This window comes from Acidovorax sp. 69 (assembly GCF_002797445.1).
Lineage (GTDB): Bacteria > Pseudomonadota > Gammaproteobacteria > Burkholderiales > Burkholderiaceae_C > Acidovorax.
On record NZ_PGEP01000001.1, the window covers coordinates 3,525,614 to 3,640,956 of the forward strand.

94 protein-coding genes and 3 pseudogenes (2 of these 97 running past the window's edge) are annotated in these 115,343 nt (G+C 64.2%); 58 read left to right on the top strand and 39 right to left on the bottom strand.

Features of this window, described 5'->3' with window-relative positions; genetic code table 11:
• The 8 genes and pseudogenes from sdhA to CLU85_RS16215 all read left to right on the top strand — a co-directional run.
• A protein-coding gene (gene sdhA, locus CLU85_RS16180; protein WP_100411156.1) for a succinate dehydrogenase flavoprotein subunit crosses the window boundary here: on the top strand, positions 1–1,131 show its 3' portion. Its footprint begins 675 nt before the window's first position; only the last 1,131 of its 1,806 coding nucleotides appear in the window; the start codon falls outside the window, past its left edge; it ends in the stop codon at positions 1,129–1,131.
• Between the two features lie 25 nt (positions 1,132–1,156).
• Positions 1,157–1,861, top strand: coding sequence for a succinate dehydrogenase iron-sulfur subunit (locus CLU85_RS16185; RefSeq protein ID WP_100411157.1), 705 nt, complete (start codon positions 1,157–1,159; stop codon positions 1,859–1,861).
• A gap of 26 nt (positions 1,862–1,887) precedes the next feature.
• Positions 1,888–2,214: a succinate dehydrogenase assembly factor 2 gene (locus tag CLU85_RS16190; protein ID WP_100412593.1), complete on the top strand. Its 327-nt coding sequence runs from the start codon at positions 1,888–1,890 to the stop codon at positions 2,212–2,214.
• Positions 2,215–2,273: 59 nt separating this feature from the next.
• Positions 2,274–3,584, top strand: a complete 1,311-nt coding sequence (locus tag CLU85_RS16195) for a citrate synthase (RefSeq protein ID WP_100411158.1) — start codon at positions 2,274–2,276, stop codon at positions 3,582–3,584.
• A 305-nt stretch (positions 3,585–3,889) separates the two neighbouring features.
• Positions 3,890–4,156 (top strand): metal/formaldehyde-sensitive transcriptional repressor, encoded by a 267-nt coding sequence (locus CLU85_RS16200; RefSeq protein ID WP_100412594.1) that lies wholly within the window; start codon positions 3,890–3,892, stop codon positions 4,154–4,156.
• A gap of 52 nt (positions 4,157–4,208) precedes the next feature.
• On the top strand, positions 4,209–5,324 hold the full coding sequence (locus tag CLU85_RS16205) for an S-(hydroxymethyl)glutathione dehydrogenase/class III alcohol dehydrogenase (RefSeq protein WP_100411159.1): 1,116 nt from the start codon (positions 4,209–4,211) through the stop codon (positions 5,322–5,324).
• Positions 5,325–5,464: 140 nt separating this feature from the next.
• Positions 5,465–6,325, top strand: a complete 861-nt coding sequence (gene fghA, locus CLU85_RS16210) for an S-formylglutathione hydrolase (RefSeq protein WP_100411160.1) — start codon at positions 5,465–5,467, stop codon at positions 6,323–6,325.
• Between the two features lie 46 nt (positions 6,326–6,371).
• Positions 6,372–8,128, top strand: a pseudogene (locus CLU85_RS16215) (phosphoethanolamine transferase).
• Between the two features lie 180 nt (positions 8,129–8,308).
• On the opposite strand, the gene CLU85_RS16220 reads toward CLU85_RS16215, so the two are convergent.
• From CLU85_RS16220 to CLU85_RS16225, 3 genes are all read right to left on the bottom strand, one after another.
• Positions 8,309–9,085, bottom strand: coding sequence for an SDR family oxidoreductase (locus tag CLU85_RS16220; protein WP_100411161.1), 777 nt, complete (start codon positions 9,083–9,085; stop codon positions 8,309–8,311).
• Between the two features lie 82 nt (positions 9,086–9,167).
• The gene (locus CLU85_RS23035; RefSeq protein WP_232727844.1) at positions 9,168–9,374 is read right to left on the bottom strand and encodes a hypothetical protein; all 207 of its coding nucleotides are present in this window, start codon (positions 9,372–9,374) and stop codon (positions 9,168–9,170) included.
• A gap of 217 nt (positions 9,375–9,591) precedes the next feature.
• Positions 9,592–10,491, bottom strand: coding sequence for a LysR family transcriptional regulator (locus tag CLU85_RS16225; RefSeq protein ID WP_100411162.1), 900 nt, complete (start codon positions 10,489–10,491; stop codon positions 9,592–9,594).
• An 89-nt stretch (positions 10,492–10,580) separates the two neighbouring features.
• Between CLU85_RS16225 and CLU85_RS16230 the strand changes: the two genes are divergently transcribed.
• A complete protein-coding gene (locus CLU85_RS16230) occupies positions 10,581–11,630 on the top strand; it encodes a sodium-dependent bicarbonate transport family permease (RefSeq protein WP_100411163.1) in 1,050 nt (349 codons plus the stop codon).
• A 172-nt stretch (positions 11,631–11,802) separates the two neighbouring features.
• Here the strand turns inward: CLU85_RS16230 and CLU85_RS16235 are convergent, their stop codons facing one another.
• The gene (locus tag CLU85_RS16235; RefSeq protein WP_100411164.1) at positions 11,803–13,005 is read right to left on the bottom strand and encodes a PA0069 family radical SAM protein; all 1,203 of its coding nucleotides are present in this window, start codon (positions 13,003–13,005) and stop codon (positions 11,803–11,805) included.
• 338 nt (positions 13,006–13,343) lie between these two features.
• Here CLU85_RS16235 and rnk point away from each other — a divergent pair, with 338 nt between their 5' ends.
• Both rnk and CLU85_RS16245 read left to right on the top strand, forming a co-directional pair.
• Positions 13,344–13,757 carry a nucleoside diphosphate kinase regulator gene (gene rnk / locus CLU85_RS16240; protein WP_100411165.1) on the top strand — a complete coding sequence of 138 codons (414 nt, stop codon included), beginning with the start codon at positions 13,344–13,346 and terminating at the stop codon, positions 13,755–13,757.
• 74 nt (positions 13,758–13,831) lie between these two features.
• Positions 13,832–14,212, top strand: coding sequence for a hypothetical protein (locus CLU85_RS16245; protein WP_100412595.1), 381 nt, complete (start codon positions 13,832–13,834; stop codon positions 14,210–14,212).
• A gap of 128 nt (positions 14,213–14,340) precedes the next feature.
• On the opposite strand, the gene CLU85_RS16250 is transcribed toward CLU85_RS16245, so the two are convergent.
• The gene (locus tag CLU85_RS16250; RefSeq protein WP_100411166.1) at positions 14,341–15,468 is read right to left on the bottom strand and encodes an acyltransferase; all 1,128 of its coding nucleotides are present in this window, start codon (positions 15,466–15,468) and stop codon (positions 14,341–14,343) included.
• A 196-nt stretch (positions 15,469–15,664) separates the two neighbouring features.
• Between CLU85_RS16250 and CLU85_RS16255 the strand changes: the two are divergent.
• Positions 15,665–16,246, top strand: a pseudogene (locus tag CLU85_RS16255) (GbsR/MarR family transcriptional regulator).
• Between the two features lie 4 nt (positions 16,247–16,250).
• Positions 16,251–16,437: pseudogene (locus CLU85_RS23040) on the top strand (cytochrome ubiquinol oxidase subunit I); the annotation flags it as partial.
• A 169-nt stretch (positions 16,438–16,606) separates the two neighbouring features.
• Here the strand turns inward: CLU85_RS23040 and CLU85_RS16265 are convergent.
• The 8 genes from CLU85_RS16265 to CLU85_RS16300 form a co-directional block, all read right to left on the bottom strand.
• The gene (locus tag CLU85_RS16265; RefSeq protein ID WP_100412596.1) at positions 16,607–17,740 is read right to left on the bottom strand and encodes an ABC transporter substrate-binding protein; all 1,134 of its coding nucleotides are present in this window, start codon (positions 17,738–17,740) and stop codon (positions 16,607–16,609) included.
• Positions 17,741–18,001: 261 nt separating this feature from the next.
• The gene (locus tag CLU85_RS16270) at positions 18,002–18,955 is read right to left on the bottom strand and encodes a nitronate monooxygenase family protein (RefSeq protein WP_100411167.1); all 954 of its coding nucleotides are present in this window, start codon (positions 18,953–18,955) and stop codon (positions 18,002–18,004) included.
• 143 nt (positions 18,956–19,098) lie between these two features.
• Positions 19,099–20,889, bottom strand: a complete 1,791-nt coding sequence (locus CLU85_RS16275; RefSeq protein WP_100411168.1) for an acyl-CoA dehydrogenase — start codon at positions 20,887–20,889, stop codon at positions 19,099–19,101.
• A gap of 84 nt (positions 20,890–20,973) precedes the next feature.
• Complete coding sequence (locus CLU85_RS16280; protein ID WP_100411169.1) at positions 20,974–21,918, bottom strand: electron transfer flavoprotein subunit alpha/FixB family protein; 945 nt, start codon at positions 21,916–21,918, stop codon at positions 20,974–20,976.
• Position 21,919: 1 nt separating this feature from the next.
• Positions 21,920–22,675: an electron transfer flavoprotein subunit beta/FixA family protein gene (locus CLU85_RS16285; RefSeq protein ID WP_100411170.1), complete on the bottom strand. Its 756-nt coding sequence runs from the start codon at positions 22,673–22,675 to the stop codon at positions 21,920–21,922.
• A 226-nt stretch (positions 22,676–22,901) separates the two neighbouring features.
• Complete coding sequence (locus tag CLU85_RS16290) at positions 22,902–24,239, bottom strand: mechanosensitive ion channel family protein (RefSeq protein WP_100411171.1); 1,338 nt, start codon at positions 24,237–24,239, stop codon at positions 22,902–22,904.
• Positions 24,240–24,250: 11 nt separating this feature from the next.
• Positions 24,251–25,039, bottom strand: coding sequence for an enoyl-CoA hydratase (locus CLU85_RS16295; protein WP_100411172.1), 789 nt, complete (start codon positions 25,037–25,039; stop codon positions 24,251–24,253).
• Between the two features lie 91 nt (positions 25,040–25,130).
• Complete coding sequence (locus CLU85_RS16300; protein WP_198509276.1) at positions 25,131–26,084, bottom strand: histone deacetylase family protein; 954 nt, start codon at positions 26,082–26,084, stop codon at positions 25,131–25,133.
• A gap of 42 nt (positions 26,085–26,126) precedes the next feature.
• Here CLU85_RS16300 and CLU85_RS16305 point away from each other — a divergent pair, with 42 nt between their 5' ends.
• The 6 genes from CLU85_RS16305 to CLU85_RS16330 all read left to right on the top strand — a co-directional run bounded on the left by CLU85_RS16305 (position 26,127) and on the right by CLU85_RS16330 (position 33,343).
• Positions 26,127–27,047, top strand: coding sequence for a MoxR family ATPase (locus tag CLU85_RS16305; RefSeq protein ID WP_100411174.1), 921 nt, complete (start codon positions 26,127–26,129; stop codon positions 27,045–27,047).
• Between the two features lie 3 nt (positions 27,048–27,050).
• A complete protein-coding gene (locus tag CLU85_RS16310; RefSeq protein WP_100411175.1) occupies positions 27,051–28,094 on the top strand; it encodes a DUF58 domain-containing protein in 1,044 nt (347 codons plus the stop codon).
• Between the two features lie 118 nt (positions 28,095–28,212).
• A complete protein-coding gene (locus CLU85_RS16315) occupies positions 28,213–30,261 on the top strand; it encodes a DUF3488 and transglutaminase-like domain-containing protein (protein WP_100411176.1) in 2,049 nt (682 codons plus the stop codon).
• A gap of 180 nt (positions 30,262–30,441) precedes the next feature.
• Positions 30,442–31,398 (top strand): lytic murein transglycosylase B, encoded by a 957-nt coding sequence (mltB, locus tag CLU85_RS16320; protein WP_232727845.1) that lies wholly within the window; start codon positions 30,442–30,444, stop codon positions 31,396–31,398.
• A gap of 185 nt (positions 31,399–31,583) precedes the next feature.
• Positions 31,584–32,576 carry an ABC transporter ATP-binding protein gene (locus tag CLU85_RS16325; protein WP_100411178.1) on the top strand — a complete coding sequence of 331 codons (993 nt, stop codon included), beginning with the start codon at positions 31,584–31,586 and terminating at the stop codon, positions 32,574–32,576.
• A 5-nt stretch (positions 32,577–32,581) separates the two neighbouring features.
• Positions 32,582–33,343, top strand: a complete 762-nt coding sequence (locus CLU85_RS16330) for an ABC transporter permease (protein ID WP_100412597.1) — start codon at positions 32,582–32,584, stop codon at positions 33,341–33,343.
• Positions 33,344–33,379: 36 nt separating this feature from the next.
• On the opposite strand, the gene CLU85_RS16335 is transcribed toward CLU85_RS16330, so the two are convergent.
• Positions 33,380–34,723, bottom strand: a complete 1,344-nt coding sequence (locus CLU85_RS16335; RefSeq protein ID WP_100411179.1) for a branched-chain amino acid ABC transporter substrate-binding protein — start codon at positions 34,721–34,723, stop codon at positions 33,380–33,382.
• A 93-nt stretch (positions 34,724–34,816) separates the two neighbouring features.
• Here CLU85_RS16335 and CLU85_RS16340 point away from each other — a divergent pair, with 93 nt between their 5' ends.
• The gene (locus tag CLU85_RS16340) at positions 34,817–35,206 is read left to right on the top strand and encodes an Hsp20/alpha crystallin family protein (protein ID WP_100411180.1); all 390 of its coding nucleotides are present in this window, start codon (positions 34,817–34,819) and stop codon (positions 35,204–35,206) included.
• Between the two features lie 157 nt (positions 35,207–35,363).
• On the opposite strand, the gene CLU85_RS16345 is transcribed toward CLU85_RS16340, so the two are convergent.
• From CLU85_RS16345 to CLU85_RS16365, 5 genes are all read right to left on the bottom strand, one after another.
• Entirely contained in the window at positions 35,364–36,569 is a 1,206-nt protein-coding gene (locus CLU85_RS16345) for an ABC transporter permease (RefSeq protein WP_100411181.1), read from the bottom strand.
• Entirely contained in the window at positions 36,569–37,360 is a 792-nt protein-coding gene (locus CLU85_RS16350) for an ABC transporter ATP-binding protein (RefSeq protein ID WP_100411182.1), read from the bottom strand. The genes CLU85_RS16345 and CLU85_RS16350 overlap by 1 nt, the downstream gene beginning before the upstream one ends.
• Positions 37,357–38,727: an efflux RND transporter periplasmic adaptor subunit gene (locus tag CLU85_RS16355; protein ID WP_100411183.1), complete on the bottom strand. Its 1,371-nt coding sequence runs from the start codon at positions 38,725–38,727 to the stop codon at positions 37,357–37,359. The genes CLU85_RS16350 and CLU85_RS16355 overlap by 4 nt, the downstream gene beginning before the upstream one ends.
• A gap of 86 nt (positions 38,728–38,813) precedes the next feature.
• Complete coding sequence (locus CLU85_RS16360; RefSeq protein ID WP_369858234.1) at positions 38,814–40,256, bottom strand: efflux transporter outer membrane subunit; 1,443 nt, start codon at positions 40,254–40,256, stop codon at positions 38,814–38,816.
• Positions 40,257–40,531: 275 nt separating this feature from the next.
• Positions 40,532–41,497, bottom strand: coding sequence for a helix-turn-helix domain-containing protein (locus CLU85_RS16365; protein ID WP_100411185.1), 966 nt, complete (start codon positions 41,495–41,497; stop codon positions 40,532–40,534).
• A gap of 195 nt (positions 41,498–41,692) precedes the next feature.
• On the opposite strand from CLU85_RS16365, the gene CLU85_RS16370 reads away from it, so the two are divergent.
• From CLU85_RS16370 to CLU85_RS16400, 7 genes are all read left to right on the top strand, one after another.
• Positions 41,693–42,922: an amino acid ABC transporter substrate-binding protein gene (locus CLU85_RS16370; protein WP_100411186.1), complete on the top strand. Its 1,230-nt coding sequence runs from the start codon at positions 41,693–41,695 to the stop codon at positions 42,920–42,922.
• Between the two features lie 72 nt (positions 42,923–42,994).
• A complete protein-coding gene (locus tag CLU85_RS16375) occupies positions 42,995–43,870 on the top strand; it encodes a branched-chain amino acid ABC transporter permease (RefSeq protein ID WP_100411187.1) in 876 nt (291 codons plus the stop codon).
• The gene (locus CLU85_RS16380) at positions 43,867–44,787 is read left to right on the top strand and encodes a branched-chain amino acid ABC transporter permease (protein WP_100411188.1); all 921 of its coding nucleotides are present in this window, start codon (positions 43,867–43,869) and stop codon (positions 44,785–44,787) included. Before CLU85_RS16375 ends, CLU85_RS16380 begins: the two co-directional genes overlap by 4 nt.
• Positions 44,784–45,569 carry an ABC transporter ATP-binding protein gene (locus CLU85_RS16385; protein ID WP_100411189.1) on the top strand — a complete coding sequence of 262 codons (786 nt, stop codon included), beginning with the start codon at positions 44,784–44,786 and terminating at the stop codon, positions 45,567–45,569. Before CLU85_RS16380 ends, CLU85_RS16385 begins: the two co-directional genes overlap by 4 nt.
• Positions 45,562–46,281, top strand: a complete 720-nt coding sequence (locus tag CLU85_RS16390; RefSeq protein WP_100411190.1) for an ABC transporter ATP-binding protein — start codon at positions 45,562–45,564, stop codon at positions 46,279–46,281. Before CLU85_RS16385 ends, CLU85_RS16390 begins: the two co-directional genes overlap by 8 nt.
• Positions 46,282–46,321: 40 nt before the next feature.
• Entirely contained in the window at positions 46,322–47,773 is a 1,452-nt protein-coding gene (locus CLU85_RS16395) for an aldehyde dehydrogenase (protein ID WP_100411191.1), read from the top strand.
• Between the two features lie 53 nt (positions 47,774–47,826).
• On the top strand, positions 47,827–48,600 hold the full coding sequence (locus CLU85_RS16400; protein ID WP_100411192.1) for a coniferyl-alcohol dehydrogenase: 774 nt from the start codon (positions 47,827–47,829) through the stop codon (positions 48,598–48,600).
• Between the two features lie 39 nt (positions 48,601–48,639).
• Here CLU85_RS16400 and tsaD read toward each other — a convergent pair whose 3' ends face one another.
• Positions 48,640–49,689, bottom strand: coding sequence for a tRNA (adenosine(37)-N6)-threonylcarbamoyltransferase complex transferase subunit TsaD (gene tsaD, locus CLU85_RS16405; RefSeq protein WP_100411193.1), 1,050 nt, complete (start codon positions 49,687–49,689; stop codon positions 48,640–48,642).
• 57 nt (positions 49,690–49,746) lie between these two features.
• A complete protein-coding gene (locus CLU85_RS16410; RefSeq protein ID WP_100411194.1) occupies positions 49,747–50,907 on the bottom strand; it encodes a branched-chain amino acid ABC transporter substrate-binding protein in 1,161 nt (386 codons plus the stop codon).
• Between the two features lie 251 nt (positions 50,908–51,158).
• Between CLU85_RS16410 and CLU85_RS16415 the strand changes: the two genes are divergently transcribed.
• From CLU85_RS16415 to CLU85_RS16430, 4 genes are all read left to right on the top strand, one after another.
• Positions 51,159–51,785 carry an ANTAR domain-containing response regulator gene (locus CLU85_RS16415; protein WP_100411195.1) on the top strand — a complete coding sequence of 209 codons (627 nt, stop codon included), beginning with the start codon at positions 51,159–51,161 and terminating at the stop codon, positions 51,783–51,785.
• A gap of 467 nt (positions 51,786–52,252) precedes the next feature.
• Entirely contained in the window at positions 52,253–53,497 is a 1,245-nt protein-coding gene (locus CLU85_RS16420; protein WP_100411196.1) for a CmpA/NrtA family ABC transporter substrate-binding protein, read from the top strand.
• A gap of 59 nt (positions 53,498–53,556) precedes the next feature.
• A complete protein-coding gene (gene ntrB, locus CLU85_RS16425; RefSeq protein ID WP_100411197.1) occupies positions 53,557–54,525 on the top strand; it encodes a nitrate ABC transporter permease in 969 nt (322 codons plus the stop codon).
• An 83-nt stretch (positions 54,526–54,608) separates the two neighbouring features.
• Complete coding sequence (locus CLU85_RS16430) at positions 54,609–55,421, top strand: ABC transporter ATP-binding protein (protein WP_100412598.1); 813 nt, start codon at positions 54,609–54,611, stop codon at positions 55,419–55,421.
• A gap of 83 nt (positions 55,422–55,504) precedes the next feature.
• Here CLU85_RS16430 and CLU85_RS16435 read toward each other — a convergent pair whose 3' ends face one another.
• Positions 55,505–55,945, bottom strand: coding sequence for a CBS domain-containing protein (locus CLU85_RS16435; RefSeq protein ID WP_100411198.1), 441 nt, complete (start codon positions 55,943–55,945; stop codon positions 55,505–55,507).
• A 440-nt stretch (positions 55,946–56,385) separates the two neighbouring features.
• On the opposite strand from CLU85_RS16435, the gene CLU85_RS16440 reads away from it, so the two are divergent.
• Together CLU85_RS16440 and CLU85_RS16445 are read left to right on the top strand one after the other, a co-directional pair.
• A complete protein-coding gene (locus CLU85_RS16440; RefSeq protein WP_100411199.1) occupies positions 56,386–56,673 on the top strand; it encodes a DUF4148 domain-containing protein in 288 nt (95 codons plus the stop codon).
• A gap of 82 nt (positions 56,674–56,755) precedes the next feature.
• Positions 56,756–57,049 carry a DUF4148 domain-containing protein gene (locus tag CLU85_RS16445; protein ID WP_100411200.1) on the top strand — a complete coding sequence of 98 codons (294 nt, stop codon included), beginning with the start codon at positions 56,756–56,758 and terminating at the stop codon, positions 57,047–57,049.
• A gap of 143 nt (positions 57,050–57,192) precedes the next feature.
• Here the strand turns inward: CLU85_RS16445 and CLU85_RS16450 are convergent, their stop codons facing one another.
• From CLU85_RS16450 to CLU85_RS16465, 4 genes are all read right to left on the bottom strand, one after another.
• The gene (locus CLU85_RS16450; protein WP_100411201.1) at positions 57,193–58,212 is read right to left on the bottom strand and encodes a TRAP transporter substrate-binding protein; all 1,020 of its coding nucleotides are present in this window, start codon (positions 58,210–58,212) and stop codon (positions 57,193–57,195) included.
• 212 nt (positions 58,213–58,424) lie between these two features.
• Positions 58,425–59,702: a TRAP transporter large permease subunit gene (locus CLU85_RS16455; protein WP_100412599.1), complete on the bottom strand. Its 1,278-nt coding sequence runs from the start codon at positions 59,700–59,702 to the stop codon at positions 58,425–58,427.
• A 23-nt stretch (positions 59,703–59,725) separates the two neighbouring features.
• Positions 59,726–60,250, bottom strand: coding sequence for a TRAP transporter small permease (locus tag CLU85_RS16460; protein ID WP_100411202.1), 525 nt, complete (start codon positions 60,248–60,250; stop codon positions 59,726–59,728).
• A complete protein-coding gene (locus tag CLU85_RS16465; protein ID WP_100411203.1) occupies positions 60,247–60,732 on the bottom strand; it encodes a gluconokinase in 486 nt (161 codons plus the stop codon). The genes CLU85_RS16460 and CLU85_RS16465 overlap by 4 nt, the downstream gene beginning before the upstream one ends.
• 215 nt (positions 60,733–60,947) lie before the next feature.
• Between CLU85_RS16465 and CLU85_RS16470 the strand changes: the two genes are divergently transcribed.
• A complete protein-coding gene (locus CLU85_RS16470; RefSeq protein WP_100411204.1) occupies positions 60,948–61,973 on the top strand; it encodes a LacI family DNA-binding transcriptional regulator in 1,026 nt (341 codons plus the stop codon).
• A gap of 125 nt (positions 61,974–62,098) precedes the next feature.
• Here the strand turns inward: CLU85_RS16470 and CLU85_RS16475 are convergent, their stop codons facing one another.
• The gene (locus tag CLU85_RS16475) at positions 62,099–63,748 is read right to left on the bottom strand and encodes a PAS domain-containing methyl-accepting chemotaxis protein (protein ID WP_100411205.1); all 1,650 of its coding nucleotides are present in this window, start codon (positions 63,746–63,748) and stop codon (positions 62,099–62,101) included.
• A 657-nt stretch (positions 63,749–64,405) separates the two neighbouring features.
• Between CLU85_RS16475 and CLU85_RS16480 the strand changes: the two genes are divergently transcribed.
• The gene (locus CLU85_RS16480; protein WP_100411206.1) at positions 64,406–65,620 is read left to right on the top strand and encodes a nitrate/nitrite transporter; all 1,215 of its coding nucleotides are present in this window, start codon (positions 64,406–64,408) and stop codon (positions 65,618–65,620) included.
• A gap of 333 nt (positions 65,621–65,953) precedes the next feature.
• On the opposite strand, the gene CLU85_RS16485 is transcribed toward CLU85_RS16480, so the two are convergent.
• Positions 65,954–67,714: a bifunctional protein-serine/threonine kinase/phosphatase gene (locus CLU85_RS16485; protein ID WP_100411207.1), complete on the bottom strand. Its 1,761-nt coding sequence runs from the start codon at positions 67,712–67,714 to the stop codon at positions 65,954–65,956.
• 339 nt (positions 67,715–68,053) lie between these two features.
• Here CLU85_RS16485 and nirB point away from each other — a divergent pair, with 339 nt between their 5' ends.
• From nirB to CLU85_RS16520, 7 genes are all read left to right on the top strand, one after another.
• A complete protein-coding gene (gene nirB / locus CLU85_RS16490; protein WP_100411208.1) occupies positions 68,054–70,498 on the top strand; it encodes a nitrite reductase large subunit NirB in 2,445 nt (814 codons plus the stop codon).
• A 19-nt stretch (positions 70,499–70,517) separates the two neighbouring features.
• Positions 70,518–71,330: a type IV pili methyl-accepting chemotaxis transducer N-terminal domain-containing protein gene (locus tag CLU85_RS16495; protein WP_100411209.1), complete on the top strand. Its 813-nt coding sequence runs from the start codon at positions 70,518–70,520 to the stop codon at positions 71,328–71,330.
• 58 nt (positions 71,331–71,388) lie between these two features.
• Positions 71,389–71,790, top strand: coding sequence for a nitrite reductase small subunit NirD (gene nirD, locus CLU85_RS16500; RefSeq protein WP_100411210.1), 402 nt, complete (start codon positions 71,389–71,391; stop codon positions 71,788–71,790).
• Between the two features lie 105 nt (positions 71,791–71,895).
• The gene (locus CLU85_RS16505) at positions 71,896–74,733 is read left to right on the top strand and encodes a nitrate reductase (RefSeq protein ID WP_100411211.1); all 2,838 of its coding nucleotides are present in this window, start codon (positions 71,896–71,898) and stop codon (positions 74,731–74,733) included.
• A 61-nt stretch (positions 74,734–74,794) separates the two neighbouring features.
• A complete protein-coding gene (gene ybiB, locus CLU85_RS16510) occupies positions 74,795–75,718 on the top strand; it encodes a DNA-binding protein YbiB (RefSeq protein WP_100411212.1) in 924 nt (307 codons plus the stop codon).
• The gene (gene cobA, locus CLU85_RS16515; protein ID WP_232727848.1) at positions 75,715–76,548 is read left to right on the top strand and encodes a uroporphyrinogen-III C-methyltransferase; all 834 of its coding nucleotides are present in this window, start codon (positions 75,715–75,717) and stop codon (positions 76,546–76,548) included. The genes ybiB and cobA overlap by 4 nt, the downstream gene beginning before the upstream one ends.
• Positions 76,549–76,705: 157 nt before the next feature.
• Positions 76,706–77,413 (top strand): type IV pili methyl-accepting chemotaxis transducer N-terminal domain-containing protein, encoded by a 708-nt coding sequence (locus CLU85_RS16520; RefSeq protein WP_100411213.1) that lies wholly within the window; start codon positions 76,706–76,708, stop codon positions 77,411–77,413.
• A 25-nt stretch (positions 77,414–77,438) separates the two neighbouring features.
• Here CLU85_RS16520 and CLU85_RS16525 read toward each other — a convergent pair whose 3' ends face one another.
• The gene (locus CLU85_RS16525) at positions 77,439–77,927 is read right to left on the bottom strand and encodes an acyl-CoA thioesterase (protein ID WP_100411214.1); all 489 of its coding nucleotides are present in this window, start codon (positions 77,925–77,927) and stop codon (positions 77,439–77,441) included.
• 118 nt (positions 77,928–78,045) lie between these two features.
• On the opposite strand from CLU85_RS16525, the gene CLU85_RS16530 reads away from it, so the two are divergent.
• Complete coding sequence (locus CLU85_RS16530; protein ID WP_100411215.1) at positions 78,046–79,179, top strand: sterol desaturase family protein; 1,134 nt, start codon at positions 78,046–78,048, stop codon at positions 79,177–79,179.
• 29 nt (positions 79,180–79,208) lie between these two features.
• On the opposite strand, the gene CLU85_RS16535 is transcribed toward CLU85_RS16530, so the two are convergent.
• Positions 79,209–79,688, bottom strand: coding sequence for a DUF4124 domain-containing protein (locus tag CLU85_RS16535; protein WP_100411216.1), 480 nt, complete (start codon positions 79,686–79,688; stop codon positions 79,209–79,211).
• A 201-nt stretch (positions 79,689–79,889) separates the two neighbouring features.
• Between CLU85_RS16535 and CLU85_RS16540 the strand changes: the two genes are divergently transcribed.
• Entirely contained in the window at positions 79,890–81,065 is a 1,176-nt protein-coding gene (locus CLU85_RS16540; RefSeq protein WP_100411217.1) for an ABC transporter substrate-binding protein, read from the top strand.
• Between the two features lie 79 nt (positions 81,066–81,144).
• The gene (locus CLU85_RS16545) at positions 81,145–82,410 is read left to right on the top strand and encodes an NAD(P)/FAD-dependent oxidoreductase (protein ID WP_100411218.1); all 1,266 of its coding nucleotides are present in this window, start codon (positions 81,145–81,147) and stop codon (positions 82,408–82,410) included.
• 40 nt (positions 82,411–82,450) lie between these two features.
• Here CLU85_RS16545 and CLU85_RS16550 read toward each other — a convergent pair whose 3' ends face one another.
• Positions 82,451–85,711 carry an EAL domain-containing protein gene (locus CLU85_RS16550; RefSeq protein ID WP_100411219.1) on the bottom strand — a complete coding sequence of 1,087 codons (3,261 nt, stop codon included), beginning with the start codon at positions 85,709–85,711 and terminating at the stop codon, positions 82,451–82,453.
• Positions 85,712–86,141: 430 nt separating this feature from the next.
• On the opposite strand from CLU85_RS16550, the gene rpsU reads away from it, so the two are divergent.
• Both rpsU and CLU85_RS16560 read left to right on the top strand, forming a co-directional pair.
• Complete coding sequence (gene rpsU, locus CLU85_RS16555; protein ID WP_005799779.1) at positions 86,142–86,354, top strand: 30S ribosomal protein S21; 213 nt, start codon at positions 86,142–86,144, stop codon at positions 86,352–86,354.
• A 214-nt stretch (positions 86,355–86,568) separates the two neighbouring features.
• A complete protein-coding gene (locus CLU85_RS16560) occupies positions 86,569–87,015 on the top strand; it encodes a GatB/YqeY domain-containing protein (RefSeq protein WP_100411220.1) in 447 nt (148 codons plus the stop codon).
• A gap of 178 nt (positions 87,016–87,193) precedes the next feature.
• Here the strand turns inward: CLU85_RS16560 and wrbA are convergent, their stop codons facing one another.
• Positions 87,194–87,793: an NAD(P)H:quinone oxidoreductase gene (wrbA, locus tag CLU85_RS16565; RefSeq protein ID WP_100411221.1), complete on the bottom strand. Its 600-nt coding sequence runs from the start codon at positions 87,791–87,793 to the stop codon at positions 87,194–87,196.
• A 520-nt stretch (positions 87,794–88,313) separates the two neighbouring features.
• Positions 88,314–89,756 carry a metalloprotease PmbA gene (gene pmbA, locus CLU85_RS16570; RefSeq protein ID WP_100411222.1) on the bottom strand — a complete coding sequence of 481 codons (1,443 nt, stop codon included), beginning with the start codon at positions 89,754–89,756 and terminating at the stop codon, positions 88,314–88,316.
• A gap of 65 nt (positions 89,757–89,821) precedes the next feature.
• Here pmbA and yjgA point away from each other — a divergent pair, with 65 nt between their 5' ends.
• Both yjgA and mog read left to right on the top strand, forming a co-directional pair.
• Positions 89,822–90,481 carry a ribosome biogenesis factor YjgA gene (gene yjgA / locus CLU85_RS16575; protein ID WP_100411223.1) on the top strand — a complete coding sequence of 220 codons (660 nt, stop codon included), beginning with the start codon at positions 89,822–89,824 and terminating at the stop codon, positions 90,479–90,481.
• Complete coding sequence (mog, locus tag CLU85_RS16580; RefSeq protein WP_100411224.1) at positions 90,474–91,079, top strand: molybdopterin adenylyltransferase; 606 nt, start codon at positions 90,474–90,476, stop codon at positions 91,077–91,079. The genes yjgA and mog overlap by 8 nt, the downstream gene beginning before the upstream one ends.
• Before the next feature lie 92 nt (positions 91,080–91,171).
• Here mog and cysE read toward each other — a convergent pair whose 3' ends face one another.
• Both cysE and CLU85_RS16590 read right to left on the bottom strand, forming a co-directional pair.
• On the bottom strand, positions 91,172–91,954 hold the full coding sequence (gene cysE / locus CLU85_RS16585; RefSeq protein WP_100411225.1) for a serine O-acetyltransferase: 783 nt from the start codon (positions 91,952–91,954) through the stop codon (positions 91,172–91,174).
• A 36-nt stretch (positions 91,955–91,990) separates the two neighbouring features.
• Positions 91,991–92,803: an RNA methyltransferase gene (locus tag CLU85_RS16590; protein WP_100411226.1), complete on the bottom strand. Its 813-nt coding sequence runs from the start codon at positions 92,801–92,803 to the stop codon at positions 91,991–91,993.
• Between the two features lie 160 nt (positions 92,804–92,963).
• Between CLU85_RS16590 and CLU85_RS16595 the strand changes: the two genes are divergently transcribed.
• The gene (locus tag CLU85_RS16595) at positions 92,964–93,917 is read left to right on the top strand and encodes an inositol monophosphatase family protein (RefSeq protein ID WP_100411227.1); all 954 of its coding nucleotides are present in this window, start codon (positions 92,964–92,966) and stop codon (positions 93,915–93,917) included.
• A gap of 203 nt (positions 93,918–94,120) precedes the next feature.
• Here CLU85_RS16595 and CLU85_RS16605 read toward each other — a convergent pair whose 3' ends face one another.
• From CLU85_RS16605 to CLU85_RS16615, 3 genes are all read right to left on the bottom strand, one after another.
• Entirely contained in the window at positions 94,121–95,251 is a 1,131-nt protein-coding gene (locus CLU85_RS16605; RefSeq protein ID WP_100411228.1) for a two-component system response regulator, read from the bottom strand.
• 24 nt (positions 95,252–95,275) lie between these two features.
• Positions 95,276–100,120 (bottom strand): PAS domain S-box protein, encoded by a 4,845-nt coding sequence (locus CLU85_RS16610; protein WP_100411229.1) that lies wholly within the window; start codon positions 100,118–100,120, stop codon positions 95,276–95,278.
• Positions 100,121–100,197: 77 nt separating this feature from the next.
• On the bottom strand, positions 100,198–102,744 hold the full coding sequence (locus tag CLU85_RS16615; RefSeq protein ID WP_232727849.1) for a bifunctional diguanylate cyclase/phosphodiesterase: 2,547 nt from the start codon (positions 102,742–102,744) through the stop codon (positions 100,198–100,200).
• A gap of 197 nt (positions 102,745–102,941) precedes the next feature.
• Between CLU85_RS16615 and mutS the strand changes: the two genes are divergently transcribed.
• Positions 102,942–105,560 carry a DNA mismatch repair protein MutS gene (mutS, locus tag CLU85_RS16620; protein WP_100411230.1) on the top strand — a complete coding sequence of 873 codons (2,619 nt, stop codon included), beginning with the start codon at positions 102,942–102,944 and terminating at the stop codon, positions 105,558–105,560.
• Positions 105,561–105,611: 51 nt separating this feature from the next.
• Here mutS and CLU85_RS16625 read toward each other — a convergent pair whose 3' ends face one another.
• Complete coding sequence (locus tag CLU85_RS16625; RefSeq protein ID WP_232727850.1) at positions 105,612–106,817, bottom strand: S9 family peptidase; 1,206 nt, start codon at positions 106,815–106,817, stop codon at positions 105,612–105,614.
• Between the two features lie 309 nt (positions 106,818–107,126).
• Between CLU85_RS16625 and CLU85_RS16630 the strand changes: the two genes are divergently transcribed.
• From CLU85_RS16630 to CLU85_RS16660, 7 genes are all read left to right on the top strand, one after another.
• Positions 107,127–107,954: a proteasome-type protease gene (locus tag CLU85_RS16630; RefSeq protein WP_100411231.1), complete on the top strand. Its 828-nt coding sequence runs from the start codon at positions 107,127–107,129 to the stop codon at positions 107,952–107,954.
• 74 nt (positions 107,955–108,028) lie between these two features.
• Positions 108,029–108,844, top strand: a complete 816-nt coding sequence (locus CLU85_RS16635; RefSeq protein WP_100411232.1) for an alpha/beta fold hydrolase — start codon at positions 108,029–108,031, stop codon at positions 108,842–108,844.
• A 171-nt stretch (positions 108,845–109,015) separates the two neighbouring features.
• Positions 109,016–109,837, top strand: a complete 822-nt coding sequence (locus CLU85_RS16640) for a carotenoid biosynthesis protein (RefSeq protein WP_100411233.1) — start codon at positions 109,016–109,018, stop codon at positions 109,835–109,837.
• Positions 109,834–111,342, top strand: a complete 1,509-nt coding sequence (locus CLU85_RS16645) for an oxygenase MpaB family protein (protein WP_100411234.1) — start codon at positions 109,834–109,836, stop codon at positions 111,340–111,342. The genes CLU85_RS16640 and CLU85_RS16645 overlap by 4 nt, the downstream gene beginning before the upstream one ends.
• A 116-nt stretch (positions 111,343–111,458) precedes the next feature.
• Positions 111,459–113,366, top strand: a complete 1,908-nt coding sequence (locus CLU85_RS16650) for a diguanylate cyclase (RefSeq protein ID WP_232727851.1) — start codon at positions 111,459–111,461, stop codon at positions 113,364–113,366.
• Positions 113,266–114,945, top strand: a complete 1,680-nt coding sequence (locus tag CLU85_RS16655; RefSeq protein WP_232727852.1) for a diguanylate cyclase — start codon at positions 113,266–113,268, stop codon at positions 114,943–114,945. Before CLU85_RS16650 ends, CLU85_RS16655 begins: the two co-directional genes overlap by 101 nt.
• Positions 114,946–115,081: 136 nt before the next feature.
• On the top strand, positions 115,082–115,343 hold the beginning of the coding sequence (locus tag CLU85_RS16660) for an FAD-binding oxidoreductase (protein WP_100411236.1). The gene runs 1,232 nt beyond the window's last position; only the first 262 of its 1,494 coding nucleotides appear in the window; its start codon is at positions 115,082–115,084; the stop codon falls past the right edge of the window.

Genomic DNA, 115,343 nt, shown 5'->3' on the forward strand with positions numbered 1-115,343 from the left:
GACGGCCTGGGCATGGCGGCACGTGCCGGCATCCCGCTGCAGGACATGGAATTCTGGCAGTTCCACCCCACCGGAGTGGCGGGTGCAGGCGTGCTGCTGACCGAAGGTTGCCGCGGCGAAGGCGCCATCCTGCTCAACAGCAATGGAGAACGTTTCATGGAGCGCTATGCGCCTACCCTGAAGGATCTGGCTCCGCGTGACTTCGTGTCCCGCTCGATGGACCAGGAAATCAAGGAAGGCCGAGGCTGCGGTCCCAACAAGGACTACGTGCTGCTCAAGCTCGACCACCTGGGCGCAGAAACGATCCACAAGCGCCTGCCCTCGGTGTACGAAATCGGCGTCAACTTCGCCAACGTGGACATCACCAAGGAACCCATCCCTGTGGTGCCCACCATCCACTACCAGATGGGTGGCGTACCGACCAACATCAACGGCCAGGTCGTGACCCACGACGGCACCAGCAACAAGGTCGTCAACGGCCTGTATGCGGTGGGCGAATGCTCCTGCGTGAGCGTGCACGGCGCCAACCGCCTGGGCACCAACTCGCTGCTGGATCTGCTGGTGTTTGGCAAGGCCGCCGGTCGCCACATCGTCGAGTTCAACAACAAGAACAAGGAGCACAAGCCCCTGCCAGCCGATGCAGCTGACCGCACACTGGAACGCTTGAATCAGCTCGACAACTCCGCAGGCGGCACCTACTCGCAGACCTTGGCTGGCGACATCCGCTCGGCCATGCAGCAACACGCTGGCGTGTTCCGCACCCAGGTCAGCATGGACGAAGGCGTCAAGAAGATTGCCGAACTGCGCAGCCGCGTGTCGGGCATCACCCTGCAAGACAAGTCCAAGGTATTCAACACCGCGCGCATCGAAGCACTGGAAGTCGACAACCTGATCGAAGTGGCGCAAGCCACCATGGTGTCTGCCGCAGCCCGCAAGGAATGCCGTGGCGCCCACACGGTGTACGACTACGAGCAGCCTGCAGACCACCCCACGGCGCCGCTGGGCCGCAACGACGCCGAGTGGATGAAACACACCCTCTGGCACAGCGCCAACAACAGCCTGACCTACAAGCCGGTGAACCTCAAGCCCCTGACGGTGGACAGCGTTCCACCCAAGGTCCGGACGTTCTAAACAGTAGCCCCACGAGAGCAGAACCATGCAAAAGCGCACATTCCAAATCTACCGCTACGATCCGGACAAGGACGCCAAGCCCTACATGCAGACCATCGAGATCGAACTCGACGGCCACGAACGCATGCTGCTGGATGCCCTGGTCAAACTCAAGGAACAAGACCCCACGCTGTCGTTCCGCCGCTCCTGCCGCGAAGGCGTGTGTGGTTCGGACGCCATGAACATCAACGGCAAAAATGGCCTGGCGTGCCTGACCAACATGAACACGCTCAAGGGCGTGATCACGCTCAAGCCGCTGCCGGGCCTGCCCGTGATCCGCGACCTGATCGTGGACATGACGCAGTTCTTCAAGCAGTACAACTCGATCAAGCCGTACCTGATCAACGAAGGCCTGCTTCCCGAGAAAGAACGCCTGCAAAGCCCCGAAGAGCGCGACGAACTGAACGGCCTGTACGAGTGCATTCTGTGCGCCAGCTGCTCCACGAGCTGCCCCAGCTTCTGGTGGAACCCCGACAAGTTCGTGGGCCCCGCCGGTTTGCTGCAGGCGTATCGCTTCATCGCCGATAGCCGCGACGACGCCACAGCCGAACGCCTGGACAACCTGGAAGACCCCTACCGCCTCTTCCGTTGCCACACCATCATGAACTGCGTGGACGTGTGCCCCAAGGGCCTGAACCCTACCAAGGCCATTGGCAAGATCAAGGAACTGATGGTGCGTCGCGCCATCTGACCGTGAATCCTCCCACGGTGCAGGCCATGCCATCACAGTCCCCCACATCCGTCACGCCAGCCGCGGCCTCACCGCTGCTGGACGAGCGTGAGTTGAGCAAGCTGCACTGGCGCTGCCGGCGCGGCCTGCTGGAGAACGATCTGTTCATCGAACAGTTCTTTACCCGCTACGAATCGACGCTGACCCAGCGGCATGCGCAGGGCATGCGCGCACTGATGGATTTGGCGGACAACGACCTCCTGGACCTGCTGCTGCGAAGGCGCGAGCCCGCAGGTGAGCAAGACACAGAAGAAGCGCGCGAAGTGCTTGGCATGCTGCGACAAGGCAGTGGCGCCATGGCGCTTCAAGCCTGACGTGGCGGCCACGCCTCAAGACCGGATCAATATCGGCAACCTACCCAAGGAAAGTAACAATGAAGCTAGCTGACAACAAAGCCACCCTGTCCTTCAGCAATGGCAGCCCCAGCGTGGACCTGCCGGTCTACCAGGGCACCATTGGCCCGGATGTCATCGACATCCGCAAGCTGTATGCGCAGACGGGCATGTTCACCTATGACCCGGGCTTCCTGTCGACGGCTGCCACCCAGTCGGCCATCACCTACATTGATGGCGACAAGGGCGAACTGCTGTACCGCGGCTACCCCATTGAGCAGTTGGCCCAGAACTGCGACTTCCTGGAAACCTGCCACCTGTTGCTGTACGGTGACCTGCCCAACGAAGCGCAAAAGACCGACTTCACCAGCCGCGTGACCAACCACACCATGGTCAACGAGCAGATGCAGTTCTTCCTGCGTGGCTTCCGCCGCGACGCGCACCCCATGGCGGTTCTGACCGGCCTGGTGGGCGCCCTGTCGGCCTTCTACCATGACAGCACGGACATCAACAACCCTCAGCACCGCGACATCTCGGCGATCCGCCTGATTGCCAAGCTGCCGACACTGGTGGCCATGTCGTACAAGTACGGCATGGGCCAGCCCTACATGTACCCGCAGAACAACCTCTCTTACGCAGGCAACTTCCTGCGCATGATGTTCGGCACGCCGTGCGAAGAGTACAAGGTCAACCCCGTGCTGGAACGCGCGCTCGACCGTATCTTCATCTTGCATGCAGACCACGAGCAGAACGCCTCGACCTCCACCGTGCGCCTGTGCGGTTCGTCGGGCACCAACCCGTTTGCAGCCATCGCTGCGGGCGTGGCCTGCCTGTGGGGCCCTGCCCACGGTGGCGCCAACGAAGCTGCGCTGAACATGCTGTACGACATCCAGGCCCAGGGCGGCGTGGAAAAGATCGGTGAGTTCATCAAGCAGGTCAAGGACAAGAACTCCGGCGTCAAGCTGATGGGCTTTGGCCACCGCGTGTACAAGAACTACGACCCGCGCGCCAAGCTCATGCAAGAGACTTGCAACGAAGTGCTGGCTGAACTGGGCCTGGAAAATGACCCGCTGTTCAAGCTGGCCAAGGAACTGGAAAAGATCGCCCTGGAAGACGACTACTTCGTGCAGCGCAAGCTCTACCCGAACGTGGACTTCTACTCCGGCATCGTGCAGCGCGCCATCGGCATCCCGGTGAACCTGTTCACCGGCATCTTCAGCCTGGCCCGCACCGTGGGCTGGATCGCCCAGCTGAACGAAATGATCGGCGACCCCGAGTACAAGATCGGCCGTCCACGCCAGCTGTTCACCGGCTCCGTGCGCCGCGACGTGCCTCCCCTGGCCAACCGTTGATCGGTACGGCGCCCCGCGCCGTCCCCAACCCTCAAAGCCCGCAGGCAGTGCCTGCGGGCTTTTTTCATGGCGGTTCGACCCAAGGCGAGCGACTGGCACTGGCACATCAGTGCCCAGGCGGCCAACAACGGAAGGCGGCCCAAGATCAGGGGCTGATGGCCCCTCTAGCTGATACTACCCCTAGTAAATGGGTGTTTATCGGCCATAGCGCCTTATCCATAAGCGCTATGGTTTTATACTGCACCCCAGTACAACCCATCAACCTTGGCACCGACTGCCACCACCGCCTGCCACCGGTCCTGTCCATGCCCCACTCCGTCGAAGACAAGCAACGCGCCATCACACGCCTGCGCCGCATCAAAGGCCAGGCCGAGGCGCTGGAGCGTGCGGTCGAAGCGGGCAGCGAATGCGCCCCCATCCTGCAACAGCTGGCCGCCATGCGGGGCGCCGTGCATGGACTGATGGCCGACCTGCTGGACAGCCATGTGCGCGAAACCCTGGCCGAAAAGCCCGCTCCGTCGCAGCAGGCTGTAGATGAAACACTGGCGCTGTTGCGGTCGTACCTGAAATAACCCATTGATGGGTCCCCGAACCCCAATCCCCCTTAGCCCCAAGGAGCCCCCCATGAAATCCCGCGCCGCCGTTGCCTTCAAAGCCGGAGAACCCCTGCAGATCGTCGAAATCGACGTGGCCCCGCCCCAAAAGGGCGAAGTGCTGATCCGTATCACCGACACCGGTGTCTGCCACACCGACGCCTTCACGCTCAGCGGTGATGATCCCGAAGGCCTGTTCCCTGTGGTACTGGGCCACGAGGGCGCCGGCATCGTGGTGGAGGTGGGTGAAGGCGTGACCAGCGTCAAGCCCGGCGATCACGTCATCCCGCTCTACACCGCCGAATGCGGCGAATGCCTGTTCTGCAAAAGCGGCAAGACCAACCTGTGCGTGGCCGTGCGCGCCACCCAGGGCAAGGGCGTGATGCCCGACGGCACCACCCGTTTCAGCTACAACGGCCAGCCCATCTACCACTACATGGGCTGCAGTACGTTCAGCGAATACACCGTGGTGGCGGAGGTCTCGCTCGCCAAGGTCAACCCCAACGCCAACCCCGAGCAGGTCTGCCTGCTGGGCTGTGGCGTGACCACGGGCCTGGGCGCCGTGAAGAACACCGCCAAGGTGCAGGAGGGCGACACCGTGGCCGTGTTTGGCCTGGGCGGCATCGGCCTGGCCGTGATCCAGGGCGCCAAAATCGCCAAGGCAGGGCGCATCATTGCCGTGGACACCAACCCCAGCAAGTTCGACCTGGCGCGCACCTTTGGCGCCACCGACTGCGTGAACCCCAAAGACTTCGACAAGCCCATCCAGCAGGTCATTGTGGAAATGACCACCTGGGGCGTGGACCACAGCTTCGAGTGCATTGGCAACACCAACGTCATGCGCGCCGCGCTCGAATGCGCGCACCGCGGCTGGGGCCAGTCGGTCATCATCGGGGTGGCCGGCGCGGGGCAAGAGATCTCGACCCGCCCGTTCCAGCTGGTCACCGGCCGCAAGTGGATGGGCACGGCGTTTGGTGGCGTCAAAGGCCGCAGCGAGCTGCCTGGCATAGTCGAGGATGCGATGGCGGGCAAGATCCAGCTCGAACCCTTTGTGACCCACACCATGGGCCTCAAGGACATCAACGAAGCGTTTGATCTGATGCACGAAGGCAAGTCCATCCGCTCAGTCGTCAAGTACGCCGCCTGACGGGGGGCAGGTGCAGTGCGGGGTCATCCTCCCGCCCGCGCCCACTGCCCTCCTTTCGGTCAAAGCGCTGCATAGCCAAAAATGCCCGTAGTGCTTTCACATAAAGCGCTGACAGCTATTATTTCAGGAGCAATTTCTCCATGTCCGATGTGATCGAACTTTTGAGCAGCCACGCTTGTTTTGGCGGCGAGCAGCGCTTCTATCGCCACGACTCCACCGCCATTGGCCTGCCGATGAAGTTCTCGGTGTATCTGCCGCCCCAGGCGAGCCAGGGCCCTGTGCCCGCGCTGCTCTACCTGGCGGGCCTGACCTGCACGGAGGAAACCTTCATGACCAAAGCGGGCGCCCAGCGCCTGGCGTCGGAGCGGGGCCTGGCCCTCATCGCGCCAGACACCAGCCCGCGCGGTGCAGCGGTGGAAGCCCTCGAAGGCGCTACCGCCAGCTGGGATTTCGGCGTGGGTGCGGGCTTCTACCTCGATGCCACTCAGGCGCCGTGGCGCGCACATTGGCGCATGGAAAGCTACCTGATTCAGGAACTGCTGCCGCTGGTGCAACAGCATCTGCCCATCGCCCCAGAGCGCCTGGGCATCTTCGGCCATTCCATGGGCGGACATGGCGCCCTCACCCTGGCGCTGCGGCACCCCGGACGATTCAAGACGGTCTCTGCCTTTGCCCCTATCTGCGCCCCCACCCAGTGCCCCTGGGGCGAGAAGGCCTTCACCGGCTACCTCGGCCCCGACCGCTCAGCCTGGCTGGAGCACGATGCCACGGCGTTGATGCAGCACCAGCCCATCGCGCCCTACCCGGCAGGCATCCTGATCGACCAGGGTCTGGCCGACAAATTCCTGGCCGACCAGTTGCACCCGCAGTTGTTCGAAGAAGCCTGCGCTCACATCGGCCAGCCGCTTACGCTGCGGCGCCATGCGGGATATGACCACGGCTACTACTTCATACAGAGCTTCATGGCAGACCATTTGGCCCACCATGCACAAGGTCTCTGACAGATTATTAATGCGATCTTAAGCATCGGGCGTCACACTGCCCGCCATGCTTTTGACTCTGCGGCACCTGCTGCCCTTCGCCTTTGCTCCCCGCGTGGAGCCTCAGCCAGCCTCTCAACCACCCCGTCCGCTGCACCCCGCGTGGGTCGTGGTGCTTGTCAGCACCTGGCTGGCCACCGCCTGCAATGTGCCGCTGTGGCAGGAAGTGGCCCAATTGCCCGGTCAGGGCAGCCTGCGCGGCTGGGGCTTCGCGCTGGCCTTTGCAGCCATTGTTGCGGCAGGCAACGCGGCCCTGCTGAGCCTGCTGGCCTGGCGCTGGACACTCAAGCCCGTGGTGCTTGTGCTGGTGCTGATGGCGGCATTTGGCGCCTATTTCATGCTCGCATACGGCATTGCGATCGACGCCAGCATGCTGGTCAACGTGATGCAGACCGATGTGAAAGAGGCAGGGGATCTTCTGAACGTGCGCATGCTGGGCACCGTGCTGGTGCTGGCCGCACCGCCCCTGCTGTGGCTGTACCGGCGCCCGGTGCTGCGCCTGAGCGCGCTGCGCCATGTGGCGCACAACGGCCTGCTGCTGGCGGGCTCCATGGCCGTCATGGTGGTATGCCTGCTGCTGGTGTTTCAGGACTTCGCCTCCACCATGCGCAACCACACCAAGCTGCGCTACCTGATCAATCCGCTCAACAGCGTTTATGCGCTGGGTAACATCGCCACCAAGCCGCTGCGCATGGACACCACCCAGCTGCTCCCCCTGGGCCGCGATGCCCAGTTGGGTGCCAGCTACACGGGCCAGGCCAAACCCCCACTGCTGGTGCTGGTGCTGGGCGAAACCGGCCGCAGCGGCAACTTTGGCATCAACGGCTACGAGCGCGCGACAACGCCCCTGCTGTCCGCACGCAGCCAAGACCTCGTGAGCGCCCGCAACGCCTGGTCCTGCGGCACCAGCACCGCGGCATCGGTGCCCTGCATGTTCTCGCACCTGGGGCGCACGGGCTATGAAGGGCGATCGGCCAATTTCGAAAGCCTGATCGACGTGCTGCACCATGCAGGCCTGGGTGTGCTGTGGGTGGACAACCAGTCCGGCTGCAAAGGCGTATGCGACCGCGTGGGCGAGACCAGCACCACGGCCCTGAAGGACCCCGTGCTGTGCGCGGGCAGCGAGTGCCTGGACCGTGTGATGCTCAAGGACCTGGATGCCCAGATCGCAGCCCTCTCTCCCGAACAACGCCAGCGCGGCACCGTCGTGGTACTTCACCAGATGGGTAGCCATGGCCCCGCGTACTACAAACGCTCCGCCCCGAGAACAAGAAATTTGGCCCCGAATGCACTTCCACGTCATTGCAGGAATGCGAGCGTCAGCAAGTGGTGAACGCCTACGACAACAGCATCGTCGAAACGGATCAGTTCCTGGATTCAGTGCTCAAATGGCTGACAGCGCATGAAAATCAAGCGCAGACAGCTATGATTTACGTAGCAGACCACGGTGAATCCCTGGGTGAAAAAAACATCTACCTGCATGGGCTGCCTTATGCCGTGGCACCCGACGTGCAAAAACATGTGCCCTGGATCACCTGGCTATCGCCCGCCATGCAAGCGCGCACGCAAACCACCACCGGTTGCCTCCAAAAAGACCTGGCAGACCGGCGCATCACCCACGACCACTACTTCCATTCGGTACTGGGTTTGATGGATGTCACAACGAGCGCCTACAACCCCGAGCTGGACATGTTCGCCCCCTGCCGCAACGCCACGCCCGCCAAGTTGGCGAGCCCTTCGCCCACGACAGCGCCAAAAGGGTAAAACGGGGCGGCACCAGCGGGTCGGTCCGCCAGTGAGCCAGGCCGCGCTGGGCGCTTTGGGCCAGCGCATGGGCCCCACCAGAGCCCGAGCGCAACCCCATAGCGCGGTACCCCGTTCAGACCCGGCTGATGGCCCTGCGCACCCGGCAATGGCCAGGGCCGCCGGTCGCCCGGGTACTTGTCACCCTCGCCCCACAAACGGCATCCTGGTCGCCATGACGGTGTGGAACAGCACATTGGCTTCCAGAGGCAGGTTGGCCATGTACAGCACCGACTGCGCCACGATGTTTGCATCCATCAGGGGCTCGATGGCCACTTCTCCGTTGGCCTGCGGTACACCCTTGGCCATGCGCGATGCCAGGTCTGTCATGGCATTGCCGATATCAATCTGACCGACTGCGATGTTGAACGCACGCCCGTCGAGGGCGGCGGTTTTGGTCAACCCCATCACGGCATGTTTGGTGGCGGTGTAGGCGGCCGAGTTGGGTCGGGGTGCGTGTGCAGAAATCGAGCCGTTGTTGATGACACGACCGCCCTGCGGACTCTGATCGCGCATGACCCGGAAGGCCTGCTGAAGGCAATAGAACATGCCGTTCAGGTTCACATCCACCACTTCGCGCCACTGCTGCGGCGTCCAGTCCAGAAAGGAGCCGGGTGGGTTGCCCCGACCTGCATTGTTGAACAACAGATCCACGCGCCCAAAACGGGCAACCGCTTGTGCAAACAGGCTTTCTACCGCAGCCGCATCGCACACATCGGTGGGCACACACAGCAAGCGCTCGGCAGCACCCGAAAGGGTTTGGGCTTGCGCGCTCACTTCCTCCAGAAGTGCAGCGCGGCGCCCCGCCAGAACCACACAATAGCCGTCGCCGGCCAAGGCGAGTGCGACCGCCTTGCCAATGCCAGAGCCGGCGCCGGTGACAACGGCTACTTTCTGGGTTTTCACGGGTGTGTTCATTCAAATGGTTCCTGATGTCATACGCAGAGAGGTTGAGACTTGCGGCACCGCTTCGCCAACGTGCCATGAAGCACAGTATCGATCAGGGGGTCGCGGCAGGGGTTGCATCGACCTCGGGGCGGGTCCCACGCCAGGCGTTCAGGCTGGGGAATTCGCGGGTGCAGCCCATGCAGCGCAGCCTCTCAGCGTAGCGCATGACTCCCGCAGCATCCCGCGCAACCACGCGGTGGTAGCTGGTCGCGCCGCAGAAACTGCAGCAGTTGGTGGACGTTAGCTTGACGGGCTGCATGGGGTGGAATGGGTACATCGGCTTCAGAAGGGCCGCGCATCCGAAGGATTTTGGGTCCATTCAACGCAGCGGGTGTGGGGGGGCCACGGTCGTTGCGACCTGAAAGCAGTGGGCTGATGATAGGCGCGTGCATTGTCGAACAGCCTTGGCGAGGCTTGCGTGTGCGGGGGCACCCATCCGTCAACACATCTGCACCCCTGCAGCGACAGCCACGGAATCAACGTGCCACCATCCAGCCCTGAGCCTCCCCCATCAAATGCTCCCGAAACACTTGCGCAATGGGCGACAGCTGTTTGCCTTTGGGCCAGACCAGATGCCACTGCGACTGGATGGGAAAGCCTTGCACGTTGAGGATGGCAAGACCCTCGTGGTGGGCGCCCAACGCGTGGCGCGAGACGATGGACACGCCCAATTGGCCTTCTACCGACTCTTTGATGGCTTCGTTGCTGCCCAGCTCCAGCATAGCGCCGGGGGCAAAGCCCATCTGGCTCAGGTGAGCGTCGGTGGCCATGCGGGTGCCTGAGCCTTTTTCGCGCAGGATGAAGCGCTCGGCCTGCAATTGATCGAGTTGGACGCGCTTTTTGGCGGCGAGCTTATGGCCTGCAGGGACCACAACCACCAGCGGGTTGGGCATGAGGATGTGATCCTCCAGCGGCAAGTCAGCGGGCGGCATCGACATCACGTAAAGGTCGTCCAGATTGCTGCGCAGGCGCGTGATGACATGGTCGCGATTGAGCACCTCCAGCGAGATATCAATCTGCGGGTGCAGCTTGCAGAAGCTGCCCAGCAAGCGTGGCACAAAGTATTTGGCGGTGCTCACCACGGCGACCTTGAGCCGCCCGCTGGTGAGGCCTTTGGTGCCAGAGATGCGCTGCTCAAACGCATCCCACTCGCCAGCGACGGCACGCGCAGTGCGGGCCAGGGCGTGCCCGGCATCGGTGAGGTGCACGCGGCGCGAAACGACTTCATACAGCGGCAGGCCCACGGCCAGCGTTACTTCTCGCAGCTGCATGGAGGCAGTGGGCTGGGTCACATGCATGACCTTGGCGGCGGCGCTCACACTGCCGGTTTCGGCCAGCGCCAAAAAGAGGCGCAGCTGGCGAAAGGTAATGTTCATAGATTTTTATCTATAGGTAGTCGCATTCGAATCGATTTTACTTTGCAGATGGCCACCCCTAGCATCGGGCCCCAACAAGGAGTTGAACGATGCAAAGCCTGCTGGACCCTGCGATTTTGTTTTTTGCCCTGGGGGTGTTTGCATGCCTGGTGCGATCAAACCTCGAGATGCCTGTAGCCATCTCGAAATTTTTGTCCATTTACCTGCTGATGGCGCTGGGCCTCAAAGGCGGGTTTGCGCTGGCGGCCTCGGGCATGACGCCCAGCGTGGTCAGCAGCCTGGGTTTGGCCGTGCTGCTGGCGGTAGTGGTGCCCCTGGTGGGCTTTGCGCTGCTGAGGCGGTTTTTGTCAGGCTTTGACGCGGCAGCGGTGGCGGCGACGTATGGCTCGGTCAGTGCAGTGACGTTTGTGACTGCCACGCAATATCTGGAGTCGCAGCACATTGCCTACGGCGGCTACATGGCAGCGGCGATGGCGCTGATGGAGTCGCCCGCCATCATCCTGGCGGTGATGCTGGCCAACGCGCAGCGCCAGCGGCTGGCTGCAGCCGCAACACCTGCGGCAGCGCCGGTGTTGGCCATGGCGATGCCGGGCACTGGCGGCGGGGCAATGCCAGCACCGCGTGCAGGACCCGGCGGACCAGGACTGTCGATCGGCAAGATCCTGCATGAATCGTTCACCGACGGAACGCAACTGCTGCTGTTGGGCGCCATGGTGATTGGCCTCGTCACCGGCGATGCGGGCAAGGCAGCAATGCAGCCCTTTTCGGGCGACTTGTTCAAGGGCATGTTGTGTCTTTTCCTGCTGGACATGGGGCTTGCCACCGCGCGCAACCTGCCGGCCGTGCGCAAGCAGTCGCCGTGGCTGTTGGCGTATGCAGTGCTGGGGCCCCTGGTGCACGCCAGTCTCGCGCTGGGGCTGGCGTGGATGGCTCAAGTCCCTGCGGGCGACGCGGTGCTGCTGGTGGTGCTGGCAGCCAGCGCGTCGTACATCGCGGTGCCGGCTGTCGTCCGCTACGCCATCCCCGAGGCCGATCCATCGCTGTATGTCAGCCTGTCGCTGGGGCTGACGTTTCCGCTGAACATCGTGCTGGGGATTCCTCTGTACACGCAGGTGGTGCAGCGGCTGTGGGGCGTGTAGGGGAGACGATGCCCAGCGCTGGGTCTGTCATGCCGCGGAGCAGACGCGGGAGCCATGATTTTGCTATTTTTTTGATAGCTATTTGCGCTTTATCCGCAAGCACCTCAGGCGATGTGACCCATATTTTCCCAGCGGGAGGACGTAAACGCTCCCAAGGGTCATGCCCCGCACATCAAAACAAACTGCTCTGGCCCCGCAGCAACCCGGGCCGAAACTGCGACAGATCCAGCTCCATCCGTTCGCGATTCAGCCCCAGCTTGCGGCAGGTGGTGGCAAACCGCTGGCGCACCAGGTCGGCCCACAGGCCGCTGCCTTTCATGCGGGTGGCAAAGTCGCTGTGGTACGTTTTGCCCGCGCCGCGCTGGGCGTCTGAGAGGTTGTGCAGGTCTTGCACGCGCGCCATCACACGGGCTGCGCGCTGGGGGTAGTGCACCTGCAACCATTCGCGGAACAGCGCGTCCAGCTCCCACGGCAGGCGCAGCACGGTGTAGAAAGCGCTGCGGGCACCGGCGTCATGCGCGGCTGCCAGCACCTGCTCCATGTCTTCGGTGATGAACGGGATCTGCGGCGCCACGCTCACGCCCACGGGCACGCCCGCATCGGCCAGCGCGCGGATCGTTCGCAGGCGCCGGTGGGGTGCTGCGGCACGGGGCTCCATGCGGCGGGCCAGCGCCGGGTCGAGCGTGGTGATGGTGATGTACACGGCGGCCAGCCGCTGCGCAGCGAGTGGGGCCAACAGGTCAAGGTCGCGCTCGACCCCGCTGGATTTGCTGATGAGCGAGAACGGGTGGCGTGCGTCGCGCATCACCTCAATGAGGCTGCGGGTGAGCCGCAAGTCGCGCTCAACGGGCTGGTAGCAGTCGGTGTTGGAGCCGATGTTGATGAGCTTGGCTGCATACCGCGGCGCCCCCAGCTCGCGCCGCAGGACGTCGGCAATGTTGCGCTTGGCAATGATCTGCGTTTCAAAGTCCAGCCCCGGCGAGAAGTTGAGGTAGCTGTGCGTGGGCCTTGCGTAGCAGTAAATACAACCGTGCTCGCACCCACGGTAGGGGTTGACCGACAGGTCGAACGAGATGTCGGGCGAATCGTTGGCGCTGATGGCGCTGCGCACGTTTTCAAAATGCACGCGCGTGGCGAGTGCGGTGGCACCACCATCGCCCTCGCCACCGTCCTCATCGACTTCCTGGAGGCCCGATGCGCGGCACTGCCCGGTGTGCGGACTGGCCCAGCCGTCGTCCACCGGATCGCGCACGTCGCGGGAAAACCGGTGCGCCATGGCACTGGCAGCGCCCCGCCCCCGCACCGCCTGCAAGGGGATGCGGATTTCTTCGGGCGCTGGGGGGATGTCGGTGGTGTCGATGGATCGGCGCGGCATGGGAACGAAACACTCATGGGAGGTCGGTGGCAAGATCCACAGAATACTGTATTTTTATACAGTTATGTTGTCCGATTGGCACGGCCGCGAGAAGACGGAGCGGTCTGGTGCGGCACTGGGCGCGCAGGGGGATCGACAACGTCCCTGCAGGCGGCTAGGCACCAGCATCAAGGCGCGCAATCTCCGGGGAGACTGAGCACCAAGGCCAGCATGCCAAAACCCTGGCGGTATCGCCGAGGGGCCCTGTCGGTCGACGGCCCCATTGACCTCGCGCGGCAGTGCGAGATTCACGATGGTCTACAGTCGCGCCCTTTGCAACATCCCACCGAGGTATCGCCATGGCGCGCAAGCCCCAGATCACCCTGTCTTCTCTGGACATCGACCGCATCGAAGCCCTGCTGGCAGCCATTCCCGCCAGCGTTTTTCCGGGCAAGGCCGAGTTGCAAGGCGAGCTGGACCGCGCCGACGTGGTGGCGCCCGAAGACATTCCGCCCGACGTGGTGACCATGAACTCCACGGTGCAGTTCTCGATTCTGGAGACTGGCAAGGAGTTCTGCCTGACGCTCGTTTACCCCCGCGACATGGACGGAAGCACAGACCGGCTCTCGATTTTTGCGCCGGTGGGCAGCGCGCTGCTGGGGTTGTCAGTGGGAGATGAACTGGCTTGGCCAGGGCCGGGCGGCAAGTCGATGACCGTGCGCGTGAAGGACATCCTGTACCAGCCCGAAAGCGCGGGCGAGTTGCACCGCTGAGGCTGTCGTTGCCGGGCCCGCCTGCAATACGCCGCTTGGCGTTGCGGTCCCCAGCAGTGACAATGGCAGCCGCCATGACCACGCCGAGCCCGCCCGACCTCCCCCCGTCCATCGACCCGTTCGACCCGGACTCAACCCTGGCCTTCCAGAGCCGCATGGAGCGGGCACCCGAGTGGTTCTGCTCGTTCCTGGCCGGCAACAGCCGCGAAAAAAGCCGCCTCAAACGGGAGATGGCCACCATGAAAGGGTCGGTGGTATGGCTGGTGCAGCAGCGCCGCCAGGGCAACTGGACTGCCGACGAACGCACCCATCTGCGCGGCGTGATGCGCTCAGCGTCGTCGGTCAGTCCCTATCTTTTTATCTGGGTGATCCCCGGTTCGATGCTGATCCTGCCCTTCATGGCCTGGTTCCTGGACCGCCAGCGCAAGCGGCGCGAGCGCAAGCTGCTCGGCTAGAACCATGGGGGGGTGCGCGGATCCGCGCCCTGCCCTCCCACCCCGATCAGGCGGAGCCTGTCAACGCCGTCTGCCGCGCTTCGACGAGCGCAGGCGCAGCGTTCTGTATTGCTAGAGGCTGCGAGGCATCAAGCCCAGTGGCTTGACACCGCCACCAGCATGCCCGCACCCACCAGCCCCAGTTGCCAGCGCAGGGCCGTGGTCCATGAGGGCACATGGCGCTCCACCCGCAGGTACAACACCCGCCCGGCGGCAAGTGACAACACAAAGGCCAACACCATGCCCAGCGCGTTGAGCACGGGCGAATCTGGCCAGAGATGGCTGACCACTGCATTGACAAGCAGACACACCGAAAAGTGCACCAGAAAGACCGAGTAGGACATTTGTCCCAATTGCACCAGCGGCGCAAACCCGCTCCATGAGCGCACGCGCTCGGAGCGCAAGGCCAGCACCAGACACAGCGCAGTGACCGTGGACACGACAATCCGGCCGCGAAAATCCAGGGCCAGCGCAACCCCTCCCAGCAACACCATGACAGCGAGCCAGCCCTGTGCCTGGCGCCCCTGGGGTGCCCGCACGGCCCAGTGGGCGATCATGCCCAGACCGTAGGAGCCAAAGAAATACAGCGCCCACATGTCGAGCGTACCCATGCGATTGAACACCCACAACGACGCCGCAGTACCCGCCACCACGAGCCCCTGGGCCAGTCGGTCAGCCTGCCCCCGCGCCCCTGCTCCACGCAGCGCCTTGACGCCCGCCAGCAACAACACGCCCAGCGCAAACAACTGAAAGTCGATGGCCACGTACCAGACCCCGGCCGACAAGGCGTCTTCACCCACGATGTCCTGCAGCAGCAAGGCATTGGCCAGCAATTGGGACAGGGTGGGCTGCTCGGGGACCGAAGGGTGTTCCATCCACGGCCGCACCAGGGCCGACACCACCACCGAGAGCAGCAGCGCCACGGCATAAGGCACGACCAGCCGCACGAACCGTTTGGCGATGGCATTGCCCGCATGGTCAAAACGCGCCAGCCCTTGCGGCGCCAGGCTGGCTGCCGCCAAGTAGCCGCCCAGCACCAGAAACACCTGCACGGCCATCCGCCCGTAGTCATACAGCCAAGCCATCAGCACAGGGGCCAGAGGATGGGCGATGTCCGACATCGGGCCGTAAAAGGCCAGGTGGTGCCCGACGATGGCGGCGCACGCCATGCCCTTGACCATGTCGATCAGTGGCATGCGGGAGGTGGAAGAAGACATGTTGTTCTGGGTGGAATCAACCGGCCAGGGTGCAGCTGAACCCTGGGGCAAACCCGGTATTGTCCTCTTTCGGCGGTTTTTTTGCATGCCCTTCGTGTCTCCACCATGTCAATGCGGTGCCGCAGAGGAGTTCTTGTATTTCCTGAATTTTCAGTATTTACTGAAAATTCAGGAAACCAAGGCGCAATACGCCTCCATGACCTGGGTCACAACACTTCCTCCCCTGAACCGCCAGTTTGTGGCCCATTTCGGTGGAATGGCAGCCGCTGCGGCATCCATCGCACCGTGGGCCAGATGTATGCGCTCATATTTCTGTCGCCGCGCCCGGTCAATGCCGACGAGATCGCCGAGACGCTGGAGTTCTCTCGCTCCAACGTGAGCATGGGGCTCAAGGAGTTTGCAGGCCTGGCGTCTCGTCAAGCTCAGCCACCAACACGGCGACCGGCGCGAATACTTCGAAGCGCCCAAGGATGTGTGGGAAATCTTTCGCGTGCTGGTTGAGGAGCGCCGCCGCCGCGAGATCGAGCCCACCCTGTCGATGCTGCGCATGGCGCTGCTCGAAGAACCCAGTTCAGACGAAGAGCGCCACGCCCAGGAGCGCATGCGCGAGATGCACGAACTCATCGACCGGCTGATGACCTGGTTCGACGACGTGCAGCGCCTGGCCCCCGAAACCGCCCTGCAACTGATGGGAATGGGCACGGCCGTGACCCGGGTGCTGGAGTTCAAAGACCGGCTGACCGGCAAAGGCGGCACGCCCAAGGACAAAGGGGTCTGACGCCATGGACGGCTTCATGCTCGCGCGTCCAGTTCGCGGCCAACATCAGCTTTCACATCCTGTTTCCCACCATCACGATTGCGCTGTGCTGGTTTCTGGTGTTCTTTCGTCTGCGCCACCGGGCCACGCGCGGCACGCCGGCCGCAGTGGGCTGGGGGCAGGCTGACACCTTCTGGACCAAGGTGTTCGCGCCTGACCGCCTGTCCGTACAGCAAGGCCGCCAGCGCCACAGAATCGCTGGCGGTGATCGGCATCGGCGTGGCCACCACACTGCCTGCGATCATCGCCTCCACCATCTTCATGTACCGGGTGTTCTGGGGCAAGGCACGGGAGCTGGCGTACGGACTGTGATCAATCCGCTCAATACCTCAAGCTGCCCTCCGCATCCACGATGGCCAGCTCCACATAGGTAGAGCCGTTGTGGCTCTTTGGCGAGTATTTGACGTTGAAGCGCCCGAAGGATATTTCGCCAGCATCCTCCATCGTCTTGATGAAGGATTCCGTGGTCAGGTTGCGCCCCGTGCGGCGCAGGCCCTCGACCAACAGCCGCGCATGCACAAACCCTTCAAACTGCGAGGCCGAAGGTGGGGCACCCGGCGACTTGGCGCGCAGCAGGGCCAGGTATTCGGCCACAACGGGCACGGTGGTGCTGCGCAACGAGGGCATGATCTGCGCCAGGATGATGCCGCGCGCCTTGTCCTTGAGTTCGCGCTGGATCACGTCCACGCTGGCGACCGAAAAACCGTAGTGCGCAGGCCTTGCGGCCGTTGACTGCACCGCCTTGACGTAGCTCGTGAACGTGGTTCCTGCAGCCGCCACAATCACCGCCTGGGGCTGGGCGGCCTCGGTGGCCCGGGCTGCTGCGGCAAAATCGGGCTGCTTGGGGTCTAGCTTGATTTCTGCCACGAAGGCCAGTTTTTCCTCTTCGGAGGCTTTCTTGAGTTCGGCCAGCAAGGTCTTGCCCAAGCCATCGTCCTGGTAGAACACGGCCACGCGGCTCATGCCCTGCTGGCGCAACTGCGAGACGATCTTGCTGGCTTCGCTGGCGTAGCCCGCACGCACATGAAAGACGTAAGGATTGAGGGTGTCGCGAAACATCGTGGCCCCGGTGACCGGGCCAAACAACAGCGTACGGTGCTCCTTGATCAGCGGCAAAATGGCGGCCGTCTGCGCTGTCCCGGTGCTGTTGTAGATCATGAAGACCTTGTCGGTCTCCAGCAGCTGGCGCGTGTTCTCCAAGGCCTTCGGGGAGTCGAAAGCGTCGTCGAGCGTGGTGTAGCGGATCATGCGGCCATGCACACCGCCCTGCGCGTTCACGGCATCAAACAGGAGCCGCGAGCCCTCGCCATATTGGGCCGTCTGAGGCCCCAGCGGCCCCGACAGCACCGCCGACGCCCCCAAGCGAATTTCGTCGTTGGTCACGCCCTCATTGCGGGCATAGCCCCAGCTACCAGTGAGCAGGGCGACCAGCAGCACCACCAAAGAACGAAACATCACGCACCCACCTTGCAAAAAATGTGCTGACCGAACCACCAAAACAACAAAAAGCGCGTGCTTTTGGTTATTGTTCATCACCATTATCTGCAGTCAACGGGGGCCACTCATGGGGGTTTGCCCTTGCCTTGAGCGCCCCAAAAACAGCTTCGCCCGCGGTGCGTACCAGACACACTGCGGGCGAATCAACCTGCCTTCCGCCCCGCCGCCGCCCCCCTGGAAGCGGACAGCCACCGGAGGCCAAACAAGGTCAGCGCAACATCAGAGCTTCAGACGTGCGCGGGCCGCTTCGTATTCGCTGCGCAGCTTGGCCACCATCTCAGCCGTGCTCGTCACTGCATTGATGGCACCAATGCCCTGGCCACAGCCCCAGATGTCTTTCCAGGCCTTCTTAGCGTCGCCGCCAAAGTTCATCTTGCTGGGGTCAGATTCGGGCAGGTTGTCGGGGTCCATGCCCGCAGCACGGATCGACGGCGCCAGGTAGTTGCCGTGCACGCCGGTAAACAGGTTGCTGTAGACGATGTCGTCAGAGTTGCCATCCACAATCGCCTGCTTGTAGCCATCGCTGGCACGTGCCTCGTGCGTGGCGATAAAGGCCGAGCCGATGTAGCCAAAATCGGCGCCCATGGCCTGTGCGGCCAGCACCGCATCGCCGCTGGCGATCGAGCCACTCAACGCGATGGGGCCGTCAAACCACTGGCGGATTTCCTGGATCAGCGCAAACGGGCTCTTCACGCCCGCGTGGCCGCCCGCACCGGCTGCCACGGCGATCAGGCCGTCAGCGCCCTTTTCAATCGCCTTGTGCGCAAACTTGTTGTTGATGATGTCGTGCAGCACGATACCGCCCCAGGCATGCACGGCCTGGTTCACGTCTTCGCGGGCGCCCAGGCTGGTGATGATGATCGGCACCTTGTACTTGGCGCAGACCTGCATGTCGTGGTCCAGCCGGTCGTTGCTCTTGTGCACGATCTGGTTGATGGCAAAGGGGGCTGCAGGCTTGTCAGGGTTGGCCTTGTTGTAGGCCGCCAGGGTTTCGGTGATCTCGGCCAGCCATTCGTCGAGCAGCTCGGCGGGGCGGGCGTTGAGCGCGGGCATGGAACCCACCACACCGGCCTTGCACTGCTCGATCACGAGCTTGGGGTTGCTGATGATGAACAGCGGCGAGCCGATGACGGGCAGCGACAGGTTTTGCAACACGGGAGGCAGTTTGGACATGGCAACAACTTCCAGAAACAGGTTTTGATTGAAATAGCCCTCTAGCGCTTATTCTGCAAGCGCCAGCAGCTATTATTTTTATAGTAAAGGCTGCACCCTGTGCAGGCCTTGTCTCACTCCTCAACGGGCGGGGATGGTCCGCTTCAGAAGGATTCCAGCGCCAGCTCGGTCACGCTGGCCGCGCCTTCCACAATGCTGTCGCGCAGGCCAGGGGCCTTCACCAGAATGTGGTCCGCATAAAACTGGGCCGTGGTGATTTTTGCGCGCATGAAGGCTTCGTCCTGTCCCTTGTGCAACAGGTCCTGCGCCACCAGCAGGCTGCGCGCCAGCTGCCAGCCCGCCACCACGTTGCCCGCCAGCATCAGGTAAGGCACGCTGCCCGCAAACACGGCGTTGGGCTGGGCCTTGGTGCCACCGGCCACAAAGTCGATCACATCGAGCAACGCCTTGCGTGCGGCCGTGAGGCGCTTGGCCACAGACAGGGCTGCGGGCGTGCCGCTGGTCAGCAGGTCGGCCTCGGTCTTCTCGATCTGCGCGGCGATGCCCTTGGCGGTCTGACCACCATCGCGCGCCGTCTTGCGGCCCACGAGGTCGTTGGCCTGGATGGCGGTGGTGCCTTCGTAGATGGTCAGGATCTTGGCGTCGCGGTAATACTGGGCCGCACCGGTTTCCTCAATGAAACCCATGCCGCCATGCACCTGCACGCCCAGGCTGGTCACTTCCAGGCTGGTCTCGGTGCTGTAGCCCTTGACCAGCGGCACCATGAATTCGTAGAACGCCTGGTTCTGCTTGCGTGTCTCGGCGTCGGGGTGGTGGTGGGCGGCGTCAAACGCAGCAGCGGCCACGGTAGCCATGGCGCGGCAGCCTTCCACAGTGGCGCGCATGGTCATGAGCATGCGCTTCACGTCGGGGTGGTGAATGATGGCGGCGCTGGCGGCAATGGAGCCGTCCACGGGGCGGCTTTGCACGCGGTCCTTGGCGTACTGCACGGCCTTTTGGTAGGCGCGCTCGGAGATCGCAATGCCCTGCATGCCCACGGCGTAGCGGGCGGCGTTCATCATGATGAACATGTATTCGAGGCCCCGATTCTCCTGGCCCACGAGGAAGCCCACAGCACCGCCGTGGTCGCCAAACTGCAACACGGCCGTGGGGCTGGCCTTGATGCCCAGCTTGTGCTCGATGCTCACGCAGTGGGCGTCGTTGCGTGCGCCCAGGGTGCCGTCCTGGTTCACCATGAACTTGGGCACCACAAACAGACTGATGCCCTTCACGCCTTCGGGCGCGCCCGCCACCCGTGCCAGCACGAGGTGGACGATGTTCTCGGCCATATCGTGCTCGCCATAGGTGATGAAGATCTTGGTGCCAAACACCTTGTAGGAGCCGTCAGGTTGCGGCTCGGCGCGCGTGCGCACCAGGGCCAGGTCCGACCCCGCCTGGGGCTCGGTCAGATTCATGGTGCCAGTCCACTCGCCGGTCACCAGCTTCTCGAGGTAGGTGGCCTTGAGTTCATCACTGCCCGCCGTGAGCAGCGCCTCGATGGCGCCATCGGTCAGCAGCGGGCACAGCGCAAAGCTCATGTTGGCGCTGTTGGTCATCTCGATGCAGGCCGCGCCAATGGTCTTGGGCAGGCCTTGCCCGCCGAAGTCGGCGGGGTGCTGCAGGCCTTGCCAGCCGCCTTGCCCGTATTGGTGAAAGGCGTCCTTGAAACCGGGGGTGGTGGTGACCACACCGTCTTTCCAGCTGGAAGGGTTCTTGTCGCCCTCGAAATTGAGCGGAGCCAGCACGCCCTCGTTGAACTTGGCGCATTCTTCCAGCACGGCAGCGGCCGTGTCCAGGCCCGCGTCTTCAAAGCCGGGGATTTGGGCGATCTGTTCGATGTTGGCCAGGTGCTCGATGTCGAACAGCATGTCCTTGACGGGGGCGGTGTAGCTCATGAAAGTCTCCGGGAACACGAAAAATTGTCAAAAAAAAGGCATCGCAAGCGATGCCTTTTGGGGCGTTGATACCGTCAGGCCGCCTTACAGCGCCTTGACCAGTTCAGGCACGGCCGTGAACAGATCCGCCTCCAGCCCATAGTCAGCCACCGAGAAGATCGGTGCCTCAGGGTCCTTGTTGATCGCCACGATCACCTTGGAGTCCTTCATCCCGGCCAAGTGCTGGATGGCGCCCGAGATACCGGCAGCCACGTACAACTGGGGCGCCACGATCTTGCCGGTCTGGCCCACTTGCAGGTCGTTGGGGGCGTAGCCCGCGTCCACCGCTGCGCGGCTGGCACCAATGGCGGCGCCCAGCTTGTCGGCCAGCGGGGTCATGACTTCGTCAAACTTTTCCTTGCTGCCCAGCGCCCGGCCACCAGAGACGATGATCTTGGCGGCGGTCAGTTCGGGGCGGTCGTTCTTGGCGATTTCGCTGCCCACATAGCTGCTCTTGCCTGCGTCGGCCGTTGCGGCGGCTGTTTCGACGGCGGCACCACCACCGGTGGCTGCTGCGGCATCAAAGCCGGTGGCGCGCACGGTGATGACCTTCACGCTGTCTGCGCTTTGCACGGTGGCGATGGCGTTGCCAGCGTAGATGGGGCGCTCGAAGGTGTCGGCGGCCACCACTTTGGTGATGTCGCTGATCTGGGCCACGTCGAGCTTGGCAGCCACGCGGGGGGCCACGTTCTTGCCGCCGGCGGTGGCAGGGAACAGGATGTGGCTGTAGTTGCTGGCCGCATTTCCCTGAAGTGCCAGGACTTGCGCAGCCACGTTTTCTGCCAGGCCATGGGCCAGGCCGGTGGCGTCGGCGTGGATGACCTTGGCGACACCGGCGATCTGGGCAGCGGCAGCGGCGGCGGCGCCCGCGTTGTGGCCTGCCACCAGCACGTGTACGTCACCACCGCAGGCCACAGCGGCCGTCACGGTGTTGAGGGTTGCGCCCTTGATGGAGGCGTTGTCGTGTTCAGCAATAACGAGTACCGACATGTCAGATCACCTTCGCTTCGTTCTTGAGTTTCTCGACCAGGGCGGCCACGTCGGCCACCTTGATGCCTGCGCCGCGCTTGGCGGGCTCGGCCACCTTCAGGGTCTTGAGGCGGGGGGCTACGTCCACACCGAGGTCTTCGGGTTTGACGATATCGAGCTGCTTTTTCTTGGCCTTCATGATGTTGGGCAAGGTGACGTAGCGGGGCTCGTTCAGGCGCAGGTCGGTGGTGATGACGGCGGGCAGCGACAGGGCCAGGGTTTCCAAGCCGCCGTCGATTTCACGGGTCACGCTGACCTTGTCGGCCGCCAGGTCCACCTTGCTGGCGTTGGTGGCCTGGGGCAGGTCCGCCAAAGCGGCCAGCATCTGGCCGACCTGGTTGGCGTCGTCGTCAATGGCTTGTTTGCCCAGGATGACGAGGCCGGGTTGTTCCTTGTCCACCAGGGCCTTGAGCAGTTTGGCCACGGCCAGGGGCTGCAGGTCCAGGTCGGCTGGGGTTTCAACCAGAATGGCACGATCGGCACCAATGGCCATGGCGGTGCGCAGGGTTTCCTGGCACTGCGTGACGCCGCAGGAGACAGCGATGACTTCGGTCACCAGGCCTTTTTCTTTCAGGCGCACGGCCTCTTCAACGGCGATTTCGTCAAAGGGGTTCATGCTCATCTTCACGTTGGCGATGTCCACACCCGTGTTGTCCGACTTCACTCGGACCTTCACGTTGTAGTCCACCACGCGCTTGACAGGGACCAAGACCTTCATTGCTGCGGCTCCTAATAGAGTTGGTTGAATTGACGTTTACGTAAACTAGAACATTCTATGTCGCACTGCAACGAAAGCGCTACGGGGCCGGGACACAGACCTCATGATTGCAAAAAAGAACGATCGTGCTTTTTGTGAATTATAGGCGAGTGCGCCAGGTCGGTGTCCAGAATTTGCTGTCGCGTGCGATACCCGGCGCCCGCGGGGTCGGCACCAACGGAACCGCTCACGCTGGCGCAACCGGGGCCGAGGCTGGCGTAGCAGGCGACGTACTGGGCGACATCGCGGCGGGAAGCGCCCCATCCACCTGGACATGCATGACCCGCTGCGGGTAGGGAATTTCGATCCGATGGGCCCGCAGTGCGCTCAGGATGGCGCAGTTGATCTCAGAGCGCAGGCCCAGCGCGCCATTTTCGGGGTCGGCAATCCAGAAACCCACGGTGAACTCCAGCCCATCGGCACCAAACGCCGACAGCGCTACGCTGGGTGCGGGCTCTCGCAACACCCGGGTGCTGGCCAGCGCAGCGTCGGCAAGCAGGCGCGTCACCAGATCCACATCGCTTTCATAAGCCACGCTGACCACGGTGGACAACCACACCCTGGGGTCAGCCAGCGACAGGTTTTCGACCCGCTGGGTGATCAACATCTCATTGGGTACGATGGACTCGCGGCCCGTGGACGATCGCACCACGGTGTAGCGGGCGTTGATATTGGTGATGCGCCCCTCGAAGTTGTCCACGCGCACGTTGTCACCAATTCGCATGCTGCGCTCGGCCAAAATGACAAAACCACTCACGTAGTTGGACGCCAGTTTCTGCAGCCCAAAACCAATACCCACGCCCACGGCACCGCCCAACACCGACAGCGCCGTCAGGTCGATGCCCACCGCCGACAGGGCCATGATGAGCCCCACAAAAATCAGCAGCGCCCGCACAGCATTGCTCACGGCCTTGCGCAGCGATAGCTCGGCCCCGGTGGCCGAGCGCAGGAGGCGCGACTCGATGGCCGCAGAAATCCACAACGCCACCAGCAGCACGGCAGCGGCCGTCAAAGCACCTTCGATCATGGTGCGCACCGACAGTGTGGTGCCCCCGACCTTCCAGTGGATCTGGTCCAGCTCATCGAGCACCAGTGGCAAAAGCCCGGTGACCCACAGCACCATGCCCAGCCAGGCCAGCCAGGAGATAGAGCGCTCGATGGGCCGCACCCAGGCTGCCTGGGGGTAAGCCACCTGCAGCACTTTCACGCCAATGCGAATCACCACCAGCGCCACCAACACCGGAATCGCCACCTTGAAGACGGCCAACGGCAACCAATGGTGCAGCAGCGTGCGCGCCACGTAGGCCAGGCCCAGGAGTACCAGCGGGAACAGCGCACCGTCCACGATCCGCACCCCGAACAGGATGGAGCGTGGATCGCCCCGGTGCAGGCCCCGCTGCAACAGGGAAACCAGCGCCCAGGCCAGCGCCACACACCCCACCAAAGTGGCCAGTTCCACCAGCACCGTCGGGCTCAGAAAGGCCTGTAACCACAGGCCCACATCGTCCAGCATCGGTTTGTCCATCACGCAGGTCCTCAGCGCTTCCAGCTGGGCTGGCGTTTTTCAGCAAAGGCGCGCGCACCTTCCTGCGCAGCCTCATCCATCATGTTGGTGGCCATGGCCTGGCCCGCCAGTTGGTAGGCAGCCTCCATGCCCAGCTCGCGCTGCTGATACACCAGCGCCTTGCCCATGGCCACCGCCACACGGGGCTTTTGCAGGATGGACTGCACCAGCTTTTCGACCTCGGCGTCCAGCGCGTCGGCGGACACCACGCGGTTCACCAGTCCTTGTGCCAGCGCGGTGGGGGCGTCGATGAAATCGCCGGTCAGCAGCATCTCCATCGCCCGCTTGGCCGGCACGTTGCGCACCAGCGGCACGCTGGGCGTCGCGCAGAACAAACCATAGTGAATGCCACTGGTGGCAAAACTGGCGCTGTCAGCCGCTACAGCCAGATCACACTGCGCCACCAGCTGGCAACCTGCCGCTGTGGCCATGCCCTGCACACGCGCAATCACGGGCACTGGCAGTTTGTGGATGGTCAGCATCATGCGGCTGCATTGGGCAAACAGCTTCTGGTAGTAAGCCAGCTCGGGGTTGGCAGCCATGTCCTTGAGGTTGTGCCCCGCGCAAAACGCTTTGCCCGCCGCAGCCAGCACCACCACGCGCACCGACTCGTCGCTGCCTGCCGCCTCCAACGCCTGCTGCAGCGCAGAGAGCATCTCGCTGCCCAAGGCGTTGAAACGTGCAGGATCGTTCAAGGTCAAAGTCACCACCCCGCGCGGGTCGCGGGTGATCTGCAGAAGATCCATGGAATGCGTTGTCATGTCGATTTCCTCTCCTCGCTTGACGGGACGCGAAGAATACAACTGGCGCACGCCCAATCAGCGGATTCCGCACAGCGGCTCAGGGGGATGGTCACAAGTCCGCCAGGACGCGCAGGTGCGCCTCCACGCTGCGCGCCAGCGGGCCCATCACGTAGCCGCCTTCCAGGCACGACACGATGCGGCCCTTGGAATAACGACGGGCCACGTCCTTCACGCGGTGGGTGATCCAGGTGTAGTCCTGCTCGGTCAGACCCAACTGGCCCATATCGTCCTCGCGGTGGCCATCAAAACCCGCGCTCACAAAAATCATCTCCGGCTTGAAGGCCTCCAGCCGGGGCATCCACATCATCTCGATGATCTCGCGGATGTCCATGCCGCGGGTGTATGCCGGCACCGGCACATTCACCATGTTGGGGGCAGGCTCGTGGTCGCCGCTGTACGGGTAGAACGGGTGCTGGAAGATGCTGACCATCAGCGCACGCGGGTCATTGGCCAGGATGTCCTCGGTGCCATTGCCGTGGTGCACGTCAAAGTCCACCACCGCCACACGCTGCAGGTTGTAGCGCTGTAGCGCGTACTTGGCCGCCACGGCCACGTTGTTGAAGAAACAAAAACCCATGGCCTTGTCACGGCAGGCATGGTGCCCAGGGGGACGCACCGCGCAGAACGCGTTTTCGACCTCACCCGCCATCACGGCATCGGTGGCCGCCAGCGCAGCCCCGGCGGCTCGCAGCGAGGCTTTCCAGGTGTGGGCGTTGATGGAGGTGTCGGTGTCGATCTGCGCATAGTTGGGGCCACCCGCCATCAGCTCCTCATTGAGCCGGTCAGACAGGCCGCGCAAGGCAGCGATGTGCATGCGCCCGTGGGCCAATTCGATGTCGGCCAGCGAGGCCTCGGGGGCCTCGTAGCGCTCCAGCGCGTCGCCCACGCCGGTGACCAGCAAGCGGTCTTCAATGGCATCCAGCCGCTCAGGACATTCGGGGTGCCCCGGGCCCATCTCGTGCTTCCAACAATCCCGGTGGGTGAAATAGCCCGTCTTGCTCACAGTCAATCCCCGTGTCTCGTATTTTTCGGATAACGTCATGCCATGAATGCACAGCACAAGATCAAATCGCTTCTGGATCAGCTTAACACGGTGATCGTGGGCAAAAAGGCCCAGGTCCAGGACTGCGTGGCCTGCCTGCTGGCGGGGGGCCATCTGCTCATCGAAGACGTGCCGGGCGTGGGCAAAACCACGCTGGCGCACGCGCTCTCGCACACCTTTGGCCTGCAGTTTTCACGCGTCCAGTTCACTGCCGACCTGATGCCCAGCGACCTGACCGGCGTGTCGGTGTATGAACGTGGCAAAGAGGCCTTCGTGTTCCACCCCGGCCCGGTGTTTGCCCAGGTGCTGCTGGCCGACGAAATCAACCGCGCCAGCCCCAAGACACAAAGCGCGCTGCTCGAAGCCATGGAGGAAAAACAGGTGTCGGTGGAAGGCGAAACCCGCGCCCTGCCACATCCCTTTTTTGTGATCGCCACCCAGAACCCGCACGACCAGCTGGGCACGTTTGCGCTGCCCGAGTCACAGCTCGACCGCTTTTTGATGCGCATCTCCATCGGTTATCCCGACCGCGCCGCCGAGCGTTTGCTTTTGGCGGGTGCCGACCGGCGCGACATGGTGAGCAGCTTGCTGCCCCTGCTGTCCGGCGACGAACTGACCGAGCTGCAGCGCCAGGTGCAGGCGGTGCACACGGCCGACCCGCTGCTCAACTATGTGCAGGATCTGATCGCCGCTACGCGCTCGGGCCGCTGGTTCCTGCAAGGCCTGTCGCCCCGCGCGGGCATTGCGATGCTGCGTGCGGCCAAGGCCCAGGCGCTCATCAGTGGACGCGACTATGTGGCGCCTGACGACGTGCAGGCCGTGCTGCCCCAGACCATCGCCCACCGCCTGGTGCCTGTGGGCGATGCCGGACGCGGCGCGGTAGAGCAGGTGCGCGCCATGGTGGAAGCCGTCCCGCTGCCCTGACCGATGGAATCCGCCGCCCAGAGCCCCCTCTCGCCCACCGCGCGCTGGCGCAGCTTGGCTGCCCGGCTCAGCCCCCTCGCGCCGCTTCGCAAACGTTTCCAGCGTTGGTGGCAGGCGCGGCTGCCCTTGAACGACACCCTGCTGCTCACGCAGCGCAACGTTTACATCCTGCCGACCAGCTCGGGATGGATGCTGGCGCTGACGCTGATCGTGCTGCTGGTGGCGTCCATCAACTACCAGCTCAACCTGGGCTATCTGCTGACCTTTCTGCTGGCGGGCAGCGCCGTGGCGGGCATGCACATCTGCCACGCCAACCTGCGCGGCCTGACCTTGCACCTGAAGGCGCCCGAGCCGCACTTCATGGGTACCAGCACGGCATTCGAGCTGCAGCTGTCCAGCGAGCGCAAGTCACCACGCTACGGCATTGCACTCGCGGTACACGGCATGGGCAAGGCCGAGCACCACTGGGCCTGGACGGACGTGCCCGCCCAGGGTCAGGCCAGCGTGCAGGTGGCCTTCCGGCCCACGCGCCGGGGCCTGCACCGCGTGCCAACGCTCACGGCCGAGACGCGGTTTCCGCTCGGCACCTTCCGCGTCTGGACCTACTGGCGCCCAGCGGCCGAAGTGTTGGTATACCCCGCACCGGAGGTGCCGACCCCCGCCCTGCCCCCAGGTGAGCCGCGCGCAGGGGGCACCGGCAGTGCCGCATCGCAGGGCATTGGCGAGTTCGACGGTGTGCGGGCCTACCGGCGCGGCGACCCGCTCAAGCTCGTGGTCTGGAAAAAAGCGGCCAAGTCGCTGGCCACGGGCACCGACGACCTGGTGAGCCGCGACGCCCAACAGGCCCAGCGTCATGAACTGTGGCTAGACCTGGCCCGCACCACACTGCCCGAGCAAGAAGCCCGCATCGCACGCCTGACGGCGTGGGTGCTGCAGGCCGACCGGCTGGGCCTGGACTACGGCCTGCGCCTGCCCGGGGTCGAGATTGCGCCCGATGCGGGTGCGGCCCACCGCAGGCGCTGCCTGGAAGCGCTGGCCTTGTGCTGACACCCTCCATGAACAGTTTTTGTATAAAAATGGCCTCTTGCGCATGCCCCATATGCGCAAGCAGCTATTTATTCAATAGCAAAAAAATCGCCCTGCCCCTGGCGCCCCCCGTATTGCCATGACCCTGCGCCAAACCCTTCACGCCCTGCCCCGCGATGCGCGCGACACCCTGTTTTTGCTGTTCGTGATCGCCTGGGTGATTGCGCCACAGGTGGGCGTTCTGCCCGTATGGGCCAGCCTGCTCGCAGGCGCGCTGCTGCTGTGGCGCGGTTGGCTGGCCTGGTACGGCCGCCCCCTGCCAGGGCGATGGGTGCTGGGCATTCCCCTGGTCTTGGCCGTGGCGGGCACGCTGTACACACACCGCACCATCCTGGGACGCGACGCGGGCGTGACGCTGATCGTGATGCTGCTGGCGCTCAAGATGCTGGAGCTGCGCGCGCGGCGCGATGCCATGGTGGTGTTTTTTCTGGGTTTCTTCACGATGCTCAGCAACTTCTTCTTCTCGCAGTCCCTGTTCACTGCGGCCGCCATGCTGATCGCGCTGCTCGGGCTGCTCGCGGCCGTGGTCAACGCCCACATGCCCGTGGGGCGCCCGCCGCTCGGGCAGGCCTTTCGCACGGCCGGCACCATGGCCTTGCTGGGCGCGCCCATCATGGCGGCGCTGTTCATGCTGTTTCCGCGCATGGCGCCGCTGTGGGGCATGCCCAGCGACACCATGGCGGGGCGCAGTGGTCTATCGGGCGTGATGAAGGTGGGCAACATTGCCGAGCTGGCGCTGGACGACAGCGTGGCGCTGCGCGTGCGTTTCGACAGCCCCGATGGCGCAGCACCGCCGCAAAGCGATCTGTACTTCCGTGGTCCCGTGTTCGGCCGCTTTGATGGCAGCGAGTGGCATCCACTCTCGGGGCGCACCGACGACATCGCCCTGTCGCGGCCCGGCACCTCGGCCAACCTGCAGGTCCGCGGCGAACCTGTGCGCTACGAGGTGACTCTGGAGCCCCACCAGCGCCCCTGGCTGCTGCTGCTGGACGCCGCCGTGAAAAAACCTGCAATCGCAGGCATGGGCACGTTCATGACGCAGGACCTGCAGTGGCTGACCAGCCGGCCCATCACCGACGTGGTCCGGTATCAGGCCGAGAGCTACCCCCAGTTCACACACGGGCCCAGCGCCCCCACCACCAACCTGCGCGCCTACACCGAGCTGCCCACGGGCTTCAACCCCCGCACCCTCGCGCTGGCCCAGCAGATGCGCAGCGACCCGCAAATCAACCCCAACCCCGCCCAAGACACCGCCGAGGCCCTGGTCAACGCTGCACTCGCGCGGCTGCGCTCCGGGGGTTACATCTACACCCTGGAGCCCGGTGTGTACGGCCAACACACCGCCGACGAGTTCTGGTTTGACCGCAAGGAAGGTTTTTGCGAACACATCGCCTCAGCCTTTGTGGTGCTGATGCGCGCGCTGGACATTCCGGCGCGCATCGTCACCGGCTACCAGGGCGGCGACCGCAACCCCGTGGACAACCTCTGGACAGTGCGCCAGAGTGATGCCCACGCCTGGGCCGAGGTCTGGATCGCGGGGCGCGGCTGGGTGCGGGTGGACCCCACCGGCGCCGTCTCGCCCGGACGCACCGGCGCTTTTCAAAGGCTGCGGGCGCCCCAAGGGGCCTTTGCATCGGCCATGGGCACGGTCATCAGCCCGGGCTTCGCGCAGAACCTGCGCGCGGTGTGGGAGGCCGTCAACAACGGCTGGAACCAATGGGTGCTCAACTACACCCAAAGCCGCCAGTTCGATCTACTCAAGTCGCTGGGTTTTGAGTCCCCCAGCTGGCAGGACCTGACCATGGTGCTGGGCATTCTCATCATCGTGGCGGCCCTCGGTGGCATGGTCTGGAGCCTGTGGGAGCGCAGCCAGCACGACCCCTGGCTGCGCCTGCTGGCGCGCGCGCGCCAGCGCCTGGCCCGCGCCGGGCTGGTGCTGCCCGATACTCTGCCGCCCCGCGCCATGGCCGAACGCGTGCAGGCACAATTTGGCGCCCCCGCCACGGCGGTGGCCGATTGGCTGCTGCGCCTCGAACACCTGCGCTATGCGCCCCATCCCGACACCGAATGGACCAGCCTGCGGCGCGAGTTCCGCACGCTGCCTTGGCCCCCTGCGCCCAAACCTTGACCCCCGGACATGCCGAAGACCCTCACCCCGATCACCGCATTAGCTACATTATTGATAGCATCTTGCGCACTATCCGCAAGCGCCAATACCACAAAACCCTCAAAACCCTCCCAATCCACCGCCACCAAGGCTCAGGCCAGCCACGGCCATGGCGCCGGAGGCGCCCGCGCCAAGACGCCGGTGCTTTATGCCTCGCGCCCCGAGGCCATGGACTTTGCCGACGACCTGGCCGCACGCCGAGACCTCGACCGCGAATGGGTGCGCCAGGCCATCGGGCAGGCGCATTTTCTGGGTCAGGTGCCCCGGCTGATGCTGCCACCCGCCAAGGGCACCGCCAAGAACTGGCGCGTGTACCGCAGCCGCTTCATCGACCCCATCCGCATCCGTGCGGGCCAGCGGTTTTGGCAAGAGAACCAGGCCGCGCTGGAGCGGGCCGAGCACGAGTACGGCGTGCCCGCCGAGATCATCGTGGGCATCATTGGGGTAGAGACGATTTACGGCCAGCAGATGGGTACCTTCCGTGTAATGGACGCGCTGGCCACGCTGGCGTTTGACTTCCCGTCAGCCCACCCGCGCGCCAAGGAGCGCACCGAATTCTTTCGCCGCGAGCTGGAGCAGTTTCTGAGCCTCACCAACCGCAGCAACACCGACCCGTTCGAGCCGCGCGGCAGCTACGCAGGGGCCATGGGCCTGGGGCAGTTCATGCCATCGAGCTGGGTGCGCTACGCGGTGGACTTTGATGGCGATGGCCGCGTGGACCTGTTCAAGAGCCCGGCCGACGCCATTGGTTCGGTGGCCAACTACTTCCGGGGCCATGGCTGGACACCGGGCATGCCCACCCACTTCGGCGTGCAGTTCGACACCACGCGCCTGCAACTCGACGAGTTGATGGCCCCCGACATCTTGCCCACCTTCAGCGTGCCCAGCATGCAGGCCAAGGGCGCGATGCTCGACGCCCAGGGTGAGCAGCACACCGGACCGTTGGCGCTGGTGGAACTGCAAAACGGCGGCGATGCGCCCAGCTACGTGGCGGGCACCGAGAACTTCTACGCCATCACGCGCTACAACTGGTCCAGCTACTACGCGATGGCCGTGATCGAGCTGGGCCGGGAAGTGGCTGCAGCGCGCGCGCGCTGATCCCGCGCGTACACCGCAGCGCTTTCGGAGCAGCAGGTGATGCGTACCGCTGGCCCGACGACCCAGGTGAGATTTGGCACGGCCCCCGGGCGCACTGGCGCAAGACAGTCCACAATGCCAGGCTTGGCCCGCTGGCCCGGCAGCCCTGCCACACCGGCACGCATCTTTGCCCCCTCACCTTCCCCATGCCTGCATCCCCTTCTCCAACGCCCGTTGCGGACGCTATCGTCCGTGTGCGCGGCGTGAGCAAAACCTACGCGGGCGGCTTCCAGGCGCTCAAAAACATTGATCTCGACATTCGGCGCGGCGAGATTTTTGCCTTGCTCGGCCCCAACGGCGCGGGCAAGACCACGCTCATCAGCGTGATCTGCGGCATGAGCAACGCCACGGCCGGGACCATCAGCGCCGACGGCCACGACACCGTACGGGACTACCGCGCAGCCCGCGCTGCCATTGGCCTTGTGCCCCAGGAGCTGCACACCGATTCGTTTGAAACCGTGTGGGCCACGGTCAACTTCAGCCGGGGCTTGTTTGGCAAGGCGCCCAACCCCGCGTTCATCGAAAAGATCCTCAAGGACCTGTCGCTCTGGGACAAGCGGGACAACAAAATCCTTGCGCTGTCGGGCGGCATGAAACGCCGCGTGCTGATTGCCAAAGCGCTGTCGCACGAACCCAAGATCTTGTTCCTGGACGAGCCCAGCGCGGGCGTGGACGTGGAGCTGCGACACGACATGTGGCGTCTGGTGCGGGCGCTGCGCGATGCGGGCACCACCATCATCCTGACCACACACTACCTGGAAGAAGCCGAGGACATGGCCGACCGCATCGGCGTGATCCGCAAGGGCGAGCTGATCGTGGTGGAAGACAAGGTGGTGCTGATGCGCAAGCTGGGCAAAAAGCAACTGGCCATCTCGCTGCAACTACCCATGGAGCAGGTGCCCGCATCGCTGGCCCGTTGGCCGCTGGTGCTCAGCCATGGCGGCACCACGCTCACCTACACCTTTGACACTCAGCAGGAGGACACCGGTATTGCCGCCCTCTTGCGCGCACTGGCCGAGCATGGCATTGACTTCAAGGACTTGCATTCCAGCGAGAGCTCGTTGGAAGACATCTTCGTGAGCCTGGTGCACCAGGACCAGAACCAGCCGCCCAACGAACACAAAGCATCCCAAGCATGACCGGCCTGAACCTGCATGGCGTGCGCGCCATCTACCGTTTTGAAATGAACCGCGCGTTTCGCACCTGGATGCAGAGCCTGATCGCGCCCGTACTCTCCACGGCGCTGTACTTCATTGTTTTTGGCTCTGCCATCGGCTCGCGCATGGGCGACATTGGCGGCGTGAGCTATGGCGCATACATCATCCCCGGCCTGCTCATGCTGTCGCTGCTCTCCGAGAGTATTTCCAACTCGGCCTTCGGCATCTACATGCCCAAGTGGTCCGGCACCATCTACGAGCTGCTCAGCGCGCCGGTCAACTGGGTCGAGGTGCTGCTGGGCTATGTCGGCGCGGCAGCGACCAAGTCGCTGCTGGTGTCGGTGCTCATCCTCGCCACCGCTCGGGTGTTCGTACCGTACGAGGTGGCGCACCCGGTGTGGATGGTGGGCTTTCTGGTGCTCACGGCCGTCACGTTCTGCCTGTTCGGCTTCATCATTGGCCTCTGGGCCGACAGTTTTCAAAAACTGCAGGTCATCCCGCTGCTGGTCATCACACCCCTGACCTTTCTGGGCGGTGCGTTCTACAGCATCAACATGCTGCCGCCGTTCTGGCAGACCGTTTCCCTGTTCAACCCGGTGGTCTATCTCATCAGTGGGCTGCGCTGGGCGTTCTATGGCCAGGCCGATGTCCACATCGGCGTGAGCACGGGCATGACGCTGGTGTTCATGGCCCTGTGCCTTGCCGTGGTTTGGTGGGTGTTCAAGACCGGGCACCGCATTCGGCGCTAAGCGCATCGCCTCAGTGTCGTGAGGCGAATGGCCGCATCAATAGCGCTGCATGGTGCAGCTGTGCGGCTGCTGTGCCTTGGCGGCAGGAATTTGCCGCACCACGCGAAAGCCGTAGCCTGAGCCTTCCACATCGAACTTCACGCCCGGCGCGCCTTTCTTGTCCATCACGCCCACGGCCAGCGCCTGCTGGAACTGGTGGTCTGCCGCGCGCATGCGGCCACCTTGGCCAGAGAGCTGCACGTTGGCGTTTTCCATCTGGCGTGCGATAGCCACTACGTCGGTGCTGCCCGCGCGCTCGATGGATTGCGCCAGCGCCTCCACCATGAGCTGCATGCGCATGTGCACATAGTCGTCCTGCGGCTTGGGAAAACGCGTGCGGAACGATTGGTAAAAACCTTCGCTCTGCGCACCCGGCACATTGGGCAGCCAGTCAGCCACCGCCACCACCTTGCCGATGCCTGCATCACCAATGGCGGCAGGTGCGCCCAGCGCATTGCCATAAAAGGTGTAGAAGCTGCCTTCGTAACCCACGTCGCGCGCAGCCTTCACCAACAGCGTTAAATCGTTGCCCCAATTGCCCGTGACCACCGCCTGTGCACCGCTGGCCTTGATCTTGACGGCGTAAGGCGCGAAGTCTTTCACGCGGCCGACGGGGTGCAGCTCTTCACCCACCACCGCCACATCGGGGCGCTGGGCGCCCAGCTGTTTCTTGGCCTCGCGCAGCACGGCCTGGCCAAAGCTGTAGTCCTGGCCAATGAGGTAAACGCTCTTCAAGGCCTTGTCCTCGCGCATCACCTCCATGAGCGCGGCCATGCGCATGTCGGCATGGGCATCAAAGCGGAAGTGCCAGAAGCTGCACTTCTCGTTGGTGAGGATGGGGTCCACCGCCGAGTAGTTGAGGAAAATCACGCGCTTGGTCGGCTCGCGCTCGTTGTGCTTGTTGATGGCCTCGATCAGCACGGCAGCAGTGGCCGAAGAATTGCCCTGCAGGATGACCTGCGCGCCATCGTCAATGGCGGCACGCAGTGCCGACAACGCCTCTTCGTTCTGGCCCTTGCTGTCATAGCGCTCCAGCGCCAGCGGGCGGGGCCCGCCCACGGCGGCTGGCAGCTGCACGCCACCGCGCGCGTTCACGCGCTCCAGGGCCCAGTACAGGTTGCGATAGACCGCTTCACCGGTGTTGGCAAACGGGCCCGACAGGCTTTCGATGAGCGCCATTTTCAGGGGCTTGGCCTGCGACACAGCGGCAGGCACTGGTGCCTGCGCCCAGCCGGCGGTCACGGGGGCCAGCGTGCCCGCCAGGGCCGCAGCAACGGCAAAAACAGACTGACGTAATGCCGCTGCGCCTGATTTCAAGCCCATGGATTGCAATTTATTCATGCCACTTCTTCCCTTGAAAAGCGACGCGGCCGCACACAACTCCTTGGCATGCGGCGACCACGTCGAGAGCCGCGCAGTGTATAGGAGTACCCCATGATCTTCGCCCCCATGATTCGCCGCGCCGCCTACGCCCAAGCCCCCCGTTCCGCCGACCTGGCATTGCAACGTTTTCTGATGGGCACGCTGGCAGAGCCCACCGCAGCGCGGTCTGCCGGCTGCACCGTGACCCAGGACGACAAGGTGACGACGCTGCAACTGGATGTGCCCGGCCTGGCCCGGGATCAACTGCAGATCAGCATTGAAGGCAACCAGGTGCGGGTACAGAGTGTGGAAGGCGCACCGCGCAAAGTACAGCGCGCCTGGGAGCTGACCGCTGAAGTGGATGCGAACGCCAGCACGGCCAAGCTCGAAAACGGCGTGCTGACCCTCACCCTGGCCCGCCTGGAACCCGTGAGCAAGGCCACCACCCTGACCATTCACTGAACGGACACGGGCCCCACCAGCGATGGCAGGGAACTGCCATCGCTACAAAACAAATAGCAAAGAAGGCATGTTGCACCAGCGCATCATGCCTTTTTTGCTGCATTTTTACCCCCACAGGCGCGTGAGACACACTGCGCGCTACCGTGCCCCCGCAGGCTCACTCATGCCGTAGCGCATCGATGGGGTCCATGCGCGCCGCGCGGCGCGCCGGGAAGTAGCCAAACACCACCCCAATCCCGGCCGAGAACACAAAAGAGAGCACATTCACCCCGGGGTTGAACAGGTAGGGCACGCCCATCAGGCCCGACAGCGCCAGCGATGCTGCCGTGGCCAGAACGATGCCGATGAGCCCGCCCAGCGCGGCCAGCACCACGGCTTCAATCAGGAATTGAAGCAGCACTTCACGTTCCAGAGCACCGATGGCCAGGCGCAGGCCGATCTCACGCGTGCGCTCGGTCACGCTCACCAGCATGATGTTCATGATGCCGATGCCGCCCACCAACAGGCTGACTGCAGCCACAGCGCCCAGCAACGTGGTCAGTACCTTGGTGGTGCCCGAGAGGGTGTCGGCGAGTTGTTTGGTGTCGAGCACGTTGAAGTTGTCTTCGTCCGAATCCGCCAACTTGCGCAGCTCCCGCAGCAGCTGCGTGAGGCTGGTCTTCACGCGCTCGGGGTCACTGCCGTCCTGCATCGACACCAGAAGCGTGTTCACCCGCGTGTTGCCCGTCACCCGGCGTTGCAGCGTGCGCAGTGGCACCAGCACCGTGTCATCCTGGTCATTGCCAAAAGCGCCCTGCCCCTTGGAGGTGAGCACACCCACCACTTCGCACGAAAACGCTTTGACGCGCAATTGCTCGCCCACGGCCTCAGCCGCGCCAAACAGCTCGCGGCGCACGGTTTCTCCGATCAGGCAGACGGCCGCCCCGGCGCGCAATTCCGCATCGGTAAAAATGCGGCCGGTGCGCACGGTCCAGTTGCCGGTCTTCAGCCAGGCATTGGTGCTGCCGATGACGCTGGTGGTCCAGTTGCGCCCGCCCACCACGGCGGTAGCGGCGGCGCGCGCCTCGGGCGCCACGGCCAGAATGCCGCCGATCTGCTGGGCGATCACATCGGCATCCGTGTCCTTGAAGGCCGGGGCTCCTGAACCGCCGCCCGGGCCCATGCGCTGGCCAGGGCGCACCTGCAGCAGGTTGGTGCCCAGGCCTGAGATCTGGTTCTGAATGGCCAGCGTGGCGCCGTTGCCCAGCGTGACCATGGTGATGACCGCGCTCACACCAATCACAATGCCCAGAATGGTGAGAAACGAGCGCATGAGGTTGCGCCGAATGGAGCGCAGCGCCAGCAGCAACGTATTGAGCAGCATCAGTGGCCTCCCACATCCGAGGTAACTACCGCCGCAGTCGACACGACCGACGTCGCCAACGCGGCATCCGCGCTCAGGCCCTTGGGGTGCGGGTTGGCAGCGTCGCTGTCCACCACACCGTCCACAAACCGCACGATGCGCCGTGCGTACTGCGCCATGTCGGGCTCGTGCGTGACCATCAGCACAGTGATGCCGTGGTCGGCATTCAGGCGCCAAAGCAGCTCCATGATTTCGTAACTGCGCTGGGTATCGAGGTTACCTGTGGGCTCATCGGCCAGCAGCACATCGGGTTCGGTGACGATGGCGCGTGCAATCGCCACGCGCTGCTGCTGCCCGCCCGACAACTCGGCAGGCGTGTGGTGCTCCCAGCCCGTGAGGCCCACCGCCGCCAGTGCGCGCGCTGCGGCCGCGTGCCGTGCCGTGGCCGACTCGCCCCGGTACAACAGGGGCAGTTCCACGTTCTCTTGCGCCGAGGTGCGTGCCAGCAGGTTGAAGCCCTGAAACACAAAACCAAAGTAGCGACGCCGCAGCCGCGCCCGCTCGTCGCGCGAGAGCGACTCCACATGCACGCCCTTGAAAAGGTACTCGCCCGTGGTGGGTCGGTCCAGACAACCCAGCGTGTTCATGGCTGTGGACTTGCCCGAGCCGCTCGGGCCCATGATGGCCACAAAGTCACCCTGGGCAATGTCCAGGTCCACACCCTTCAAAGCCTGGAAGGCCAACGCGCCTTCGCCATAGACCTTGGTCACGCCGCGCAGGCGGATGATGGGGGTGCCACCCGCCACACTCATGGCTTGGCCCCGGCCGCGCGTTGGTCGGTGATCACAGCCATGCCGGGCGTAAGACCTTCACCCGTGACCTCAGTGTGGCGGCCATCGCTGATACCCACCTGCACGTTGATAAGTTGGGCAGCGCCGTCCTGCAGCACCCACACCTGGCGCGTCTTGCCGGCACCATCGCCCGCATCGGCCCCGCTGCCCGGCTTGCGCGGGCCCGAGCCAGAGCGTGGCATGCGTGGCATGAGTTGCGACATGATCCCCCCACCACTGCCCGATGCTGCAGGCTTGGCACCACCCGCACCCTGCTGGGCCTGCGCACCTGCCGCCTGCGCAGGCGTGAAACGCAGCGCTGTGTTGGGCACCAGCAGCACGTCCTTGCGCTCGGTGGACGTGACGGTGGCCGCTGCCGTCATGCCCGGGCGCAGGCTCATATCGCTGTTGTTCACATCCAGCCAGGTGATGTAGGTGACCACGTTGTCGGTCTTGGTGGAGCCAAAAGACACGCGCGTGACCTTGGCCGGGTAGCGGCGCGAGGGGTAGGCGCTGACAGTGAAGCTGGCGTCCTGCCCCACTTTCACCGAACCCACATCGGCTTCATCCACATTCACATCGAGCCGCAGCCGCGTGAGGTCTTCGGCCACGGTGAAGAGCGTAACGGCTTGCAGCGATGCGGCCACCGCGTTGCCGGGCTCCACCGTGCGGGTGAGCACTACGCCGTCAATGGGCGAACGGATGGATGCCTTGGACAGGTTGGTCTCATCGGCAGACAACGCGGCGCGCGCGTCCTCCACCGTGGCCCGCGCGCTGGTTTCGTCCGCACGGGCTCGGTCCAGCGTGGCGCGGCCGGTGTCCAGCTCGGCGGCCGATGGCACCTTGCCGCCCGACAGGCGGGCGACTTCTTCTAACCGACCCAGGTTGGCGATGGCCTCCTTCGTGGTGGCCAGTGCCTGGGCCAGCCGGGCCTGTGCAGACGCCAGCGAGGCGCGGGAGCGCAGCACCTGCGAGTCGAGTTTGGCGGTGTCCAACTCCACCAGCAACTGCCCTTTCTTGACCTTGTCGTTCACGTCCACCCGCACATTGCGCACCGTGCCCGACAGCTCGCTGCCAATGGTGACCGAGCGCGTGGGCTGCAGCGTGCCGTTGGCCGACACGGTCAGCGTGAGGTTGCCGCGCCGCAGCTCCTCGGTCACATACCGGGGTGCCGTGCTGGCACTTTGGCCCGATTGCCAGACGTAGATACCGACGCCCACGGCGGCCAGCGCAGCCACACTCCACCACAACAAAGCCCGCTGCCACCAGCGGCGTGGGCGATCAGCGCCCAGCAGCGTATTCAGATCGGTCGGGGCTGCGGTTGCCATGGGGGCTTCGGTTTTTGACATGGAGCGTGATTCAGAAAACATAGGAACGGACGGGCGGCACGATGAAGAGCGGGACAAGTGGGGCAAGCAGGCAGCAGGCGCGAAGGCTATTGCCAACCGCCCCCCAGCGCCTTGTACAGACGCACGTGGTCCGCCGCCATGGCAGCAGTAGTGATGGCCACGCTCTCTTGCGTGGACAACAGCGTGCGCTGGGTCTCCAGAACAGAGGCAAAGTCGATCAGCCCGCTGCGGTAGCGCTGCTGCGCCAGCAACGCGGCATTGCCCGCTGCATCAGCGGCAGCCACCAGCCGAGTGAGCCGCTCGCGGTCACCACGCAGGGCCACCAGCGCATTCTCGACATCCTGCAAGGCGGTAAGCACCGTGGCCTCGTACGCCACGCGGGTCTGCTCCAGCGCAGCGTCCTGCACGCGCACCTGCGCACGGGCTGCGCCACCGTCCAGCAGCGGGACCGACACACTCCCCAGCAGCGCACTGGTCACCGCACTGCCGCCCGACAAAGCACCCAGCGTGAGGGCGCGCAGGCCCAGCGATCCACTGAGCGAGAAACTGGGATAACGCGCAGCGTCGGCCTGCGAGAGGCGCGCCAGGGCCGCCGCAATGCGCTGCTCTGCCGCCCGCACATCGGGCCGTTGGCGCAGGGTCTCGGCAGGGATGGCCAGGGCCAGCTCGGCACTCGGCTGCGGCACGGCGGCGCTGGCGGCCAGCGTGGCATCCAGCGCACCGGGCACCTGGCCTGTCAGCACGGCCAGGCTGTAGCGCGACTGCGCCAGGCTGGACTCCAGCGCGGGGATCTGCGCCGCTGTCTGCTCGGCCGCAGCGCGGGCCTGCTCGGATACCAGCGATGTCGTCAGCCCGGCTTGCAGGCGCCACTGCGTGATCTGCAAGGTCTCTTGCTGGCTGGCCAGGTTGCTGCGGGCAATGGCCAGGCGCTGCTGCAGCCCGCGCAGTTCGATGTAGTTGATGGCCACTTCGGCCGCCAGGGACACCTGCACGTCGGCCAGACTGGCCTCAGCCGCGCGGGCATCTGCTTCGCTGGCGTTCACGCCACTGCGCAAGCGGCCAAACACATCAGGCTCCCAGCTTGCGTCAAACCCCGTCTGGAAAGTATTGCCGGTGCTGTTGGACGCCCGGCTGCGCTGTGCCGAGGCCGATACCCCCACACGGGGCAACAGGCCAGCCGACTGCACATCGACCTGCGAACGCGCCTGCCGAAGCGCCGCCTGGGCGGTGCGCACGCTGGTGTTGGCCTGAAGCGCTTGTTCGACCAACCCGGTGAGCAAAGGGTCGTCCAGCCGTTGCCACCACTGCGCCAAACGCGTCGCTTGGCCTGAGGGAGTGGACGTGGCCAACGGCATGGCGGCAGACCAGGTTGCGGGGACAGGTATCTCGGGTGGCGCCTGAACCGGCGCAGGCAAGGTCGAACAGCCCGACAGTGCCACCACCCACACCACCAGCGCCCACGGGGCTCCGCCCATCGTTCGGGCGGCTCGTGCAGGGGCCCTGAGGTTGCGATGTGGGGAAAAAGTCATGGAGTGTGTGCCTTGTGTGCAAGAACACCCATTGTGCGGACTCGACAAGCCCATGGAGCTGCCCGCCGATGAACTCCAGGTAAAGAATTGATGCAACGCAGCAATGTGCGGCTTCCCAGCGACCACAGAGGCCACTGCAGTGCGTTTGCCGTAAGGAACCTTGTTGGCGTCACCCGGCCCTGGGGATACCCGCCCAATCTTCAGCGCTCAGTGGGTCAATGGGTCAGCGCGATGGGTGCAACGGCTTTCTGGCGCGCGGTTCTGCAACGACGCCGCTAAGCCGCTGGCGACTGGAGCGATGCGTGGCGAAAATCGCTGGGCGAAAGACCTGCATGCGCCCGGAACACCCGACTGAAATAGGCGCCATTGCTGAAACCCCATGAGAACGCAATCTCACTGATCGTGTGGTGCAGGTAGTCGGGGTTTTTCATGTCGCGCATGCAGGCCTGCAGCCTCCTGCGCAGGATGTAGTGCGCCAGTGTGTCCTCATCATCGACAAAGGCATTGTGCAAATGCCGTTTGCTGCAGTTGAGCATCTGGGCAATACGGTCGATCGACAGGTCCGGGTCGCGCAAATGCAGACCGATGAAGTCCCGGATGCGGTCCTTGAAGGCCTCCTGCTGCGTAGACGCGGTGCTTTTGCCCGCCAACTCCTGCAGTGACAGGCGCACCAGCTCCAGAATCAGATCGCCAGCGCCCCGTGCCGCCTCGGGCGTCATGCTGTGCAGCTCCTGGAACGTGCTGCGCATCGCATCCAGTGCCACGCGTGATATGCCGACCCCGGCGCCCACCTGCCGCCCCATCAGGGACTCCAGGCGAATGCCGCGCTCAGTCAGTGCACTTTTGGGCAGCATCACGATGAGGTGCCGGGTGCGCTCGGGGTTGGCCACTTCATAGCTGCCCGTGGTGTCGTAAATGGCCCAGCCACCGGGCCGCACCCACGCCTGGCGGCCGTGTTGCTCCACCACCGCGCTGCCCTGCCACGGCGCCACTATCTTGAGATAGCTGGTCTCGCTGGCGCGGGCCAGCCGGTGGCTGCGGATCACCCGGTGGCGATTGGCCTCCAACTGGGTCATCACCACGTCGCCTGCATGGGCCGTGTGCAGATGTCCATCAAACGTGGTGTCGCCATACAGATCCGACTCCAGGCCATAGAACAGCCGGGACATCCAGTCGCGCCATGCTCCCGCCGTCTCACCGGGCGAAAGGTTGTCCGTGGTCAATATCAAGCCTGCAGCCATACGACGTCCTTTGGTGATCGTCAAATTATGTGGCGTTCGCGCGGCCCATGCCGGGGTTCCTGAACCCCGTTGCGGGTTTTCCCTGAACCCGGTGCACTCTCGGTCAACACAGTTGTTCGCTCTGAGTAAAGCGCAGCAGGGACGGCAAACCTACGATTCCCAGGCGTCCAGATCAAGGGCGTTGAGGAGACAAAAATGCATGCAGATACAAAGCGCTTCTGGTTGAAGCACGCGGCAGTGGCGGCCATGGTGGCCTGCGGCCTTCCCCTGGCACAGGCCCAGGACGCCCCGAAGTCGGTACGGATCGGCTGGGCCATCGCCAAGACGGGCCCCAATGCCGGGGGCACGGCCACCACTGTCACCCCCAACTACGAGATGTGGGTCAAGGAGATCAACGCCGCCGGGGGCCTGATGCTCAAGGCCTATGGCAAGCGGGTGCCCATTGAAGTCGTCGAGTACGACGATCGCTCCAGCTCCGAGGAAGCCGTGCGTGCGACCGAACGTCTGATGACGCAGGACAAGGTGGACTTCGTGCTGCCGCCCTGGGGCACCGCCAACAACCTGGCCGTGGGCCCAACCTACGAGAAGCACAAGTACCCACTGCTGGCCGTGAACTCGGTGACCGACAAGGCCCCCGATCTCGTCAAGCGCTGGAAACACGCCTTCTTCTTCCTGGGAACCGGCACCCAGTACGCCGAGGCACTGGTGAGCTACCTCGAAGAAGCCAAAAAGGCCGGCAAGATCGGCGACAAGATCGCCATGGTCAACATCGCCGACGGCTTTGGCGTGGAGCTGGCCAACGCGGCCCGCAAGGCGGCTGCCAAACATGGCTTTACGCTGGTCTACGACAAGAGCTACCCCATAGGCACACAGGACATGACGCCCATCCTCAACGAGGTCAAGGGCAAGGGGGCCGACACGTTCATCGCGTTCTCGTACCCACCCGACACGTTCCTGATCACCGACCAGTCGAAGGTATTGGGCCTGAACCCCAAGGTGATGTTCCTGGGTGTGGGCTCGCAGTTCCCGATGTACAAGCAAAAATTCGGCGCCTCGGCCGAGGGCATCATGGGCCCCGGGGGCGTGGACTTCGATAGCCCAGCGATCAAGGACTACTTCCAGCGCCATGTAGCCTCCTCCAAACAGGAACCCGACCGCTTTGCCAGCACCGTCCAATACGCCGCGCTACAGGTGCTGCAACAGGCCATCGAGAAGGTCGGCAAGATCGATCGCGCGGCCGTCACCAACGAGATCCGCACCGGCAGTTTCGACACCATCCTGGGACCTGTGAAGCTGGAGAACCAGCTGTTCAACAACCTGTGGTGGGTGGGCCAATGGCAGAACGGCGAGTTCTACGGCGTGGCGCCTTCGGCCAAAAAGGGCGCCAAGCCCGCGCTGCTGCCCAAGCCCGCCTGGAAAAACTGACGCGCCCTTCACCTCCACAAGGCCCTGCGCAGCGCAACCCTTGGGGTGACGCGGCGCAGGGCGTCACATTCCATGAATTTCCTTGATGTTTTGCTGGCCGGAGCCACCCTGGGCGGCCTGTACGGCCTGGTGGCCATGGGCCTGACACTGCAGTACGGCGTGGCCCGCATCATGAACCTGTCGTATGGCGAGTTCCTGATCGCGCCCGCTTTCCTGACCTACGTGCTGGTCTCACAGTTTGGCTTGTCGCCCCTGTGGGTGCTGGTGCTGGCCATCCCCCTCGGCTTTGCGGTGCAATGGCTGGTCTACCAGCTGCTGCTAACACCGCTGGTGCGCCGTACCGGCGCCGGGCCCGCGCTGGAGGTGGACTCCATCCTGGCCACCTTCGGGCTGCTGTTTGTGGTGCAGGGCGCCATGCTGGTGGTGTTTGGCGGCAACTACTACAGCTATGAATATCTGTCGGTGCCCATCCATGTCCTGGGCAGCACCGTGGCGGCCAATCGGCTGCTGGTGCTCGTGGTGGCGGTATTGGTGGGCGGTGGCCTGTATGCGCTGCTCACGCGCACTCGCATGGGTACCGTGGTGCGGGCAGTGTCGGTGGCGCCGCGTTTTGCGCAACTGGTGGGTATCAATGTGCGCCAGACCTCGGCACTGGCCTTTGGCATGGGTGGTGCCTTGGTGGCCGTGAGCGGCGTTCTGGTCAGCATGTTCCTGCCGTTCTCGGCCTCCATGGGCACGATGTTCGCCATGAAGGCCCTGATCGTCGTGATCATGGGCGGCGTGGGCAACCTCATGGGCTGCCTGATGGCGGGCCTGCTGCTGGGTTTCGCCGAAACCCTGGTCGCCAGCTTTGTCGACCCCGGCCTCACGCTGGCAGTCAACTTTGGTCTGTTCTTGCTGGTGCTGTTGTTTCGCCCCACCGGTTTGTTTGGAAAGGCTGCGCGATGAACTCCCCCCGTGAATGGTGGGCCTGGGGTGCGGGCGCCACTGCCGTACTGGGTCTGGCACTGCTGCCCCTGTGGCTGCAAAACGACTACGTGCTCTCCCTGCTGATCAGCGTGCTGATGTACAGCGTGCTCGCTACCGCCTGGGCGCTTTTTTCAGGTCCCACGCGCTACATCTCCTTGGCCACAGTGGCCTTCTTCGGGGTCGGTGCCTACACCACTGCGGTACTGGGCGAGGTGCTGCCCTGGGCCGGTGTGCTGGCCGTGGCGCTGCTGCTGGGTGTGGTCATGGCCCTGTTGGTGGGCCTGGCCACCTTGCGCCTGTCAGGGGTGTATTTCGTGATCTTCAGCTTTGGTCTGGCCGAGCTGACCAAGCAGTTGGTGACCTGGTACGAGGTCAACATCACCAAGGAGATTGGTCGCTACGTGTTCGTGGACATCACACAGCAGCACATCTACTGGCAATTGCTGGGCCTGCTGGCGCTGGTGCTGGCGCTGCGCGCGCTCATCCAGCGCACCCGGCTGGGGCTGGCGCTGCGGGTGATCGGAGAGGACGAGACGGTGGCCGTGCACGTGGGCATCAATACGACGGTGGTCAAGGTCGTGCTGTTTGCGGCCAGCTCGGCCTTCATCACCGTGACCGGCGCCGTCATGGCCCCGCGCTGGACCTACATCGACCCGAGCATTGCCTTTGCGCCCGTGATCTCGTTTCAGACGCTCATCATGGCGCTGCTGGGCGGCCCTGCCGCGCTGCTGGGTCCGCTACTGGGGGCTGCACCGCTGGTGCTGCTGTTCGAGTTCCTGTCGGCCAGTTTCCCCAACCACTTCTCCATCCTGCTGGGCCTGGTGTTCATGGTCATTGTGTACCTGGTGCCCAACGGCTTGGTCAGCCTGTTGCGCCGCAAGGGAGGGCGACCATGACACACCACAACGCAAGCCCCACCACCGCACCGCTGCTGGATCTACAAGGCGCCACGCGCCGCTTTGGGGGACTGGTAGCCGTGAACCAGCTGGACCTGGCGGTCTACCCTGGTGAGGTGGTGGGCCTGCTCGGACCCAACGGTTCGGGCAAGACCACGGCCATGAACCTGATCTCGGGCGCCCTGCCCTGCAGCAGTGGGCAGATCCGCTTTCAGGGGCAGCTCATCAGCCAGCTCAAAAGCCACCAGATCGCCCGCATGGGCCTGGCACGCACCTTTCAGCTGGTGCGTGTGCTGGGCAGCATGAGCTGCCTGGAGAACGTGGAGGCTGGCCTGGCCTTCAACCCGCAGGGCGTGCATGGCAAGGCCGCGCGGGTACAAGCCTTGGCCCTGCTCGATCGCGTGGGTCTGGCAGCGCAGGCCGCACTGCCTGCCGCCGATCTGACCTATATCGACCAAAAACGCCTGGAACTGGCACGTGCCCTGGCCTTGGCACCCCGCCTGCTGCTGCTCGACGAGTGGCTGGCCGGCCTGAACCCCACCGAGCTGCAACAGGGCATCGCCCTGATCCGATCACTGCGCGACGAAGGCCTGACCATCTTGCTTGTGGAGCACGTGATGGATGCCGTGCATGCGCTGTGCACACGTTGCGTGGTGATGAACTCGGGCATCAAGATTGCCGACGGGCCCACGCGCCAGGTGCTGTCCGACCCGCAGGTCATCAAGGCCTATCTGGGCGACGAAGACGCCGAACCCCATCCCACGGAGGCCCTCCATGCTTGACGTACGCGATGTCTCGGTGCGCTACGGCAAACACCAGGCGCTGGAGCGCGTTTCACTGCACGTGTCACCGGGAGAGATCGTGGTGATGCTCGGTGCCAACGGCGCAGGCAAGTCGTCCTTCCTGAAGGCGCTGGGCGGCATGGTGCGCCCGCAGGCTGGCGCCAGCGCCACCTTGAGCGGCGTGGACCTGATGCAGCTGCCACCGCACCACATCGTGGATGCCGGGCTGGCACTGGTGCCCGAAGGGCGCGGGGTATTTGGCGACCTGAGCGTGCGCGAAAACCTGCAACTGGGTGCCCACCCGGCCCGCGCACGGGCGGGCGAAGCGCAGATGCTGGACCGTGTGCTGGGCCTGTTCCCCAAGCTCGCGCAGCGCATGCCCCAGGCCGTACGCACCATGAGTGGCGGCGAACAGCAGATGGTGGCCGTGGGCCGCGCCTTGATGTCGCACCCCGAAATCCTGTTGCTCGACGAGCCGTCGCTGGGCCTGTCACCGCTCATGTGCAAGGAGCTGTTTGCGGCACTGGCCCGTATCCGCACGCTCGGCGTGGGGGTGCTGCTGGTGGAGCAGAACGCGCGCCAGAGCCTGGCGATTGCCGACCGCGGTTACCTCATCGAAACCGGCCGACTCACGGGCGAAGGCAGCGCCCAGGAGCTGCTGCATTCGCCCGCCGTGCGGCGCGCCTACCTGGGCGCCGCCGCAGAACACTGATGCCATTTTTGAACCTCCTCACCACTTTCGGAGAACTTCCATGAGCCACATCCCCATGCTGATTAGCGGCGAACCACGCGCCGCATCTAGCGGTGCCACGTTCGAGCGCCGTAACCCTCTGGACCACAGCGTGGCCACCACGGCCCCGGCAGCCACAGTGGCCGACGCGGTGGCGGCGGTCGATGCCGCCGCCCAGGCATTTCCCGCCTGGGCCGCGCTGGGTCCGGGCGTTCGCCGCGCACTGCTGCTCAAGGCCGCACACGCACTGGAGGCCAAGGCCGACGCCTTTGCTGCCGCCATGGCAGCAGAAACCGGCGCCTCGGGCCTGTGGGCCGGGTTCAACGTGCACCTGGCCGCCGACATGCTGCTCGAAGCCGCCGCTATCACCACCCAGATCAGCGGTGAGGTGATTCCATCCAACGTTCCGGGCTCGTTGGCAATGGCCGTGCGCCAACCCGCAGGCGTGGTGCTGGGCATTGCGCCATGGAATGCGCCGGTCATCCTGGGCGTGCGCGCCATCGCCACACCACTGGCCTGCGGCAACACCGTCGTCCTCAAGGGGTCTGAACTGTGCCCCGCCACGCACGGCCTGATCATCGAGGCGCTGCAGGACGCCGGGCTGCCCCCGGGGGTGGTCAACTTTGTGACCAATGCCCCCGCCGATGCCGGTGCCGTGGTCGAGGCCATGGTGGCCCACCCGGCGCTCCGGCGAGTGAACTTCACCGGCTCGACCAAGGTGGGCCGCATCATTGCGCAGACCTGCGCCAAGTACCTCAAGCAAGCGGTGCTGGAGCTGGGCGGCAAAGCCCCCTTCGTGGTGCTCGACGATGCCGACGTGGACGCTGCCGTGGCGGCCGCCACCTTCGGCGCGTTCGCCAACTCGGGGCAGATTTGCATGTCCACCGAGCGCATCGTGGTGGACCAGAAGGTGGCCGACGAGTTCGTGGCCAAACTGGCCTCACGCGCCACCAGCCTGCCACTGGGCGACCCACGCAAAGGCCCGGTGGTGCTGGGTTCGGTGGTGGACCAGGCCACCGTGGTGCGCTGCAATGCCCTGATCGACGACGCACTGGCCAAGGGCGCCACGCTGGTGTGTGGCGGCAAGGCCGACAGCACGCTGATGCCCGCCACGTTGCTGGACCATGTGACCCCTGCCATGCACATCTACCAGGAAGAATCATTCGCCCCGGTCAAGGCCATCGTGCGCGTGAACGGCGTAGAGGAAGCCGTCGCCTGCGCCAACGACAACGAGTTCGGCCTCTCGGCCGCCGTGTTCGGGCGCGATGTGGCCAGGGCGTGGCAAGTGGCGGGCCGCATTGAATCAGGCATCTGCCACGTCAATGGCCCCACGGTGCACGATGAAGCCCAGATGCCGTTTGGCGGTGTCAAGGCGTCGGGTTATGGCCGCTTTGGGGGCAAGGCTGGCATCGATGCGTTTACCGAACTGCGCTGGATCACGGTGCAGACCGCACCACGCCACTACCCGTTCTGACACCCGTCGTACCGCTCTCCATCGGGGCAGACTCCATTCAAGGAAACAACACCATGCTGCAAGGTAAGAAGCTGCTGATCACCGGCGTGTCGTCGGGCATTGGCGAAGAAACCGCCCGCGTTGCCCGCGCGCAGGGCGCTCACGTCATCGGGGTGGACCTGAACCCACCCAAGGTCGAGGTGGACCAGTTCCTGTCTGCCGACCTGGGCAACCGGGCCTCCATTGACGCGCTCGTCGCCCAGTTGCCGCAGGGCCTGAACGGCCTGGCCAATATTGCTGGCCTGCCCCCCACCCGCCCCGCAGCACAAGTGCTGCGCGTGAATCTGGTGGGCCTCAAGCACCTCACGCTCAGCGTGCTGCCCCGGCTGGCCGACGGGGCTTCCATCGTCAATCTGGCGTCACTGGCCGGTGCGGGTTGGCCAGATGCGGTGCCCACCATCCGCGCCAGCGAATCGCTGGACTTTGATGGGGTCGATGCCTTCTGCACGCAGCATGGCATCGAGGGCGCTCGCAGCTACTTTTTCTCCAAGGAAGCCCTGATTGCCTGGACGCTGCAACACCGCTGGACTTGGCGAGCACGCGGTATCCGCATGAACGCGGTGAGCCCGGGGCCGGTGGATACGCCCATCCTCAAGGACTTCATCGAAACCCTGGGAGCCCGCGCCGAAGAGGACATGAAGACCATGGACCGCCCCGGCCGGGCCAGCGACATCGCACCGGTCGTCGCCTTTTTGCTCAGCGACGCTTCAGGCTGGCTGCGCGGTGCCAATCTGCCGGTGGATGGGGGCATGCACTCCCATATCCTGGTGCAGCAGCACGGGCTGTGACGCCAGCAGCGTGACCACGGCGCCGACACATCGGCGTCGTCATGCCTGTGCCGTGATTGCATCCAACGGCCACCGCGGCTTTACATCAAACGCATAGTCTGTCTTTGCCTCCTGCTGCCCCGCCTGCAGCCGCATCGCGGCCGCCATGGCAATCATGGCGCCGTTGTCGGTGCAAAGATGCAACTCTGGATAGTGCACACGCACCTTGGCCGCCGCGCAGGCCGCATTGAGCTGCGCGCGCAAATGCCGGTTGGCCCCCACGCCACCCGCCACCACCACGCGCTTCAAACCCGTCTGCTTCAACGCGGTGAGCGTTTTCTTGACGAGCACATCCACAATCGCCGCCTCGGTGCTGGCCGCCAGGTCGGCCTTGCGCACCGCCAGCTCGTCGCCCAACTTTTTGGCCTGCGTCAGCACGGCGGTCTTGAGCCCGGCAAAAGAGAAATCGAGGTTGCCACTGTGCAGCAGCGGGCGCGGCAGCTTGAAGGCTACCGGGTCGCCATGTTCGGCCAGACGCGACAATGCGGGCCCGCCGGGGTAGCCCAGTCCCATGAGCTTGGCCGACTTGTCGAAGGCCTCGCCGGCCGCATCATCAATGGTCTCGCCCAGGATTTCGTAGCGGCCCACACCGTCCACGCGCATCAGCTGGGTATGCCCGCCGGATACCAGCAGCGCAACAAACGGAAACTCAGGGGGGTCGGCGCTCAGGAATGGGGACAACAGGTGTCCTTCGAGGTGGTGTACACCCAGCACCGGCTTGTCGAGCGCTGCGCCCAGGGCACAGGCCACACCCGCGCCCACCAGCAGTGCACCCGCCAGGCCTGGGCCGCGCGTGTACGCCACCACATCCACATCGGTCAGTGACTGGCCCGAGTCCTTGAGTACCTGCGTCGCCAGGGGCAGCACGCGGCGAATATGGTCGCGGCTGGCCAGCTCGGGCACCACACCGCCATAGGCCTGGTGCATTTCGATCTGGCTGTGCAGCGCGTGCGACAGCAAGGTGGGCACGGCATCGCCCGTAGAGCGGACCAAGGCCACGCCGGTCTCATCGCACGAAGATTCAATACCCAGTATCAGCAGACTACTCATGCCCCGAGTGTAAAACCCGGGGGCCAAAGACCCTTTGCGCCCGTGCGGGGGTCAGAGTCACCAGCGATCCGACCGCATGCGCAGCTCCCAGCTGCCTGCCCGCAGTTCGTACACACCCACGGCGCCGTAGCGCTGCTCGCCTTTGTCATCCCAGGTCATGGTGCCGATCACGGGGGCATAGCCGTTGATGCTGTGCATGGCCTTGGTGATCTCTTTCGGGTCGGCCGACTTGGCCTTCTGGATGGCGGCCGAGAGCACATAGGTGCTGTCGTAGCTGTAATGGCCGCCATAGGCCGGGGGCTTCTTGTAGGCGGCGATGTATTTTTCGAGGAAAGGCTTGCCAGTGGTGAACTCCTTGGCCTCCAGCACCGGCGACGTGGCATAAATGCCCTGCACAATGCCCGCGCCCTTGGTCATGTCGGTGGTTTTGATGGTGTCGCCCCCGAGCAGGCTGACCTTGGTGTGATCGACCTTGCGCAGGGCCTCCAGCAGCGCCAGGGCCTGGAAGTCATTCAGCGTGGAGACAATCACCTCCACCTTGGCCGCTTTGAGTTCGCCAGCGAGTTCGTCAAACGCCACGGTTTTATCGTCGTACGACTTGCGCACCAGCACCTCTTTTTTCTCGGTCTTGAGTTGCTGGGCGGCGCCGTCGGCCAAGCCCTTGCCGTAGGGCGTGCCGTCGTCCAGCGCCGCATAGCGGGTGGCACCAAGCTGTGTGGCCGCAAACGAGCCGATGGCGCGGGCCTGCAGGGTGTCGTTGCCCACCATCCGGAACGTCGTGGGGAAACCCAGCTGCGTGAACTTGGGGTTGGTGGAGATCGCGATCTGGGCAATGTCCTTGGCGGCGTAGATGGGCGCTGTCTCGATGCTCACGCCAGAGTTCAGATGCCCGATGACAGCAACCACACCCGCATCCACCAATTGCTGGGCGACGGCCTTGCCAGTAGCGGCGTCGGCCTTGTCGTCCACCGACACCACCTCCAGCGTCACGCGCTTGCCATCCACCGTGTAGCCCGACTTGTTGAGTTCGTCCACCGCCAGCTTCACGCCATTGAGCAGATCCTGCCCCAAGGCCCCCAGCGGGCCGCTCAGGGGTTGCGCCACACCAATTTTGATGGTGTCCGGCACCTTGCCGCATCCGGTCAGGAGTGCGGCAGTCGCCACGGCGGTCAGGGCCAGGCAGGCCGAGAAGCGGCGCCGGTCGATGTGCTTATTCATGCAAGAAACTCCATGTGTGTATCAAAGTGACGGATGTATATGCGACGCCACCGCCGTGGCGCTATCGGGTATGCCCTCCCGCACCCCGCTGTATTAGCAACTTTCAGGCCCTGCAAGGCGCGCGGCTGCAGGGCACCAGCCCGGATCGGCCTCGCCCGGAATGACGGCGCTCCCCCATTTCCCTCCACGATCCTGCATGCACCGCTTCGGCGCGCCCTTTTACGGCGTAAAAATTGCTTATGCTCAGCGCTATGAATGAGGCTTTGCGCATCGTGGTGGTTGCCCCGGATCTGGCGATTGCCGACCCGAACGACGAACACGCCGTACTCCAGGCGGAACGCTCGCGTGCGCTGCGCATTGGGCTGCTGGAAAACAACTTCAACCTCGTGGCCACGTTGCCCGCCGATGTGTTCCTGAGCGAGCGGATCGCCCAACTCCAGCCCGATCTGATCATCGTGGACGCCGAAAGCGAAGCGCGGGACGCGCTGGAACATGTGGTCATGGCCACACGCGACGAGCGCCGCCCCATCGTGATGTTCACCAACGACGAAGACACGTCGCACGTCAAGGACGCCGTGGCGGCGGGGGTGTCCGCCTACATCGTCGCGGGGCTGGCCCCGCAGCGTATCCGCCCCATTCTGGACGTGGCCATGGCACGTTTTCAGCACGAGCAATCCCTGCGCGCCGAATTGGCCGATGCGAAGACCGAGCTGAAAGACCGCAAAACCATCGACCGCGCCAAGGGCCTGCTCATGCAGCGCCAGGGCCTGAGCGAGCAGGTGGCCTACGAGAAACTGCGCAAGACCGCCATGGACAAGGGCCTCAAACTGGCGGACGTGGCCCAGCGCATGCTCGACGTGATGGATCTGCTGGGCTGAGCAGGTGACCTCCCCCTGAGGCGCAGCGCGCCTCGGTGCAGCGGCCCTTGGCGTGCATCCCGCGCCCGAGCCACGCCCTACTCCACCGGTTTCACCCCAAATGGTGCGCCGCACAAAGGCAGTGCGGCATTCGCTGCACGCACTACCTCCGCACATTTTCAAGCCCAATTGGCCTCCAGCGCTTGTTACACAGGCGCAAGCAGCTATTAATTTTGCAGCAATTCATGCGCCGAACTGGAGCGAGATCGGTACAACAAAGGCTGGCACGCTGCTTGCATCACCTCTTGCAAGACCAATGACGGTCTCACCTCTGACAGCACTGACCCAATGGCGGGCTGGTGCTGACACAAAGCCCCCCAATGGGCTTTGCCACGGACAAAGGCGTCCCTCTTCGAAGCCCGTTTGCGCATGCAAGCAGGCCAGGAGAGGACGCCTTTTTTGTTTTTAACGCACCAAGGAAACGCCCCATGACCGATCTGTTGAAAACCAGCCTCAACCGCCGCACCGTGCTGCAGGCCGCCACGGTGGGTGCTGTGGGTGTGAGCCCGGCCCTGAGAGCGCTCGTCCATGCCCAGGGCTCGGACGCCCCCGAGAAGAAGGAAGTCAAGATCGGCTTCATCCCGCTGACGGACTGCGCCAGCGTGGTCATGGCCTCGGTGCTGGGCTTTGACAAGAAGTACGGCGTCACCATCATCCCCACCAAGGAAGCGAGCTGGGCCGGTGTGCGCGACAAGCTCGTCAACGGCGAACTCGACTTTGCCCACGTGCTGTATGGCCTGGTGTATGGCGTGCACCTGGGCACCGCCGGCCCCAAGAAGGACATGGCCGTGCTGATGAGCCTCAACAACAACGGCCAGGCCATCACGCTGTCCAAGGCGCTGGCCGACAAGGGTGCGGTGGACGGCCCCTCGCTGGCCAAGCTCATGGCCAAGGAAAAGCGCGAGTACACGTTCGCAGGCACCTTTCCCACGGGCACCCATGCCATGTGGATGCACTACTGGCTGGCGGCTGCGGGCATCAACCCGCTGTCGGGCGCCAAGCTCATCACCGTGCCTCCGCCACAAATGGTGGCCAACATGCGCGTGGGCAACATGGACGGTTTTTGTGTGGGCGAGCCCTGGAACCACCGCGCCATCATGGACGGCATCGGCATCACCGCCAACACCACCCAGGACATCTGGAAGGACCACCCCGAGAAGGTGCTGGGCACGTCGGCCGAGTTCGTCAAGAAGAACCCCAACACCACCCGCGCCGTGATGATGGCCGTGCTCGAAGCCAGCCAGTGGATCGACGCCAGTCTGTCCAACAAGATGAAGATGGCCGAGACCGTGGCGGGCAAAGCGTATGTGAACACCAGCGTGGACGCCATCAACCAGCGCATCCTGGGCCGCTACCAGAACGGCATGGGCAAGACCTGGGACGACCCCAACCACATGAAGTTCTTCAACGACGGCGCGGTGAACTTCCCCTACCTGTCGGACGGCATGTGGTTCCTCACGCAGCACAAGCGCTGGGGCCTGCTCAAGAGCCACCCCGACTACCTGTCGGTGGCCAAAGAGATCAACCAGATCGACCTCTACAAGTCGGTGGCCAGCGCCATGAAGATCAATGTGCCCAAGGACGCCATGCGCAGCAGCAAGCTCCTGGACGGCGTGGTGTGGGACGGAAAAGACCCCGCCAAGTACGCCGACAGTTTCAAGATCAAGGCGTAAGCGCCCTTCACCGCAGCCCCACCCGTCGCCCTCGCAAGCCCTGCACACAGGAGAACACCATGGTCAGTGCCGTCTTTCACTCCCCGATGGATCCAGCCCCAGCGGTTGCACAGAATACTATGAATAACGCAGCAAGCAGCACTTCATCCACGAGCGCCAGAAGCCAAAAACAACCGCAAACTGCCCATACTGCACGCCCGGCGGCAGCGGTGGCTGCCGAGCCTGTGGGCCGCGATTGGAGTGCACTGTCGCGCAGCTTCTGGATGGCCGTGCTGCCGCCCCTGTGTGGCCTGGGTCTGCTGGTGGGCCTGTGGGCTGTGGTGTCCACCACCACGGGCAATAGCATTCCCGGCCCGCTGGAAACCTGGAAGCAGGCGCTGGAGATCTTCAGCAACCCGTTCTACCGCAATGGCCCCAACGACCAGGGCGTGGGCTGGAACGTGCTGATGTCGCTCGAACGCGTGGCCGTGGGCTTTGGCATGGCGGCGCTGGTGGGCATTCCGGCCGGCTTCGTGATCGGGCGCTTCAACTTCCTGTCGCGCATGTTCAATCCGCTCATCAGCCTGCTGCGCCCGGTATCGCCCCTGGCCTGGCTGCCGATTGGCCTCTTGGTGTTCAAGGGTGCCAACCCGGCCGCCATCTGGACGATTTTCATCTGCTCCATCTGGCCCATGATCATCAACACCGCCGTGGGAGTGCAGCGTGTACCGCAGGATTACATGAACGTGGCCCGTGTGCTCAACCTCTCGGAATGGAAGATCGCCACCAAGATCCTCTTTCCGGCCGTGTTGCCCTACATGCTGACCGGCGTGCGCCTGGCCGTCGGCACCGCCTGGCTGGTGATCGTGGCTGCAGAAATGCTGACCGGCGGCGTGGGCATTGGCTTCTGGGTGTGGGACGAGTGGAACAACCTGAACGTCAAGAACATCATCATTGCCATCTTCGTGATCGGCATCGTCGGGCTGGTGCTGGAGTACGCACTCATCAAGCTGGCCACCGCATTCACGTTTGAAGAGGTCAAAACTTGACCCACCCCTGAGCCGCGCCTGTGGCGCGTTACCCCCTCAAGGGGGCACCACCAGTGGCCCTCGAAAAAAACCAGGAGTTCCTCATGCATACATCTCTCACCACCAAATTCATCGAGGTCCATGGCGTCGAGCAGACTTTCAAGACGGCCAAGGGCCTGTTTCCGGCGCTGAAGGGCATCAATCTGACGATTGCCAAGGGCGAATTCGTTGCGCTGATTGGCCACTCGGGCTGCGGCAAGTCCACCCTGCTGAACCTGATCGCGGGCCTGACCACGCCCACCAATGGCGTGCTGCTGTGCGCCAACAAGGAGATCAAAGGCCCGGGCCCGGAGCGCGCCGTGGTGTTTCAAAACCACTCGCTGCTGCCCTGGCTGACCTGCTTTGACAACATCTACCTGGCCGTGGAGCGCGTGTTTGGCGCCAAGGAAACCAAGGCCCAGCTCAAGGCCCGCACCGATGCGGCGCTCGCCTTGGTCGGCCTCACGCCTGCAGGGCAAAAGCGCCCCGGCGAAATATCGGGCGGCATGAAACAACGTGTGGGCATTGCCCGTGCGCTGTCGATGGAGCCCCAGGTGTTGCTGATGGACGAGCCCTTTGGTGCACTCGACGCCCTGACCCGCGCCAAATTGCAAGACGAGCTGCTGGAGATCGTGGCCCGCACCCAAAGCACCGTGGTGATGGTGACGCACGATGTGGACGAGGCCGTACTGCTGTCCGACAAGATCGTGATGATGACCAACGGCCCTTCTGCGACGATTGGTGAGGTGCTGACCGTTGATCTGCCCCGCCCCCGCAAACGCGTGGAACTGGCCGAAGACCCGCAGTACGTGCACTACCGCAAGGCGGTGATCGACTTTTTGTACACGCGCCAAGGGCACGTCGAAAAGGCAGCTTGAACTGGGCGCAACGCTCTGAAGCGAGCCTACCCACCGCAAAAAAAGGGCTCTGACCAGATCGGTCAGAGCCCTTTTTTTGATGGTCAGTGCGTGCCCGTGATGTATTGCTCCAGTTGTTCAATGATGAATTTCTGCTCGGAGATGATGTCCTTGACCAAGTCACCGATGGAGATCATGCCCACCAGCTTGCCGCTGCCATCTACCACGGGCAAGTGGCGCAGGCGGCCGGCGCTCATCATCTGCATGCAATGCTCACTGGTCTGCTCAGGCCGCACGAAGCGCACCGCGGTGGTCATCACGTCGCGCGCCAGGGTCGCGGCCGAAGTGCGACCCAGCAGGGCGATCTTTCGCGCATAGTCGCGCTCGGTAAAGATGCCGACGATGGCGTCCCCCTCAGTGACCACCAGCGCGCCGATGCCCTTGTCGGCCATCAGCTGCAAGGCCTCCAGCACAGAATCGGTGGGCCTGATGGTGTGCACGGTGGCGTCAGGCTTGGATTGAAGAATCTTGGCTACGACAGTCATGAAAATCCCCCTCGGTAAGGCGTGAATCGGGCACACAACCATTTCAGCCCATCTGCCCCGCCAGCGCAACCCGTAGCTCCCCACGGTGATGTTTCTGTGCTGTTGCAATTCGACGAGGCCGAAACAAACCGAAAAGAAACGAAACCGTGACGAGACCTCTCCCAAGGGTTAACCCGGCACGATAGCGCCATGTTCAACAAGCCAGACAAGCCCCGGGCAGGCCCGCTGAACATCTCAGGAACCCTGTAGATTGTTTCTGATACCGGAACAGTTAGTTCGCGACCCGGTGGTTTTTCTCTGAACACCATCGGCGTACAGTTCAACCCATCGATGAGCCGAACCCGCAAGGCGACTCACCGAACCCGGTTCAGCAGCCCTTCTTTGTTTTGCAGCCGTTCCGGTTTGATTGAGCCGCTTTTTTAACTTCAAGGATTTTCATCATGAACAACACCGCACGTTTCCTCTCCATCGCCGCTGTCGCCGCTTTCGCTTCTTTTGGTGCCCAGGCCGACGAAGCCGATGCTTCGCAATTTGCCACCAAGTTTGAAACCAACCGCACCCGCGCTGAAGTGGCTGCTGAAGCCGCTACCGTGGCACAGACCCGTTCCATCGAGCCTGCTGGCTCGCGTGTCGTGACTTACAAGTCCACGGCTGACCGCGCTGCTGTGCGTGCCCAGGCTGCTGACGCTGTGCGTACTGGCCAGATCCCTTCGGGCGAGCGCGGTTGATTCTTTTTGAATCCGCTGTTCCCCTGTTTGCGTATTTGTCAGTACCTCACCCCCATTTTTTGAATTTCACTGGAGTTTCACCATGAACAAGACTGCCCGTTTTCTGTCTATCGCCGCTGTGGCCGCTTTCGCTTCTTTTGGCGCACAAGCCGACGAAGCCGATGCTTCGCAATTTGCCACCAAGTTTGAAACCAGCCGCACCCGCGCTGAAGTGGCTGCTGAAGCCGCTACCGTGGCAGCAACCAGCAGCACGGTGCCCGCTGGCTCCCGCGTGTTGTCCTTCACGTCCACGGCTGACCGCGCTGCGGTGAGCGCCCAGGCAGCCACCGCTCTGCGTGCTGGCCAGATCTCGTCCGGCGAAATCGGCTCCCTGTAATTTCCAGGGCCCGCATGCGATGCATGGGGGCTGGCGAAGTGCAAATGCAAAAGGCCGGGGCCCCTAACGGGGCCCCGGCCTTTTGTTTGGGTAAGGGGACACACCAGCGGGCTTTTGCAGCTTGCCCATTGCACTACAAGGGTTTACTTGCCCCCGCGCGCCTGCGCCACGGCACCCTGCACCTCTTTCCACAGGCCTTCGCCCACGTTGGCGGCAATGCTGGCGTTCACGGCACCCAGCTTTTCACGCATGCGATTGGCTTCAGTGACCGGCAGTTCGTTGACCTGCATGCCCTTGGCCCGCAGGTCTGCCAGCGCCTTGTCCGCTTCGGCGCGCGTGTCCTGGCGCTCAAAGTCGCGGCTCTTCTTGGCGGCATCGAGTAGCACCTTCTGCTCAGCTTTCGAGAGGCCGTCCCAGTACTTCTTGCTCACCAGCACGATCCAGGGGCTGTAAACGTGGTTGGTCACGGTGAGGTACTTTTGCACCTCATAGAACTTGCTCGACAGGATGGTGTTGTAGGGGTTCTCCTGGCCATCCACCGTCTTGGTTTCGAGCGCGGTGAACAGTTCTGAAAACGGCAGCGGCACCGCGTTGGCGCCCAGGGTCTTGAAACTGTCGAGGAACACGTTGTTCTGCATCACGCGCAGCTTGACGCCGTCCATGTCTTCCAGCTTGGTGATGGCGCGCTTGTTATTGGTGAGATTGCGGAAACCGTTTTCCCAGTACACAAGACCCACCAGGCCCTTTTCCTGCAACTTGTCCATCACCTTTTGGCCCACGGGGCCGTCCAGCACCACATCGGCTTCCTTCGCGTTGTTGAACAGGAATGGCGTGTCCCAGATCGCCATTTCCTTGGTGATGCCCACCAGCGTGGCGGTGGAGCCCACCATCATCTCCTGCGCGCCGCCGATCAGGGCCTGCTGCATCTGCACGTCCGAGCCCAAGGCGGCGGCACCGATGGCGCGCAGCTTCATCTTGCCGCCCGAGGCCTTTTCCACTTCCTGGGCAAACAGCTTGGTCGCCCGACCCTGGTTGGAGTCCTCGTTCAGGCCGTAGCCAAAGCGGATGATGCGCGGCTTGAAATCTTGCGCAGCCACCTGGAACGAGCAGGCAACGGCAGCCACCGACAACGCGGCGAGCAGGGTACGACGGAAAGTTTTCATGGTTGTCTCCAGTGTGGTGAGGGAGTGAGGAACGGGAAAAATCAGAAGAGTGGAGGCGATCGAAACCGACACACGCGAGTCCAGCGCCCCCGCGCAAGGGCCGCCCCGCCGCGAAGGCGGCGTATCCAGCGCATGCGCTGGGGGCGTCCCTCTCCCGTCTTGCGCAGCAAGGCGAGAGGGGGGGGAAGGCGCGAAGCGACTCAGGGGGTGCTTCATCTCAACCAGACGACAGGCGCGGTCACGATCTGCGGGAACACGACCAGCAGCGCCAGGATCAGCACATAGGTAAAGAGGAAGGGGTTCACACCCTTGATCACGCTGTGCATCGATATGCGCCCTACCCCGGCCACCACGTTGAGCACCGTACCCACAGGCGGGGTGATGAGGCCAATGGCGCCGTTGAGCACAAACATCAGCCCGAAATACACCGGGTCGATCCCCGCCTTGACGGCAATGGGCAGCATCACGGGCGCAAAGATCAGGATGGTGGGCGTGAGGTCGAGCGCCGTGCCAATCAGCACCAACACGATCATCATCACGGCCATCAGCAGGCGCGGGTTCTCCACCAGCGGGCCCAGCCAGCTCGTCAACACATTGGGCAGGTCGGCCAGCGTGATCATGTAGCTGGCCACCTGAGCGCCAGCGCACAAAAACATCACGATGGAGGTCGTTTTGGCCGCACGCACCAGCACGCCATAGATGTCTGCGAGTTTCATCTCACGGTGCACGAACAGTGCCACCACCAGCGCATAGAACGCGGCCACCACGGCGGCCTCGGTGGGCGTGAACACGCCCGTCTTCATGCCGCCAATGATGATGAGGGGCATCAACATGGCCCAGAACGCACGGACCGTGGCTCGCAAGCGGTCCTTGACGGGCAGGGGCTTGCCCTGCGGCAGGTCCAGGCCGCGCAGCACCCAGCGCCAGGCAAAGATAAGACCTGCGCCCATCATCAGCCCCGGCACGATGCCCGACACAAACAAGGCCGAAATGGAGGTGTTGGTGGTCACGCCATAGATCACGAACGGCATCGATGGCGGAATGATGGGCGCAATGATCCCGCCTGAGGCAATCAGCCCGGCCGAGGTGTTCATGGGGTAGCCCTGCTGGCGCATCATGGGCAGCAGGATGGTGGCCAGCGCCGCCGTGTCGGCCAGCGCCGAGCCGCTCATGCTGGCCATGAGCACCGCAGCGCCAATGGCCACATAACCCAGCCCGCCCCGGATATGCCCCACCCAGGCCTGCGCCATATCGATGATGCGGCGGCTGATACCGCCCGAGTTCATCAGCTCACCCGCCAGGATGAAGAACGGCACCGCCAGCAGCGGAAAGCTGTCCACCCCGGCCACCAGGTTCTGGGCCAGCAGCTGCGCATCCCAGAAGTCGAGCACCCAGGCCATGCCTGCGCCCGTAAGCACCAGGGCCAGGCCCATGTTCATGCCGGTGCCCATCAGCACCAGCATGCCCAGCGAAAAGACCACAAAGGCCATGGCTTCAGGCGTCAGTCCCAACATCACTCCACCTCCGCGCCGTGGCCCAGGTCCAAGGGCTTGCGTTGAATCAACTCGATGGTCGCCATCACACCAATGGCCACCGCGCACAAAAAAGCCGGCAACGGCAGCAGCGCCGCCGGGTAGGCCATGACCACCGACCGGCTGCCCATGCCCACCACCACCTGCTGCCAGGCGCCCCAGGCCAACATGGCGCTGGCAGCCATCACCAACAAACGGATCACTGCCGTCAGCACCCCAAACGCCAGCGGGCGCTTGGCCAGCAGGCCGGCAAGACTGGTAAAAGCCATGTGTTCGCCAGCGGGGTAAGCCGCTGCGGCACCAATGAAAACCATCCAGACGAACAGCAGGCGCGACAACTCTTCGCTCGCCGCCACGCCACTGCCAAAACCGTAACGCAGCACGACATTGATGAACACGGCCACGGCCATCACGCCCAGGCAACCGGCCATCAATACCTGGGAGGTTTTGGCAAAGCGGCTCAGCGGTACGGGCAGCGTGGCCTCGGGTTGTGCGGGGGAATTCATGCGGTTTCCTTCATGGCGATCCAGGCCGATGCCTGCTGCTGCAAGGTCGGCAGGTCCAGCAGCGCGTCCAGGCGGAGCACGCCCGCCTCGCCCACCGGCGACTCCAGCGTTGCAAACTGACTGTCCACCAGCGCACTGGAAAAGAAATGGGTGTCTGCACGGGCCGCCACGCGCTGACCGGCGTTCGTGCGGTCAATCTCCAGAAATGCGAAACGCAGCCCGGGGCAGGCACTGCGCAAACGGTCCCGGTACACCCTCTTGAGGGCCGAACAGGTCAGCACCACGCCCTTCGGCTGCGCCTGCAACAACTGGCCCAGCGTGGCCAACCAGCCCTCGCGGTCCATGTCGGTCAGGGCAATGCCCTGGCGCATTTTTTCGCGGCTGGCGGGGCTGTGGTGGTCATCCCCCTCGATCAAGGGCAAACCTTCGGCGCGGGCCAAAGCGGCACCCAGGCTGGATTTACCGCAGCCGGCCACGCCCATGACAACCAAATAAACCGGAGGCTGGCAAAAATTCATTTTGGTAGCGCTATCCCATTGATCTAAAAAACGGCATCCGCTATGGATGCCACCAAAACAGGTTCAAATCAGGCAAGTGACTTCAGCAACCCTGTCGAAAAGCCATTTTTCATCTTGCCCCGGCCTTTGGACAGCGCTATCCTAACCAGATCAACACCCATCACAACGAGGGTTAACCCTTGAACAAATCCGAGACTAGGCGCCGCTCCAGCGGGCGCATCACGCTGAGCGATGTGGCCAAGGCGGCGGGCGTCAGCCCCATCACTGCATCCAGGGCGCTGCGTGGCGAACGCGGCGTGGCCCATGACCTGGTGCAGCGGGTCAAGGAAGCAGCCGAACAACTGGGCTACGTGCCCGACCCCGCCGCGCGGGCCCTGGCGTCCCAACGCAGCGTGCAGGTGCCCGTGCTGGTGCCGCTGCTGTCCAACGCGCTGTTTGTGGACGTGCTCGAATCGGTGCACCGCACACTGTTCCCGCAGGGCTATCAGGCCCTGATCGGTGTGACCCACTACGACCCACAGGAAGAAGAACAGCTGCTGCGCACCTACCTGGCCCACCGCCCGGCGGGCCTCTTGGTGACAGGCTTTGACCGCACAGAAGCTGCGCGCCACCTGATCGCCGCCAGCGGTGTGCCCTGCGTGCATCTGATGGAAATGACCTCAGCCCCTGGGGTGTTTTGCGTGGGGTTTTCGCAGCAGGATGCTGGCCACAGCATGACGGCGCACCTGCTTGCGCGTGGCTACAAGAACGTGGCCTTTGTGGCCGCCCAGCTCGACCCGCGCACCATGCAGCGTGCCGAGGGCTATCGCCGCTGCCTGCGCGAGGCAGGTCGGTACGACCCCAAGCGGGAGCTGCTAAGCCCCCAGCCCTCATCCATGCGGCTGGGGGGAGAGCTGCTGGAGGAACTGCTGCGCACCCGCCCGGGTGTCGATGCCATTTTCTTTTGCAACGACGACCTGGCCCAGGGAGGTCTGCTGGCCGCTCAGCGGCTGGGGTTGCAGGTGCCCGGGCAAGTAGCGATAGCGGGGTTTAACGACCTGGCGGGCAGCGACCAGATGCCCCCCCCGCTGACCACGGTACGCACCCCCCGCGCTGCGGTGGGAGAGGCCAGCGCACACATGCTGCTGGCACTCATGCGCGGCGAGGTTCCAGAGCACAACTCGGTGAATCTGGGGTTTGAGCTGACGGTGCGCGAGAGTACATAAGCCCCCTGAACCGCAGCGCGCCCCCAAGAGTCCAACACCGCGAGCGGCCGGGTCATGCCGCTTGGCAGAGTTTGCAGGCGTGGAACGCGTTTGCGTCCTTCACGGACTGTGATCGGCAAACCGCCTCAAACCGGCGCCAGCGCCCGCCCCGAAGGAGACGCCTTCATCTCCTTGCGCAACGCCACGGCATCCCGCGCCTGCGTCGGTGCCGATGCGTCGATGCGGAACACCTGCACGGTCTCGGTCATGGTCCGTGCCTGCCCATTGAGCTGCATGGCCGAGGCCGCGTTTTCCTCCACCAGCGCCGCGTTTTGCTGTGTGATGGTGTCCAGTTGCGCTACGGCCGAGTTGACCTGCGAGATGCCGCTGAGTTGTTCATTCGATGCGCTGTGAATCTCACCGATCAGTGTGTTCACCCTGCGCACCAGCTCCAGCGACTCCGTCATGGTCTTTTGTGCGGCGTCGGTCTTTTCATGGCCCTCGCTCACCTTGGTGGCGGAGTCATCAATCAGCTGTCGGATTTCTTTGGCCGCCGACAGCGTGCGGTGCGAGAGGCTTCGCACCTCCGACGCCACCACGGCAAACCCACGCCCTTGCTCGCCCGCACGGGCGGCCTCGACCGCCGCATTGAGTGCGAGGATATTGGTCTGGAACGCGATGGAGTCGATGAGCTGGGTAATCTCGCTGATGCGCCCGGAAGCCGCCTGGATCTGCTTCATGGTGCTGGCTACGCCATCCACGGCTTCGCTGCTGCGCTCGGCCACCTGAGAGGCCTGCGTAGCAAGCACGGTGGCCTGCCGCGCGGATTCTGCGGTCTGTTTAACGGTGCCGGTGATCTCTTCCATCGACGCCGCCGTCTGCTGCAGATTGCTGGCCTGCGCCTCGGTGCGCGACGAGAGATCCTGATTGCCCTGCGCAATCTCATGGGTAGAGACCTGCATATGCTCGCTCTCCTGCCGGGCATCGCGCACGATGGACAGCAGATTCACGTTGAGCTGGGCCAACGCTTTTTGGAGCTGCCCCACGGTGTCACTGCGCGACACCGTGATCTTCTGCGTCAGGTCGCCTGCAGCCATGCGGTTGGCCCACAGCAGCATCTGCGACAGCGGCGCTACCGTGACCTGGTGCAGATACACCGCCATTCCCAGCGCCAGCAACACCACCCCCAACCATCCGGCCCCAGACGCCAGCGACATCGTATGCCCGCCCAACAGCGCAGCGCCCCACGAGGCCAGCACCAACAGCAGAGTACAAAACATCATCTTGCCCATCGGCCCCAATTGCAGCGCCCTGCCCACGCGGCCCCACAGATCGTTCTTGATGAGCTGCCCCTCGTGCAGCGTGTGCACCAGTGCGCCGGCTTGTTTCTCGGCCTGCATCCGTTGGTAGAGCTGGTCAGCGGTCTGGATTTGTTCGCGGGTGGCTTCGGTGCGCACCGACATGTAGCCCGTGGGCTGGTCCCCTTGCATGAGGGGCGTGACGTTGGCCATCACCCAGTAGAAGGTGCCGTCCTTGCGCCGGTTCTTGACGGGCGCCGACCAGGGATTGCCTTTGGCAATGGTTTCCCACATGTCGCGAAACGCTTCTTCCGGCATTTCGGGGTGGCGAATCATGTTGTGGGGCTGGCCCAGAAGCTCTTCTTTTTCGTAGCCGCTGACCTCGATGAACATCGGGTTGCAGTAAAGGATGCGCCCCTTGAGATCGGTTGTGGACACCAGGGTCTGACCTTTGGGAAACGCATATTCATGCTGGCTGACCGGCAAATTCATTCTCATGGATATCTCCTAGAAAAATGTCGCTTCCGCCACCCGACAACAGCAGCAACCCTGGCGACTCGCGCCCCGGGCAGTGCTGAAATCATCTTATCGATAGAACGACGGCGAAAGCAAACGTTACTTGCGCAACCCCACGAAAGCGCCTCAGACCGAGGCAAATTCGCACGCGCAAAATGATAAATTGAGTTTTATTATATCCTCAATTTTATCATTTATTTCAATTTAATGCGCGTAAACCCTTATACCGAGTCACACCAGGCCACCCCGGTACCCCCGCTCATCCCTGCAGTGCTTGTAGCGGTGCACACGCTCCGCACAGTGCACCGTCCCCCCCATTGGGCGCGTAACCCTGCCACCCGCCGCCTGCCAGTGGTCAGCACCACCCAGGAACCCACACCAAAGAGCCTGGCGCAAACGTCGCCGCCGGATGCACGCCCCTTCTTGGTGCAGTCAAACTGGCACACACATTGCATGCACTGGAACAACGGCCCACGGGGCCATGTATGCCCAGGTGCAATGGCGCACCCGAGGAATGCGAGGACGAAGGCGTCCCCACATGCGGTTTCGAACCATCGAACCCGCATTGTGTGGGCGCCTTTTTTGTTTTCTGGCCGGCTGTGGTGAGAGAACGCCGCCCCTTTTTTAGTGCGATAACCCATGCTTCACTTCCGAGAATTCCTCAAGTCCGGCCACGCGCCCACGCTGTGGTCGTCCTTTCTGTATTTCGGCTTCTCGTGCGCTGTCTGGGTCATCAACGGTGCGATGGCGCCGTTCATCCGGGACAGCTTCCAGCTCACGCCCACACAGATGGGGATGATGCTGTCCATCCCCATTTTTGCGGGCGCGCTGATGCGGTTTCCGCTGGGCATCCTGGCGCAGTACATCGGCCGCAAGCGCGCCACGCTGGTCGAAATGGCGGGCATCTTTGTCGCCATGGGTTATGGCTACCTGTTCGTGCACACCTACAACGACCTGCTGGCCATGGGCATCCTGCTCGGGGTGGCAGGGGCCAGCTTTGGTGTGGCACTGTCGCTGGGCTCGGGTTCGTTCCCTCCACGCTACAAGGGCCTGGCCATGGGCATCGTGGGTGCGGGCAACGTGGGCACGGCCGTGGCCGCCTTGCTGGCCCCTGCTCTGGCCCAGAAGTTCGGCTGGCAGGCCGTGTATGGTTTTGCCGCCGTGAGCGTAGCAATACCCGCCATCGTGATGGCGGTGTACGCCAAAGAGCCACCCGACCTGGCAGCCCATTCAAGTTTCCGTGATCACATTGCCTGCCTGTTCGAGAAAGACGGCTGGGCCTTCAGCCTGATCTACGCCGTGACCTTCGGTGGCTTCATTGGCCTCACCACCTTCCTGCCCAGCTACTTTTATGACCAGTTCAACGTGAGCAAAGTGCAGGCGGGGCAACTGACCATGATGGCGGCGTTTTTGGGCGCCGCCCTGCGTGTTTTCGGCGGCTGGCTGTCGGACCACTGGGGCGGCGTCAACACACTGACCGGCGTGTTGGCCATCACAGCCGTCAGCATGGTCTTGTGTGGACTGGCCGAAAACTCGCTGCCCATCACCATGCTGCTGTTCCTGGTGTGTTTCGCAGCCCTGGGCGCAGGCAACGGCGCACTGTTCCAGCTGGTGCCCCTGCGCTGGCCGCTGACCACTGCGGTGGCGGGATCGATGATCGGCGAGATTGGCGCGCTCGGTGGTGGCCTCATTCCCAATGGCATGGGCATCTCTCGCCAATACACCGGCACCTACCTGTGGGGCTTTGTGGGTATCGCCGTGTGCGCCGCCGCCATGCTGGTGCTGCTGCGTGTGATGCAAATCCGCTGGACAAGAACGTGGGCGGAAAAGGGCGGCCGTGCGCGCAGCGCATGACGTGCGCCAGCACGTAAGCGCGCAGCGCATGACGTGCGCCAGCACGTAAGCGCGCAGCGCATGACGTGCGCCAGCACGTAAGCGCGCAGCGCATGCCGAACTTTCGCCAAAAGGGAAGCCGGGCACGCAGTGCCTGAGCTGGCGATAGCCAGCCAATGCGCAGCATTGCCCACACTTTCGCCAAAAGGACGCCGTGCGCGCAGCGCGTGAACGGCGCTGCAGCCAAGGCGCCAAGCCCACACCCATGATGTTCAAGCAAAAACAGGCTGTAGCGCTTGTGCGAAAAGCGCTGACAGCTATTATTTTAGTAGCACATCACTTTTTCCCTTTCACTCACCGGGGCAAAAACAGCAGCCAGTAAACCAGCAGCAGATTCACCAACACGCTCACAGCCAGCGCGATCTTCCACAGTGCCGTGGCGTCGCGCTGCATCAGCGGTTGCGGGCCAGGGGCAGACAAGGGGCGTGAAGCGCCACGCTCCAGCGCCAGCAGCAGTTCCTCGGCCGTCTCGAAGCGCTGCGTGCGGTTGCGGGCCACGGCCTTCAGGGCGATCTGGTCGAGCCAGATCGGCACGCCCGGGTTGTGGCGGCTCGGGGCCACCGGGTCGCGGTGGTAGCGGCCCAGTTGGTAGGGCACCACCTCGCCATAGGGCAAGCGCCCGTGGCTCAGCAACTGGTAGAGCGTGACACCCAGTGCAAACAAATCGCTGCGCGCGTCGGGCAACTGCCCCTCGGTGTCACCGCTTTTTTCGTAGCCCGGCCATTGCTCGGGGTTCATGTAGCTGGGTGTGCCTGCGTGCAACTGGCGTGTGGCCTCGGGCTCGCGTCCCGAGAGGGCCACACCCAGGTCCAGCACACGCAGCACCCCGTCGTCGCCCAGGTGCAGGTTGTCGGGCTTGATGTCCCGGTGCACCACCCCCTGGCGGTGCAGCCAGCCCAGCACGCGAACCGCCTGCACCGTGACCGACAGGGCCTGGGCCACGCCCAGGTACTCGCGGCGGCGCAGGCGCTGGCCCAGCGTGTCGCCCGCATGCCAGTCATACAGCAGGTAGAACGCGCTGGCGCCCTGGCCGGTGCTGCCCAGCCCCGCCGGCCAGTCGTTGAGCCATGCCAGGTGCGTGACGGCCTGGCCCGACTGCATGCGCCGCGCCACCCAGGCCTCATGCGCCAGGGTGGCGCGCTCCTCGGTGTCATGGGCGCGCGAGGGCAGCAGGGTCTTGAGGGCGTACAACCGCTGCGTGACGGGATCACGCACCTGGTAGATGCGGTGAATGCCACTGTCGGCCACCAGGGCCGTGACCGTGAGGTCGTCCACCGTGTCGCCCACTCTCAAGAGCGGCAGCACGGGCAGGTCCTGCGCTCGGCGGGATTCATCCTGCAGCGTGGCCTCCAGCGCGCCCTGCACACGCACCACCAACGCCGTCACGTTGTCGCTGCTGCCCCGGCGCAGCGCGGCCTGCACCAGCTCATCGCTGAGCGCCTGGGCCGCCACGTCTGCCTGGCGCAGCAGCTGCCGCAGTTCGCGCTCGGGCAGGCTGCCATGCACACCGTCGGACAGCAGCACGAACAGGTCACCACTGTGCAGCTCACCCTGGCTGTAGTCCACCACCACATGGTCGTCGAGTCCCATGGCACGGGTGAGCTGGTGCGCAAAATCCCGCTGCGCCATCACATGGTCGGCTGTCAGCAGTTGCAGGCGCCCCCCCCGCAGCAGGTAGGCACGCGTGTCGCCCACATGGGCCAGCGTGTACGACTGGCCGCGCAATACCAAGGCGGTGAGCGTGGTAAGACCCACGGCCGGCTGACGACGCCGGTTCATGGAGGCCAGCCAGCCGTTGTGTGCGCTCAGGATGCGATCCAGCGCCACCGTGGTGTCCCAGGTCTCAGGGGTTGCAAAGTAATCGCCCATCAAGGTGTTCACGGTGGTCTGCGCGGCCTCGCGCCCCTTGCCGCCCGTGCTCACGCCATCGGCAATCGCGGCGATGGCGCCGCGCTCACGATCACGCCCTTGCCCCACCGCGAGCGCAGCGAAGTCTTCATTCACGTCCTTGCGCCCTGCCTGCGAGGCCTGACCGACATCCAGTTCAAAGCTCATGCACCAGCTCCATGCAGGTTCTGTGCCCAAGGTGGTGCATGCCAGCGCATGTCTGTCGGCCCCGCGTGGATGCCATCACCCACCAGCGTGCCCTCGGTAGCCCACCCCTTCGGACCAGCGCACTGGGCAACCCAGATCAGTGCGCCTACTCTGGCACGGGCATTGCTTAACAAGGGCAACGACCCGGCAGGGTCACGCAATTCACCCGTGCAACGGCGCACTGAGGAGTTGTAAGGACGAAGGCGTCCCCACATGCGGTTTCGAGACCTCGGAGCAGCATCGTGTGGACGCCTTTTTTGTTTTGCGAATCGCCCAGGCGATCGAACCGACGGAGTCACGATGAAAAAGCTCAAACTGGTGATGGTGGGGAACGGCATGGCCGGTGTGCGCACGCTGGAAGAGTTGCTCAAGATTGCTCCCGATCTGTATGACATCACGGTGTTCGGCGCCGAGCCCCACCCCAACTACAACCGCATTCTGCTGTCGCCCGTGCTGGCGGGCGAGCAGACCATCGACGAGATCATTCTCAACGACTGGTCCTGGTACGCAGACAACCACATCACCTTGCACACCGGCTTCACGGTGACCGAAGTCGACCGCGTGCGCCGCGTGGTCACGGCCACCGGCGCAGCGGGTGACGTGATCACTGCCGAGTACGACCGCCTCATCATCGCCACGGGCTCCAACCCGTTCATCCTGCCCATTCCCGGCAAGGACCTCAAGGGCGTGCTGGCCTACCGCGACATTGCCGACACGCAGGCCATGATCGACGCGGCCGCCACCTACCAACACGCCGTGGTCATCGGCGGCGGCCTGCTGGGTCTGGAGGCCGCCAACGGCCTCATGAAACGCGGCATGCAGGTCACCGTAGTGCATGTGGGCGACTGGCTGATGGAGCGCCAACTCGACGATGTAGCCGGCAAGATGCTGGAGAAGTCGCTGCAGGAGCGTGGCATGAAGTTCCTGATGGGTGCGCAGACCCAGGAGCTGGTCGGCAACGCCGAAGGCCGTGTGGCCAGCGTCAAATTCAAGGATGGAACCGAGGTCCCCGCCGACCTGGTGGTGATGGCCGTGGGCATCCGCCCCAACACCGCCCTGGCCGAAAAAATGCGCCTGCACGTGAACCGCGGCATTGTGGTGAGCGACACGCTGCAAACCACCACCGACGCCCGCATCTACGCCGTGGGCGAATGCGCCGCACACCGGGGCATAGCCTATGGTCTGGTGGCTCCGCTGTTTGAGCAGGGCAAGGTGCTGGCCAACCACCTGGCCGAGTTCGGCATCGGCCGCTACCAGGGCTCGCTCACGTCCACCAAGCTCAAGGTCACGGGCATCGACCTGTTCTCGGCCGGCGACTTCCAGGGCGGCGAGGGCACCGAAGAAATCGTGATGAGCGACCCCTTCGGCGGTGTGTACAAAAAGCTGGTGCTCAAGGACGACAAGCTTGTGGGCGCCTGCCTGTATGGCGACACGGTGGACGGCAGCTGGTACTTCAAGCTGCTGCGCGACGGCCGCAGCGTGACCGACCTGCGCGACAAGCTCATGTTTGGCGAATCGCACCTGGGCGATACCGGCCACCAGGGCCAGAGCAAGGCCGCCGCCATGGCCGACACCGACGAGGTCTGCGGCTGCAACGGCGTGACCAAGGGCGCGATCTGCAAAGCCATCAAGGACAAGGGTTTGTTCACGCTCGACGAAGTGCGCAAACACACCAAGGCCAGCGCGAGCTGCGGATCATGCACCGGGCTGGTGGAGCAGATCATCATGTTCACGGCCGGTGGTGACTATTCCGCCACGCCCAAAACCAAGGCCATGTGTGGCTGCACCGACCACGGCCACCAGGCCGTGCGCGACGCGATCCGCAGCAGCAAGCTGCTGAGCATTGCCGACGTGTTCAAGTTCATGGAATGGAAGACGCCCAACGGCTGCGCCACCTGCCGCCCGGCCGTCAACTACTACCTCATCAGCACCTGGCCCAAGGACGCCAAGGACGACCCACAAAGCCGCGCCATCAACGAGCGCAGCCACGCCAACATCCAGAAAGACGGCACCTACAGCGTGATTCCCCGCATGTGGGGCGGCGAGACCACGGCCGACGAGCTGCGCCGCATTGCCGACGCTGTGGACAAATACAAGATTCCCACCGTCAAGGTCACGGGCGGCCAGCGCATCGATTTGCTGGGCGTGAAAAAGGAAGACCTGGTCAACGTGTGGAAAGACATTGGCATGCCCAGCGGCCACGCCTACGCCAAGGCGCTGCGCACCGTCAAAACCTGCGTGGGCAGCGAGTGGTGCCGCATGGGCACACAAGACAGCACGCAGATGGGCAAGGACCTGGAGCGCGCCATGTGGCGCATGTACGCCCCGCACAAAGTCAAGTTTGCCGTGAGCGGCTGCCCGCGCAACTGTGCCGAAGCAGGCATCAAGGACGTGGGCATCATCGGTGTGGACAGCGGCTGGGAGATGTACGTGGCGGGCAACGGCGGCATCAAGACCGAGGTGGCCCACTTCTTCACCAAGCTGAAAACCGCCGAGGAAGTGCTGGAGTACACCGGCGCATTCTGCGAGCTGTACCGCCAGGAGGGCTGGTACCTGGAGCGCACCGTGCACTACGTTGACCGCGTGGGTCTGGACTATGTGAAAAAGCGCATTCTCGAAGACGCCGAGGGCCGCAAGGCGCTGTGGGAGCAGCTGCAGTTTGCACTGGATGGCGAGCCCGACCCCTGGTTCGAGTTTGACAAGGCCGCCGTGGACACGCGCCAGTTTGTGCCCTTGGGCGCCTGAAACCCACCGGAGCCACCACATGCATCGCCGCACCTTTCTGACCGCCACAAGCTGCACCACCGCGTGGGGCGCCCTGGGCCTGCTCATGCCCGCAGGCTCGGCCCATGCCGAGATCTCCGACCTGAACGACGCCATCAACAAAGCCGGGCGCCAGCGCATGCTGAGCCAGCGCATGGGCAAGGCCTGGCTGGCACTGGCCCACAAGGCCGACACCCCGGCGGCCCGCACCGTGCTGGACCAGTCCCTGGCACTGTTCGAACGGCAGCTGGGTGAACTCAAGGCCTACGCGCCATCGTCCACCATCCGTGACACCTATGTGAAACTGGAAGGCGCCTGGGCCGACCACAAAACCACGCTGATGGGCACCACGCCTTCACGCGATGGCGTGGCCGCTTTGCTGCAGGCAGACGCCAAGGTGTTGGCCCTGGCCCACCAGGGCACGGTGCAGTACGAAGCGGCCCAAGGCAAGCCCGTGGGGCACCTGGTGAACATCGCAGGGCGCCAGCGCATGCTGAGCCAGCGCATGGCCAAGTTCTGCCTGTCTGCCATGCTCTCGGTAGACACCGCCGCTGCCACGACCGAGATCGCCAAAGCCCGTGACGAATTCCTGAGCGCCACAGAGCTGCTGCGCAACGCCCCCCAGGCCAACGCGCGCATCCGCCAAGAGCTGCTGCTGGCCGATGGCCAATGGGTCTTTTTCGATGCAGCACTGCAGCGCCTGGGCACCGCGAGCAACACCTTCCGCCAGGTGTCTGAAGTGTTTGTGAGCAGTGAGAACCTGCTGGCCAGCATGGACCGCGTGACCAGCATGTACGCCGCGCTCGGCACCTGAAGGCGCGAACGCACACGCCTCACGCACCCCCACCCAAATTCCCCAAGGACATTCCGCCATGAGCACAAACCACCCCGCCCCCGAATGGAAGCTGATCTGCCGCGTGGACGACATCCCCGTGCTGGGCTCGCGCCGCGTGACGCGCCCCCTGGGACTGGACGTGGCAGTGTTCCGCAACGACGCCGGTGGTGTGTTTGCGCTGCTCGACCGCTGCCCGCACAAGGGTGGCCCCCTGAGCCAGGGCATCGTGTTCGGCACCCAGGTCGCCTGCCCCATGCACAACTGGACCATTGGGCTGTGTGACGGACAGGCTTCTGCGCCCGACGAAGGCTGCACGCCGAAGTTTGCGGTGAAGGTGGAAGGTGGCTCGGTGTATCTGGACACCCACGAACTGGCCACGGTGGCCACCGACCTGACGCGGCCCATGGCAGGCCCGGCACGGCGCGTGGCTGCGGCGTGAACGCCGGCGCGCACTCCCGTACTGAAACGCTATAAAAACAGAAGCACAAGGCGCTTACCAATCAAGCACCAGCGCCCGAAAAGACCACACACCACGTCCATCGCCATGCAAGAAACCAAATCCACCTGCCCCTACTGCGGCGTAGGCTGCGGCGTGATCATCGAAAGCGATGGCCCCCAGATCACCGGCGTGCGTGGCGACCCGACCCACCCCGCCAACTTTGGCCGCCTGTGCACCAAGGGCTCGACCCTGCACCTGACGGCCAGCAGCCCCATCACCTTGCAGACCCGCTTGCTGCAACCCCTGCGCCGCGCGCACCGGGGCGATACGCCCCAATCACTGTCGTGGGATGCCGCCTTGGGCCTGGCCACCGAAAAATTTGCCGACACCATCCTGGCCCACGGGCCCGACGCCGTGGGTTTTTACGTCAGCGGCCAATTGCTCACCGAGGACTACTACGTCTTCAACAAGCTGGCCAAGGGCCTGATCGGCACCAACAACATCGACACCAATTCGCGCCTGTGCATGAGCAGCGCCGTAGCGGGCTACAAACAGACGCTGGGCGCCGATGCGCCACCCGCCTGCTACGACGACGTGAAACACGCGCAGTGCCTGTTCATTGTGGGCAGCAACGCGGCCTGGGCGCACCCCATCCTGTTCCGCCGCATCGAAGATGCGCGCGCCGCCAACCCGGGCATGAAGGTCATCGTGGCCGACCCGCGCCGCACCGACACGGCCGGCATGGCCGACCTGTTTTTGCCCATCCAGCCGGGCAGCGATGTGATGCTGTTCAACGGCATGCTGCATCTGATGCTGTGGGAGGGCTGGGTCAACGCCGAGTACATCGGCGCGCACACCACGGGCTTCGATGAACTCAAGGCACTGGTGCGCGACTGCACCCCCGAGCGCGTGGCCCAGGTGTGCGGCATCTCGGTGGCCGACCTGACCACCGCCGCCCAATGGTTCGCGACGTCGAAAGCCACGCTCAGCCTGTACTGCCAGGGTCTGAACCAGAGCAGCAGCGGCACCGCCAAAAACGCCGCGCTCATCAACCTGCACCTGGCGACGGGCCAGATCGGCAAGCCCGGCGCGGGCCCCTTCAGCCTGACCGGTCAGCCCAACGCCATGGGCGGGCGCGAGGTGGGCGGCCTGGCCAATTTGCTCAGTGCCCACCGCGACCTGGCCAACCCGCAGCACCGCGCCGAAGTGGCCGCGCTGTGGGGTGTGGCCGATGTGCCATCCCAGCCTGGCAAGACCGCTGTGGAAATGTTCCAGGCCGCCGCCGACGGCGAGATCAAGGCCCTGTGGATTGCCTGCACCAACCCCGCGCAGAGCATGCCCGACCAGGCCACCGTGCGCCGCGCCCTGGAGCGCGCAGAGTTTGTGGTGGTGCAGGAGGCCTTTGCCACAGCCGCCACCTGCGCGTACGCCGACCTGTTGCTGCCCGCCACCACCTGGGGCGAAAAAACCGGCACCGTGACCAACAGCGAGCGCCGCATCTCCCGCGTGCGCACTGCCGTGCCCGCACCCGGCGAAGCACGCCACGACTGGGCCATTGCGGTGCAGTTTGCGCACCAACTGGAGGCACGCCTGCGCCCCGGCCAGCCCACGCTGTTCCCCTACACCACCGACCACGCCGACCAAGGCGCTGAAACCGTGTGGAACGAGCACCGCGAAAGCACGCGCGGGCGCGACCTCGATATCACCGGCCTGTCATGGGAGATGCTCGAGTTGGCAGGCCCGCAGCAATGGCCACTGCCTGACGGGGCAGTGACAGGCAAGGCCCGCCTGTACGAAGACGGCGTTTTCCCCACCGCCGATGGCCGCGCCCGATTTGCAGCCCACGCATGGCAGCCCACGGCCGAACAACGCGAATCTCGCTACCCCTTCAGCCTGACCACGGGCCGCCTGCGCGACCAATGGCACGGCATGACCCGCACCGGCCAGCTTGGTCGCCTGTTTGGCCATGTCGCCGAGCCCAGCGTGCAGCTGCACCCGCAGGACATGGAACGGCGCGGTCTGAAGAGCGGTGATCTGGTCTACGTGACGAGCAAGCGCGGCACCATCGTGGTGCCCGTACAGGGCGATACCACCGTGGGCCTGTCGCAGGCTTTCATGGCCATGCACTGGGGCAGTGAGTTTCTGAGCGGTTGCTCATCCACCGGCGAGCGGCTGGCGGGCGTGAACGCGCTCACCACATCGGCGTATTGCCCCACGTCCAAACAGCCCGAGCTCAAGCACGCGGCGGTGAAGGTGCTCAAGGCCGAACTGCCCTGGACGCTGCTGGCCATGGCCTGGCTGCCCACCGACAGCGCACAGGCCACCCGCGAGGCACTGGTTGCATTGATGGTGCAGTTCCCGTTTGCCAGTTGTGTGCCCTTCAGCAACAACACACCCTTGAACGAACCCGGGCGCGAGCGCGTGGGGGTGTTACTGCGCGCCGCCGCACACGAGGCACCGCCCGACACCACCGTGGAGCGCATCGAAACCCTGATGGGCCTGGCCACCACCGACACACTGCGCTATGCCGACAAAAAACGTGGCCAACGCCGCGCGGCGCGCCTGATGCGCAGGGGCGAGAGCACCACGCTCGAAGGCATCGTGCTGGCAGGCGACACCAGCGCCGAAGGCTGGCTCAAGACCTTGCTGCAAGAAGAACTGCCCGCCCAAACCTACGGCCGCCTGTTGCTGGTGCCCGGCGCCAAGGCGCCCGTGGCGGTGCAGTCGCGCGGCAAATCGGTGTGCACCTGCTTTAACGTGACGGACGCCGCCATCACCGCCGAACTGACCCACTGCCACGGCACCGATGACGACCGCCTGGCCCAACTGCAGGGCAAGCTGCGCTGTGGCACCAACTGTGGCTCATGCCTGCCCGAACTCAAACGCATGGTGCGCTCCACCGGACCGCTGGCGTCCCGGCCTGTGGCGCAGGCCACCATATAACCAAAAGTTCTCTGGGTTGCAGGAAAATACCCAACCCCTTTTCAAAGAGCCATATCCCACCATGGGCATTAGCCAGTACATCAAGGAAATCGGTCGCGGCCCCCGGGGCGCCAAGCCACTGACGCGAGAGCAGGCCACTGATCTGTTCGGCCAGGTGCTGGACGGCAGCGTGACCGACCTGGAAATCGGTGCGTTTTGCCTGGCCATGCGCATCAAGGGCGAGACCACCGAGGAGATGTGCGGGTTTCTGGATGCGACGCACCAGCGCCTGGCCCTGCTACCCGCCACCGACCGCCCGCTCATCGTGCTGCCCAGCTACAACGGCGCGCGCAAGCTGCCCGTGTTGACGCCGCTGCTGGCCCTGCTGCTGGCGCGTGAAGGCCTTCCCGTGTTGCTGCATGGCATGCGCACCGAGGCGCGCCGTATTCTGGCATCGGATGTGCTTCTAGCGCTTGATGTACCTGCGCTATCAGCTCCTGAAAAAATAGCAAATGGCGACGTGCGCCACATTCACACCCAGCACTTGCACGCAGGCCTGGCACGCCTGCTGGCCGTGCGCGAGGTGGTGGGCCTGCGCAACCCAGGGCACAGCGTGGTCAAGCTGATGAACCCGTGCGTGGGGCCCTCGGTGGTGGTCACGGCCTACACCCACCCCGAGTACTTCGAGATGCTGCAGACCACCTTCCACACGCTGGGCATGAGTGCATTGCTCTCGCGCGGGCTGGAGGGAGAGGTCGCCACCGACCCCCGCCGCACACCCCGCTACGACGGTTTTGTGCACGGCACGCACGAGGTGCTGGAATCGCAGCAGCCCGGCACTGCCAGCGAGGTGCCCGGCCTGCCCGCCGAAATCGATGTGGCCACCACGGCCCGCTACACACGCAGCGTCTTGGCGGGCGAGCTGCCCATTCCGCCCGCCATCGAGCGGCAGGTGGAACATATCTTGCGACTTGCCGATCAAACAGTTTCGGAGACACCCCGATGAGCCGCCCTAAGCCCACCACGACCCCGCTGCCACCCTCCACACCCCATCTGGGCACCGGCGGCAGCTGCACGCTGGTGGGCGCTGGCCCAGGCGACCCGGAACTGCTGACCATCAAGGCGCTCAAGGCCATCCAGGCGGCCACCGTGCTGCTGGTGGATGACCTGGTGAGCGATGCCATCGTGGCGCACGCATCGCCCACGGCGCGCATCATTTACGTGGGCAAACGCGGTGGCTGCAAAAGCACCCCCCAGGCCTTTATCGAAAAGCTGATGCTCATGGCGGTGAACGAAGGCGAGAACGTGGTGCGCCTCAAGGGCGGCGACCCGTTCATCTTTGGCCGGGGTGGCGAAGAAGTGGAACACCTGCGCGCAGCGGGTGTGCCGGTCACTGTCGTCAACGGCATTACTGCAGGCCTGGCAGGCCTGACCTCGCTGGGCGCCCCGCTCACGCACCGCGAACACGCACATGGCGTTGTTTTCGTTACTGGCCATGCCAAGCCCGGCGATGCGGGCACCGACTGGCGTCAGTTGGCAGCCACCGCCCGCGATGCCAAGCTCACGTTGGTGATCTACATGGGTGTGAGCGGCGCTTCCACCATTGAGCAGGAACTGCTCACCGGTCTGCCCGCCGACACCCCCGTGGCGGTCATCCAGCACGCCAGTCTTGCGCACCAGCGCCACGCGGTCACCACGCTCGGCGCGCTGCACGCGACCATCGCCCGCGAAGGGCTGGCCAGCCCCTCGGTGATCGTGGTGGGCGATGTGGTGCGCGGGGTGGCACTGGCATCACAGGACGCCGCAGCCCCACCCCTGGTTCGCCGCACCGGCTGAGCCCCCCGCACGCAAGCCGTAACAACACACTGCGCACCGCGCAGGGTGGGGCTGCGCCTTGCACCAAACACACACCGTGCCGGGCCGTCACGACATACGCACTGGCCCGGGTATTGCTTGACGACCCGCATCTGAATGCAACAGCACAAGGAACACCATGGCAGCCTTCCCTCTCTCCGCACGCGCTCCCAGCATGCCTTTGCAGTCCTCTGCGGCACCGGCAGCCTCCCGCGACAACAACGGCATGTCACTGGTCAACCTGGCGGCGCGCCAGCGCATGCTGTCGCAGCGCATGGTGCTGCAAACAGTTCTGGCTGCGCGCGGCAGCGATCTGCACCTGAAAGCCGCGCGCGGCTCACTGGCACTGTTCACCGACAGCCAGGCACGCCTTGTCGATACACCGCGCCACATGGATGCCAAAAGTGCCGAGCCCATTCGCAAGGTGTACCAGGGGCCTGCGGGAGTGGGCGCCACCATTGACCTGTTTGCGCAGCAGGTGGGCACCGCGCTGGACCTGGCAGAACGCCAGAGCCCGCGTGTGGAAGACGCACTGGCCCGGCTGGTGGAGTCCACCGACGGTGTGCTCGAAGCGCTCAACACGGCCACCACCGCCTTCGATCAGATGAGCAAGGCCCAGTCCGAGACCTTGATGAAGGAGCTGGCGGGCATCGTGGAGTCCATCCAGACCGTAGCGCGCGAGGCCAAGGTGGTCAGCTTCAATGCCCAGGTGATGGCCGCGCGCGCTGGGCAACACGGGCGCGAGTTTGCCGTGGTGGCCAATGTGCTGTCGGGCATCACCAACGAGATCGACGGCCTGTCGCTGCAGGCTGTGTCCCTGGCCGGGCGCAGCCGAGGCGCCGCGTAACAACGCCATGCCCGACGCGGGGCGGCTACTGCCCCGCCGTTTCCCGTACCTGCTGAAACCGCACTGCCAGCTCCTTGCGCAGCGATTTGCGCAACAAGGCAGCGTCCCAGCGGCGGCGCTCATCGGGCGTGGAGGGCGACAGCGGCGGCACCTGCACAGGCTTGCGCGCTTCGTCCACGGCCACCATCGTGAAAAAGCAGCTGTTCACATGCCGCACCACCTGCGAGCGGATCTCTTCGGCCACCACCTTGATACCGACCTCCATCGAGGAGCTGCCCGTGTAGTTCACGCTGGCCAGAAAAGTCACCAGCTCGCCCACATGGATGGGCTGCAGGAACATCACCTGGTCCACGCTCAGCGTCACCGTGTAGCAGCCCGAATAGCGGCTGGCACACGAATATGCGACCTGGTCCAGCAGCTTGAGGATGGCGCCGCCATGCACGTTGCCCGAAAAATTGGCCATATCGGGCGACATCAGCACGGTCATGCTCAGTTGGTGTGAAGGGATGTTCATGCACCGATTTTAGGAAGGCCAGCGCGCTGCCACACACCAAAACGCAGCCCATCGCGCTCTGGGTGGCAGCTTCGCTACACTCGCGCAGCGCCAACGCCACTGGCAAGAGGAGGAACCCATGATCGAACTAGAAAAACTCAACGAATTCACCGAAAGCCACGGTGCGCTGCGCACCGGCAAAGGGCTGGTATCGGGCGTCATTGCACTCACCCTGGCCATCCTGTGCTTTCTGGGCGTGCTGGCTTTTCACTTCCCTGAGTACCTGACCACGCCGCAATTGCGCAAAAGCTACGACGTGACGGTGATCCGCACCATCATGCTGACCGCCATGGCGGTGGCCGGGGGCATCTCGCTGGTCAACATCCTGTTCAACCGTGCGCGCTGGCTGGCCACATTTGCCTTTGCCATCGTGGTCGTCGCCGCACTGCTGGGCGGCCACAAGGTGGAGGTGAACCCGAACTTCCCCGACAACACGCCCTACATTGGCCTCGACTGGTTCATCCTCGATCTGCTGGGCAGCTCGCTGATCTTCATCTTCATTGAAAAGCTGTTCGCGCTGCGCAAAAACCAGCCTGTGTTTCGCGCCGAGTGGCAAACCGACTTCCACCACTTCATCGTGAACCACATGGTGGTGGGCTTCGTGCTGCTGGCCACCAACCTCATCGTGCACAAGTTCTTCGGCTGGGCGGCCAGCGATGGCATTCGCGGCTGGGTGCAGGGGCTGAACTTCTGGGTGGCGCTGTTCCTCATCGTGCTGGTGGCCGATCTGGTGCAGTACTGGACCCACCGCGCCTACCACGAGGTCCCGGTGCTGTGGCGCCTGCACGCGGTGCACCACAGCGTCAAAAGCATGGACTGGATGGCCGGGTCACGCCAGCACATCCTGGAGTTGCTGATCACCCGCACGCTGGTGCTGGCCCCGATCTATGTCTTCGGTTTCAGCAAAGAGGTGATCGATGCCTACATCGTGGTCGTGGGCTTCCAGGCCGTGTTCAACCATGCCAACGTGAGCGTGCGCCTGGGGCCCCTGCGCTACGTGCTGGTCACGCCCAACTTCCACCACTGGCACCACAGCCAGGACCAGGAGGCGCTGGACAAGAACTATGCCGCGCACTTTGCCTTCCTCGACTACCTGTTCGGCACGGCCGTGAAGACCACCAAGCTCTGGCCCGAGCACTACGGCGTGCTGGGCGACTACGTGCCCAACGGGTTTATCAAGCAGTTCAAGTTTCCGTTCACCTGGAAGGGGTGACCCGCCAAACAGACGCGGCAGGGTTCGGGTTACAGGTCAGCGAACTCTCGCTCCAGCGCCCGCAACTGCTCGCGCAGCGATTCGGTCCGCGCCTCGCACGCGGCCTTGTCGTCAGCGGTCTTCTCTGCGCCCTCCTGCACAAACTGGTTGCCGGATGGCAGATTGCCGCGCCGCAGCGGGCCTGCGGTGGCCGCCGTGTTGGGCTGCGCCGTGCAGTCGCGCTGGTTGCGCTCGATGGCCGTGCGCGCCTGGGGGATGCCCTGGGTCTGCAGATAGTTCTTGCGCTGCCAGGTCGGGCCAAACGCGCCCTCCGCCACAGGCGCGGTGGCAGGCGGCACAGGCGTCGCGCCCCGGGTGGAGGGCCGCACTTCAATCTTCTCCCCCTCACCCGCGCAGAGTGCATCCTGGAACGACACCTTGCCATTGGCGTCCGTGCATTTGTTGATGGCCCAGGCCGGGGCCAGACAGCCCAGCGCCAGGGCGCAAACGGCATAGCGGATCGGATTCATGGCAAGACTCCTCGACAGGTCAATGCCACATGCTACCGCGCCCCCTTGGACGGGTTGACGGGTGCAGCCAAGCAGAGCGATAGATGGGTGTCCCTCACTTGACGCGCCCCCGGTAAAAACCCGGTGCGTGTGTAGCCCGCAGCCCTCCTACCATCGCCGCACTGAGTGGCCATGGTGGCCCTTACCAGGAGATGCTGCTTGATGACGACCCCCCTTGTTTTACCCACCGGCCAGCGGCCTCCCCTGGCGCACCGCCGCAGTCTGATGCTGGCGCTGGCAGGTGGGGCTGCACTGGCCAGCCTGCCCGCCGGGGCGCAGCCCACTGCGGGCAAGGGAGACATCCTGATCGGCCGCTCGACGGCGCTGTCGGGCGGCATGGCGCCATTTCTATCCCCTATCCATGCGGGGCAGGAGGCCGCGATCGAGGACGCCAACGCCAAGGGCGGCATCGGCGGACGCAAGATCCGGCTGGTCTCACTGGACGATGGGTTTGATGCACGCCGCGCGCTGGAGAACGCCAAGCAACTGAATGAAAAAGACGGCGTGCTGGCGCTGTTTGGCATGGCCGGCACCTCGCAAGTCATGACACTGTTGCCCTACCTGGTGCAGGCCAAGCTGCCCTTGATCTCTGTGTACACGGGCAGCCCCGCCATTCGCGCGCAGCAGCACCCCTACCTGTTCACCACGCGCGCCAGCTATGCCGACGAGCTGGTGAAGATCGTGCGCAACTTGGTGGCCGTGCAAAGCGCACGCATTGCGGTGGCCTTCGAGAACAACGACTTTGGCAAGCTGCTGCTGCCGCTGGTCGAAAAGACCATCGCTGCGGAAGGCGCGACGCTGGCCGGGTCGCACGCGCTGGCCTCGTCGGGCGAAGACGCCAACGAGGCCGCCAAGGCCCTGGCCACCCAGAAACCCCAGGCCGTGCTGCTGGTGGCGGCAGGCCCGTCGGTGGTGGCCTATGTGCGTGCCAACCGCGCGCACCTGGGCGTACCGATCTACACGCTGTCGCTGGGCGCAGGCACCGCCGTGCTCCAGGCGCTGGGCGACGAGGCACGGGGCCTGGCCGTGGCACGCACAGGCCCCTCCCCCACCAAGCCCACCATTGCGCTCACGCGGGACTTCCAGGCGTCCATGAAGCGCTACAACAAGCCCGTGGATTACGACCACTACACCGGCTACATGGACGCCCGCGTGCTCATCGAAGGCCTGCGCGCAGCCGGCCCAGGCGTCACACGCATGAGTCTGGCCCAGGCCATGGAGGGCCTGGGCAATCTGGACCTGGGCGGCTTTGGCTACCAGTTCAGCGCGCAAAACCACCATGGTTCCAACTACGTGGACATTGCCGTGGTGGGCTCGGGCGGGGTGTTCCGGCAATAGCCCGTTGCCACAGGCGGGGGCTGCGGCCTGTGCCCAGCAGCGACAATGGCGGCCCTGCCATCGCCCCGCCCTTCCCACCGTGTCGCCCCTCCCGTCTCCTTCCTCCTTCGACGTTGTCATCATTGGCGCCGGTGCCGCCGGCCTGTTCTGCGCGGGCCAGGCGGGCCAGCGGGGCCTGAAGGTGCTGCTTATCGACCACGCCGATAAGGTGGCGGAAAAAATCCGCATCTCGGGCGGGGGGCGCTGCAACTTCACCAACCGCGACCTCGACCCCGCCGCGCCCCACAAGCATTTTGTGGGGCAGAACCCGCAGTTTTGCCGTTCGGCGCTGTCGCGCTACACCCCGGCGGACTTCATCGCCCTGGTGCAAAAACACGGCATTGCCTTTCACGAAAAGCACAAGGGCCAGTTGTTTGCCGACCGCTCGGCAGAAGACATCATCGCCATGCTGCTGGCCGAGTGCGAAGCCGGCGGCGTGACCCACTGGCAACCCTGTGGCGTTAAAAAAGTAAGCTTTTCAGCCCCAAGCGCAGGTGGATCATGCCAGGGCAGCTATCAAATTGATACTGATCGCGGGCCGGTAACGGCAGACTCGCTGGTGATCGCTACCGGAGGACTGTCGATCCCCAAGATTGGCGCCACCGATTTTGGCTACCGGCTGGCACAGCAGTTCAACATTCCACTCATCGAGCGCCGCCCGGGCCTGGTGCCGCTGACCTTTGACGGAGTGGGCTGGGCCCCCTACGCGCAGTTGTCGGGTCTGGCGCTTCCGGTGCAGATCAGCACCGGCGCCAAGAAGTCGCGCATGGCCTTTGACGAAGACCTGCTGTTCACGCACCGGGGCCTGTCCGGACCAGCGGTGTTGCAGATCTCCAGCTACTGGCAGGAGGGAACACCGCTGGCCATCAACCTCGCACCCACGGTCGACCTGCCCGCTGCGCTGGCGCAGGGCAAGATGCGCTCGCGCAAGCTGATCGCCAACGAAATTGCGACGCTGGTGCCTGGCCGCCTGGCCGATGCCTGGGCCCAGCGCGAAGCCGACTGGCAGCGCCCCATCAACGAGGCCAGCGACAAGGCCCTGGCACGCCTGGCTGAACAACTGGCACGCTGGGAGCTGACACCCACCGGCACCGAGGGCTACAAGAAGGCCGAAGTCACGCTGGGCGGCGTGGACACCCGGGCACTCTCGCAACAGACCATGGAGTGCAAGGCGCAACCCGGCCTGTACTTCATCGGCGAAGTGGTGGACGTGACAGGCTGGCTGGGGGGTTACAACTTCCAGTGGGCCTGGGCCAGCGCCCATGCGTGTGCGCTGGCATTGGCCCAGGCCGGATCGGCTGGGTAGAGGCCGCTCCGGGGTGGGCGTGGGACGGCCGCCTCGCCGTTCACACCTCCATGGCGGCCTCCCGGCCCGTTGTTGACAGGGCCCGGTGCTGCAGTGCCCAGATTTCCAGCTCGGCCACGGGCAATGGGCGGCTGAAGTAGTAACCCTGCAGCTCTTCGCAGTCCAGCGCGTTCAGTACCTGGGCCGTGGCCAGGTCTTCCACGCCCTCGGCCACGATCTTGAGGCCCAGCGTATGGCCCAGGGCAATGATGGCGCGGGTGATGGCCATGTCGGCAGGGTTGCTCAGCATGTCGTGCACAAAGGATTTGTCCACCTTGAGCCGATCGATGTCAAAGCGTTTGAGGTAGGCCAGGCTCGAATACCCGGTGCCAAAGTCATCAATGGACATCTGCACGCCCAGCAGCTTGAGCGCTGCCAGTTGCAGCTCGGCAGCATGGGCGTTGTCCATGAGTTGGGATTCGGTGATCTCCAGCTCCAACCGGTGCGCAGGCATGCCGGTGCGGGCCAGCAGCGCCTCGATGTCGGACACCAGTTGCGGATCGGACATTTGTGCGGCCGAGAGGTTGACGGAGATCGACACATCAGCCAATGGATGTCTCACCGCGTGATAGTCGGGGCTGCCGTCCAGCGGCAGCATCTGCCAGCGCGCCCACTGCTCGCAGGCCTGCTGCAGCACCCAGCTGCCAATGGCACGGATCATGCCGCTTTCCTCGGCAATGGGAATGAACTCACTGGGCGGAACGGAGCCCAGCACCGGGCTGTTCCAGCGCAGCAGCGCCTCGACCCCCAGCAGTTGCGTTCCCTTGGCGCTCAGGCGTGGCTGGTAGTGAAGGCTCAGCTCCTGGCGCTCCAGCGCGCGGCGCAACTGCTGCTCCATGGTCTGGCGCGCCACGGCACGCTGGTCGGTCTCCATCGAATAGAACAGCGCCATGTCGCGCCCCGTGGTCTTGGCCTCGTACATGGCCGCGTCGGCACGGCGCATCAGCTCGTCGATGTCGCTGCCGTCCTCGGGGTACACGGCGATGCCCACGCTGCACGACACATTCAGCTCGTGCCCCTCCACCGGGTGACTCTGACGGATGAGCGGGATCAGGCGCCGCTCCACCAGCTGCTGCACATCCTCGCGCCCGGCCACATCGCGCATCACCACCACAAACTCGTCGCCGCCCAGGCGGCTCACCGTGTCGCGGCTGCGCACGGCCTGCGTGAGGCGCGCTGCCACCGAGCGCAGCAAGCCGTCACCAATGTGGTGGCCCAAGGTATCGTTGATGGACTTGAAGCGGTCCAGGTCAATGAACAGCACAGCCACCTTCTCGCCGGTGATGGGGGCCTGGGCCAGCGCCATCTGCAGGCGCTGCACGCACAGCGAGCGGTTGGGCAGCTCGGTCAACACGTCGTGGTGGGCCAGAAACTGGATGCGCTCTTCGCTGCGCTTGCGGTCGGTGATGTCGATGGCAATGCCGATGTGGTTGGCCACCGGACCGCCCTTGGTCTCGCGCACAGCCGACACCATGAGCCAGGCCGGGTAGGTCTCGCCCGAGCGGCGGCGAAACCGCACCTCGCCCTGCCAAGACTCTTTTTCCAGCATGGTGCGATTGATCTGGGCCGACAACGGCTCGCCACCGGCTTCTTCCAGCAGAAACCCCAGATCCTCGCCAATGACCTCATAGAAGTCGTAGTGCGTGCTGCGGCAGAACGCCTTGTTCACGCTGATGATCTGCTGGTCGGCGTTCATGATGATGATGCCCTCGGACGAGGCCTCGAACACCTTGGCCCACAGCTCCAGGCGCTGCTCCATGACCTTGAGCACATTGATGGGCGTGAAGGCGGTCAGCACCGAGTCGCGCCCCTGGAACAGCAGGCGCCGCGCCGACAGCACGGCCCATGAGGGCTCGGGACTGCCCTTCCAGCGCACCTCAAACTCATCGACCGAGCCCTGGTCGGCCAGGCGCTGAAAGAAACGCGCACGCACGCCCGGCTCCAGCCCCGCAGCCCAAGGGTCGGTCTTGCGGCCCCCCAGCCAGTGCGCGGCAGGCGCGTTGGAATGCAACACCTCGTGTTCGGGGATGGATGTGACCACCATGGGGATAGGGAACGCCTCCACCAGCTCACGCTGCGCCTCGGCTGCGCGGGCGCTGGCGGCCAGCTCCTGCTGCAACAGCCGATCGCGGTCGAGCTGAGACAACATCTCGTTGAACGCGGTCACCAACCGGCCAATCTCATCCCGGCTGTTCCAGTGCGCGCGCAGCGTGTGGTCACCACTCTTGCGCACCTCGTCGGCCACGCGGGCCAGTTGCTGTAGCGGTTTGGCAATCTGCCGTGCCACCAGGGTCACCAGCGACAGGATGCAGCCCAGCAGCACCAGTGCCGTGCCCAAATGCAGCCACATGCGGGCAAACAGGCTGTCCACACGCTGGTTCAGAAGCCGCTCCAGGTCCACGATGCCCACCGACCAGGCATCGCGCAGCGCGCCCAGCACCTGCGCCTCTTGTGCGGTGACCTGGGCCATGGTCAGGCGCGACTCTCCGGCTGCAATGCCCTGCAGCAGCGCCTGAAACCCCTCTTGCGAGGCCTTGAGCGCCTCGCGTTGACGAACCAGTGCAGTCCGCATCTCTGGCGAACCCGCGATGAACGCCTGGTTGTAGTCCGACTCAATCCCCAGCATCACTGCATCCAGCCGCCCCACCAGCGTGAGCAACTCCGACGACCACTGCGGCCCCCGGCCCGAAGGCGCTGCGTTCAGAAAACTCACGGTGTCGTGCACGGCCTGCAGCAGTTCGGGGAAGCGCAGCACCACCAGCGACATCACGTAATAGCTGTCCAGGTCGGGGTCGAGAATCAGGTTGGACTGGTTCCCCACGGTGGTCAGCAGCTCGCGCCCCTCGCGCAGCAGCTGGCTGCGCAGGCGGGTCAGCGATGGCGCGTCAGACGTCAACGGGACGGGTGGCGCGTTGCCCGCAAGCTCCTCCAGCGCAGCACCAAAGCGTTGGCCCACCTCGGCGGTGTGCAATTGCTCGTCATGGGCCACCCGCACGCCCGAAAGCCGCTTCAGCACCTCAGCCACCTGCGGGGGCTGCAGGGAGGCGTCCAGAAACTGGCCCATCAGGCCGTCACGCACCACCGCCGCATAGGTGGTGCCCACGATCTCCTTGCGCGTGAAATCGATGGCCAGGTACTTCTCGTGGATCAGGATGCTGGAGACGTAGATCACCGCCGTCAGATCCAGCAGATAAATGAGCATGAGCTTGCGGCCCACACTGAGGCGGCCCAGCCAACCCGATACGCGGTGCATGAATGCCATGGTGTCTGCGGCGGCAGGCTGGCACGGGCGGATGACCTGCGCAGCCCACCGCTGGTGGAAAATGAGTGTTACAACGGGAAGCAATTTCCACGCCATTCCACAGGCCTCCCTGCCAGAGAGACAGGGTTTGGCGCCCATTGGGAATGGACTGCAGGCTTGAAAGCCGGCGCGACCCAGGCAAGTGCCGCCGCACAAAGGCCGTCCCGCTGCACTGGCGACGTCGACCTCCCGCGCAGCGAAAGAAGGGTAAAGCTGCAAAGCAGCGCCACAAGCACTTCACATCCGCTTTATAAAGGCTATAATCTCCGGCTTTGCTGGCAATGCCCCGTCGGCCAAATACTAGTTACAGACGGGGAAACCGCTACGTATGGTCTTGAGGCCCGATCTCCCCAAGCCCCTCTGCGAGCAACATTTTGGAAACCATTAGCTAATGACTACGATCCGCGTAAAAGAAAACGAACCCTTTGACGTTGCACTGCGCCGCTTCAAGCGCACCATTGAAAAGCTCGGCCTGCTGACCGACCTGCGCGCCCGCGAGTTCTACGAAAAGCCCACCGCAGAACGCAAGCGCAAGAAGGCGGCCGCCGTGAAGCGCCACTACAAGCGCGTTCGCAGCATGCAACTGCCCAAGAAGATGTATTGATTGATCTTCGGCCCCAAGCCTTTCGCTTGGGTCCCAAAACCCGCGCTAGGGACGCCAAGCGCGGGTTTTTGTTTTTTCGGGTCTGCACAAAGCCCCTCTGGCGTCGTTGCAGCGCCTTGCCGTAGCAAGACTACTGCCTGCGGCGCTGCGCCTAGCCAGAGGGGCTTTGTGCAAACCCTCCGTCCCTGTCTGAAACCCAAAAAAGGAAGCCGCCATGAGCCTCAAGGACCAGATCACCGAAGACATGAAGACCGCCATGCGCGCCAAGGACAGCGAGCGCCTGGGCACCATCCGCCTGCTGCTGGCTGCACTCAAGCAAAAAGAAGTGGATGAGCGCGTGGTCCTGGACGACGTGGCCGTCGTTGCCATCGTGGACAAGTTGATCAAGCAGCGCAAGGACTCCATCGCGGCCTTCGAGCAGGCAGCGCGCCAAGACTTGGCCGACAAGGAAAAATCGGAACTCGTGGTGCTGCAGGCCTACTTGCCCGAGCGCATGTCGGCCGACGAAACCCTGGCCGCCGTAAAAGCCATCGTGGCCGAACTGGGCGCAGCAGGCCCGGGCGACATGGGCAAGGTCATGGGTGTGGTCAAAACCCGCCTGGCCGGCAAGGCCGACATGGGCCAGGTGTCCGCCGCCGTCAAGGCAGCACTGGCGGGTTGACCCCCCGACGACCAGGAACCCGATAACGCCACACAGTGGGCAGCACTTCGGCCCACTGTGCAGTCAATATCATTTTGATAGCTGGATGCACTTACCAGATAAGGGCGGTTTCAAGTCCAAGCGCCTGCAGCCATATTGGCGAGAGACTACGCCCAACGCATAGACTGAGACCCCTCCATCAGGGAAACAGCTTGTTCGCGGTTTCTGCGATCAATTTACCCTGAAACCGTGCGCCGTCCAGGTCCAGGGCGCTGGGCTGGCGCTGTCCTTGGCCGCCAGCGATGGTGGTGGCGCCGTAAGGGCTGCCGCCGACGACTTCATCCAGTGTCATCTGTCCCTGGTGGCTGTAAGGCAGGCCCACAATCGTCATCCCGAAGTGCATCAGATTGGTGATGATGGAGAACAGTGTGACCTCCTGTCCACCGTGCTGGGTGGCTGTGGAGGTAAACGCGCCCCCCACCTTGCCATTGAGAGCACCGCGTGCCCACAACCCTCCCGCCTGGTCGAGAAACGCAGCCATTTGAGAAGGCACACGGCCAAACCGGGTGGGCGCACCGACGATGATGGCGTCATAGCTCTCCAGCTCCGCCACGGTGGCCACAGCAGCAGACTGGTTGAGCTTGAAATGCGCGCCTTTGGCAATATCTTCAGGCACGGTCTCTGGAACGCGCTTGACATCGACCGTCGCGCCAGCTGACCGAGCGCCTTCGGCCATGGCCTGGGCCATGGTTTCGATGTGGCCGTAAGTGGAATAGTAAAGAACCAGAACTTTCGACATGGTAACTCCTTGGGGGGGTTGATGTGCCCACTGGCTGCGCGACACCCACACCATATTGCGTTCCGTTCATGACAGCAATGCAAACGCGGAAATCACCACAGGGTCGCCATGGGCGACGACCGAGCACACTGCATGAACCCTATGAAACCTGTCCGCAATGTTTGCGGGGTCCATAACCAAAAATGCGTAGACCAGTCGATCAGAAAGCTCTATCGAACCAACCGCAAGCTGTGCAAAGGGCGTTCAAAGACTGCCCGGGTGGGTGAACAGTTCTTGGGCGTACTCGCCTCCTACCAGTTCAGAGCCTGTTGACGATCTCCCAGAGGTCGCGCAGCGGTCTTTGCCGGGTGGCGTGCAAGGCGCGGTGTGCAGCCCACAGCCCGGTTATCGGCAACCGCCGCCACACCGTAGACCGCCCACAAAAACCAATGCCCGAAGGGCTGCAGCGAAATCGGGCCGATGCATTCAGAGCTTTGGAGCCCCGACGGCCTGCATGGACATGAGCCCATGCAAGCAACAGTCAGCTGCCCGCCACCTTCATGCGGTTCACCAGAATCGATCCCACCGTCTTGGCGCCGTAGTTGTAGGCATCGGCCCCCACCGCCTCGATGCCCTTGAGCATGTCCTTGAGGTTGCCGGCGATGGTGATCTCATGCACAGGGAAGGCGATCTTGCCGTTCTCTACCCAGAAACCGCTCGCACCACGCGAATAGTCGCCCGTCACGTAGTTCACGCCCTGGCCCATCAGCTCCACCACAAAGAGGCCCGTGCCCAGCTTTTGCAGCATGGCATCCAGGTCGTCGCTGGCCTGCGTCAGGCGAGAGGTCATCACCAGGTTGTGTGAGCCACCGGCGTTGCCAGTGGTCTTCATGCCCAGCTTGCGGGCCGAGTAGCTGCTGAGGAAGTACCCCTCCACCCGCCCACCCTTGACGACCTTGCGTGGCGCCACGCGCACGCCTTCTTCGTCAAACGGCGAGCTGCCCTTGCCGCCCAACACAAACGGGTCTTCCAGAATGTCGATGTGTTTGGGGAAAACCATCTTGCCCAGTGAGTCGAGCAGGAAGCTGCTCTTGCGGTAGAGCGATCCGCCGCTCACGGCCTGCACAAAGCCACCCAACAGGCCTGCGGCCAGGGTGGACTCGAACAGCACGGAGCACTGCGTGGTGGGTATCTTGCGGCTGCCCAGGCGGCTCAGGGCGCGCTGCGCTGCGTAGCGGCCCACGGCCTCGGGCGAGGCCAGGTCGGCTGCGTTGCGCATGGAGCTGTACCAGGCGTCGCGCTGCATCTCGGCGTTTTTGCCGGGCAGCGACGCAATCGGTGCGACGGAGAAGCTGTGGCGCGAGCTGGCATAACCGCCACGAAAGCCGCGCGTGTGGGCACTGAAAAAATGGCTTTGCTGGGCCGACACGCCCGCCCCTTCGCTGTTGGTGATGCGGCGGTGGGTTTTCAGGGCGGCGGCCTCGCAGGCCTTGGCCATTGCGGCGGCCTCTTCGCTGGTGACCGCCCAGGGATGAAAGAGCTGAAGATCACGGTGGGTGGCCGTGGGCGCAATGTCGTCCGCATCCGGCAAACCCGCCACAGGGTCTTCGGCGGTGAAGCGGGCAATGTCATACGCAGCCTGCACCGTCTGCTCGATCGCCTTGGTGGAAAAGTCGGAGGTGCTGGCATTGCCACGGCGGTGGCCGATGTAGACCGTCACGCCCAGGGATTTGTCGCGGTTGCGCTCTACGTTCTCCAGCTCGCCCTTGCGCACGCTGACAGACAGGCCGCAACCCTCCGAAGCCTCGGCGCCCGCATCGCTGGCGCCGAGTTTCTTGGCGTGCGCCAGGGCGCGGTCCACCAGCTCTTCAAAAAATGGGCGGCTGTAGCTGAAGCCGCTGTCAGGGGTGCGTGAGGAGGCCAGGGCTTGCGTGGCGGCCGGGGCACTTTGGGAGCGCGCGGCGCGGGTGGAGGGTTTATTCATAGCGGCAGCTATGATACTTGCCGCTGTGGCGCAACCGCCGTCACCCCTCTCTTTGCCCCCACCCCATGTCACGCAAACCCAAAAAAGGCTACTTTGTGCGAGGCCAGTTCGTTGCCGAAGGCAGCGAAATGGACATCCAGCTCAAGGCCGAACTCAAAGGCACGCCCGATGCCAGTCGCACCGATCTCAAACGCGAAAGCGACGAATTGCAGGATCTGGGCAAGGAGCTTCTGAGCCTGCGCGCCGACCTGGCCGAGTCTCTGGGCCTGCCCGACAAGTTGGTGGACGCGCTGGCCGAGGCCAAGCGCATTACCAACTTTGAAGGCAAGCGCCGCCAGATGCAGTACGTGGGCAAGATCATGCGCAAGCTCGACCCTGAGCTGGTGCAGGCCGCGCGCCTGGCCCTGGAAGAGCAGCACAAGGGCTCTGCCACCGAAAAGCTGCAACTGCACCTGACTGAACAATGGCGTGACCGCCTGATCGCCGATGACGACGCCCTCGCACCCTGGATGGCCGAACACCCCACCACCGACACCCAGCAGTTGCGCGCCCTGATCCGCCAGGCCCGCAAGGATGCCCCGCCCGCCGACAAGGCCGCCGTGTCCCAAGGCCTGGCCCCGCGCAAGGGCCGCGCCTACCGCGAGCTGTTCCAGCTGGTGCGCGAGCACATGGGCAACACCGGCAGTGCGGATGCCGACGAGGACGAGGGCGACCACGATGACTGACCAGAGCGGCCATGACCCGGTGCGTATCGGCATCGTCTCCGTCAGCGACCGCGCCAGCACCGGCGTGTACGAAGACAAAGGCCTGCCCGCTTTGCAAGATTGGCTGACCCGTGCGCTGCACAACCCGATCACCTTTGAGTCGCGCCTTATCCCCGACGAGCAGGACGGCATCAGCGCCACCCTCATCGGCCTTGTGGACGCCGGGTGTAGCCTGGTGCTGACCACGGGCGGCACAGGCCCTGCCCTGCGCGATGTGACGCCTGAGGCCACGCTGGCCGTGGCGCACAAAGAGATGCCTGGCTTTGGCGAGCAGATGCGCCAGATCAGCCTGAAGTTTGTGCCCACGGCGATTCTGTCGCGCCAGGTGGCCGTGGTGCGTGGTCAGAGCCTGATCATCAACCTGCCGGGCCAGCCCAAGGCGATTGCCGAGACGCTGGAAGGGCTGAAAGACGCCGAAGGCAAACAGGTCGTTGCGGGCATCTTTGCTGCGGTGCCGTATTGCATCGACCTGATTGGCGGGCCGTATCTGGAAACGCAGGACGCGGTCTGCAAGGCCTTCCGGCCGAAGACCGCCATCCGAGCGCCACGCACGGTCTGAACCGGTCACTTCAAGCAAAAATAGCTGCTAGCGCCCGTCAATCAAGCGCTAGCAGCTATTCTTTTTAGAGCAATTCAATCGCCCAGCGCGGCCTACTTGCCCACCAGCTCATTGAGCTTGCCCGCCTCGAACTGCTCCTTGAGTGCCGCATCGCAGGGCACGCAGTCCTTGTTCTGTACATTGTTGGCCGACAGCTTCTCGATGGCCTGCCACAGGAGCGCAATCTGGTGCTCTTGCGATGAAGCGTTGTCGATCAGGCCTCGCATGGCCTGAGAGAGCGGGTCGTCTTCCTGCGTGATGCCATAGGCCGTGAATTTGCGCGCCTGCTGCGGCTCGGTCACGTCAGCGCTCTGCCCCTCCTTGGACGGGATGATGCGCGCCGGAATACCCACCGCCGTGGCCCCTGCGGGCACGGGCTTGATCACCACCGCGTTGCTGCCGATCTTGGCGCCGTCACCCACTTCAAAACCGCCCAGCACCTTGGCCCCGGCACTGACCACCACATCCTTGCCCAGCGTGGGGTGGCGCTTGGTGCCTTTGTAAAGCGAGGTGCCACCCAGAGTCACCCCTTGATAGATGGTGCAGCCGTCGCCAATTTCAGCCGTCTCGCCCACCACCACGCCCATGGCATGGTCGAAGAACACGCGCTCGCCAATTTTGGCGCCGGGGTGGATCTCGATGCCGGTGAACCAGCGTGCGAAATGCGAGATGAAGCGCCCCGGCCACTTCAGGCCGTTGTGCCAGCACCAGTAGGCAGGCCTGTGCAACCAGATCGCATGCAGCCCCGGATAACAGGTGATCACCTCCCACGTGCTGCGCGCGGCAGGATCGCGGTCGAGGATGCACTGGATATCGGAGCGCAGACGGGCAAACATCGGTTGTTATCGTTATGTGTAAATGGGCTACACAGTCTAGCGTTTCGATTGCGCCGTCTCGATCATGGCTTTGGCGACACCTCGCAAGATGTGGATTTCCTCGGGGCTGAGCTGCGCGCGATTGAAAAGTTGGTTAAGGCGCGGCATGAGCTTCTTGGGCGCGGCAGGGTCCAGAAAGCCGATGTCTGCAAGCGCCTGCTCCCAGTGGCCCAGCATTCCGGCCACCTGGGCGGCATCGGCCAGTGCGCGGGGGGGCGTGGCATCCTGCACGGGGAAGCCGCCCAGCGCCGTGCGCCATTCGTAGGCAATGACCTGGATGGCCGCACCCAGATTGAGCGAGCCAAAGCCGGGATTGGTGGGAATCGACAGCGCGACATGGCAGCGGTACACGTCCTCGTTGGTCATGCCGAAACGCTCGGAGCCAAAGAGAAACGCCACACCGGCCTGCGGGGCCGCGCCAGGGTCTGTAGCGGTCGATTCTTCGACACTTGAAGTGTTTTTGCCTTCTTGCGCCCGTTTTTCATGCCTGAGTAGCTCATTTTTTAATAGCAACTCAAAGTGTGCACGCGGCGCGGCCGTAGGGGGGCCGAAGTCGCGCGGGGTCATCGCCGTGGCACACAGGTGGCTCATACCGTCCAGGGCTTCATCAAGCGTGGCGACGATGCGTGCGTTGTTCAGCACATCGAGGGCGCCACTGGCACGCTGAATGGTCTCCTCGCGCCGCAGCACGTTGGCCCAGCGTGGGGCGACCAGCACAAGGTCGTCGAAACCCATGGTTTTCATGGCACGGGCAGCCGCGCCCACATTGCCGGCGTGGCTGGTATTGATCAGGACGAAACGGGTCTTCATGGCAGGGCTATGGCAGGCGGTTAGGTGAAAAAGGGGCTCTGCGGGTAAAATCTCGCCCTCATTGTCGCCGCCCGCATCGCCGGGTCGGGCCGAACCGCTCCTGATTCGCACGGTGCCTCCCCTTTTGTGGTGGTGGGCACCCTGCTCACCACCACAATTTATGTCGTCCAATCTGCACCCCATGCTCAACGTGGCCATCAAGGCCGCACGCGCCGCCGGCGCCATCATCAACCGCGCGGCCCTGGACGTGGAATCGGTGCGGATCTCGCAAAAGCAGATCAACGACTTCGTGACCGAAGTGGACCACGCGTCCGAGAAGATCATCATCGAGACGCTGCTCACGGCCTACCCTGGCCACGGCATCCTGGCCGAAGAGTCAGGCAAGGAATACGGCGCCAAGGATTCGGAATTTGTCTGGATCATCGACCCGCTGGACGGCACCACCAACTTCATCCACGGCTTCCCCGTGTACTGCGTGAGCATCGCCCTGGCCGTCAAGGGCAAGATCGAGCAGGCCGTGGTGTATGACCCCACGCGCAACGACCTGTTCACGGCCACCAAGGGCCGTGGTGCCTATGTGAACGAGCGCCGCATCCGCGTCTCCAAGCGCACCCAGCTCAAGGACTGCCTGATCTCCACGGGCTTCCCCTTCCGCCCGGGCGACAACTTCAAGAGCTACCTGAACATGATGAGCGACGTGATGCAGCGCACCGCTGGCCTGCGCCGCCCCGGCGCTGCCGCGCTGGACCTCGCCTATGTGGCAGCGGGCTTCACCGATGGGTTCTTCGAAACCGGTCTGTCGATCTGGGACGTGGCTGCAGGCTCGCTGCTGGTGACCGAGGCCGGGGGTCTGGTGGGCAATTTCACAGGCGAAGCCGACTTCCTGGAGCAGCGCGAATGCCTGGCTGGCAATCCACGCATCTATGGCCAGCTGGTGCCGATTCTGGGCAAGTACAGCAAGTTTGCGAGTGCCGGTGACAAAGCGGCCGTGCGCCAAGCGGCTGCGGCTGACGCGCCTGTCACCGGCGCCCCAGACGCCGGCGAGGGCGCGGACGCAGCAGAACCAACCGCCCCGCAGGCTGATGCCGCCAAGGGCGAAGACGCACCGTTCTAAATCTATCCACTGCGCACAGCCATGGAGCCTGCGCACGATGACCATTGGTCGGGTTCTGGTCGCTGGACCAGGCAGCGGGCGAGACGCACACCAGTGGAGCCATGCAAGGGCCGCCCCGCCGCACTGGCTGCGTCCCCCTTCCCGAATTGCGCAGCAATTGGAGAGAAGGGGGAAGGCGCGAAGCGACTCAGGGGGGTTGCACCCTATGCAGGGTCTGGGTACTTCTGGGCAATGCTGCGGAAGTCCTCAGCAATGTCCACAAACGCATCCACCATGTCGGGATCGAAGTGCGTGCCCCTGCCTCGCACGATGGTGTTGCTGGCCTGATCATGTGAGAACGCGGGTTTGTAGACCCGCTTGCAGATCAGCGCGTCATATACATCGGCCACTGCCATGAGGCGCGCAGACACGGGAATGGCATCCCCTGCCAGCCCCTGCGGGTAGCCCGAGCCATCCCATTTCTCCTGGTGGCTGTAGGCGATCTCCTTGGACACACTGAGAAATGCCACGCGCATCCCCAGGCGACGCTCCGCCTCATCGATGGCATTGCGGCCTAGCGTGGTGTGGGTTTTCATGACCTCGAACTCTTCGACCGTGAGCTTGCCCGGCTTGAGCAGGATGCTGTCCGGGATACCGATCTTGCCAATGTCGTGCAATGGGGCGGACTTGTAGAGCAACTCGATCATGCGGTCGTTGAGCACAGCCTCAAAGCGCGGGTGGTGCCGCAAACGCTCGGCCAGCGTCTTCACATACAGCTGCGTGCGACGGATATGGTTGCCCGTCTCGTTGTCGCGGGTCTCGGCCAGTGAGGTCATGGCCATGATGGTCACGTCCTGAATGGCCTGCACCTCCAGCGTGCGCATGGCCACTTCCCGCTCCAGATAGGAGCTTTTATCGCGCAAAAAATCGGCCGTGGCCTTGAGCGCCAGATGGGTATTGACCCGCGCCAGCAAGATGGGCGGGCTGATGGGCTTGGTGATGTAGTCGACCGCCCCCAGCGCCAGCCCCATGCGTTCGTCGTCGGGATCGGAGCGCGCGGTCAAAAAAATCACCGGAATGTCACGCGTGGCGGGATCCGCCTTCAAGCGTCGGCAAACTTCGTAACCATCGACCTCCGGCATCATGATGTCCAGAAGGATCAGATCGGGGGGCATGCCGGACTGGGCAATCTTGAGCGCCTTCTCGCCGTGGTTGGCCACCTTCACGAGAAAGTGCTCACGCAGCAGGCTGCCCATCAGTGTGAGGTTTTCGGGCGTGTCATCCACCACAAGCACCGTGGCAATCGGCTTGTCAACGAGTGTCGCCTGGCTGGAGGCAAAGGGCGCGTTGTCCATGAAATGTCCTGCGGGTTGTGGCGTTCAAGGGGGGTGTGGAGCTAAAGATTCGGGGCCGGGCGCTGCGGCCACGGCCTCCAGTGCCAGCTCGAAATCGAAATTCAGGGTATGCATCTCGACGGCCTTGAAGGCACTCCCCAAAGCGGTTTTGAGCACACTGCCATTGTGTTGGAAAAATTCGGTGGCTGCAGGGTCGTCCTGCTCCAGCAAACCACGCAGCCGCTGCACTGCATCCGCCACGGACACTCCGGCAACGGGAGCAGGCGACGGTGCAGGCACGGCATTGACCATCCAGTCCTGCAACCCGCCCAGCAGCGGCAGCAAAGCGGCGCGCAATTCGGCCAGCAGGTGCACGATGGCCTCGTTGCCCCGGCGATAGCGCAGGGCGTGCTCCAACGCCTGGGCGCATTCCGATACCGTTTGTGCACCGATATTGGCGGCAACCGACCGCAGTGTGTGGACCAGGCGCTCAGCCACGCCAAAATGATTGGCAGACAGCGCCTGCTGCAGTTCGGCCAGCACGGGTGTCTGTCCCTCGCAGAAGCGGCGCAGCAACTCGACATACAGGCCAGGCTTGCCCAGCGCGCGCTGCAGTCCCAGCTGGGTATCGAGGCCAACCACCCAAGGGAGGGTCACGGGGGCGGTAGCTTCTGGTGTCCGCACTGGCAAAGGGGCAGCTGCGCCGTCAACGGACGGCCGCAACGATGCGGCCTCCCCGGCGGCCGAAGCCCCCAGCCCCGAACGGGGCCGTATCCATCGGCCCAAGGCCGCCCACAGGGCCGCAGGCTCAATGGGTTTAGCAACATGGTCATTCATACCCGCAGCAAAACAGCGCTGGCGATCGGCCTCCATCGCATTCGCCGTCATCGCAATGATGGGCAGCTGGGCATGCCGGGGATTGCCGCGCAGGGCCCGGGTGGCGGTTTCGCCATCCATGATGGGCATCTGCATGTCCATCAGCACGGCATCGTAGTGCTTGCGCTCGATGCGGTCGATGGCAATTTGCCCGTTCTCAGCCACGTCCACGGCAAAACCAGCGTCCAGCAGCAGCTCCATCGCCACCATCTGATTCAGTTCGTTGTCTTCCACCAGCAGCACATGGGCTCCGCGGATTTCCAGTGGCAGCTCGTCGGCGGCAGGTGCGGGTGTGGCCACACGGCGCCCCACCGCCGTGGCCTGCTCCAGCGGCTGCATGAGGGTGTCGAACAGCACCGACGCATTGACGGGTTTGATGAGCACGGTCTCGATCCCCTGGGCCCGTGCGGCACGCATCACATCCTCCCGGCCGTAAGCGGTCACCATGAGCATCTGTGGAACCTTGGCCATGCCCAGGCTGCGAATGTGCCCCGCCAGCTCCACACCATCCATGCCCGGCATATGCCAGTCGAGCAGCAGCAGACCAAAAGGCCGGTGCTCGGTCATGGATGCGCGTAACTGGTCGAGCGCTTCCAGGCCAGAGTGGGCCTGCTCCACCTCGAACCCCATGGAATGCAACATGTCGGACAATACGGTGGCCGCCGTGTGGTTGTCGTCCACCACGAGCACGCGGCTGCCACGCAAGTCGGGCGGTGGCAACAACACCCGGGCCGGGGCGCCACGCTCCAGAGGCACAGCCACCCAGAAGGTGGACCCTTTGCCGAAGGTGCTGTCCACCCCCACTTCACCCCCCATGAGTTCGGCCAGACTCTTGCAAATCGCCAACCCCAGCCCCGTGCCGCCATAGCGGCGGGTGGTGGATGTGTCGGCCTGCTGAAAGCTCTGGAACAAGCGCCCCATCTGCTCTTCGGTCAGGCCGATGCCCGTGTCACGCACCTCAAAACGCAGCCGCACCTGCTGGCCCACCGCGTCGATCAAGCGCACGGCAATACTGATCTCGCCCGCCTCCGTGAACTTGATGGCGTTGTTGGCGAAGTTGATGAGGATCTGCCCCAGGCGCAGCGCATCGCCCACCAGATTGGGCGGCACGTCATTGGCCACGTCGCAGACCAGCTCCAGCCCCTTGGCCCCGGCCTTGTAGCCCACCACGTCGGACACGCTCTCCAGCATGCGGTCCAGCAGAAACGGCTGGCGCTCGACCATGAGCTTGCCCGCCTCGATCTTGGAGAAATCCAGGATGTCGTTGATTACCCCCAGAAGGTGCTGACCCGCCTGCTGGATCTTGCTCACATAGTCGTGCTGGCGCGGGCTGAGGCCCGACTTGAGCGCCAGGTGCGACATACCGATGATCGCGTTCATCGGGGTGCGGATTTCATGGCTCATGTTGGCCAGGAAGTTCGACTTGAGCGCCGTGGACTCCTCGGCCAGCTCTTTGGCGCGGCGCAGCTCCTGCTCGGCGCGCTGGCGGTCCGTGATGTCCACAAAGGTGCCGATGGCGCCGCCAGGGGTTCCGTCTGCACGCAGAAACCCGTGCAGCCAGAACAGGGTGTGGTGCATGTCACCGTCGGCATAGGGCAGATCGACCTCGCGGTGCACCGACCGCTCGCCGCCCGTGGCCAGCGTGGCATCACGCTCGAACAGCAACCGGGTCTCCCGTGGCAAATAGTCCAGGTCCATGACGGTCTTGCCAACCAGTGCCTCACGCGCCACCCCAAACGCCTGCTCATACGCACGATTGACGCCGATGTAGCGCCCATCGGCCCCTTTGTAGAAAAGCGGCACCGGAATGGCGTCGATCAGGGCCTGCTGAAAATCCAGCTGCCCTGCCACCTGCTCCTCCAGCAGCTTCTGGTCGTGAATATCCACATTCACGCCCACCACGCGCACCGGCCGTCCCTCGGCATCCCGGAAGATGCGCGCCGCTTCCAGGAACCAGCGCACTTCGCCATCGGGACGCACGATGCGCCAGGAGTCGCGCAAATCATCCTCAGCACCCGCCAGGCAGTTGTCGAAGTAGCTTTGGGCCTGTTCACGATCGTCGGGGTGCAAACAACTAAGCCAGTAGTCACGGTTCTGCGGCTGAGTGCCGGGGGGCAGTCCCATCATCTGCGCCAGCTTGTCTGACCAGAGGATTTCACCGGTCACCAGATTGAGGTCAAACACCCCGATCTTGCCGGCCTCCTGCGCCAACTCCAGGCGTTCCTGGGCTTGCTGAATGGCCAATTCCGCCTGCCTCTGCTCACTGACATCCTCAATCACCCAAATGGAGGCCGAGCCAAAATCATCCATCTTGAGGCTGCGACCCGCCAAGCGCGCTCCAAACTGGCGGCCGTCCAAGCGGTACAAGGTCGCTGTCTCGCGCAGCGCCTGGCCCGAGGCCAGTGCCGGGGCAACACGGGCCGTGAACAGGTCTGCGTGGCCAGCACCACCAAACAGCACCGACACCCCCAGACCGAGCAGCTGCGAAGCCGTGCCGCCCATCAGCTCCACAAATGCAGGATTGAACTGGCGGAACTGCCCGTCACACACCAGCACAATGGGCGGCGCATTGTCAAAAATCGCGGTCTGCTGCTCCAGCAGTTCGTTGAGCAGACGCTCGCGCCGCTCAAGTTCTTTCTGGGCCTGAATGCGCTCGGACACATCCTCGTGCAGCCCCACGATGCCAATCCGCTTGCCACGCCCATCAAACACAGGCGACAGCGTGGCCTCGTCGTGGTAGGTGCTGCCGTCCTTGCGACGATTCACAAAATGCCCCTGCCACGACTGGCCCGAAAGCAGCGTGGACCACATGACCTGGTAGGTCTGCGCCGGGGTTTGTCCACTGGACACAATCGACGGTTTCTTGCCGCGCACCTCGTCAAGCGAGTAACCCGTATTGCGCTCATACTGGGGGTTGACCCAGTCAATGAGACCTTCGCCATCGGTGATCACCACCGAGACCGGGCTGCTCTCCAGCGCGGCACCCAAGACCCGAAAACGCTCCAGCGCAGCGGCCACCCGCGCACGGCTGCGCAAAAGATCCAGCAGCAGCAATCCCAGCAGGCTCAGCAGCACAAACGCCACGGCGCCTACCTGCGTGCGCTGGGCCAGCGTCATCAGTGCACTGATGTCGTCCAGCAGCACCAGTTGCCATTGGCCACCCGGATCATTCCAGCCAATCTCACGATGCGCGACCGCATAGGTCACGCCATTGAGCACCACCTCGCCCGCATCGGGCGCAAACGGCAGGGCCGAGGCGACCCCATTCTCAAAATGCTGGCCAAACTGGCCCGATGCGCGGAGGGCGTCAATGCGCGCCTGGGTGAGCGGCGGAGCCACTGCAAACTGCCATTCTGGGCGGGTAGAGGCGAATGCCGCCCCCTGTGGCGAGAGCAGCACCATGGGCAAACCCACCCGCTTGAGCAACAGATCCACCGGCTCGAAGCCCACCTTGAACATCACCACGCCAATGATGGAGCTGGAGGGTGTATCGCTGTCATACAGGGGGGCTGCATAGTACAGGCCGCGCTCCTGGGTGTTGGTGCCCACGGCGGCATACACACTGATGGCCCCCTGGATGGCCTGCTGAAAATACGGTCGAAAGGAGAGATTCAGGCCTGTGGACCGCTCTCCCGCCGTTTCGTGCGCTACCACGGTACCGTCCGCAGAGATCACATAGACGCCATTGACCAGAAACCGCCCACGCGCCACAGCCAGTCGGGCCAGCGCCTCGGGGTGATCGGGTGTCAGGCGGCCCAGCGCCATCTCCTTGAGCAAAGGCTCGCTGAGGCCCAGCAGTGACACGGCCCCCAGCATGGTTCCACCGGTGGTCTGGCTCATCAGCGCATCGGCTGTCTGGAGCAGCAGGCGTGAGCGCTCGGTCGCGCGCTCCGCGCTGCGCCACTGCAGAGCGCCCTCCACCACCATCAAGGCGCCCAACAAAGCGACGGCCAGCACCAGCAACAGCCCACGCACCCCTGGTGCCTTGCGGTCCAGCACTTTGTCGAAAAACATGTCTACACCCTCACCCGCACAACCCACCCCATGCCTGCAGCGCCCACTGCAGCGAGGGCTCTGGGGCGTGACGCCAGTCAGCCAGCGGGGTGCAGGTACGCATCGATATCACCCACAGGCCCCGGCCGGCCAAACAAATACCCCTGGAACCCCTCGCACCCATGCAGCCTCAGGAATGACAGCTGCCCCGTCGTCTCCACCCCCTCGGCCACCACCTCCAGATCCAGGCTCTTGGCCAGCGCCAATATCGTCCGCACTATCGCCGCGTCGTTCGGGTCTGTCAGCACGTCCCGCACAAAGCTCTGGTCGATCTTCACCTGGTCCAGCGGCAGGCGCTTGAGGTACGACAGCGATGAGTAGCCGGTGCCAAAGTCATCGAGCGCAAACCCCACGCCTTCACTCTTGAGCTGCACCATGCGGGCGATGGTGTCTTCAATGTCCCCCAGCAGCAGGCTTTCTGTGAGTTCGAGTTTGAGTTTTCTGGGGTCTGCGTTGTGGCTCTTGAGGGTTTGCAGTACCTGGGCCACGAAGCCTGCCTGCCTGAATTGCCGGGCGCTGACGTTGACCGAGATGGACAGGTGGGCGGTGGTTTCGTGCTGGCTCCAGCGCTGCAGTTGTTCGCAGGCGGTTTGCAGTACGTATTGGCCCAGTGGGAGGATGAGGCCGGTTTGTTCTGCCAGGGGGATGAAGTCGCCGGGGCTGATCATGCCGCGCTGGGGGTGGAGCCAGCGCACCAGGGCTTCGGCTCCCATGAGGCGGGCGTGGTGGTCGACCACGGGTTGGTAGTGCACGAGCAGTTCGCCCCGGGCCAGGCCTTGGCGCAGGTCGGCTTCCAGGTTGGAGCGGGCGTTGACGGCCGCTTGCATGTCGGGGTCGAAGAAGCGCTGGGTGTTGCGTCCTGCGGCTTTGGCCTGGTACATGGCCAGGTCTGCGCGTTTGAGCAGTTCGTCCACGGTGAGGCGTTCGTCGCCAAAGAGGGTGATGCCGATGCTGGGGGTGCTGTAGTGCTGGCCGCCGTCCAGATCAAACGGCTGGTTCAGGCTGGCCAGGAGCTTTTCGGCGACGGTTTCTGCCTGGGTGGCGGCTTCTTGCAGGTCGGGGGCCAGGGCTTCGAGCATGACGACGAATTCGTCGCCGCCAAAGCGGGCGACGGTGTCGGCTTCGCGCACGCTGCCCACCAGGCGGGTGGCCACCTGGGCCAGGAGCTGGTCGCCCATGTCGTGGCCCAGGGTGTCGTTGAGGTCTTTGAAGTTGTCGAGGTCGATGAACAGCAGGGCGCCGAGGTTCTTGGTGCGCTGGCAGGCGGCGATGGAGCGTTGCAGGCGATCGAGCAGCAGGCGCCGGTTGGGCAGGCCCGTGAGTGCGTCGTAGAAGGCCAGGCGCTCGATTTCTTGCTCTGCGCGTTTGCGGTCCGTGATGTCCATGGTGAAGCCATGGGACACGACCGAGCCATCCGGTTCTCGGTGCGGAATGGCATTGGTCATGTGCCAGCGCACACTCCCGTCAGGCATATGCACGCGGTACTCGCACTGCCAGGGCACCAGCTTGCGCACCGACATCATCGCCGAGCGCTGCACCTGCGGCAGGTCTTCAGCCACCACGCGATGCATGAGCACCCCATGGTCGGCCGTCACCTCGTGGGGCTCCACGCCCATGAACTCACGCACCGCATCGCTGATGTACTGCACGCTGGTTCCGCCGTCGGCGTGCAAGCGGAACTCGTAGATGAAGCCTGGGATACGGCTGGCGATGCGCTGAATAAAAAGCAGCTGCTCGCGCAACTGCTCGGCAGCGCGGTGTTCATCGGTCACATCCTGCACCACGCCCATGACCACCTGCACGCCGTCGCGCGGCAGCGTGCGTTGTACCCGCGACCGCATCCAGCGCACTTCACCGTCGGGCCGGCGCCAGCGGTACTCCACATCCAGGCCGGCGCTCCGTTCGCGAATCGCTTCAAACACGTGGCGATCCTCTGGCAGGATGCCACTGACGGCACGCTCAGGGTCGACCCACTCCTGCTGCTCGAAACCTGCGATGTTGCACAGACCCGGCGACCACAGCAGCACCGTTTCACCAGGGTCCTCAATGCGGCGCCAGTGCCCGGTGCGAGCCAGGCTCTCCATGGTGTTGAAAACTTCCGTCTGCTCGCGCAACTCACGCCGCACATCTTCGAGTGCACGCTCGGATGCCTGCGAAGAGGCGCGCAGGGCCTCAGCCTCGGAGGCATCACGTACCGTGACCACGATGCAGTCGCTGGTCACGCGGCGGGCCGACAAGTCCCAGGCCAGCAACAACCGGCCGGGCTCGCGCACCACCTGTCGACAATCCAGAGGCGCGCCCACACGGACCACCCCATACAGCTGATCCAGCAAAGGGGTGTCCGCCAACAGATCAAACACGTCGCTCGCGTCCACACCCGGATTGCGCACAGCGCCAAGCCCTGGCGTGCGACGCGCGGCAGCATTGGCCGCCAACAACAACAAGCGGCCGTCCTGGAGCCGGAATTCCATCAACGCCACAGGCACCGCATCCAAAAGAGCCTGCAGGCGCGCCTGTGCCATGGGCTCAATGCGGCCCTCACCAACGGGAGCGAGAAGGTCGGTCAACAGTTCGGACGAAATCACGGTCGCTCTGAAACCTCTGAATCCTGCGGTTGCAAAACCTCCTCGTAAGGAAGGTGCCTATGGACATCACCACACTGGCAGCATACAGCCAAGAGTATGTCAAAACGTAACAAAGACACAAAACCCTGCGGCAATTCATTGAGGGGAAACCCGATGGGCGAACTGCTACAGTCCACGCCTCATTTCCCAGCCCCCTCATGTCCGACACGCTTGAGCACCACACCCCCATGATGCAGCAGTACCTGGCCCTCAAGGCCGGGCACCCCGACACGCTGCTGTTCTATCGCATGGGTGACTTTTACGAGGTCTTCTGGGAAGACGCCGAAAAAGCCTCGCGCTTGCTCGACATCACGCTCACGCAGCGCGGCCAATCGGGCGGGCAGCCGGTGTTGATGGCCGGTGTGCCGTTTCATGCGCTGGAGAACTACCTGGCCCGCCTGATCAAGATGGGCGAGTCGGTCGCCATTGCCGAGCAGGTGGGCGAAGTGGGCGCTAGCAAAGGCCCGGTGGAGCGCAAGGTGGTGCGCGTGGTCACGCCCGGCACACTGACCGACACCGAGCTGCTGTCCGACAAAACGGAATCGATGCTGATGGCCGTGCACCAGGCGCCCCGTGCGCGCTGCGGCCTGGCGTGGCTGAGCGTGACGCAGGGCCGCGTGTTCCTGGCCGAATGTGCGCACGACGAACTCGGCGCTTGGCTGGCCCGCGTAGCGCCCAGCGAGCTGATCTACAGCGCAGGGGTGACCGAACGCTTTGAGCAGCAACTGCAGGTGCTGCGCCAAAGCGGCGCCTTCACCTGCCCCATGAGCCTGCGGCCCGACTGGCAATTTGACAGCGCCTTGGGCGAGCGCAAGCTGCTCGAAAACCTGGGCGCCGCCAGCCTGCAGGCCTGGGGCGCGCAAGACCTGGGCGAGGCCCATGCCGCCGCCTCCGGGCTGCTGACCTATGCCGAGCACACGCAAGGCCGCACGCTCACCCATGTGCACAGCGTGCAGGTGCAGCGCAACGACGACCTCATCGACCTGCCTTCCACCACGCGCCGCAATCTGGAGCTGGTCAAGACCCTGCGCGGCGACGATGCGCCCACGCTGTTTTCGCTGCTCGACACCTGCATGACCGGCATGGGCAGCCGTCTGCTCAAGACCTGGCTGCTGGAGCCACAACGCGACCGCGCCGAGGCGCGCAAGCGCCTGTCAGCCACCACGGCATTGCGCGGCGCGGGCGGTGCCGGGGGCGGATCGGGCCCCTGGGCCCTGCTGCGCGGCGAACTCAAGGGCGTGAGCGATGTCGAGCGCATCACCGCCCGCATTGCCCTGCGCCAGGTGCGCCCGCGCGAACTGGTGGGCCTGGGCAAAACGCTACAAAAAGCAGAGCTACTAGCGCTGAATGGAAAAGCGCCAGAGCCCTATTTGATTCAAATTTTCGGCCATTTGCAGCCGCCCGAGGGCTGCACCGGCCTGCTGCAAGCAGCGATTGCCGAAGAGCCCGCCGCCCTGGTGCGCGACGGCGGCGTGATCGCCAACGGCTTCGACACCGAACTGGACGAGCTGCGCGCCATCCAGACCAACTGCGACGCCTTCCTGCTGGACCTGGAAACGCGCGAAAAGGCGCGCACCGGCATCCCCAACCTGCGCGTGCAGTTCAACAAGGTGCACGGCTTCTATATTGAAGTGACCGGCAGCCATCTGGACCGCGTACCCGACGACTACCGCCGCCGCCAGACGTTGAAGAATGCCGAGCGCTTCATCACGCCGGAACTGAAAACCTTTGAGGACAAGGCCCTGTCGGCCAACGAGCGCGCCCTGGCCCGCGAGAAATGGTTGTACGAGCAGATCCTCGACCAGCTCCAGCCCCACGTGCCCGCCCTCACCCGCCTGGCCCAGGCGCTGGCCGCGCTGGATGTGTTGTGCGCGCTGGCCGAGCGCTCGCTCACGCTGAACTGGTGCGCGCCGCAGTTTGTGCCCGAGCCCTGCATCGAGATCGAAGGCGGCCGCCACCCGGTGGTCGAAGCGCGCCTGGCCGAGACCTCCAGCGGCAGCTTCATCGCCAACCACACGCGGCTCAACACCAACACCCGCATGCAGGTCATCACCGGCCCCAACATGGGCGGTAAGTCGACCTACATGCGCCAAGTGGCGCTGATCGTGCTGCTGGCCAGCATGGGCAGCCATGTGCCGGCCACCAGCTGCCGCCTGGGGCCTATCGACGCCATCCACACCCGCATCGGCGCTGCCGATGACCTGGCCAATGCGCAATCGACCTTCATGCTGGAGATGACCGAGGCCGCACAAATATTGCACGCCGCCACCCCTCACAGCCTGGTGCTGATGGACGAGATCGGGCGCGGCACCAGCACCTTTGACGGGCTGGCCCTGGCCAGTGGCATTGCCACCCATCTGCACGACAAGACCCGCGCCTTCACGCTGTTTGCCACGCACTATTTCGAGCTGACCGAGCTGCCCGCCAAGGCCCGTCAGGCCATCAACATGCATGTGAGCGCCACCGAGTCAGGCACGGACATCGTGTTTCTGCACGAGATCCAGCCCGGCCCCGCCAGCCGCAGCTACGGTATCCAGGTCGCCAAGCTGGCGGGCATGCCCTCGCCCGTGCTGCACCACGCGCGGCATACGCTGGCGGCGCTGGAGGAACGTGCGGGCGAAGATGATTTGCAGGTGGATCTGTTCGCCGCACCCGAGGTGCCCGAGAGCGCGGGCGCCAGCCCGCTGGAAGCCGCGCTGGCAGGCATCAACCCCGATGCACTGAGCCCGCGCGAGGCGCTGGACGCGCTGTACCAGCTCAAGAAGATGGTGGGCTGAAGCAAGCACACCCGGCAAAGCCCAACCCGGAAATCGCTGACAAGCCCCGCCTCACAGATCCTGCGCCACCGGCGCCAGCTGCCCCAGCATGAAGGTAATGAACGGCGGCACGCATTGCACGTGCCCGGCCACGGGTTGCGCGCGGCAGTCGGTCAGGCTCACCAGATCGCCCGCGCCCCGTTGCTGCATGGCGCGCAAGGTGTTGACCGAGCTGGCATAGGGCACGGTGCGGTCACCCTGGCCGTGGTACAGGCGCACGGGCACGTTGGGTTTCCAGTCGTGGACGCTGCTCACATCGGCCACATAGCGGCTGTCATCGGCCAGGTAGCGGTCGATGAAACGGGTGTCGTAGGTCACGTCGGCATCGCCGGGGATCAGCACCCGCAGCAGCAGGCGGCGCACCTCGCGCTGCACGCTGCCGCCCAGGTAGCGCAAAAAGCCGGGGTTGATGAGTGCGCCGAGCACGGGCTGCTCTTGCCGCACCAGGTCCACCAGGCCATCCATGGTGGTCTGCACGTCATACGGCCCTGCGCCGGGCACCACCATGCGCAGCTGCTGCAGGTGGGGTGAGCCGCGCTCCTGCATGGCACGGTGCGCGGCCATGGTCACGTAGCCGCCCTCGGAGTACCCGGTCAGAAAAAGCTGCCCGTTGTCGGCCACGTTGGCCTGGCCGCGCCAGGTGCGGGCGGCGGTCAAGAAGTCCAGCGTGGCGGCGGCAGATGGCGCCGACAGCAAGTACGGGTGCTGCGTGCCTTTGGAGCCGCCAAAACCCACGTAGTCGGGCGCCAGGACGATGTAGCCCAGCGACGCCAGCACCACCGCCACTTCAGATGCCACCGCATTGTTGCTGGGCGCCTCGGCATCGCGGAAGATGGTGCCGTGCTGGTAGCTCAGCAGCGGGCTCTGGGCGCCCACCGGCTTCTGCGGCACGCTGACCATGCCGGACGCGCGCACCTCCCGGCCATCGGCGTCGGTGGTGAGGTAGTCCAGGCGGTACGAGGTGACGGCGTAGCGCGGCACCACGTCCTGCGCCAGCGACTCTTTGGCGGCCAGCGCTGCAGTGATGTCGGTAACCGGAACCGTGCCCAGCAGGGCCGCCGACTCCAGCCGCCCGGCGCGTTCAGCCACCGCAGGTGGCGGGGGTGGGTTGACACCGCCGCCAGCGTTGTCACTGCCGCCGCCACAGGCGACCAGCGCAGCAGCCAGGGCCAGCGCCGATGCGCAGCGGGCTCCGTTGGAAATCAAGGTGGTCAACACGGCGATGCCCTCTGCAGTGGAAGTGGTGCACAGGATGATAGGCCCGGCGTGTCTACGCCGCCCGCTGCAGGCAACAGAGCCCCCACACCCATGCCCGCCCCTGCAGACCGCTGCGAGGGCAATGGGCAACTTAGTGGGCATTTTTGAGCCCCAAGGGCACCAAGCGCTGGTGCCATATGCGGCAATTGCTATCATTTTTGACGAAGACCACCGAAGGCTACACGGGGCCGCCAGACGAGGGGGCGGGGCGTTGGCGCCGCAGGCGACTAAACTCGCGGGTTCCCTTCCTATAACGACTTCCATTGCTCCATGACGTATTGCGTCGCCATCAAACTCAATGCCGGGCTGGTTTTCCTGTCCGATTCCCGCACCAATGCCGGTCTGGACCAGATCAGCTCGTTTCGCAAGATGATGGTCTACGAGAAGGCGGGCGACCGCTTCATGGTGCTGCTGTCGGCAGGCAATCTGTCGATTTCACAGTCGGTGCGCGAGATTTTGCAGACCGAGCAGATCAAGGATGGCGAGTCGGGCGAGGCCATCACCATCTGGAACGCCAAGAGCATGTTCGACGCCGCCCGCGTGCTGGGCGCTGCCGTGCGCCATGTGCATGAGCGCGACGGGGCCGCCCTCAAGCGCTCGGGCGTGGACTTCAATGTGTCCATGGTGTTCGGCGGCCAGATCAAGGGCGAAGGCATGCGCCTGTTCCAGGTGTATTCGGCCGGTAATTTCATCGAGGCCACGTCGGAGACGCCCTACTTCCAGGTCGGCGAATCCAAGTACGGCAAGCCGGTGCTCGACCGCGTGCTCACGCCCGAGACCCCCCTGGACGAGGCGGCCAAATGCGCGCTGGTGTCGATGGACAGCACGCTCAAGTCCAACCTCTCGGTCGGGCTGCCGCTGGATCTGGTGGTGTATGAGGTGGACCGTTTTGCCACCGACAAGGTGATCTGCATCGACGAGAACAACCCGTACTTTCGGATGCTGCACGACAGCTGGGGCCAGAAGCTGCGGCAGGTGTTCGACAGCATCGAGGACCCCGCCTGGAGTGGCGGCGCCACCGAGGTGCCGATCATGGTGAGCCCTGCGCGCAGCAAGCCGCTCAAGAAGATCACCAATCACACCGACAGGCTCATCTGAGGGCTCGGGGGCCGCCATGTGGCCTCCTGGGCCTGTTTCTTCTCCCTCTTGCCCTCTGCCGGTGGTTCCCTTTCATGCTCCCCATTGTTTTTTCACACGCCAACAGCTTCCCGGCTAGCACCTATCGCCTGCTCTTCAGGCACCTCAAGGCCCGTGGTTTCCAGGTCAGTGCGGTAGAAAGCTACGGCCACGACCCCCAATACCCGGTGTCGAACAACTGGCCACACCTGGTGCAGCACCTGGCAGACTTCGCCACGGTGCAGGTCGAGCGCCTGGGGCAACCGGTGTTTCTGGTCGGGCACTCGCTGGGCGGGTTTTTGAGTGTGATGGCAGCAGCCCGCCACCCCACGCTGGTGCGCGGGGTGCTGCTGATCGACTCTCCGCTCATTGGTGGCTGGAAAGCCAACGCGCTGGGCGTGGCCAAGCGCACGCAGGTGGTGGGCTCCATCTCGCCCGGCAAGGTCAGCCGCCAACGCCGCTTCAGCTGGGCCAGCAATGAAGAAGCCCTGGAGCACTTTCGCAAGAAGAAAGCCTTTGCCCGCTGGCACCCCGAAGTACTGCAGGACTACATCACCCACGGTCTAGTGGACCATGATGGCAAACGCGTGCTGGGTTTTGACCGCGCGGTGGAAACCGCCATCTACAACACGCTGCCACACAACCTGGGGCGCCTGCTCAGCACACACCCGCTGCAATGCCCGGCGGCCTTCATCGGAGGGCGCGACTCCGACGAGATGAAGCAGGTGGGCATGGCCATGACCATGCGCATCACCGAAGGCCGCACCATGATGCTGGATGGCAGTCACCTCTTCCCCATGGAACAGCCCCTGGCCACTGCGGCAGCCATAGAGGCATCGCTGCTCAATCTCGCTTCGCTCGCGCCCGCCTAGGGGTGTGCCAAACCCAGGGGCATCTACGGCGGGGCTCCTATAACACTAAAAAATGCCCCGGCGCACCCAAAAGTGCGCTGTAGATACAGCCCTCGATCAGGGCAAACAAGGGGCACGGCAGACCGGGCAATCCCCTACACTGGGAGAATTGTTACAGTGTGATACACCACCATGTCTGCAAAGCCCCTGACGGCCGCGCGATTGCCTGCGCTCAGCTTCGCGCTGTTGGCCGCTTTTTTGGTCGCTACTGCGGTACGCGCCCACAATGACACGACCATTGCCATCGTCATCGCCTCGGTGCTGATGTTCGTTTGCTGCTGGGCCAGCGCCACGCATCTGCTGGGTGTCCGTGCCGCACGGTGTTTTGTGGCGATCTCTGTCAGCCTGGGCTGGTTTGCCGAACAGATGGGCTCCAGCCATGGATGGTTCTTTGGCCACTACACCTATACCGACGTGCTGGGCCCCCGCCTGCTGGATGTACCCATCGTCATCCCCATGATGTGGTTCGCATTGACCTATGCGGGCTATGTCATCAGCAACCTGATCGTCTGGCAATCTGCGGTGGATGGCGCACCAGGTCTTGGCAATGCCGCCATGCTGTCATTTCTGGCCGCGATGATCGTGACCGCATTTGACCTCGGCGCAGACCCCTACTTTGTATACACCCTCAAGGCCTGGATCATGGCCAAGACCGACGGCGCCTGGTTTGGTGAGACGGTGCAAGGCTTTTTTGGGTGGGTGTTCGTGGCATTTGTGATCATCTTCAGCTTTCGCCTGTGGGTCCGGCGGCAGTCCTTGTTACCCGCCAGCCCCTTCCTGCGGCGGCACGCGCTGATACCCCTGACCATCTATGCTGCGGGCATGGTGTTTCAGATGATTTTGGGCAGCCCTGTGGAAATCCGCTCCATCGCTCCGTTTGCCATGGGCATCCCGCTGCTCTGCGCGCTGGCAGGCTTCCAACGCTGGCGCGCACCGGGTGTGGTGGCTGCATGACGACCAGCCCCCGCCGCACCTCCCTGCCAGTTGCCGACCTGGCCCCCATGCAGCACCACGCCGACCCCCTGGCGGACAACACCATCGCGCAGATCCTCGGGCCCTGGCCGGTTGGCGACGTGGCGGTCGATGCCCCGCAATGGGCGCACATCAACACCGTGAATCTGCTGTTGGGCCAGTGGACCGACAACACCACCCTGGCCACCTGGCAGGTGGCCGAAGGCCCGGTACAGGCTGGCGAAGGCGACAAGGCCAACAAGGGCTATGTCACCGCCGAAATGGCCGAGGCACTCAACCGGTATGTGCAGACCGCCCAGGTGCTGCCGCCCTGGGCCGATGCCCGCAAGATCGAACGCGCCGAAAAGCTCTTCATGGACCATGGCGCGCTGTCGTGCATCCTGCTGTTTTGCGCCAGCCTGCCCGAGTGCTACGTGATCCCGGACTTGTCCAGCGTGCTGCACACCGCAGGACAACTGGAGCAGAACACGGAATACCGCATACGGTCCACGGCTGCCATGATCTTCCCGGTGATGATGCACGGCGGCCTGGGCCCACGGGGCGCAGGGGTAGCGCAGGTGCTCAAGGTCCGACTGATCCACGCCACCATTCGCAACCTCATCCTGCATGGCGGCCCCGAGCAGGCCATCGCGCAATGGCAATCCGGCGGCGACGGCCAGGTGGCCCCGCGCGCAGCCCCGGCCAACAGTGGCCGGTCCGTGATGTACCAGACGTTGTACGCACGGGGCTGGAATCTCGCGGCCGAAGGCCTGCCCTGCAACCAGGAAGAACTGGCCTACACCCTGCTGACCTTTGGCTATGTGTTTTTGCGCAGCCTGCGCCGGCTGGGCATCGGGCTGCCGCCCGGCGACGAAGAGGCCTACCTGCACGCCTGGAACGTGGTGGGCCACATTCTGGGTATCGACCGCACCCTGATGGTGGACACCATGGCGCAGGGCGCATCACTGATGGCGCTGATGCAGACCCGGGGCCGCGCCGAACCAGTGACCCCTGACCCCCGCCCTGGGCTGGGCCAAGCCCTGATGCACACCATGGAAAAGTCACTGCCCTGGCACATCGTCAAGCCTTTCCCGCAGCTCATGACACGCTACCTGTGCGGCCGCGAGACCGCGACAGACCTGGGGCTGACCGAGCCTGTGCCCTGGCTGTCCGCCCTGCTGTTCTGGGGTGTGCTGCTGCTGGCGCGCGCCATCGACGCCTTGCTGCGCCTGGTGCTTCCGCGCTTTTCGATCGTGCGCATGCTCACCCGGGCGCTGGGCTACCACTTCATGAGCCGGGTGCTGATGAGCCAGACACGCCCCCTGCAGTTGCCCACAGAGTTGCTCAATCAGGTGGACAGCGTGGTACACGGCTGGAGCGACGATGCCCAGGCACCGGCCTGGCTCAACCGCATCGAAGACCGGCTGACCACTCGCGGCAGCTGGAGTCCGGGCCTGGCGCAGAAAGCACAGGCCGAGCGCGCCACCGAGGCGCAGCAACCCGCATAGCCGCCGCTGCCCCCACTCCGATGTACCCGCTGCTCTGCGCACTCCCCCTGATGCTGGCCCAGCTTTGGCGCGCGCATTGGAGCGTGGCAACCACCCTGCTTTGTCTGCTCGTTCCCATGGCGTTGCCTCTGGGCGCGCAAGCGGCTGCGCCCCTGGTGCTGACGCAGGACTCGCCGCAGGTGGACGCATGGCAAGCCATCACGCTCAAGGCCGACCCCACCTATCAGCTCTCGGTGCAGGACATGTTGGGCCGTCTGGACCAATTCGAGGCGCCCACCCGGCGCGGCGGCTCGCTGGGCGTCCACAAAGCGGCCATGTGGCTGCATATTCCCATCATCGCGCCCAAGGCACTGAGCACCCCCTGGGTGGTCGATGTTGGTTTCAGCTCGCTGCATGCCGAGATCTACCTGGCCAGCGGCGGCCAGGTGATCCAGCAGGTTCGTACAAGCCAGCCTGGCCAAACGCAGCTCTCCAGCCGCACGCCCGCGATGGCGTTTGACCTGCGGGCCGGGCAGCCCTATGACCTGCTGATACGGGTGCAGGCCACAGGGCCGCTGATCCTGCCCATCACGGTCAGCGAAATGCCCCATCAGATGCGTCAGGCCCTGGGCGAGCAAATGCTGCAGGGCCTGCTCAACGGACTGGCCTTGTGCCTGCTGGTGTACAGCCTGATCCAGTGGGTCACGCAACGCGAGCCCATGTTCGGCTTCTATGCGTTGGTGGTGCTCGGGAGCACGGGCTTTTCACTGCAATTTTTTGGCATTGGGGCGCAGTTCCTATGGCCTGGCAATCCGTGGATGGGTCGGTACGCGGGCCTGGCGGCAGGTCTGACAGCGCTGGCCGGCTCGTTCCTTTTCCTGGGCCACACCCTGGCGGACAACACGCAAAGCAGCCGGTACGCGCGCACCATGCAAGCGGGCGCAGCGATCACGGCGGTGGTCTGTGCTGCCGTCATGCTCGGCGGGCTGAGCGTGCCCATCGCCATCGTCTACATGAGCCTGGTGGGGCCCCTGCCCTCCCTGATCAGCTTGCCGGCGGCCATCGTAAGGGTGCGACAAAAAGACGCCATCGGCACCACTCTGCTGGTGGCCTGGGTCGCCTTTGGAGTGGCTGCCGCCGTCATGGTGTGCCTGGTCCAGGGCTGGGTGCCTGCAAACTTCTGGACGCTGCACTCGTTCCAGTTCGGCGCCACGGTGGACATGCTGCTCTTCTTTCGCGTGCTGGGCCTGCGCGCAAAGGCGGTGCAAGCCAAGGCCCTGGAAGCGATAAGAGAACGCGACCTGATGCACTCGCTGGCACACACCGATCCGCTCACCGGCCTGAGCAACCGGCGGGGGCTGCAACATGCCTTGCATGCCGCCTTGGCCCAATGTTCGCCGCAGCGGATGGTGGCGGTGTACCTCATGGATCTGGATGGTTTCAAGCCGGTCAACGACGCACATGGCCACGATGTGGGCGACGATCTGCTGGTAGCCGTGGGGCAGCGATTGCAGTCACATGTGCGGCACCAGACCGACCTGGTGGCGCGGCTTGGCGGCGATGAGTTCATCGTCATGGCCCGCGACCTGGCCACCCCCCACCAAGCGGATGAGCTGGGGCGGTCTTTGTTGCAGGCTTTTGAAAGGCCCTTCATGCTTAGCCACCTGTCCATCCGGGTGGGATTGACCATCGGCTATGCGCTGGCCCCGCTGGACAGCGACGATGCACAGCATCTGATCCGGCTTGCGGATGCGGCCATGTACGCGGGCAAGGGGGGGGCAAACACTCCATCCGCCGCAACGCGGGCGAACTGGCGCTCTCATCATGACCCACGCGCGCCCCTCCGGCCACTTGCACCTGCCGACCCTCGCTGCCCAATGGGGCCGGGCCTGCTGTCTGCTGGCGGTGGTGTGGCTGATGCTGGTCGCACTGGCCCCGCGCGCCATGGCTGCGCCTCTGGAGCTGCGCGACGACCTGCACTCCATCGATGCCTGGCCTGCCGTGTCCATGCTCGCAGATCCGTCGGGCACCCTGCTGGTAGATGACGCCCTGTCCTCACTGGCACGCTTTGAAGCGCCGCCCGGCACCAGCGGCACGCTGGGCGTTCGTTCCGAGCCGGTATGGCTGCATATTCCCCTCCAGGTGCCCGCCGCCTCTGTTGGCATCTGGGTGCTCGACATCGACTACCCCGTGCTCCAACGCATCGAGGTGTACCTCACCACCGAAGGCCATGTCACCCAGCAGGCCACACTGGGCAGCCTTCAGCCCTACACCCAGCGCCCCTTGCTCAGCCGCACCCATGCCCTGCCGCTGACCATGTTGCCCGGGCACACTTACAACCTGCTGCTGCGCGTGGAAACCCGGGGCGCGATGGTGCTGCCCATCACCCTGAACAAGCCCACCACCTGGCACAGCAAGGCGCTGAACGAGCAGATGCTGCAGGGCATCCTCACCGGACTGGCGCTGTGTCTGCTGATCTACAGCCTGGCGCAATGGATCAACCTGCGCGACATGCTGTTCATACAGTACGCACTGCTCATCGCGGGCAGCCTGCTGTTTTCGCTGCACCTGTTTGGCCTGGGAACGCAGTACCTGTGGCGCGACATGCCCTGGGTGGAGCTGCATGCCGCCAGCCTGGCTGCACTCACGGCCACCTGCGGTTCCTTCCTCTTCATCAGCCAGGCCCTGGCAGGCGACCAGCCCCGGAGCTGGCTGCTGCGCAGCATGCGGGGGAGCGCGGTGCTGTGTGTCGTTCTCGCAGTGCTCTACGCGCTGGACCTGCTCAGCACCCGCGCCGTGACGGGTGTTGTCAGCATCCTGGGCCTGGTGCCCGCGCTCATGGGCATCCCCGGCGCAGTGGGCCGCGCGCGCCGGGCCGACCCGGTGGGTTCCACCCTGCTGCTCGCCTGGGTGCTGTACTTCATGTCCACCGCCACGGTCATCGGCGTGATCAGAGGCTGGGTGCCGGTGAACTTCTGGACGCTGCACTCGTTCCAGTTTGGCGCCACGCTGGACATGCTGCTGTTCATGCGGGTGCTGGGCCTGCGCACCAAGGCGCTGCGCCTGGAGGCGCTGGACGCCAACCGTGAGCGCGACGTGATGCGCTCGCTGGCACATACAGACCCGCTCACAGGTCTGCCCAACCGGCGTGGGCTCAATATCTCGCTGGCGTCCGCCCTTTCACGCTGCAGCGCCGAAAAAATGCTGGCGGTGTATGTGATGGACCTGGACGGGTTCAAGCCCGTCAATGACCAGCACGGCCACGACGTTGGCGACGAATTGCTGATCGCCGTGACCCGGCGCCTGCAGGGCCATGTGCGCCAGAGTGATCTGGTCGCGCGCCTGGGGGGCGACGAATTCGTCGTGATGGCAGGGCAACTGCACAGCCTGCAACAGGCGGATGAACTGGGTCAAAAACTGCTGGACGCCTTCCGCTCCCCGTTCTCGCTGAACAACGTGCAGGTGGAAGTGGGGCTGACCATTGGTTATGCCATCGCCCCCCACGATAGCAACGACGCCATTGGCCTGCTCAAACTGGCCGATGCCGCCATGTACAGCGGCAAGCAGGGGGGGAAATTCTGCCTGCGACGCAATACGGGGGACCTGGCGCTGTCGTCGGCCTAGGTATTCCCCGCGTTTGCAGGCGGGTCCGGGTCCGGGCATCGGGCCAAAAAAGGCGACGCCTGCCATTTCTCACTGGTCAAAAGGCTGCGCCTCCGCTACACCCGGATCTTCGCTTTTTTCTGGAGGATCGCTCGCCATGGCCCATCGCAAAAGTCCCGCCCGCATCGCCAAAGACGCACGCATCGCGCACTTTCTATCGCGGGCAACCCAACAGACCGCCGCGAACGCAGCGCCCGCAGCCGGACCCGCGCTTACCTGGGACGCCGTGGCCACGCTGGAAGCCCGCCTGGTGGGCCGCATCGTGCTGCCGTCCAGCCCGGACTACAACACAGCGCGGCAGGAGTCCAACCCGGCGTTCCAGTCCTACCCCGAAATCATCGTCTTTTGCGCCTGTGAAA

Excerpts from the sequence above, each read along its gene's own strand:
- CLU85_RS16185 (WP_100411157.1), top strand. The coding sequence starts at position 1,157 with ATGCAAAAGCGCACATTCCAAATCTACCGCTACGATCCGGACAAGGAC.
- CLU85_RS16190 (WP_100412593.1), top strand. The coding sequence starts at position 1,888 with ATGCCATCACAGTCCCCCACATCCGTCACGCCAGCCGCGGCCTCACCG.
- CLU85_RS16195 (WP_100411158.1), top strand. The coding sequence starts at position 2,274 with ATGAAGCTAGCTGACAACAAAGCCACCCTGTCCTTCAGCAATGGCAGC.
- CLU85_RS16200 (WP_100412594.1), top strand. The coding sequence starts at position 3,890 with ATGCCCCACTCCGTCGAAGACAAGCAACGCGCCATCACACGCCTGCGC.
- CLU85_RS16205 (WP_100411159.1), top strand. The coding sequence starts at position 4,209 with ATGAAATCCCGCGCCGCCGTTGCCTTCAAAGCCGGAGAACCCCTGCAG.
- fghA (WP_100411160.1), top strand. The coding sequence starts at position 5,465 with ATGTCCGATGTGATCGAACTTTTGAGCAGCCACGCTTGTTTTGGCGGC.
- CLU85_RS16220 (WP_100411161.1), bottom strand. The coding sequence starts at position 9,085 with ATGAACACACCCGTGAAAACCCAGAAAGTAGCCGTTGTCACCGGCGCC.
- CLU85_RS23035 (WP_232727844.1), bottom strand. The coding sequence starts at position 9,374 with ATGCAGCCCGTCAAGCTAACGTCCACCAACTGCTGCAGTTTCTGCGGC.
- CLU85_RS16225 (WP_100411162.1), bottom strand. The coding sequence starts at position 10,491 with ATGAACATTACCTTTCGCCAGCTGCGCCTCTTTTTGGCGCTGGCCGAA.
- CLU85_RS16230 (WP_100411163.1), top strand. The coding sequence starts at position 10,581 with ATGCAAAGCCTGCTGGACCCTGCGATTTTGTTTTTTGCCCTGGGGGTG.
- CLU85_RS16235 (WP_100411164.1), bottom strand. The coding sequence starts at position 13,005 with ATGCCGCGCCGATCCATCGACACCACCGACATCCCCCCAGCGCCCGAA.
- rnk (WP_100411165.1), top strand. The coding sequence starts at position 13,344 with ATGGCGCGCAAGCCCCAGATCACCCTGTCTTCTCTGGACATCGACCGC.
- CLU85_RS16245 (WP_100412595.1), top strand. The coding sequence starts at position 13,832 with ATGACCACGCCGAGCCCGCCCGACCTCCCCCCGTCCATCGACCCGTTC.
- CLU85_RS16250 (WP_100411166.1), bottom strand. The coding sequence starts at position 15,468 with ATGTCTTCTTCCACCTCCCGCATGCCACTGATCGACATGGTCAAGGGC.
- CLU85_RS16265 (WP_100412596.1), bottom strand. The coding sequence starts at position 17,740 with ATGTTTCGTTCTTTGGTGGTGCTGCTGGTCGCCCTGCTCACTGGTAGC.
- CLU85_RS16270 (WP_100411167.1), bottom strand. The coding sequence starts at position 18,955 with ATGTCCAAACTGCCTCCCGTGTTGCAAAACCTGTCGCTGCCCGTCATC.
- CLU85_RS16275 (WP_100411168.1), bottom strand. The coding sequence starts at position 20,889 with ATGAGCTACACCGCCCCCGTCAAGGACATGCTGTTCGACATCGAGCAC.
- CLU85_RS16280 (WP_100411169.1), bottom strand. The coding sequence starts at position 21,918 with ATGTCGGTACTCGTTATTGCTGAACACGACAACGCCTCCATCAAGGGC.
- CLU85_RS16285 (WP_100411170.1), bottom strand. The coding sequence starts at position 22,675 with ATGAAGGTCTTGGTCCCTGTCAAGCGCGTGGTGGACTACAACGTGAAG.
- CLU85_RS16290 (WP_100411171.1), bottom strand. The coding sequence starts at position 24,239 with ATGGACAAACCGATGCTGGACGATGTGGGCCTGTGGTTACAGGCCTTT.
- CLU85_RS16295 (WP_100411172.1), bottom strand. The coding sequence starts at position 25,039 with ATGACAACGCATTCCATGGATCTTCTGCAGATCACCCGCGACCCGCGC.
- CLU85_RS16305 (WP_100411174.1), top strand. The coding sequence starts at position 26,127 with ATGAATGCACAGCACAAGATCAAATCGCTTCTGGATCAGCTTAACACG.
- CLU85_RS16310 (WP_100411175.1), top strand. The coding sequence starts at position 27,051 with ATGGAATCCGCCGCCCAGAGCCCCCTCTCGCCCACCGCGCGCTGGCGC.
- CLU85_RS16315 (WP_100411176.1), top strand. The coding sequence starts at position 28,213 with ATGACCCTGCGCCAAACCCTTCACGCCCTGCCCCGCGATGCGCGCGAC.
- CLU85_RS16325 (WP_100411178.1), top strand. The coding sequence starts at position 31,584 with ATGCCTGCATCCCCTTCTCCAACGCCCGTTGCGGACGCTATCGTCCGT.
- CLU85_RS16335 (WP_100411179.1), bottom strand. The coding sequence starts at position 34,723 with ATGAATAAATTGCAATCCATGGGCTTGAAATCAGGCGCAGCGGCATTA.
- CLU85_RS16340 (WP_100411180.1), top strand. The coding sequence starts at position 34,817 with ATGATCTTCGCCCCCATGATTCGCCGCGCCGCCTACGCCCAAGCCCCC.
- CLU85_RS16345 (WP_100411181.1), bottom strand. The coding sequence starts at position 36,569 with ATGCTGCTCAATACGTTGCTGCTGGCGCTGCGCTCCATTCGGCGCAAC.
- CLU85_RS16350 (WP_100411182.1), bottom strand. The coding sequence starts at position 37,360 with ATGAGTGTGGCGGGTGGCACCCCCATCATCCGCCTGCGCGGCGTGACC.
- CLU85_RS16355 (WP_100411183.1), bottom strand. The coding sequence starts at position 38,727 with ATGTCAAAAACCGAAGCCCCCATGGCAACCGCAGCCCCGACCGATCTG.
- CLU85_RS16360 (WP_369858234.1), bottom strand. The coding sequence starts at position 40,256 with ATGACTTTTTCCCCACATCGCAACCTCAGGGCCCCTGCACGAGCCGCC.
- CLU85_RS16365 (WP_100411185.1), bottom strand. The coding sequence starts at position 41,497 with ATGGCTGCAGGCTTGATATTGACCACGGACAACCTTTCGCCCGGTGAG.
- CLU85_RS16370 (WP_100411186.1), top strand. The coding sequence starts at position 41,693 with ATGCATGCAGATACAAAGCGCTTCTGGTTGAAGCACGCGGCAGTGGCG.
- CLU85_RS16375 (WP_100411187.1), top strand. The coding sequence starts at position 42,995 with ATGAATTTCCTTGATGTTTTGCTGGCCGGAGCCACCCTGGGCGGCCTG.
- CLU85_RS16380 (WP_100411188.1), top strand. The coding sequence starts at position 43,867 with ATGAACTCCCCCCGTGAATGGTGGGCCTGGGGTGCGGGCGCCACTGCC.
- CLU85_RS16385 (WP_100411189.1), top strand. The coding sequence starts at position 44,784 with ATGACACACCACAACGCAAGCCCCACCACCGCACCGCTGCTGGATCTA.
- CLU85_RS16390 (WP_100411190.1), top strand. The coding sequence starts at position 45,562 with ATGCTTGACGTACGCGATGTCTCGGTGCGCTACGGCAAACACCAGGCG.
- CLU85_RS16395 (WP_100411191.1), top strand. The coding sequence starts at position 46,322 with ATGAGCCACATCCCCATGCTGATTAGCGGCGAACCACGCGCCGCATCT.
- CLU85_RS16400 (WP_100411192.1), top strand. The coding sequence starts at position 47,827 with ATGCTGCAAGGTAAGAAGCTGCTGATCACCGGCGTGTCGTCGGGCATT.
- tsaD (WP_100411193.1), bottom strand. The coding sequence starts at position 49,689 with ATGAGTAGTCTGCTGATACTGGGTATTGAATCTTCGTGCGATGAGACC.
- CLU85_RS16410 (WP_100411194.1), bottom strand. The coding sequence starts at position 50,907 with ATGAATAAGCACATCGACCGGCGCCGCTTCTCGGCCTGCCTGGCCCTG.
- CLU85_RS16415 (WP_100411195.1), top strand. The coding sequence starts at position 51,159 with ATGAATGAGGCTTTGCGCATCGTGGTGGTTGCCCCGGATCTGGCGATT.
- CLU85_RS16420 (WP_100411196.1), top strand. The coding sequence starts at position 52,253 with ATGACCGATCTGTTGAAAACCAGCCTCAACCGCCGCACCGTGCTGCAG.
- ntrB (WP_100411197.1), top strand. The coding sequence starts at position 53,557 with ATGGTCAGTGCCGTCTTTCACTCCCCGATGGATCCAGCCCCAGCGGTT.
- CLU85_RS16430 (WP_100412598.1), top strand. The coding sequence starts at position 54,609 with ATGCATACATCTCTCACCACCAAATTCATCGAGGTCCATGGCGTCGAG.
- CLU85_RS16435 (WP_100411198.1), bottom strand. The coding sequence starts at position 55,945 with ATGACTGTCGTAGCCAAGATTCTTCAATCCAAGCCTGACGCCACCGTG.
- CLU85_RS16440 (WP_100411199.1), top strand. The coding sequence starts at position 56,386 with ATGAACAACACCGCACGTTTCCTCTCCATCGCCGCTGTCGCCGCTTTC.
- CLU85_RS16445 (WP_100411200.1), top strand. The coding sequence starts at position 56,756 with ATGAACAAGACTGCCCGTTTTCTGTCTATCGCCGCTGTGGCCGCTTTC.
- CLU85_RS16450 (WP_100411201.1), bottom strand. The coding sequence starts at position 58,212 with ATGAAAACTTTCCGTCGTACCCTGCTCGCCGCGTTGTCGGTGGCTGCC.
- CLU85_RS16455 (WP_100412599.1), bottom strand. The coding sequence starts at position 59,702 with ATGGCCTTTGTGGTCTTTTCGCTGGGCATGCTGGTGCTGATGGGCACC.
- CLU85_RS16460 (WP_100411202.1), bottom strand. The coding sequence starts at position 60,250 with ATGAATTCCCCCGCACAACCCGAGGCCACGCTGCCCGTACCGCTGAGC.
- CLU85_RS16465 (WP_100411203.1), bottom strand. The coding sequence starts at position 60,732 with ATGGGCGTGGCCGGCTGCGGTAAATCCAGCCTGGGTGCCGCTTTGGCC.
- CLU85_RS16475 (WP_100411205.1), bottom strand. The coding sequence starts at position 63,748 with ATGAGAATGAATTTGCCGGTCAGCCAGCATGAATATGCGTTTCCCAAA.
- CLU85_RS16480 (WP_100411206.1), top strand. The coding sequence starts at position 64,406 with ATGCTTCACTTCCGAGAATTCCTCAAGTCCGGCCACGCGCCCACGCTG.
- CLU85_RS16485 (WP_100411207.1), bottom strand. The coding sequence starts at position 67,714 with ATGAGCTTTGAACTGGATGTCGGTCAGGCCTCGCAGGCAGGGCGCAAG.
- nirB (WP_100411208.1), top strand. The coding sequence starts at position 68,054 with ATGAAAAAGCTCAAACTGGTGATGGTGGGGAACGGCATGGCCGGTGTG.
- CLU85_RS16495 (WP_100411209.1), top strand. The coding sequence starts at position 70,518 with ATGCATCGCCGCACCTTTCTGACCGCCACAAGCTGCACCACCGCGTGG.
- nirD (WP_100411210.1), top strand. The coding sequence starts at position 71,389 with ATGAGCACAAACCACCCCGCCCCCGAATGGAAGCTGATCTGCCGCGTG.
- CLU85_RS16505 (WP_100411211.1), top strand. The coding sequence starts at position 71,896 with ATGCAAGAAACCAAATCCACCTGCCCCTACTGCGGCGTAGGCTGCGGC.
- ybiB (WP_100411212.1), top strand. The coding sequence starts at position 74,795 with ATGGGCATTAGCCAGTACATCAAGGAAATCGGTCGCGGCCCCCGGGGC.
- cobA (WP_232727848.1), top strand. The coding sequence starts at position 75,715 with ATGAGCCGCCCTAAGCCCACCACGACCCCGCTGCCACCCTCCACACCC.
- CLU85_RS16520 (WP_100411213.1), top strand. The coding sequence starts at position 76,706 with ATGGCAGCCTTCCCTCTCTCCGCACGCGCTCCCAGCATGCCTTTGCAG.
- CLU85_RS16525 (WP_100411214.1), bottom strand. The coding sequence starts at position 77,927 with ATGAACATCCCTTCACACCAACTGAGCATGACCGTGCTGATGTCGCCC.
- CLU85_RS16530 (WP_100411215.1), top strand. The coding sequence starts at position 78,046 with ATGATCGAACTAGAAAAACTCAACGAATTCACCGAAAGCCACGGTGCG.
- CLU85_RS16535 (WP_100411216.1), bottom strand. The coding sequence starts at position 79,688 with ATGAATCCGATCCGCTATGCCGTTTGCGCCCTGGCGCTGGGCTGTCTG.
- CLU85_RS16540 (WP_100411217.1), top strand. The coding sequence starts at position 79,890 with ATGACGACCCCCCTTGTTTTACCCACCGGCCAGCGGCCTCCCCTGGCG.
- CLU85_RS16550 (WP_100411219.1), bottom strand. The coding sequence starts at position 85,711 with ATGGCATTCATGCACCGCGTATCGGGTTGGCTGGGCCGCCTCAGTGTG.
- rpsU (WP_005799779.1), top strand. The coding sequence starts at position 86,142 with ATGACTACGATCCGCGTAAAAGAAAACGAACCCTTTGACGTTGCACTG.
- CLU85_RS16560 (WP_100411220.1), top strand. The coding sequence starts at position 86,569 with ATGAGCCTCAAGGACCAGATCACCGAAGACATGAAGACCGCCATGCGC.
- wrbA (WP_100411221.1), bottom strand. The coding sequence starts at position 87,793 with ATGTCGAAAGTTCTGGTTCTTTACTATTCCACTTACGGCCACATCGAA.
- pmbA (WP_100411222.1), bottom strand. The coding sequence starts at position 89,756 with ATGAATAAACCCTCCACCCGCGCCGCGCGCTCCCAAAGTGCCCCGGCC.
- yjgA (WP_100411223.1), top strand. The coding sequence starts at position 89,822 with ATGTCACGCAAACCCAAAAAAGGCTACTTTGTGCGAGGCCAGTTCGTT.
- mog (WP_100411224.1), top strand. The coding sequence starts at position 90,474 with ATGACTGACCAGAGCGGCCATGACCCGGTGCGTATCGGCATCGTCTCC.
- cysE (WP_100411225.1), bottom strand. The coding sequence starts at position 91,954 with ATGTTTGCCCGTCTGCGCTCCGATATCCAGTGCATCCTCGACCGCGAT.
- CLU85_RS16590 (WP_100411226.1), bottom strand. The coding sequence starts at position 92,803 with ATGAAGACCCGTTTCGTCCTGATCAATACCAGCCACGCCGGCAATGTG.
- CLU85_RS16595 (WP_100411227.1), top strand. The coding sequence starts at position 92,964 with ATGTCGTCCAATCTGCACCCCATGCTCAACGTGGCCATCAAGGCCGCA.
- CLU85_RS16605 (WP_100411228.1), bottom strand. The coding sequence starts at position 95,251 with ATGGACAACGCGCCCTTTGCCTCCAGCCAGGCGACACTCGTTGACAAG.
- CLU85_RS16610 (WP_100411229.1), bottom strand. The coding sequence starts at position 100,120 with ATGTTTTTCGACAAAGTGCTGGACCGCAAGGCACCAGGGGTGCGTGGG.
- mutS (WP_100411230.1), top strand. The coding sequence starts at position 102,942 with ATGTCCGACACGCTTGAGCACCACACCCCCATGATGCAGCAGTACCTG.
- CLU85_RS16630 (WP_100411231.1), top strand. The coding sequence starts at position 107,127 with ATGACGTATTGCGTCGCCATCAAACTCAATGCCGGGCTGGTTTTCCTG.
- CLU85_RS16635 (WP_100411232.1), top strand. The coding sequence starts at position 108,029 with ATGCTCCCCATTGTTTTTTCACACGCCAACAGCTTCCCGGCTAGCACC.
- CLU85_RS16640 (WP_100411233.1), top strand. The coding sequence starts at position 109,016 with ATGTCTGCAAAGCCCCTGACGGCCGCGCGATTGCCTGCGCTCAGCTTC.
- CLU85_RS16645 (WP_100411234.1), top strand. The coding sequence starts at position 109,834 with ATGACGACCAGCCCCCGCCGCACCTCCCTGCCAGTTGCCGACCTGGCC.
- CLU85_RS16650 (WP_232727851.1), top strand. The coding sequence starts at position 111,459 with ATGGCGTTGCCTCTGGGCGCGCAAGCGGCTGCGCCCCTGGTGCTGACG.
- CLU85_RS16655 (WP_232727852.1), top strand. The coding sequence starts at position 113,266 with ATGGCTGCGCCTCTGGAGCTGCGCGACGACCTGCACTCCATCGATGCC.